Genomic DNA, 115343 nt, shown 5'->3' with positions numbered 1-115343 from the left:
AGTGCCATACTCCCCATCACCTCGATGATGAGTCGGTTGGCAAGCCCGCTGGTGACACCACCGTTGTAGGAGCTGCTGTCGCTGGTGTCGTAGGCCGGGGAAACCTCGACCACGTCGAAGCCGAAGTCCTCAGGGTCGAGCGCCTTGACAACCTCACGGACCATGTAGATGGCTTCACGCGGGATGAGGCCGCCGGGTTCGGGTTCGCCAGTGCCGGGCGCGTAAGCTGGCTCCATCACGTCCACGTCGAAGGAGACCCACACAGCGTCAGTGCCGTCGGTAGCCCGCTGGACGGCATCGGTGACGATGTCGTCGAGGTCCATCCCACCGACTTCCATGGAAGTGTACCACTTCATGCCGGCCTCCCGCATCTCCTCGTAGGTGTCCGGACCGGGCCAGAAGCCACGCGGGCCGATCAGGGTGTAGTTCTCGCCGGCCATGAGGTCGTCGTCGAAGACGCGCTTGACCCACGCGCCGTGGTCGTACTCGAAGCCGGTCAGCCCTTCGTCGCCCGTGTCCGCGTGACAGTCGAAGTGGATGAGGCCGATGTCGTCGTAGTCGTTCGCTTCGGCCCAGCCCTTGATATCGGGGTATGAAATAGAGTGGTCGCCGCCGATGACAATGGGCGTTGCCTGCTCGCTGATCTCGTAGACGGCATCCTCGATGTTCAACTGGCTCTGGCGCGTGTCACCGGGAGAGACAGCAGCGTCACCGGTGTCGGCGACGCTAAACGTGTCGAATGGGTCAATACCGGTCTCGATATTGAAGTGCTCGTAGGGTGGCGAGGGGACCGTTGAGGCAGCCCGGACCGCACGTGGGCCGTAGCGGGTGCCCGGACGAATAGTCGTCGCCGTGTCCAGCGGCGCGCCGAGAATGCCGATGTCGACGTTCTCTTCGTCAAGCGCGTCGCGCTCGACCTCCGGGAGTTTGAGGAAGGTTGGGATGCCGCTGAAGATGGGTTCGTTCGCTTCTTTGTGCTTTTCGCCGTAGATGTCGTCGCCGTTTCGATCAGTCATGATATAGTTGTTTCCCGGGCTCGAACTGGTCGAACCCAGCGTGTGTATCGACAAAAGTAGATGATTGCGAACTACGGATAAGCGTTCCTTCGGATGTGTAAAACCCACTCCTATGACCACGAGTGGACATGTACCGTTCGAGTTTCCTTAAGGAATTTAATGCTGGCTCGCCCCTCTCGGTCAGCAGTTACTCCCCGGTGACCAGCGAGGGGTCATTCCGGAAGGCCAGATGCGTCGCAACCGAGAGGCTATCGCGAGCGTGTCTAGCGCTGCGTTCAAGCAGGACCACAGCGCGCTGGAGCGCCAGCAGCGGTTCGGGACGCTCTGATTCCAGATGTGCGTTCAGGTCGGCGATCCTGTCGTCGACCAGGTCGAACGCGGCGCGGGCGTCTTCGGTCGCGTCGTAGTCGGGTGTCGTCACCGCCGACCGGGTTGCGCTGGCTGCGTCGTCAAGTGCGTCCCCAAGTTCGGTGAGCTTTGACGCAGTCAACTGATCGGGCGTCGCCGAGTCGGTCGCCAGACTCGCGATCTCGACGGCTGTGTCAGCCATCAGAACCACGTCCTGTGCGACCGAGCGGTATCCGATAAGGGGGAATCCGGTCTCCAGTCCCACGGCCTGGTTCAGTCGTGGGTTCCGGTAGATGGTAAACACCAGACGGAGAAACAGATAAAACAGCTTCTCGACCTGTTCTTGACGGCTTTCTACTGTTTCGATGAGGTCGGTGTCTCCCTCGATGAGCGCGGAAATCGCATCTCCACGTATCACTGCCTCGGTCCGACTGAGTCGGCCCAGCAGCGTCGGGAGGTCGAAGTCCTCCGGCGCAACTGAGCACCGTACTGTCACTGTCGTTTCGGCCTGTTCAACGATGCCAAGCCCCATTAGCCGGCGCTCGGCGTTCATGACGGCATTACGGTGTTCGATCCCCAGTGGTGCCGTCGCCTCAACCCGAATGAGTTGTCGGGCCAGAACGTACTGCGTGATGATGGCCCGCTCCAGTGCATCGGGGGTCAGGGCGTCGGCGTCGATGGTCGCCTCCACATCCTCGATGGTTGGCTGTTCAGGGACGACGAGCAGCGACCCGCCGTTCTCGTCGCGCTGGACGATGACCTCGTCACCCTTCGAGATGTCGTGTTGGCGCGCCCAGTCGACGGGCACTGTCACCGCCAGCGTGGAGGAGCCCAACTGCTGGACTTTCCGTTTCATTCGAATCGGGTCGGGCGTCACTGCCTTGTCCTCCTGAGATTTCGAGCTTCGTGCATTTATTTCTCTATTTCGTGTCCGGTCAGGCCGCATTTTCTACTTTGGGTTGGAACAAATACTCCAAGCGGGCGTAGAAGTAGACAGATTTTCACTCAATTTTGGGATGCGTATTAAAACAGTTTTAGGGAACATATTCAATAAGGTACTGTACATATGTCCATTCACCTACGCCTACAGTCCATGGACGTTGCGGGATAACTCCACTGTGTAAACAATACTGTCACAACGTCTTTATGTGGTCCTCAAAACGGAACTCATGTGACTGAATACTACCCAAACCCAAACTGTATCGGGAAGAAAAGTGCGAGAAGTAGGGTAAAAAACGTTGATACCTGTTCAATCGTCAACAGTGGTGGTTCGCCGTGAGCGTCATCCTCTACGGACTCGCCGCCACCATCGTGACGATGATGGCCATCGGGTTCTATGTTGCCAAGAAAGTCAACGGCGACAGCATCAACTACATCGTCGCCGGTCGGGGACTTATCCTTCCGCTGGCTGCGGCGACGCTGATGGCGCAGTCGCTCGACTCAAACGCAACGCTCGGGAATACCGACCTCGCAGCAGGCTTTGGCTTCTGGGCCGGCGCGGCACTGCCCGTCGGGCTGGCGCTCTGTCTGTTCCTCACCGGGCTGTTCTTTGCGAAACCGATGAACCGACTCAACCTCACGACGCTACCGGATTTCTACCGCCGGAAGTACGGTCGGACCGCTGAGATCGTCGCAAGCATCATTATGTCCGTCGCCTACGCGTTCCTGCTTGCGGGGAACCTTGTCGCCGGCGGGTACCTCTTCCAGATTTTCGTCGGAACGAGCTTCCAGCTGGGCGTATTCATCATCGCCGGGCTCGTGCTCGCGTACACTGTCGCCGGCGGTCTGTTCTCGGTCGCCTACACCGACGTGTTACAGGCAGGCGTCGCGTTCATCGGCTCCATCGCGCTTATTATCTACGTCACGACGAACTACGGCATCACCATTCCCACCGGCATGGGACCGACGAACCTCGGACAGCTCACCGACCCAAGTCAGGGGGCGTACATCAACCTCGCCACCATCGTCGCTCTCGGCCTCGGTGACATCGTCGCTATCGACTTCATGGAGCGGGTGTTTGCGGCTGATAGCCCCGAAACCGCACAGAAGGCCTGCTTCATCGGGGCCGCCGGTACGCTGATTATCGGCGTCCCGTTCTCCGTCGTTGCGCTGTCGGCGAACCCGATTCTTGCCTCGCTCGGTGTGGAAGCCGGGAATCAGGCTGTGCTGTACACGCTCCTCCAGAACGCTGTGCCACCGTGGCTGGCTGCACTCGTGCTCGCCGGCATCGTCGCCGCCTCGTTCTCGACGAGCGACGGGGCGATTCTGGGAACGTCGGCCGTCATCGCCCGTAACATCGGCAACATCCGCGTCGACGAGGAGAGTTCCAGCAGTCCGGCAGCCGCCGCGGACGGCGGCGTCGATGAAGGCTTCTTTGGCTCGGAGAGTGACAAACTGCTCACCGTCACGCGCCTGATGTCTGTCCCGATTACGCTGCTTGGTGTGTTCCTTGCGATACGCGTCTCTGCGACGGGAATGTTGCTCGTGTTGGCGTTCGACATCATGCTGGCCGGCGCGTTTGTCCCGCTGGTGATGGGGCTATACTGGTCCGATATCGCGACCACGCCGGCAGCACTCGGCTCGATGATCGCCGGCTCCGCCACCCGTCTCGTGCTCTTCGTGCTGGTGCCGACGACCTACGCCTACGAAAACACGCTCCTGTATATCCCGAACGACATCTTCACCGCCGCTTTCGACGGCCTGCCGACGTTCATCGCCGCCGGGGTCGGGCTCGTGTCGTTCCTCGTCATCGCCTACGCGACCAAGGACGACTACCCGATCTACAGCGTCGAGAAACAGAGCAACCCCAACATTGTAGCTGGCGGCGAGGAAGACTAACCGGACGTATTCGACCCCACTTGATAATTGTTTTCGCCCGGCACACAGCAGTCTCGAAGCGATACGCCCCTACAGCCCCTCAAACAAGCCGTGGCAATCTGGCTGGCTCTTCTTGGGATGCTTCTCCCATCACTGGAACCTCTTGCCAATTAAACAACCCCAGTCGGAACAGCCGGTAACTGTAGGGCTCCCCATGTGGGGCAAACACGACGAGCGCGAACCGGTCACGGATGTTTTGTCGGTCAGTGCCCGTCAACCCTGATGGTGTCGACGCTGCTGTGTGTGAGTGATAGAACACTCGTGGCCCTGCTGGAATGGCACCGGTGTCTGTGGCGACAAACCGACGCCGCGGTCTGGGGGAAACGTTGTCGAGCGGAACATGGTCGGTCGCGTACAACCGACTGTCCCGTCGCGTACACGCCAGATATCCACCGGCCTCGTGGGGGTGACGCGCCGCGATATGCGCCGCCATTGTGTCCCGGATATCGTCGGGAATGATGAGCGCCTGAGGATGATGACTGAACCGCACAGTACTACGTAGAGGTGACCTACGCATAGAATTGTTTCGACTGGCTGGGTGTGCTGCTTAACCAAATGACTGGCTTCTGAAGCCACAACTGGGGTCTCACCCGACTACCGAGAGACTCCGATACGGCCCGATATCCTCATAACGGCCTGTTCAATCCGTCTTACGGACAGTTACCGCTGTTATCCCCGGTGTCTGCTATGTCTCCTGCCGGCGGTTTTATCAGACAGGTGGGGATATTCTGTCACATGGCTGAACAGCCTGTCGACGTTGACCCTGCGGGCGAGAACATCGCCGGTGAGGCACCTGCTGAGGAGCCGGAAGCCGTCACCGACGACACAGTCGTCCATGACGACAACGTTGAACTAGAACGGACTATCGGGCTGGTCGGCGGGCTGGCAATCGGGATTGGGACGATGATCGGAGCCGGAATCTTCGTCTTCCCGGGGCTGGCGGCCGCAAACGCTGGGCTCGCAGCTACCCTTTCGTTTGCTATTGGCGGCCTGATAGCGTTGCTCGTGGCGCTTCCGACTTCGGAACTCGCGACAGCGATGCCACGGAGCGGCGGCGGATACTACTTCATCTCGCGGGGGATGGGGACGGCCTATGGCGCAATCGTAGGCCTTGGGCTGTGGCTGGGCCTGATGTTCGCGTCCGCGTTCTATCTGGTTGGGCTCGGCCACTACGCGAGCGCTGTGTTCGCCGAGCTCGGCATCGGGCTCCCGTTCAGCCCGGTCATCGGCATCGGGTTGCTGTTCGGGGTCGCACTGACGGCGTTGAGTATCGGCGGCACGGAAAACACCGCGAAGCTCCAGAACGTCGTAGTCGGGGTTCTCCTCGTGGTGTTGACGGGCTTCCTTTCCTACGGCGTTCTTGATGCTGTTGGTGTGTTCGGCGGCGGCACCGTTCCGGAGCAGTTCTTCTCCAGAGGGTACTTCCGGGTGTTGACGACCGCTGCGCTGGTGTTCACGTCGTATCTGGGATTCGCACAGGTCGCCACTGTTGCAGGTGAAATCAAACAACCGAGTCGGAACCTCCCGCTGGCGATGGTGGGCTCGGTCCTGATCGTGACCGTATTTTACATTGTCACAATTTTCGTCGCAACCAGCGCGTTTGGCGCTGAACGACTCGGCGAATTCGGGGAGACAGCGATGGTCGAAGTAGCCCGTGACTTCCTTGGGTTGCCCGGTGCGGTCGCGATTCTGGGTGCCGGGCTGCTGGCGACGTTTTCGAGCGCGAACGCGTCGATTCTCAGTGCCTCGCGGGCCGTGTACGCGCTGAGCCGCGACGCGTTGCTTCCCAGAAAGGCGAGCGAAGTCAACCTTCGATACGGCACGCCACACGTCGCGTTGCTTTCCGCTGGCGGCCCGATCCTCGTCCTCGTCGCGACTGGCCGGGTCGAACTCCTTGCGGAAGTCGCCTCGTTTCTCCACCTGATTATGTACGGGCTGATGTGTATCGCCCTGCTCGTGTTGCGCCGTCGGAACCCAGAGTGGTACTCGCCAAGCTATCGAGTACCGGGCTATCCGTTGGTCCCGGTCGTGGGCGCGCTCGCGAGCTTCGGACTGATCGTCTTCATGCAGCCCGCGTCAATCGGTATCGGCGTCGTGGTCATGCTTGCCTCGTACCTCTGGTACCGTTATTACGCTGGGGACGTGACACTCAAGGGAGATATCTGAGTATGACTGACCGTCTATCGATACTCGTCCCGATCCGTGTCCTCGAGGGAGAATCGGTCCCGGAGGGTGTCCCCGAACTGCTCGCCCATGCGCACGTCGTCCTGCTGGGATACCACGTCATCCCGGAACAGACTGCCCCCGGACAGGCACGGATGCAGTTCGAGGACCGGGCAACGGAACGGCTCGACGAGTACCAGGAGATGTTCGAGGACGCCGGAGCCACCGTCGAGCGGCGACTCGTGTTCACTCATAACGGACAGAAGACTATCGACCGTATGATTGCTGAGCACGACTGCATGGCTGTTCTCGTTCCGAACGCCACAGGGCCGGTCGAAGACGTACTGGTCCCAGTCCGTGGGGCCATCGGGGTCGACCGGCTTGCCCGCGTTGTCGCCAGTGTGTTCGGAGAGATGGACGCTGACGTGACGCTATATCACGTCGCGGATGAAGACACAACCGACGACGATATCCAGACACTGCTCGGCGGGCTGGCGGACCGGCTGGCAGAATTCGGCATGGACCCCTCGACTATCGAGACGCGGATCGACCGCGACCAGAACCCCCTTGACGCAATTGTGGACGTTTCTGATGGGTTTGACACGGTCGTGATGGGTGAAACTGACCCGTCGCTGGCGACATTCGTGTTCGGGATGCCGGCTGATCAGGTCGCCAACCGGTTTCTCGGGCCGGTGTTCGTGGCCCAGCGCGAACGCCCTTCAGCGGATGAAGACGAGTAACACAGCCTGATCCAGCAGCCGGTCGGCTGGAGGGCTGTCGGTGTCTGCTCGCTTCTCAGTGCCCCACCGCCCACGGATAGCCACCCGTCGCCGCGTGGGCGTGGTCGTGTTCACCGTCCGCTGTGCGCTCGTTTGTGCTGGTTCGCACAACGTCGTCGACCCGAAGGATCTGTGTCACAACGGCGACTGCTCGTTGCAGTGCACTCCTGAACACCGCGGCTGGTTCCAGAATACCCGCGTCGATCATGTCGCGGGGATGGCCATCGGGGCCGACACCGACCGTCTCTGCGCCGGCGTCGTGTCGCTGTTTTATCTCCGTCAGCGTGGTCAGTGGGTCCGTGCCCGCGTTCGCGGCCAGTGTCCGGGGGAGGGCTTCCAGTGCGGTTCTGAACCCATCGAAGACGAGCTGTGTCCGGTCCGGGATCTCACGGGACAGCGCGGCGAGGTCCATCGCCAGTGCGGTCGGCACCGCACCACCACCCGGCACGAACACGCCGTCGTCAAGTGCGACACGAGTAACGTCGATACAGTCTGCCACGATGCGGCGGACTTCCTCTGCGACGTGTGGCGTGCCGCCACGGAGCAGTAGCGTTGCTCGGTGCTCCTCGGGGCAGCCCTGCAGCACGAGCGTCTGTGCAGTCCCGACCGTCCGCTGTGTGACCGACCCAACAGTGCCGGTGTCGTCCGCGGTCAGGTCGTCGACAGACATGACTGGCGTGCTTCCTGTCGCTCGGGCGATAACATCGAACTCGTCTCGCCGGGTCCGTTCGACAGGGAGGACACCCCGCTGGGCGAGCGCGGTCCTGACTGCTTCGTCGATGGATTTCTGACAGAGGAGCACGGTCGCACCGGACTGTACCACCTGCTCTACCAGTTCGGTCCTCCGGTCCTGTTCGTGGGCCTGAAACGCGTTCCGCTGTGTCGCGTCTTGCAGCTCCACCGATTCGACATTGTTCGGTTCCTCGATGCCGATTTCGGCGTCGACCATCGCGATAGCCGGCTCGTCATGGGTCCGGGTGCGCGGGTGACTGAGGGCGTTGAGGGATGTCGATGATGTCTCTAGATCGACCAGCACTCCGTCGAGACAGACGGACTCGCGGAGTTCGCCGCCGGGGTAGGACTTGAGCGTGAGCCGCGACCTGTCGAACCCGATTGCCTGCAGCGCACTGAGAGTCAGTTCGGCGAACCGGTCGGTCGAAGCGTCGTCCCACCGTCCTGTGACGGCAGTCTTCGCAATCTGTGTCAGTCGGTCGTCCTGCCGGCTGTGCAGGCCACGTTCGTACTGCGCAAGTTGGTCAAGAGCGGCCTCGACGGCTCTGCCGTAGCCGTCGATGATTGTCGTTGGATGAAGCCCGGCTGAACGAAGCGTTGCAGCCTCCTCAAGAAGCGCGCCGACCAGCACAACCGCCGTCGTCGTCCCGTCCCCGACGGTATTGTCCTGTGCAGCCGCGGCCTGCTCGACCAGCCGACCGACTGGATGCGTGATATCCATCCACTCGATGATTTTCGACCCGTCGTTGGTGACGATGACCGTCCCGTTCTCGCCGACGACCATTTTATCCAATCCGTTGGGCCCGAGTGTTGTCCGGATTGCGTCGGCGAGTTCGCCTGCGGCGGTCTGTGTGGGGTTCGGCTCGTTATTGCTGTCGCCATCGGTCGTCTCTCCCAACATCAGTGTCGACAGCCCGTATTGTCTCTAGCTCTCATTACAGCGGGTCGTCAGTGACACAGAGGTCACCGCGGTCGGCGCTGTTGTGCTCGATACCTTCGGGGGACGCGTCGAAGTCGAACGCGCCCGTTGGGAGCGCCAGCGTCGAACAGGCGTTTGGCACGTCTACGACGCCGCTCTGACGCCCTTCGACCGGGACAGTCCCAAGAATGTGCAGCGCCTGCTGGCCGGTGTAGCCGAACTGCTTGAGGTAGTCGATAGCCTGCAGACAGGCCCGCCGATACGCGGTGTGGGAGTCGATGTACTTCTGTTCGCCGTCCTCCGTGACGGAGTAGCCACAGAAGGTGACGTAGTCTTCGAAGTTCGGCCCGCGGTGACCTGGCTCGAAGATCGGGTGGTCGACGCCGAACTTCTCCATCCCGTCTTTCACGAGGTCGAATTCGAGATCGACGTAGGCGGCCATCTCGATCGCGCCACAGAAGGAAATCTCGCCGTCTCCCTGCGAGGCGTGGAAATCCCCGATACCGAACTTCGCTCCCTCGACGTAGACTGGGAAATACACCGTTGAGCCGATGGAGAGGTCCTTGATGTCGTGGTTCCCGCCGTGTTCTCGAGGTGGCACGGTTCGGGCCGCGACTTCTGCTGCCTCCTCGGCCTCGTCGGGGTCCATCTCGCCCATGAGCGCGCCGTCGGGTGTCGGCGGGTTCGCCACGGCTGGCTCCTCTTTCCCGGTCGGATGGTTCGGTATCGACTCGGGGTCCTCGGCGTGCTTGTCGATGAGTTCCTGTTCGCGCTCGTTCCATGCTTCCAGCAGTTCCTCGCTTGGCGCACAGCCTGCGAGACCGGGATGGATCTTCCCCTCGTACTCGACATCGGGGATGTGGCGCGAGGAGACTGTGTAGCCGTCGATGTCCCAGATGGATTTGGCCGCCTTCGGGAAGTGATCGGTCAAAAAGCCGCCGCCGTTTTGCTGGGAGAACGTGCCAGTGAACCCGAACTCCGAGCGGTCGTTGAGCGGCCCCATGTCGTGGAACTCGACTTTCAGCAGGTCACCCGGCTCGGCACCGTTGACGTGAACGGGCCCTGCGAGATAGTGCACCTGCGAGAGGTCCACGTCGCGGACCTCATTGGCGTTGTCGTTATCGGTTATTTGTCCGCCGGTCCAGTCGAGTGCCTCTAATCGCATACTCTCGCCAGGGTCCGCTTCGACGACCGCCGGAATGTCCGGGTGCCACCGATTGAACGGGTTCGCGCCCGGTTGTTCGTCTGGCGCGCTGTCGACATCAACCTCGAACTTCGTTTCTGGCATTACGACTACAGTATCGAATAGATTACACATAAGTGTTCGGACGGTTGACGTTTAGAATGTCCACTTCTGATACAATATACGAAATCTTATCTCCGTATTCTTCGAGATATAGCTACATACTCATCTTAATACAGAGAAAATCTGTACAGACACCCTCACCAAAATACGGATATAATATGGAAAAGTCTTGTTTTTGATAGTGTTACATGCCCATTCATAACACGCCAACTATCACGGCGTATCAGTTGAGACACGACTGCTCTCCTAAATCAACGAGACGCTGTCCTCTATGACGTGATTTGAGCGGAACTTGCCAGAGAGTACGCGGTACACAGTGCCCCGGTAACACGTGATGAGAATGTCAATGTGCGGTTCGCCTCAGTTCAACGCCGTCTGTCCGAGTCTGGGAACTGTTTTTTCACTGTGCTGTGGTTTTGCTCACACCCACAGTCCAAAACCACGCGAAAGCAGGCGAACGACGGTTTACGAGAGTCACACCAGATTCTCCAAATATTCGAGGGCACAAGTACTGCGTATGCGCCGACGGACGCTTCTCAAATCGACGGGTGCGGCTGGAACAATTGTTGGAGTCGCCGGCTGTCTCGGTGGTGGTCGGCTCGGCGACTCGAATCCCGACGTCGTCCTCGAAGAGCCCGACCGGGAGTTCGAGAGCAGTGACCTTCCGTACCCGGCATGGGGTGAGCAGATTCCGGACGTGCGTGTCGCCACACCGACCGCATCCCGCGAGGTTCGACTGCGGGATATTGAAACGCCGACCCTCCTCACATTCTTTTATAGCCACTGCCAGACGGTGTGTCCAGTTCTCATCTCGACGCAGCGAAACATTCAGAGCCACGCCCAGAACAACGGCTACGCCGCTGGCGTCCGGTTCATCCCGATGACGTTCGACCCCGCTCGTGATACCGCAGAACGACTCGGGGTGTATGCCGACAAAATGAATGTCGACGCCGATAGCGAAAGCTGGCAGTTCCTTCGACCGGCGTCGAAGCAGCGGGCGAAGGCTGTCATACAGGACCAGTTCGGGGTTATGTTCCAGCGAACTGAACCGGAGGACATGGATATGTACATGTTCACGCATACAGCACTGACGCTACTGGTCAACGCCGATGGGTTCGTCGAGCGTGCCTACCGCTCGAAGTCACCGGACGAAGAAACCATTATTGCTGACCTTGAAACGGTGAGAACCGCGTGAACCGCCGGCAGGTTGTTGCGGCCATGACCGGGCTCGGTCTCACCGGGGGAAGCCTGTGGGTTGCCCAGAACGGGCTGTCAGGTATCCGGTCCCAAAACACAGACCAGCTTCCGGTTCGCGTTGAGACGCTCGATGCACGCGGCTCGTCGGCAGGCGAGACGCCCGTACCGACGCCGGGAACCGTCACGGTAGTCGACCTCTTTGCTACGTGGTGTGCACCCTGTGACGACCAGCTCGAGATACTCGATTCGATTCGGCCCGAGTACACCGATGTCTCGTTCATCTCAGTGACGAACGAGCGCCCGAGCGAGACTCTGACGAGGGCTGACATTGGTGAATGGTGGAACCGGAACGGCGGTGCTTGGACTGTCGGCATTGACCCCGGTAGTGAGTTGCTTGCGGCATTTGGGGCGGACGGACTTCCGTACATTGCGATCGTCGACGAGCGCGGGACCGTCCAGTTCGGTCACAGTGGGCTCGCCGGGAAAGAGACGCTCCGAGACGAACTCGACGCACTGGTGTAAGATGGCGGATGTTGCCGTACTCGGGACACTTGCGTTCGCCGCGAGCGCTGGCATCGCGACCTTTTTTGCCCCGTGTGCGTTCCCGCTTCTCCCGGGCTACATCGGGTACTACCTGCGTGAAAGCGGCGGGGATGTGAGTATGCTGCCACCGGCCACCGCCGCTGCTGGCGGAGCGCTTGCTGCGCTCACCCTCGTTGCGCTGCTCGTCCTCGCACTTGGGCAACCGCTCAAGAACGCACTTCCGCTGCTCGAACCGGTCATCGGACTCGGTCTGGTCGTGTTCGGCGTCGTGATGCTCCTGAACCGCGAGCCCGAACTCCGCGTCCCGCTGCCAGAGCGACCGGCGTCGGTAGCCGGGTTCGGCGTGTTCGGTGCTGTGTACGCGGTTGCCGCAGCGGGCTGTGTCGTGCCGCTGTTCTTCGGCGTGGTTACCCAGGCGCTCGCATTGCCAGGCCACACAAGTATTCTCGTCCTCACAGCGTACGCACTCGGCGTCGCGGTTCCGCTTGTCGGCGTGACCCTCCTTGCGGGGGTTGGAATCAGCCTCTGGCACACCGTCGGCACGTACCTGCAACGGATACACCAGATCGCAGCCGTCGTGATGATACTCGCCGGTGGCGGGCAGATTTACCTCGCCGTGTTCGAACTCGGCGTGTTCTAATTCAGTCGAATGGGGGCTGGCCCCGAAAAATGCGGACTCGTGTGGCATTCCCACGGAGAGATGTGACCCGCCTCGAGGTCAAGCCCCGACGCATTCGGCCTGTCCGCCCGTAGATTTACACCACAAGCAATTTATCGGTATATTAACTACTTCGGTACAGCAATGCGTTGTTCTCGCCGCCACGCCCTCCGACTCATCGGCGCGTCCGGGGTGATCACCGCGACCGCCGGTTGTCTCAATCCCGGCAGTCTCGACAACTACGCGCTCATCGCCAGTGAACAGGACCTCTCATCAATCGGTCGGCCGTATCTCTGGCCCGACCCGACCGCAATTGATGCGACCACCAGGGTCGACTTTACTGCCGAGACGAAACAGCAGTATACGTCAGAACTGTTCGACACCGGTAGCGTTACCGTCCAACAGTGGCCGCTCGTCGGACGAGACCGGTGGGGCAAAGACACGAGGCCGCGCCCGACGTTCCTCCGGCAGGACGGGATCTTTTATCAGGTCCAGATAAACGAGGCACGGCAGCTCGAACGGGACCGCTGGCACTTTGCGGTCACACGGTCCGAGGAGACGCCGCCGGACGACGCGACGGTCGAGAGACGGCCCTTCGACCGCTCGACACAGGACAAACGCGTCCTTGAGGCTGCGCTCGACGCGGTCTACGCGGGCAACGATGGGTTTCTCGGCGACCCTCAATTCGAAAACCTGCAGGCCGTCGAGTATCACCAGCATCTTGACGCTGAAGCCAGTGAGTTCGTCCCATTGCCGCCGTTCGATTACATCGAGTACGAAGACGAATACTTTCGCCCCGTCACAGAGCAGCGGACGGTAACTGTCCCAGAATGGACGTACACCATCGACGAGATCTCGAACAATCGCGAAGCGTTCCAGGAGTACGCACGAACGGCGGTTCTGGAACTCGATCTGAGCTCACTCGACCTCTCGGAGGCCGCTCGTGGCGTGATCGACGACGCGATCAGCGAGGAGCCTCGCCGCTACGAAGAGGGCGCACCGCCTTCTGACGGACTTGCTGAGGTTTTGGACGCGCTCGGCATCGCTGGCGACCTCCAGCCGATAGACAGCTACGACTACCGAGTCGACTTCCGGGGTGTCGTCGCCGAATACCAAGGCACCGTCTATCGGTTTAGCCTGATCGTGACCCCCTGACTGGTCGTGACCAACCGGAACGCCGCAAAGTCACGAGGACCTTGACGGGCCTCAACGGGCGGAACTCTCGGTCGCGTTCTCAGAAGCGACCGCTCGGGCTGTGTCGACCCAACTGTGGTCCGGGAAGGAAGCGGGACGAACGTCGTACGTGTATCGGTCGGTGCGTCCGTCTCTGCCAAACGTGATATCGAACGCGTAGACGATCCCATCCTCGACTCCGAGCGAGAGCGTGCCGTTGCGAAGCGGTGGGGCGTCGTCGGCGGCGGTCGCTCGTTTGCCCGTGACGCGATACGTGATGACGGAGACGCCGTGGTGCGTCGTCCTGTTGGTGGCCGTCCACGTGTACCCGTCGAGGAGGTCAGGATGTCGGCCGATGTTTGTGGGCGCAATCTGTCCGTAGCGTGGGTCGTACCGGTAATACGTGTCGGTGGCGTCGTGGTAGACGTAGCTGTCGTCCGATTCCAGTTCCTCCCTCTGGCGCTCGTTCGGAATATCGTCAACCGGTTGAACGGCCGCATACGTCGTCCCGTTCCGATAGACCGTGGCGTTGTGCCACCGGTCAGCGAGTATCTCCCCCGTGTTGGAATTGATATAATAATCGCCTTCTATGAGCGGGCGGTCGGGTGGTGCGGTGTAGATGATAGCGTACGAGTCCCAGTATTCACGGGGGGTGTGCGAGACGTTCATATCGTCTTCCTCAAGCGCCGAGAAGTTGATGTGATCCGGACCTGCCCCTGCAGGATACGTCTCGTCCAGCCCAGGTGAGGTCGTTTGCGGGGACCAGGGGGCCGTGAAAGCGGCCAGTCCGATACCGATTGCTACGAGCGCGACGGCGAGACCAATGACGTAGCGACGGTCCATGCCGAATCAAATCACAGCACCACTAAGTAAGTGCTCAAGACTCAAAACAGAACTTGTGCGTTACGCATGACCACAGAGCCCATTCACTCTGTGAGCGATATGGCCGCTGTGCCTGCCCCGCGAGCGACTGACCGTTCGTTGTTTCGCAGCATCGACGGCGACAGACTAACGATGTCGCTGCGAACACTTCGATACGCAACGGCAGAACTGTCTGGTAGTGCTTACCGAATTTAGGAGGATTTCAAGCCGAGCTACAGCAAAGCCGCGTCGCTCACTGGAACTCAAATCAGGTATGAATGGTGGCGGCGAACCGGATTTTCCAGAGGCTCGCGCACTCCAGTACTCCCCGGAACGCTGGCGGGCTTATCTTCCGTGTTCGAGATGGGTACGGGAGGCAACCCCGCCGCTGTGGCCGCCTATACGATACCTCTCGTGGCCACAGTTATAAGCGTAGCTACTTGGAGACGAGAGCTACTCGAACACAGTTCGGCACTCACTAGCACAGCACCGAAGGGCGCACGATACGACTCGGTTCAGCGCTCTGTTTCAGGGTGCCGACTCCCTGTCCATGGTTGGCGGTAACGAAGAGATACCTGGGTTTCGCTACGCTCTCAGCTGGGTGCAGAACGCACCTGCTCGCTCACTCGAACCGGCCGCTGAAGACGATTTCGTCGAGCGGCTTCCGATTGCTCGGCTCTTCACGCTCTTTGAGGTCGTCAGGCAACGTCTCGGGATCGGCGCGTTCACCGACAGCGACCATCGCCTCGGCGTCGAATTCGTCTTCGGGGACGCCCAGAGTGTCGTGAATCCGGTCCCAGTCGAAGCCTGCCATTGGATGAACAGCCAGGTCGCGCCGAGCGCCTTCGAGAGCGAGATTCTGCCACGCAGCGCCGGTATCGAAAGAGCGCGTCACAGCAGCTTCGCCGTTGTGGTCGAGGGTGACTTTCGAGAAGACGGCGATGAGCGCGCTAGCGTCGCGTGCCCACGAGCGGTTGGCATCGTTCAGCAGGTCGAGAAAGGAGTCCCACTCGTCGTCTTCGCGGGTGGCGTAAACAAACCGCCAGTGCTGGTTATTGAACGCGGACGGGGCCCAGCGTGCGGCTTCGAACAACGAATGGAGGGCATCTTCAGCAAGCGAATCACCAGTCATCGCACGCGGCGACCAGCGATTGACAAAGAGCGGGTCGACGTTGTGGACGGGGTCACGGTATTCAGCAACTTCATCGTCGAGCTTGTGACCAGTATTCGTCTGTGACATCGTATATTTCTGTTCGGTTCACGCGCTTATGTACTAATGGCAACATAAGCACAACCAGGTAACATCGATGCTATCCTCGGGTAATTATCAAAGAATATGGCATAGAGTAACGCGGGAACACACTGCCGATCAAATCAGGGCACGGCCGTGGTCGCCCACGTTGTCCTGACACGTCTAAACCGGTCTACTCAGAGCCGAACCGAATGGCGTGTTTGCACTGCGGTTGTCGCCAGAGAACTGGTCAACAGCCAGATGAGGGAACGCCGAGCGAAACGCCGGCAAGGAAGAGAGGGAGACCGGCGACAGCAACGGCAGCAGCGCTGGCCGTTGCGATAGGGATGAAAAGCACGCCCAGTCCAAACGGCGCAGGCAGTATCGGGAGGACTGGTAGCATCGACAGCACGAACCCGATGGCGGCGGTCTTCAACGCCAGCCGGCGGTTCCCATGGCCGACTGCGTACCCGGCCGGGAGAAGCACAAACGCAGGTCCAAGAACCAACAGCGCTGACACCGGGAACGTGAACCCGTCCCCGACAACCATCGGCGCCGCCGCTATCGTCACTCCGAGCGCGATGCCTGCGCCGACTACTGCGCCGCCAACGACCGTCCGATAGCTCGTGCGCTCACGGACGCGCCGCTGTGACAGTGCGATGCCACAGATGAACAGCGCGGTGCCACCGCCGAACAGCGGTGCCGCTATGCCACCCAACCGCAAAACGCCCGTCGATCCAAGAAGCGACAGAACAGTCGCTAGCGCGCCCACGCCGGCGAAGACGATGCCCGCGGAGTCCCGGACGCGTTTCAAGTCCCAATCAAGCCGGGCGACACCCCCGGCGGCAGCGCCGATCAAGAGGGTAAACACCGCTGCGGGGAGCGTGGTGTATGCGAGCGCCTTCACCGCCATCACGGGTCCGAGCAGTGCTCCGACCGCGAGTAGACTCAACAGCGGCCCAACGGCCGTGTCACGGGGAACGAACGTCACGATACGCCCGTCGTTGAGTTCGGTCAGCGTCATCCGCTGTCCGTCGTCTGAGACGGTTGCGCCGTCGATGGCTCGCTCGACTCGCATCCCGTCGGGAGCAACGACGACGAGCCGATCAGCACCGAGGCCATTGAGGTTTCGATAGCCGTAGGCTTCAGTAAACTCGCCAGTCCGGACTGTCCCGCCGACGGACTGCTGAGCGAAGTCGGCCTCGCGGTACCGTAGCGTTATGACGCCATCGCCGGACACGTTCGCGCTCAGGAGTTCGGTGTCCCACATCGCCCTGTCGGCGATAGCGGTCCGGATGCTCTCGTTTGCTCGAAGCTGTGCAACACCTTCTGCGTTAGACAGACGATTGTGGACGACCCACGTTGCGGTTCCGTTGCTGTTGACGGCGACGGTTGCATTGCTGTGTGTGACAGTGACCGACACACCGTGAGACTCGGCCGTCGATTCAAAGGTGTCACCGCAGGCGTCACACAGCGGCCTTGGCGGGGGCGCTGCGCCGACTGGCATGGCGGTACAGAGGAGCGACACACAGACCAGACAGAGGAGGGCGAGGTGGTGGAGTCGATGCGGGGCCATGTCGCATATCTATCCTGTCATGTGTTAAGAGATATCGATTACTCAAAGAATGGTTATACAAACACGGACTACAGGTGACAGTTCGGCCGATACATATCTGACAAGTATGCCGCTCAATACATATCGCGTCCGCTATGCCGGCCAGATTCAACTTTCGGCGGTGTCAGCGTGGTCGTTGGGCGGAGCAGACGCCGTCGCTGCTTCGTCGAGCATCCCTGACGCCCACTCGACCACATCGGGAGGCGTCCAGTGGAACTGTCGAATCCACTGTTACGTTCGCGGTCAATGGTCAGAAACGTGGTCCCGCCGGCGATGAGGTCGATACTGCAGGGCACAGATTCGTCAATTTAGATGCACGTGTCCCCGAAACCGCTGTCAGACTATCTGGAATGTTCTTATCTAGTATAATAGCTTATACGGACAGAACTACGATGGTCGGAAGAACGCCGTGACAGCAATCGAGATCGAGTCGCTTCGGAAGGCCTACGGCGACATGACCGCGATAGCGGACCTCTCGCTCAGCATCGACGATGGCGAGTTCTTCGGACTGCTCGGGCCGAACGGGGCCGGCAAGACCACCACAATGGAAATACTCACCGGGCAGCTCAGTCCGGATAGTGGACAGGCAGCAGTACTCGGTGTCGACCCGGCAACGCAGCCAACAGCGGTCCGCGAACGAGCGGGGATTCTCCCTGAAAAAGAGTCACCGCCGAGTTTCATGACGCCACGCGAGTACTTCGACTTTGTCGGTGCTATCCGAGATATGTCCGACGACACGGTAACAGCGCAGACCGAGTCGTGGGCCGACCGTCTCGGCTTCACCGCGAAACTTGACACGCTGTCCTCGGACCTTTCGCGGGGCCAACAGCAGAAAGTGATGATCGCCGGCGCGTTTTTCCACGAGCCGGATGTCGTGTTCATCGACGAACCGCTGGCCAATCTCGACCCAATCGTTCAGGAGCGGGTCAAGCGCTTCCTGCGCTCGTACCGGGACGACGGCAACACGATTATTGTTACGACACACGACGTAGACGTTGCTGCCGAACTCTGCTCGCGGGTCGGTATCATGTACGGCGGCGAACTCGTCGCTGATGTCCGGCCGGCAGAACTCGACGCTGATGTGACGCTCCTCGACGTGTTTCTGGACAACGTTGACGCAACAGTGGACCAGGGACCGAAATCGCTGACACATGAGTGACGGACGAGCGCGAAGGGTGTTTGTCGAGATGCTCCGGGAGGAGTGGCGACTCCACAGTCGGCTCTTCCGCGGCAGTCACTTCTCCCTGTTTCCGGTGTTTATCTGTCTGCTCGCTGGAGCCGCGGCCAAGCTTCTTGCTGTTACCGGGACCGAGCCGAAAACCGTGTTCGCCGGCCTCCACGCACTGGTGTTCGTCTTTGGTCTCCACACGGGGTCCATCGGCTTTGTGGGACGGGATGCTCTCCGGAACCTCCTCGGTGATGTGACGCTGCTGGTCTTTTCGGCTCGCACGCTCCCGCTATCGCAGAACACGCTGCTGGGACTGTTCGTCGTCAAGGACAGTGTCTACTACGCAGTGCTGTTCCTGTTGCCGATTTCCCTCGGAACGGTGCTTGCAGTCAGCGGAGCCGCCGGGCCTCTCCTCGTAGCTGAGACGGTCCCACTTCTGTGGACGACCCTCGCACTGACGTTCGTCCTCGGAATGGGCACGACGATTGCGGCCCTCGGCCTCGCTGGCCGTGGCGTTCCCGGACTGGCGCTACTCGCGGCCCCACTCGTCACCGTCGGTGCAGCGCTGGCAAGTGGTGTCGATATCGTCTTCTACACCCCCTACGGTCTGTTTCTCGCCCAGACCCCTGTGCGGGCCGGAACTACGGGTGCCAGTATCCTCGTCGTCTTTCTGCTCAGCGCCGGGACCTTCGATGCGACCGCCCCCCGCCCCGCTCGAACGGTCACACCGGCCTTCCGCCGCTGGTGGCGACGGATCGGTGACCCAGTTGCGACCAAGAGCCTGCTTGACATCCACCGGAGCGCTGGCGGGTTCGGGAAAGTCCTCTTTTCGGCGGCGGTGCTGTTCGGTGTCACCGCCGCGCTGGTCGATTTCGCCGGACAGATTACGGGTGTGCCGCCGTCCACTGGTATCTCATTCGGTGCGATTCTCGGGCTCTCTGGGTTTACAACCTACAACTGGCTCACACAATCCGATGACGTGAGCCTGTATTTCGCCCATCCACTCTCTGTGAAAGCCGTTTTTGTGGGGAAATTCCGGGCATTCCTCCTGCTCGGCCCGCTAGTTGGACTCGCGTTCTACGGACTCGCACTCGTCTGGCGTGGCGGGTCGGTCGCCGAGGCGGCTGTCGGAGGCGTCCTGCTCGTCGGCGTTGCCTGCTACATCTTCGGCACCACCGTGTACCTCACTGGCCTTTCTCCGAACGAGTTCCTCTTCGATACGGCCCTGTTCGCTGTTTTCGGCGCGGCAATGGTCCTCCCGCTAGTCCCGATCCTTATCGCTGGGTTCGCCATCTCGCCGCTGTCTGGGACCCTGCTTGCCGCCCTCGGGGGGTCTGGTGGCGTCATGGCTGTTGTCGGCGTCGCCCTCTACCGTCGGTCGTTACCCAAATGGTCGACGCGATATCAGCAGGCGTGAGTGGCCGCTTGGGTTCGTCCGCTCCGGCCCCAGCACCGACTCGCCATCATCATCGGGTTTGCCGTTGCCTGTGTGCCCTAATCCGGCTGGGATAATCCGAACGGACAGCAGCGGTCTCACTGCGGTTTTCGAATAGCTTTAGTTGATCAGTCTTGGCACTGAAATATGGACCGTCGTACCGCGAGGCTACTCAACGGTGCGCTGGCGCTGTGCTGTCTCGCGCTTGTCTTCGCCGCTGTGTATCCGTTTACCACTGTCGATCCGCACTCGAAGCAACCGGTCGATGAGCGGTTTACAGTGCCTGAGGCCGACGAGTACCGGGCGACGGGAGCGATTGTTGCGGACAGTGTGACCGCGCTCGAATTCGAGGGTGTTGTGACTGCTGACGGCGGGCGCTACCTGTCCATTGACGAAGGTGCTGTCCGAACAGAACAGTATCAAGCGTCATCGGACGATCCGGTCTACAGTCGTATCACTGTCGAGGATGACGGCAGTACCGACCGCCGACGAGCACAGATCCAGAGCGATACCGATCGAGAACTCCTCCGGGTGAACCAGACTGAGGGGGCTGTCACGTTCATTGTCAAGCAGGAGTCAGAGAATGTGGCCGACGAGGTCTCGGGAGCGGCGTCAGTAGTCGTCATGAGCCTGTACCCCGTCGGATACGAACGAGATACCGACACCTCTCAGGCGACGGCCGTCTACAACCCGAAAAACGGCTGGTACGAGGGGAGAGAAACGTACCACATCACCGGAGCGACAGGCACAGTGCGAACAGCCGGTGACACGACTGCCGTTCGCTCCGCGACGGTTACGTGGGACCAGACGAGGCCCGCGGGGACGTATGCAGAATTTGCTCTGGCCAGACTGACAGGTGATGACCCGAAAACGATCGACATCTCCTTCCAGTTCGAGTCGAGCGAGACGACAGTGACTCGGCCGGCGTGGGTCACCGAGGTCGGAACCGGAGCGGAGGCCGGACAGTCACGGGGCGCATCGTACGGAAAGGCTATCTCGTACGGTCTGTGTGGTGCCGTCACGCCCTTGCGAACCGTGCGAGAGTGACGACGAGGCGTTGTCGAGACTGGGGATGCAGGCAGCAGGGTGGCAACTGCGTTTCGGCGTTCTCTCCACGAGCTGAAAGTGCGATTCTGCCGTGTGTATGGTCGGTTTTTATTTTTCTCCCTGTGAACGCCCGGACAGCATGGCATCTTACGACGCGTTTGACCCGGCCGTCGAAATCAACGGGCAAACCGTACTCACGATAGTCGAGGCGGCGATGGGGAAGTTCTCGGATAAGTACCGGGAACGGGCGTTAACGGCGCTCGCTGCCGAGGGAATCACCGAACCAGCGGCTGACGAGTGGTACCCACAGCAGGCTTGGCTGAACGCGTTCGAGACGATTGCCGATGACCTGCAACCGCACGTCCTCGACCGACTCGGCGAACAGATCCCTCACGTCGCGGATTGGCCGGACGACTTTGATACTGTTCCGGCGGGCCTCCGGTCCATAGACGAGGCTTACCAGCGGAATCACCGTGGCGGAGACATCGGGCAGTACCGCTTCGAATCCGTGGGCGACCGGACCGGCGAGGTGACCTGTGAGAACCCGTATCCGTGTCCGTTCAACCGTGGCCTCATCCGTGGGGTTGCCCAGCAGTACGCGCCAGTCGACGCGTTCGTCTTTATCGAGGAGACGGGCGACACGTGTCGCCGGAACGGGGACGATGTGTGTACCTATACGGTCTACTGGTAACGCGGCGACTACTGCTCGTACGCTTCGAGCGCCTCGCGGAGTTCGGCAGCCGAGTAGTCCGACGCGAGCTGTACGATTTCTTCTAGGTCTTCGTACGTCTCGCGGAGGTTCTGGATATGCTCCTGCTCGTGAGTATCTGGGGGGACCTGCTCTTCCGCTCGGCGGATGGTCCGGAGCGTCGTCTGGACTTCCCGCTGGATGTATTGCTGGAACACGTCCTGCAGGATGAACCAGACATCGCGTTCGGCCTCGAACCTGACGCGTCTGCCGCCGCCTGCAGACGACTTGCGGTGGATGAGGCCGACACGCGACAGCGTCCGTGTGACGTTACTCACCGTCGATTTCGCGTAGCCAGTTTCGTCGACCAGTTCTGGGATAGAGAGCGGTTCTGCAGCGAAGTACAGCACGCCATAAATACGCCCAGAACTTCGGCTGAGACCGTACACCTCGGCTGATTGCTCCATCGATTCGATGACGCGTTCTCGTGCGACCGAACTGTCAGCATCACTCATGCATACGAACTGGCTGCCCTGTTTGCCACGTACCCTGCTGCGTCATACCTCTGCCTATTGCTTCCGTAAGTATTAAACTGTTTGATTGGTTTGTTCGGATTGAGCCGAACAAATAGAAACGACCGTCACTACCCACCCTACAATTCATGGCAAGCGTCTTCCCCCACCACCCGCCGGTTGACTATGCACCCCGAGAGCAGACGAACATCGTAGTCAACGGTACCGAGCCGACTGATGTCCTCCAGATCCTTTCATCTGAGGCCGCTCAGGAGATACTTGGGGCGGTCAGGGATAACCCGCGGACAGCATCGGATATCGCGGACGCAGTCGACCGCTCGCTCCAGAGCGTTTCCTATCACCTCGACCGCCTCTGTGAAGCTGACCTTATCGAACCCGCAGAAACGTGGTACTCGGAGAAGGGGACGGAGATGACCGTGTACGCTCTCGCCACGGAGCGACTCGTCGTGCAGTTTGGGGCCAGCGCTGACCGGTCCGTGTAGTATCCAGCCGTTTCGAGCACTGCCTGTTCTCGGAAGTCTGCAGTCAGGTTCGGACAGCTTTGTTTCCCCTGCCGAGACAGAGACAAACAGACCTATTGGACCGCTTTTCGTACGCTGAATATGGACGACGGGACGGGCGCGAAACGAACGAAGGCGACAGTCCTACAGCGGGTTTCGAGCGTACTGAACGCCGACGTTCACGACGCGACGGCGCTTGACGGCGGAGAAGTCGGGTCGGTCTACCGTGTGTCGTTTCACGACCGTCCTGATGTGGCGGTGAAAGTCGACGACTCGCCGCTCGGAATCGAGGCGGCAATGCTTCAGTACCTCGACCGTGACACGCCTCTCCCGGTTCCGGAAGCCCTCCACGTCGAACCGGAACTGCTCGTACTGTCGTTTATTCGCGGCGACGGCCGATTCGACGAGCGGGCCGAACGCGACCTCGCGCGACACGTTGCGGCTCTCCACGACACTTCGGCTGACGCGTTCGGCTTTCCGTTCGATACCCTTTCGGGCCCATTCAGTCAGTCGAACCCGTGGACCGATTCGTGGATCGATTTCTTCCGTGCGCAACGGCTCCTCCCTTTTGCAACAGCAGCACGGAACGAAGGGGCCTTGCCAGCCGGCGAGTTCGACCGAGTGCAGCGACTGGCGGAAACGCTCGACGCTCGCCTCGTCGAACCGGCCACGCCGTCCTTGCTGCACGGCGATATCCATCCTGGAAACGCTGTGGTGGCTGACGGAACTGTTCGGGCCGTCCTCGATCCAGCGATCTATTTCGGTCACGCTGAAGTTGATCTGGCGTACGTCGACCGACTGGATTCGATCGGGGCGGCGTTTTATGATGAATACCGACAACACCGCGACATCCCTGCGGGATACTTCGAAGAGCGACGCGACGTGTATGTCGCCTTTCACGCGCTGGAGAACGTCCGGTTTTTCGGCGAAGACGAACTCCCGAGGCTCGAACGTGCGTTAGACCGTCTTGGAATGTGAAACAGACGCAACCGGTGGCTTCGCCGGCCGTTCCGATGGTCGGCTCAGTCAGCCAGTGAGATGTTCTGCCGGAGGTCGTCTTCGATTGCCTCAAGCGTCCGGCCCTTGGTTTCGGGGACGTAGCGGTAGACAAACACCAGTCCCGCGAGACTGCAGAGGCCGAACAGCCAGAACGTCGCAGAGGTTCCGACGCCGTCAGTCAGGACGGGGAACGTCAGCGACACGAGGAGATTTGCACCCCAGTTGGCGACGGTGACGAGGCCCATCGCCGACCCACGAACGGAAAGCGGGTATATTTCTGAGATCAGGAGCCAGAAGACTGGACCGAGGCCGATCGCGAAAAAGGACACGAACAGCATCAGACTGATCGTGGCGATGATGCCGAGGCCGCCTTCAAGCCCGGGCAGGTAGAACACGGTGCCGAGGACGGCGAGGGTTGCAACCATTCCACCGACACCGACAAGCAGGAGTCGGCGTCGACCGACGCGGTCGACGAGCATGATTGCCACGACCGTCATCACGACGTTAATTGTCCCGATACCGACTGTCGCGAGTATCGAGGCCACATTTCCGAGGCCAGTGGACTCGAGAATTGTCGGGGCGTAGTAGATGACCGCGTTGATACCGGTGATCTGCTGGAAGACGGCGAGTCCGAGTCCGACCACGAGCGCTGGGCGAAGCCATGGAGCTAGCAGGTCCCGAATGCCGGTTTCGGACTGTGTTTCGACGGTCTCTTGGATCTCGTCGAGTTCCTGCTCGACACCGCCGGACCGCGTTCGCTTGAGCACGGCTCTGGCCTCGTCTGTCCGCCCGTGTTCGAAGAGCCAGCGTGGGCTTTCGGGCATTTTCAGAATACCAATAGCGAGCACGACGGCCGGGACCATCCCGGCACCGAGCATCCAGCGCCACGCGCCAGCGTCGGCGAACGCGTAGTTGACAAAATACGAGAGCAGGATTCCGGTGGTAACCATGAGCTGATTGAGCGAGGTGAGTCCGCCACGGATCTCTGGTGGTGCGATTTCGGAGATGTACAGCGGACCGACAATCGACGCGAAGCCGATAGCGACGCCGTCGATAAGCCGACCGGCGACGAGGACGGGGACGGTCGGCGCGACGGCCATCGTGAACGATCCGACGAAGAATACGATGGCCGCAATGAGGATGAGTCGACGGCGACCGAGGCGGTCGGCTAACTGGCCACCCACGGCTGCACCGGCCGCGGCCCCGGCCATCGCGCCACTGACGATGATCCCCTCGACAAGCGGCGACATGACGAACGAGTCCTGGATGAACAGGAACGCGCCCGAGATGATCCCGGTGTCGAACCCGAACAACAGTCCGTTCAATGCGGCTAACGCGGAGACGATGTAGACGAACCGGTCGCCGTCACCGCGGAGGACGTTACGTATGGTCGCTGTGGACATCTATGTAAAATTGAACTCGAATCTGTGTAAAAGTCTTTCCAAGTCTATTCGCACGACTGCGGAGCCACTGGGAGACGCCTGTAACGGGCTGTGCTGGAAAATGGTGCCGTCATTCGTCTCTACCGTCGGTGATAATCGTCGCGAGGTGATCTCGGTCGAACAGGTGCGTCTCTGTGAACTCCTCTAGGAAGTAGCGCTTCGCGTACCGTTCGATCATGAATAGGTTATGCAGCGGGCCGGCGTAGATCGGGCCGCCGCGAAACACCATGTCATTTTGGACGGCCCGCAACTGGCTGCCCACTTCGTGGTCTTTCATAGAGGCGAGTACGGAGTTCTCGAATTCCTCCCGGGTCTTCCCTTCGCGATGGTATCGCAGAAGGAGTGAGTCCGGATCTATCTCCAGTAACGTCTCGTAATCGAGCGACTCCGAGCCAGAGTACCCCTCAACTCCGGTATCGGCAAAGGCGTCAGAAATGCCGAGCGTCTGGAAGTGTTCTTTGTTGGCCCCGTTCCCGCTGATCCGGTACGGCGTGAACGCCTCCGGCTCCTCGCCGGCGAACATGAGCGCGGCGTCTGGCCGATCCGTTGGCGCCGGGAGCCGAGCCTGCACCGTTTTGACCAGCTCGTCGTGGATTGCACGGATCGCCTCGAAGCGTGCCCGTTCCTGAACCATTTCAGCCACCTTCTCGAACGCCTCGTACAGGCTGTAGTACCGGTAGTCGTGCCAGTCGTCAGTCTGCCGGAAGATGAGGTTCCCGAGAAACGGTGCGACGTTCTCCCGAATCTCTGTGAGGTCAGACTGATCCCACGCCCCGAGCCAGTCGATAAGCGCGTTGGGATCAATGAGGTGCAGGTCCGCGTCCATCTCGTAGAACGGCTCCTTCGAGACGCCGTCGTTCCAGAGCTGTGTGAGCCCGTCGAGGTCAATAGACACTCCATCAAGCTCCTCGTAGTGCAGCGTCTTGTACCGTCCACGGTACCAGATCGACTGTACTGCGTCGCCGTGACCGAGCGCGACCAGCATATCGATGTAGTCCGCTGTGAACGGGGCGATTGTCTCGGGCACCGTTTCGAATTCGACGGTTCCGACTGGCTCCATCGTCACTGAATATGCCCCGCCGGAAGTCGCTGGATCGGTCTCAGTACCGCCCGCTCCGGTAGCTGTGGTCATGTCGCTGCCCTCGGTCACCAAAGACTCCTGACCATTCTCGCCCGAACAACCGGCGAGGAAGCCGCCGAAAGCGAGTGCCCCGCTACTTCTGACTATATCTCTCCGCGTCGGCCATTCGCACGCCGCTCTATCTGGATCAGTCATTCGAAATCACCCGTGACGATATCGGCGATTTGCTGCCGGTCGAACAGTTCGGTATCCGAGGTCACGTCGCCGAAGATATCTGGGTAGAGCTGTTGGGCCGCCCGTTCGGTCAAAAAGAAATTGTGAATCGGCCCCTGTCGGAGGTAGCCACCGCGATACACGCGCTCGTTCTGTACCGCAGTTAATTGACTGCCGACGGTGTGGTTCTGCATGAACTGCAAGATGGTCTCTCGGAATTCAGTCGCTGATTTCCGCTCGTGGCCGCGGATGAGGATAACGTCTGGATCGACCGATAGAAGCGTTTCGTAGTCGTATTCGCCCCGATTGGTCGTACTGAGGTTCTCAATATCGGTTCCGGCAAGCGAATCAGTAACGCCGAGGTCACGCCATTGCTTCTTGCTCGTGCCCTTGTCGTTCAGTCGATAGGGAGAGAACGACTCCGGCTCGTTGGTACCCTCGTAGGTGAGGAGGACGTTCGGACGCTCCTCGGCCGGCGGGAGTTGACTCTGGAGGTCCGCGATGTAGTCGTCGTGTAATTGTTTGAACGCCTCGTACCGTGCCTGTTCCTGAAACACCTCCGCGACCTTCTCGAAGGCCTGATAGAGCGTGTAATACCGGTAGTCGTGCCAGTTATCCGAACGACGGAATATCAGATTCCCGATGAACGGAGCGACGTTCTCGGCGATTTCGTCGATGTCCGACTGCGACCAGTCGAACCAGTTGACGAGCATCTGTGGGTCATAGAGGTGTACGTCGCTGTCGAGTTCGTAAAATTCCTCTTTCGTTCGGACCTCCGGATTCGCGTCAATCGTCTCTTGATCGACGGAAACACCGGGAAGCTCATCGTAGACGTACGTGTAATAGCGATCTCCCCCGCCGATACCTGTGAGGCCATCGGCCTGTCCAAGGGCCACGCCCATATCGGCGTAGGCGCCACCGTAGGGAAGCCATCGCTCGGGAACCGTCTGGAACGTAACGTCGCCAACCGGCTCCATGGAGACGGTATATGATTCCGTCTCGGTCGCCGTGGCTGTCGCTTTATCCTCGGTAGCGGTGGATTCTGAGACTGCATCGCCGGCACACCCGGCGAGTAAACTGCCGCCCGCAATTATCCCAGCACCCTTGATATAGTCCCTACGTGTCGGCCGTTCACGCGGCGTTTTCTCGTCGTCAGTCACTGTCCCGCACCCGTGATTATGTCAGCGACCCGCTGGCGGTCGAACAGCTGTTCCTCGGCGGGGATTTCGGGGTACGGATCACCGTCGACGTAGCCCGGCCACTCGCCGAACTGGTTGGGGTACAGTTGTTTCGCGGTCATCTCAGTCTGGAACAGGTTCAGAATCGGACCCTGCCGACGGGCACCTTGCGCGTATATCCGCCCCTCTTGGACAGCAGTGATTTCTCTTGTAACCTCGTTGTCCGCCAGTTGTGACCGAATATCGTCGAGATTGTGGGACCCCGCCATTGGCCCGAGGACGAGCAGTACGTCTGGATCAGCTTCGAGAAGTAGTTCGGTGTCGAGTGTAATATTCCGACCGTCGTCGCCGTACCCGTCACCGACAGCATCGGCTAACGCATCGGTCGCACCCAGCGGGCGGGTGTGAGCAGCGTAGTAGCCCGGGTGGTTCATCTTATAGCCCCAGATTTTCTCCCCGGATGTGGAAAACAGGACCAGTGCCGCGCTCGGCCGTTCACTTTCCGACGGCAGGCCCGCGCTGATAGTCTGCAGCATCGATTTGCGAACGGAGGCGAGCGCCTCGTACCGGGCACCCTCCCGAAACACCTGTGCTATCTTTCCGAAGATTTCCCAGAGCGTGTAGTATTTGTACGCATCGCCCCACCCTGACGGTGGTTCCTGCTGCGTGCCGCTGAGTGTGTTCCCAAACCACGGGCCAACGTTCGATTCTATCTCCTGGAGGCTGTTGTTGTCCCATCCCTCCGCTGTCGCAATCTTCGCCGGGTCAGCTACGTGGACATCGCTATCGAGTTCGTACAGCTTCTCTTTTGACGGTGGCCACGAAGAGTACAGGCCCTCCCAGTCGATTGAGACGCCTTCCAGTCGGTGGAGGAACTTCTGATACAGCGACTGATGGTATTCGGGTGCGTGCATTGCGTTGATCGCACCCCCTCGACCGAGTGCGACCAGCATATCCACGTGGTGGCCCAGTATCGTGAACACACTCTGGGGAACCGATTCGAACTCGACGGTTCCCATGGGCGACATCGTAACGGCGTATCTATCCTCAGCCGTCGTCGGTTCGGCCGTTGATTGGCCTCCTGTGCCTGTCTGTGTCGGGGCTGCTTCTGATCCGGACTGACCTGCACAGCCCGCTAGCAAGCTACCACCCACCACCGCGCCGCTGTACTTCATGTAGTCACGTCTTGTCGGGCCCTCGCGATTCATGTCATATCTCGACATAAATGTTAGGCCAGCCTAAAAATACATAACTGCTTCGGAATTTAGGCGCGCCTGAAAACAAAAGCCTGCGACAGACTTAGCCCAGCCATCCCAACTGCTGGTCGCTTGCTGCGCTTTCATCTCAGACCTGCTCATGGACAGTACAATCTCCGTGCTGTCATACCAGACTCAGGTCTGACCCATCGATTGACAATGTGTCAAGGGACGTCGAAATCTCCTCGCCAGTGGTCCAGCCACAACAGCGCTATTGGGGGAACGTACAACAGTAAAGTGTCCTTGCTGTGGACACACTAGTATGGCTGACGAGGAAATCGACGACGTGGACAGAGCAATTCTGTACGCATTACAGGAAGATGCTCGAAATATGTCGTCCGGGGACATCGCAGAGCGAACCGATACGTCCGACAGCACCGTCCGCAAGCGCATCAACCATCTGGAGTCCAGCGAGGTAATCAAAGGCTACAGCGCTGATGTTGACTATCAGCAGGCGGGCTACCCGCTCCGGATGTTGCTCTACTGCACTGCGTCGATTCCCGAGCGAGGCGATTTAATCCCCGAAATCCTCGATATCGACGGTGTGGTATCGGTACAGGAACTGGTCACTGGCGAGGAGAACCTCCTTGTGACGGCTGTCGGCGAATCGGATAGCGATATCACGCCCGTTGCGCAGGCACTTCTCGATATGGGCCTGACGGTGGCCGACGAAGTACTTGTCCGGAGTCACGAGACGACGCCCTTCGGTAAGTTCGATTCCGAGAACGAGAGCTAGCTGCGAGCGGGGCTGCTGCTGTTGCGGAGTTGCTTGTCGGACGACTGCGCCCACGGGACTACACGGCCTGACACGTTATCGAAGTAACTGCCGCGCTTCAATCACCGGCTGATTTTCGAGCTGCCCCAACGAACAGTTTGGTAATCTCGCCCCTTTTCGATATCCAATTCGCTCCTGAGAGCCGAACCTGTGTGCACATGAGTAGTGGACCCGCTGTCCAAGAAGATTGCCGACACAGGCTGTGAAGTACCTGGCTGCTACCACGGTAGTGCTTATCGCCGGAGCATCAGACGCAAAAACATAATGTTCTATAATCTACTTCTTTTGGAACAAATTGGTAGTATAGAAGGATTTAATAACCAGTACGTTCGCAGTAGGGGTGAAGACAACCAGAATCGGTCGATCACATTCCGTGATTACCGTGATCGGCCACGAACAACGATGTCAGGACGCAACTCACCGAAGACGGTTGGATCACTCCCGGACACGACGGCTGACTCGCCGCTCGTGCCCGTCGCACTCACATGGCTCGTGTGGTCGATGTTTGCCGCGAGCATTGCTGTGCTTGCCGTCCGAATCCGAACTGGGTTCGCGTGGGAGATACCCGGCGTTGTCGCCGTCGACGGACTGACAGTCCTGATGTGGGTGGTCGTCACCTTCTTCAGCGGTATCGTTCACAGCTATTCGCGCCGCTATCTGGCGGGCAGTCGCCTCAAAACCGGCTTTTTCGCCACCGTGTTCGGCTTCACGGTGGTTGTGATGGGACTGGTCGCGGCTGACCACCTCGCCCTGTTCGGCGTGCTGTGGCTCGCGATGGGGCTGCTGATGGCGAAACTCATCGGTATCGTCAGCGGCTGGGACCAGGCACAGGCGGCTGCGACGGTTGCCCGCAAGTACTTCATCGCCAGCAGCGCGCTTCTCGGCGTCGCGCTGACGGCACTGTGGTGGGCGACTGGCGCGACTACTGTCTCCGGAATTGCGGCGGCTGCCGACACGCTTACCGGTCCAGTGTGGCTGGTCGCCGCAGGCGCACTCGTGCTCGCCGCAATGATTCAGTCCGCACTTGTTCCGTTCCACGGCTGGCTCCTCTCCTCGATGACCGCACCAACGCCCGCCTCCGCGCTGATGCACGCCGGGTTCGTCAATGCGGGCGGCATTCTGTTGACTCGCTTTGCTCCGGTCATCACCGTCGACCCCGCGCTCATGCTCGGCATCGTTGCTGTCGGCGGTGCTAGCGCCATTGGCGGAAAACTCCTGAAATCAGTTCAAACGGACATCAAGGGTAAGCTCGGCTGTTCGACTGTCGGTCAGATGGGATTCATGATTATGCAAGCCGGCCTCGGCTTCTTTGGGGCTGCTATCACCCATCTCATCCTGCACGGCTTCTACAAGGCCTACCAGTTCCTCAGTGCCGGCGGACAGGTCGAACACACTACCCCGAGTGAGGGGACGCCACACACTATCGGAATGACGACGAGCATCGTCGGCGGCGTCGTCACGCTGCTGACTGGCATCGCCGGTGGCGCGGTGTTTACAGTGCTGACAGGGAAGGGAACGCATGTCGACAGCGGGCTCCTGTTGACCTTCTTCGTGGTGTTTACGACCCTCCATGCGGCGCGCAACGCCGTCCAGCACACCTCGCTTCCGATGGCGGCCCGCTACGGGGCCGTCCCAGTGGTCTTCTTCCCGGCCATCGTTGTCTATGCTGTTGTCTATACGGGTGTCTCGGGGCTCATGCCTGTCGGCCCCATAACGACCGAACTGACGCTGCTCCACGGCATAATCGCCGTCTTCTTCGTCGGCATCTACATCGGCATCGAGACTGGGATCCATGAGCGCAGCCAGCGCCTCTACGTGGCGCTGCTGAACGCCGGCCAGCCATCGGCCGACACCGTGCTGACCACGACGGAGGACTACAATGAGTACTGAACCCACCATCCACGACAGTATCGACACCGCTGCGACCACCGTCGGCTCCCTCTGGCCCATCCACTCGTTCGTGACGGCAAACCCCCTCGCGGGGTTCGAGGACCAGCCGTTCAGCGAGGCGGTCACACAGGCAGCCGACCTGTTGGGCGGCCGTGGCTACCCCAGCACGAGGACGTTCCGTGCAGCGCTGCAGCGCGGCCAGATAGACCCGGAGATTCTCGACGCGGAACTCTCCGAGGCCGGGTACGAGAAGGAACCCGAGATATTGCTCGACCGAATGGCCGAAGCGACCGATGCCGCGGACAGTGACTCCGACACCGCAACCGACCACGTCGATCAGGTCCTGACGAAATGGCTGTCAGCATTCCTCGATGAGGGGAGCGCCCACTGGTCGATGCCGAACCGCGAAGCGGGGTTCTACGCTGCATTCCGTGGGGTTGCCGAGCACGACAGCGAAATCCCGGATGCAGGAATTATCGCTGAGCTGCCTGAATCGCCCATTGAAACTATCGAGACCGTACTTGCATCCCACCCGGAGAATCAGTGGGTGCCCATCTTCGAGGAGCAACTGGCCGCTCTCCCTGGCTGGACGGGACTCATCAAGCAGCGTGCCGACGACGAGGGCGCGTGGCAGTCGACGTACCCGATTTCACTGGTTGGATACCTCGCGGCGCGTCTGGCCCTGCTAGACGCCGTCGGTGCTGCCCTCGCTCCCTCGAACGACAGCATCGACCCGGACCCGGCTGCCGAACTCGCCGGGGCGTTCCTGCGTGCCTGGGAAGCGAGCTACCGCGGCGACCTCGTCGAGACCGTTGCCGCGGAGAGCCAGTCGCTGGCTGACAGCGACAGTTCGGGCCGCCCGGACGCACAGATGGTCTTCTGTATTGACACCCGCTCTGAGATCATCCGCCGCCACATCGAGGCCACGGGCGACTACGAGACCCACGGGTACGCCGGCTTCTTCGGCATTCCAATGGAGTATCAGGGCTACGACACCGATGTGTCGGTCGACGCCTGCCCCCCGATTCTCGATCCACAGCACCACGTCACCGACGTGCCGATCGACGACGACACGCAGGAGAGCCACGACCGCTGGTCGGGCATCCGTGACACCGCCGACGAAATCATCGAGACGCTAGAGGCCAACGCCGCTACGGCCTACGGCTTCGTCGAAACTGCTGGGAGCGGGTACGGCCTCGCGCTCGCGGCCCGCACGCTTGTTCCCGGACGCGTGCACGACCTGTTCGATGCGGCTGACGGCTCGGTGCCCGACGACCACGAGTTCTGTGACCCGCTCGTCCACCACCAGCACACCTACGCTGGTGACCTGCCGGTGGGGCTGACCACCGACGAGAAAGTCGAGTACGCCGCCACCGCGTTCGACCTGATGGGCTGGGAGACGTTCAGTCGCCTCGTCGTCTTCACCGGGCACGCCAGTGAGACGACGAACAACCCCTACGATTCGAGTCTGGACTGTGGTGCCTGCGCCGGCAACCCCGGCGGCCCGAACGCCCGCGTGCTGGCGACGATTTGCAACGACACCGAAGTCCGGTCTGCGCTTCGTGACCGCGGCTTCGAAATCCCTGAAGATACCGTCTTCATCGCCGGCGAACACAACACGACGACCGACGAAGTAGAGCTGTACGACAGCGAGGTGCCTGAGAGCCACGCCGACGACCTCAAGCAGTTGCGCGCCAACCTCGCCACCGCCCGCGAGAACGCGGCTGCAGAGCGTGCCGAATCAATGGGGAGCGATGCATCGTCGGGGGTCAGCGAAACGCAACGCCGCGCCGCCGACTGGGCAGAGACCCGCCCCGAGTGGGGCCTGGCTGGCAACGCCGGCTTCGTTATCGGCCCCCGCGAACTGACGAGCGATGTCGACCTTGACGGCCGCGCCTTCCTCCACTCCTACGATTGGTCGACCGACCCTGACGGCGAGGCGCTGGAGGCGATACTCACCGGGCCGATGGTCGTCACGCAGTGGATCAACACCCAGTACTACTTCTCGACAGTCGATAACGCCGTCTACGGGAGCGGGTCGAAGGTGACTCACAACCCTGTCGGCAACGTCGGCGTCTACCAGGGCAACGGCGGCGACCTGATGACCGGCCTCCCGCTACAGTCGCTCATGGCGGCCGACGACGACCCGCACCATCAGCCGCTCCGCCTCTCGACGGTTATTCACGCTCCGGTCGACCGTGTCACCGACGTACTCGCTGACCACGCGGAACTGGCGACCCTGCTCGACAACAACTGGCTCTCGCTGACCGTTGTCGACCCCACGCAGGACCACCATGCCTTCCAGTACGAGCGCGATCTGGAGTGGTCGACTGTGTCTGAGGTGTCCGAAGCTGACCCAGCAGAACCGACCGCCACTGCAGTCGCAGACGACTGAGTCGGTCGGAACAGGCTGTATCTGAAACCGTTTGGGGCCAGTTAGTCCTTCGAAAGTGGACTTTATATCTATATAATAAAATCTCAACCTATAAATCGCTTTGGACGGAGATTATACCACTGGCTACCCTCAAATTGGGTGCGTATACACTCGAACTCGGTAGCTAACGTATAGAAAACACAAATCGGGCTTTTGAGTGGGATTTTACTGGTACAACGTAGATGTACGGGATGATAACACAGTGACCTGTTCCCGTTCCACTCCAATAGAAGTGGTTAGCGTGGTGTGAGGCCGACACCATCTGCGAGCAACTCGTGGGAGCGGAGTGCGTCAGCGTGGTTGCCGACGACGTGCTGAATCATCACCTCATCGACGCCAACACGGTCAGACAGTTGTTCGAGTATGTCGCTGAGTGTCTCTGGACTGCCGGAAATCGCCCGCGGCCACTCACCGGCATCCAGCGTGGCAGGCGTCGGTTCGGGCACAGCCCCGAGCTCGTCGATTGCTTCCTCGACAGATGGTGTCGTGCCGACAACCCCGCGTTCCATCCGCTTGAATGACGCTTCCGCCACGGCGCGGAGCCGCGCCGCTTCCTCGTCGGTTTCGGCACAGACCGCGTTTACCGCGACCATTCCCTGTGGCTCGTCGACGCCGCCGGCCAACTGCGAGGATTCGAAGTGGGTTCGGTATTCCTCGAAGGAACGGGTGGCTAACCCCGGTCGGATGAACGCGGCGAAACAGTAGCGCAGACCAAGCTCGCCGGCCAGCGCGGCGCTCGACGGACTTGACCCGAGAACCCACGGGACTGGTGTCTCCCCACCTGACCGGGGGATTTCAAGATCACTGTACGCGTGTCCATCCGGGTAGCCGTCGTAGAGGTGCGAAACGACGGCTTCGATTTTTTCGGCGTGGCCTTCGTCGGGGTTCCGGACACGTCGGTTCGTCCCGAGTGCCCGGTCGACGGCCGGAGAGCCGTTGGCCCGCCCAAGCCCCGCGTCGATGCGTCCCGGCGCGAGCGCGTCGAGCGAACCGAACAGTTCTGCGATCTTGAACGGACTGTAGTGATTGAGCAGGACCGCTCCCGATCCGAGGCGGATTGAGTCGGTTTCGGCGGCGAGGCTGCCGAGCAGTACCTCGGGTGTTGTTCCTGCGAGCTTATGACCCATCCCGTGGTGTTCCGCCACCCAGAACCGGGAATAGCCAAGGCGTTCGGCCTGCTGGGCTGCGTCGACGGTGTTCGTATACGCGTCAGTCGCAGTTCCGTCATTTGGGACCGGAGAGAGGTCAACGATTGAGAGGTCCATATCCTCCCACAACGGTGGCGAGGTTTAACCGTTCGGCTACTCACAGTGCGTGGCTATCTCACTCGGACACACCACTGTGATGGAACGTCCCGCCAGGGTATAACTAAAATCTAGGAAACCAACTGTTCTGCGAAAGCCTCTCTCAAATAGAATACCTTACTTCGCTCTACTGGCTATCTCTGGGCAGTGTGAAAGTCGGAGAGTTATCTCTCGGGTACCTTCCGAAACCCTCTGGAATCCCAAATCAGTGGGCTTTTAGCGATATCAAGCCGTCAATTCAGATAATACACCGCCTCAATGATTGTTTCAGAGTCGCGTCGCGGGGTCGTGCGTACAACGAACCTGCTGAAATTCCTTCCAATACTCAGTAATATCTGTATAGCTATTATATCACGCTTCTTTGGGAACAACCTTCCCAATGCAGTGCCGGTTACGAATCAAGTGATATCATGCCCTTGACCACAGTCGGCTCCATGGATCGGCGGAACGCGTCGTCGATGTCTTCAAGTTCGGATTCGAAGTCGATTATGCCCTCGACGTCGACTTCGCCGTCGGCCAACAGGTCGACAGCCGCGTCGTAGGTGTTCTTGTACCGGAAGGAGCCGTGGACGTCGACCTCGTTGTCGATGAGTTCCAGCACGTCGAATGGGACCTCCGCTTCGCTGGCCAGACCCACCAGAACGACCGTGCCGCCCCGACGGACCACGTCGATTGTCGACTTGATCGACGGCTCCGCACCGGAGGCTTCGACGACCACATCAGCACCGACGCCGTCCGTGTACTCGGCGACTGCCGTATCGAGATCCGTCTCGGTAACGTCGACTGTCAGGTCTGCTCCCCGCTTTTCGGCGAACTCTAGTTTTTCCTTGACAACGTCGGTCAGTATTATGTCCGTCGCGCCTGCGGCGCGCGCGGCCTCAAGCACCATCAGCCCGATAGGTCCCGCTCCGGTTATCAGCACTGTATCTCCGGTTCCGACGCTACCGCGGCGGCAGGCGTGGATTCCGACCGAAAGCGGTTCACACAGTGCCCCTTCAGCTGTAGAGACGGACTCCGGAAGCGTGTAGGCGAAATCGGCCGGCCACGAGACGTACTCTGTGAACGCGCCGTCGTGTGGCGGCGTCGCCATGAACCGAACTGATTCACAGAGGTGGTAGTCGCCGCGCTTGCAGTGGGCACAGCGACGGCACGGAACGCCGGGTTCGAGCGCGACGCGGTCCCCCGGTTCGTGATCAGTAACGTTCTCGCCGACCTCGACGACTTCGCCGGCGCTCTCGTGTCCGAGGACGAGCGGGTCTTCCACGACGTAGTCCCCGATACGACCGTGTTCGTAGTAGTGGACGTCGGAGCCACAGATACCCACGTCTCGCACGGCTACAAGTACCTCGTCGGGGCCGGGCGACGGTCTGGGACGGTCCTCCAGCTCGAACTCAGTTGGTTCTACCAGTACAGCAGTTCGCATACCTGGTGGCACGGAACAGAGCCATAAAAATACACAGGGTGGGTCGCCCCATTCGTACCGTGTCCAGTTACCACTCCGCGACGCTTCCGTCCTCGTGGTGCCAGACCGGGTTGTACCAATTGACCTCCGTCTGTGCCAGTTCACGGATGAGATCCTCGTCGATCTCGATACCGAGTCCGGGGCCGGTCGGCCGTTTGACGTAGCCGTCTTCGAACTGGAACGTCTCCGGGTCCTCTAGGACCTTGAGTCGCTGGCTCGTCGCCGGGTCGTGTAGATCGAGGTCCTGTTCGTGCAACACGACATTCTGGGCGCAAAACCCGACCTGCAGGCTCGCTGCGAACGCGACAGGGCCGAGCGGGCAGTGCGGAACGACGGCCACGTCGAACGCTTCCGCCATCGATGCGACCTTGCGCATCTCGCTGATGCCACCGACGTGAGTCACGTCGGGTTGGAGTATCGACACCCCGTCGTCGACGAGGAGGCGCTTGAAGTCATAGCGGGAATAGAACCGTTCGCCAGTCGCTATCGGAACAGTCGTCCGCTCTGCGATACTGGCAAACGAGTCGTCGTGTTCGGGGAGCAGTGGCTGATCGATGAACATCAGATCGAACTGTTCGAGTCGCTCAACGAGATCTGCGGCCATCGGTTTCGAGACGCGGCCGTGGAAGTCGACGCCGACGAGGGCGTCGTCACCGACGGCGTCACGGATTGCGGCCACCCGTTCAACCGCATGATCGACAGCATTCGGCGTCTCAATCGGCCGAAACTCCCGGGCGAAATTGAACTTGAACGCTCTGTAGCCGCGTTCCCGGTCCTCTCTTGCGGCGACAGCCACATCCTCGGGGTCGTCGCCACCGAGCCACTGGTACACGAGTAGCTTATCGCGGACGTGCCCGCCGAGTAGTTCGTGCACCGGGGCACCGTAGTGTCGCCCCTTAATGTCCCAGAGCGCGTGGTCAATACCCGCAAGCGCGCTCATGAGTATCGGGCCGCCGCGGAAGTAGCCGCTCTGATAGAGCTTCCGCCAATGATACTCGGTTCGGAGCGGGTCGGCCCCGAGGAGATACGCCTCGATAAGCTCGGTAACAGCGGCACGGACCGTCTCCAACCGGCCTTGAACGATGGGCTCACCCCAGCCGACGATCCCCTCGTCAGTCTCCAGTTTTAGAAGCAACCACCGCGGTGGCACGGCGAACAGTTCGAAATCGGTGATTTGCATAGCTATGTTATTTGTGAGGGAGTACTTGTAATGACTGGCTGCCGATATCGGCCGCGGAAAGGTGTGGCAGAGATAGCCGTACATTTATGCTGGAGGCTACCAGAGCACCAAGCGTACGCATGAGTGTACTTGACAGTTTCTCCCTCGACGGAGAGACAGCTATCGTCACCGGTGCGGCGCAGGGGCTCGGCAAACAGATGGCGACCGGTCTCACCGATATGGGGGCCGACGTCGCTATCGCGGACGTGAACGTTGAGAAAGCGGAGCGGACGGCCTCGGAACTGGACGGCGAGACGGACGTCATCGCGACGAAGGTCGACGTGACGGACGAATCCTCGGTCGAGGCGATGGTCGAGGACGTGACCGACCGCTTGGGGCCAATTGACGTCTTGGTCAATAACGCCGGCATCGTCGAGAACTCCCCGGCGGAGGAGACGAGCGTCGAGTCCTGGCGGCGGGTCGTGTCGGTCAACCTCGACGGCGTCTTTCTCTGTGCCAAACACGTCGGTCAACAGATGCTCAACCGCGGTGAGGGACGCATCGTCAACATCTCCTCAATGTCGGGGTTCGACGTGAACATCCCACAGAAACAGGCCAGTTACAACACGACGAAAGCCGGCGTCAGGATGCTGACCCAGTCGCTGGCGGTCGAGTGGGGCGATCAGGGCGTCCGCGTCAACGCTATTGCGCCCGGGTACATGCGGACCGAACTCGTCGACGAGGTGCTCGAAGAGAACCCGGAGATGGAGGAGACCTGGCTGGAGAACACGCCGATGGGCCGTCTCGGTCGACCAGAGGAGCTGAAAGAGCTCGTCGTCTACCTCGCGTCGGACGCCTCGTCGTACATGACGGGGTCGACCGTCGTGATGGACGGCGGCTACACCTCGCGGTAAAAGCGTCAGGCCCCGGACAACGAATCGTCGGTCAGTGCAGCCAACCGATCTTTGGCGTCGTCCCACTCGCCACCAGCCTGTGGTTCGTAGGTCGTCGTCTCGAACGCCGACTCGACCAACTGCCGCCCGGTTTCGATGTCCGGCACTGTCCCGGCCGCGACAGCCTGTGTGAGGACGTTGCCGACAGCTGTCGCCTCGACTGGGCCAGTCGACACTGGGCGGTCGGTAGCGTCAGCCAGCAACTGACAGAACAGCTCGTTTCTGACACCGCCGCCGCCGAGAACGATACGTGACGGTGGGTCCTCGACGACTGCCGCGAGCGCGTCGAGTTCCAGCGCCGTCTTCGCCGCCAGACTGTCGAGGAGACAGAGGACGATACCGCCCTGCCCCGTCGGCATGGGCTGGCCCGTTCGTCGACAGTAGGCCCGAATCTGGTCAGGCATCGGCTCGTCGATGCCGAAGGTGTCGGCGTCCGTATCGACGAGTGCGGTCCGCGCCGGGGCTTTTTCGGCTGCCGACAGTAACGTATCGTAATCGGCTGGATCGTCCGCATCGCGCCACGCTTTGCGGCATTCTTCGAGCAGAAAGAACCCGTTGATGTTCTTCAGGAGCCGAACGGTCCCGTCGACGCCGAGTTCGTTCGAGACGGCGTGCTCGAAGGCGGCGTCTGTCCGTACTGGTTCGTCTCGCTCGACGCCGAGGATGAACCACGACCCCGTGTTGAGAAACGCGGCGTCCTCGGCCAGCGGAAGGCCGGCGACGGCCGCCGCCGTGTCGTGGCTCGCCGGCATCACGATCTCCGGCGTCGAAGACAGGCCCGAAATGACGGTGTCGTCGACGGGACCGAGGCGCTGACCGGGTTCGGACAGATCCGGGAGCAGGTCCATCGGAACCGACAGCTCGTCGAGCAGGTCGGTGGCCCACGTCCGCGCCTCGGGATCGACCATCTGTGTGGTCGAGGCAATCGTCACGTCGCCCGCCGGCTGTCCCCCTATCCGTGCCGAGAGGAGCTGTGGCATCATGAGCAAGCCGTCGCTTTCTTCGAGAAGTTCGGGCTCGCGGTCGGCGATAGTGTGGAGTTGCCACAGCGTGTTCGGTGTGTTCCAGTTCGTGATGCCGGTCGCGTCGAACAGCCGCCGCTTCCCGACAGCCTCGAAAACCTGCTCGCGCGTGGCCGTCGACTCGGGGTCGCGGTAAGAGACCGGGTCCCGGAGCAGTTCGCCGTCGGACAGGAGTCCGAAGTCGAGCCCCCAGGTGTCGATACCGACCGTATCGAGGCCGTCGGCGCGGTCTTCGGCCGAACGGAGCCCGTCGCCGATGTGGTCGACCAGCGCGTCGACGTCCCAGACGTAGCGGCCGTTCCGTTCGACGGGTCGGTTGTCGAACCGGTGGACCTCCTGTACCGCGAACGAGGACTCGGTCACCTCGCCGAGGAACACCGTCCCGCCGCTCGCGCCGATGTCGATTGCGACGTGGTTCATGGGATGCTCTCAGGTGTGGTTCGCACGAGTGGTCACTGTCCGTAGCTGTCGAGCTTATCGGCCAGCCGGTCGATCTCCTCGTCCGGGAGGATCTCCGGCTCGCCGATGGCCCGGGCCTGATGGTGGATGCGGGCGCAGTACTCGACCATCAGCGCGACCGTGTAGGCGTCGTCCAGCGACTCGTCGGCGGTCAGCACGCCGTGGTTGCGCAACAGCGTGGCGTTGAACGACTCGCCCAGCGCGTCGACGGCGGCCTCGCCGAGTCTCTCGGTCGCGTGCGTTTCGTATTCGGCGACGGGCACCTCTGTTCCGGTGAACGAGAGGAGGTAGTGCGATGCCGGTATCGCCTCCCCAAGCGAGGCGAACGTCGTCGCGTACGGCGAGTGGGTGTGGACGACGCCGCCGACCGCCGGTCGCTCGCGGTAGACGGCCAGATGCATCGGCAGCTCCGTCGACGGGTCGACGTCGCCCTCGACGACAGTGCCGTCCGTGTGTACGATCGGAACGTCTTCCGGTTCGATCTCTCCATAGGGGATTCCCGACGGGCTGATCGCGATGTGGTTCTCGTCGAGCCGGGCGCTGAGGTTCCCGCCAGTCCCGGTTGTCAGGTCGTCGTCGAGCAGGCTCCGGCCGTACTCGCAGATAGCGTTACGCGTCTCGTAGTGTGGAATATCTTGAGCTGTCATGTGTCGTGTGTCGATAACTGTCGGTTGCGGCGAGTGAGGCGACGACGGGTATCGCCGTCACTCGGCGGGTTTTATTTGCTCTTCGAGCGCTATCTCCGCGTCGTCACCGAGCTGGCGCTGGTGGATCGTCTCGCCGCTGGCGGCGTCGAACAGGTGTACGTCCCGATCCGGAATCTCGACGTAGACGTGTTGGCCCTCGCTGATCGGGCGCTGGCCGTCCGTCTCGACGATGAACGTCTGGTCGTGGCTCTGTGACCGCGCCCGGAGATAGACGTAGGAGATACTCCCCATCGGTTCGACGACGTCGACGACGGCCTCGAACTCGTGGCCCGAGTTCGCCCGGTCGTGAAGCGTCATGTCCTCCGGCCGGATACCGAGGACGAGTTCGTTTCGACTGCTAACAGCGGACTGCATCCGCTTGGTCAGGTCGAAGTCGAAGCCGTCCGCGCGGAGCGTTCCGCCCTCGACGTTGCCCTCGAAGAAGTTCATCGACGGCGAGCCGAGGAAGCCGGCGACGAACTGGTTGGCCGGACGGTAGAAACATTCCAGCGGCGTCCCGACCTGCTGGAGTTCCCCGTAGTTGAGGACGACAAGCCGGTCGCCCATCGTCATCGCCTCTGTCTGGTCGTGGGTGACGTACAGCGTGGTCACGTCAAGGTCGTTCTGGAGCCGGTTGATCTCGGTCCGCATCTCCGCCCGAAGCTTCGCGTCTAAGTTCGACAGCGGCTCGTCCATCAGGAAGACGTTCGGGTCACGGACGATAGCGCGGCCGAGCGCGACACGCTGTTGTTGTCCCCCGGAGAGTTCGCCGGGCTTGTCGTCCAACAGCATGTCGATGTCCATCATCTCGGCGGCGGACGTGACGGCTTCTTCAACCTCGTCGGCGGACATGTCCGTCGACATCTTCAGCCCGAAGGACATGTTCTCTTCGACGGTCATGTTGGGGTATAGCGCGTAGTTCTGGAACACCATTGCGATGTCCCGGGCTCGCGGGCCGAGCTGATTGACGAGGTCGTCGCCGATGTGAATGTCGCCTTCGGTTTGCGTTTCCAGCCCTGCGACGATGCGCATGAGCGTGGACTTCCCGCTCCCGGACGGACCGACGAAGACGATGAACTCGCCATCGCGGATGTCCAGCGAGACGTCGTCAACCGCGACGATTGACTCATCTCCCTCACCGAATCGCTTCGTAACGTCGTCGATTGTGATCTTTGCCATTATTTTCTCTCCGATGTGCGGCTAAGTGAAGCTACCGCCGCCGCAGGGGCGTCGTTTGCGAGCGATACCTGTCGAGGTGTGGACAGCGTGGTCATTCTTTGATCACCACGCCGAAACTGAGACCGGCCGCGAGGTACTTGTTGACCGCGATGAGGAAGATGACGACCGGAACGATCATCGCCGTCGAGGCGGCCGCGAGCATTCCCCATTCGATCGAGCGCGAGCCGATGAACGAGTAGACGAACAGCGTCACCGGCACAGCCTCGAAGCTCGTCAGCACGAGTCCGAACAGTAGCTCTATCCACGCGAAGATGAAGCTGATGATGGCGACCGAGAAGATGCCGGGCTTGGCCGCCGGCAGAACGACCTTCCTGAAGCCCTGGAACTGGGTCGCGCCGTCGACGCGGGCGGCCTCTTCTAAGGTCTCGGGGATGCCGTCGAAGAACGCCTTCATCACCCAGACGACGAGCGAGAGGTTGATGCTGACGTACATCAGCACCATCCCGACGCGGGTGTCGAACAGATTGAGCTCTCGGAAGATGATGAAGAACGGGAGCACGACGGCAATGGGCGGGAGCATCCGTGAAGAGAGTATCCACACGAGAACGTCCCGCTCCATCGGGATGTCATACCGCGAGAGGACGTACGCGGCGGGCACGCCGATGAGCAAGACGAGGACGACCGACGCTGACACCATCACGAGGCTGTTGGCGAAGGCTGCGACGAACCCCGAGTCCTGAATCAGCTGGATGTAGTTGTACACCGTCGGCAGGAATATCCAGTCAGGCGGCAGCGAGTTCGCTGTTCCGGGCGGTTTCAGCGACATCGAAGCGAGCCAGTACAGCGGGAACAGCACGATGAACGACCACGTCAGGAGAATAGTGTGTCGAACCACCGTGACGAGCGTCTTCCGCGTGTCCTTGTCGAGTCGCTGTGACGCGGTCGCGGAGTCGCTATCCGCCGTCGCCATCAGTCCCACACCCCCTCGAAGCCGACCTTCGCAATGATGACGTTACACAGTGCAACGACGAGGACGAGGTAGACGATGGCGATTGCTGCGGCCACGGTCATCTGGTTGTTGATGAACATCTGTTCGTAGATGTTGATGCTCACGAGCTGGGTTGCCGTCCCGGGACCGCCGCCCGTGAGCCCGTACACCACGCCGAACGTCCGGAACAGGTCGATCAACCGGATGAGCGTCGCGACGAAGACGACGGGCTTCATGTAGGGGATTATGACGTGTACGTAGCGCCGCCACATCGGCGCGCCGTCGACCCGCGAGGCCTCGATGAGCGTCTTCGGCACCGACGAGAGGCCGGCGTAGAAGATGATGAACATGAACGGGGTCCAGTTCCACGCGTCAAGCAGGATCACCGTCAGCAGCGGGACCTCAGAGAGGAAACTCGGCGCTGCGAATGGCGTGCCGGTGTTTATAATGTACGGAATGATGCCGATTTCGCTGTTCAGCATGATCCGGCCGATGGTCGCGAGCGAGACGGGGGCGACGGCCATCGGAATGATGAACAACACCCGGTAGAACGACTTCACCCGGTTGGAGCCGACGCCGGCGACGAGCGCGGCCAGGACGAACCCGAGGGCCGTTTCGAGGAGCAGCGCGCTGACGACGACAGTAATCGTGATGACGAACGAGTGGATCGCACCGCCGCGGGTGAACGCCGTCTCGAAGTTACGCAGCCCCACGAAATCAGCTGCGAATACATCGAGTGTCGGCTCCGCAATCAGGCTGAGATACAGGTCGTAGGCACCGGGGAAGAAGGTGATCATCACCATCACCGCCACCATCGGTGCCATGAACCAGTACGGGAGGTAGTCGTTCCACAGGTCCCGCAGCCTAGCGAAGGTCGATTGAGATGTCGTTTCCGTTTGCGTTGGTGTACTCATTTGTGGGATGTGTTGTGGCGCAGGTGTGGCTTAGATTTAATTGCTGTAGATGTCTTCCGCGATGGACGCCGCCTGAGTCATCGCTTCCTCAGCGGACTTCTGCCCGGCGATGGCGCGCTGCAGTTCCTCGGAGTACCGCTGTCCCCATTCGGGGTACTTCCGGTCGAACGGGTCCGGTGCCGCCGCTTGCAGGGATTCGAGGGTGACCTGTGCGAAGTTCTCGCCGACACGAGAGCGGAACTCGTCGTTCTCCCAGACGGACTGTCGGACGGAGAAGGCGGCGTCGCCCTCGACGTGCATCCAGGTGTTGGTCGGCTGCGAGGACGCCCACACCATGAACAGGAACGCCTGCTCGGAGTTCTGTGCGTTCTTGGACGTGGAAATCTGCCAGTTGAACGCGTTGGGCGAGAACTGGCCGTCAGCCGGGCTGGGAGCCTTCGCGATACCGATGTTGTCGGCGACCGAGGAGTCAGAGCCGGTGAGTCCGGGCCAGAACAGATTTGCGTCGGAGACGATGTGGCCGGCGCGCCCTTCCTGCATCGTCGAGAGCACGTCCGACCAGGTCTGGGTTGAGGCCCCTTCGGGACCGTAGTCCTGCAGCAGGCTGACGTACCAGTCCGCCGCGTTGATGACGCCGTCGGAGTCGAGGCCGGAATCATCCGGGAAACTGTCCCAGAGCTCCGCGCCGTTCTGGCGCAGGAACGTGTTGAGGATGTAGATGTTCATCCCGTACCCCTTGTCGCCACGGCCGACGGTGCCGACGACGTCGGACTCGTTCTCGTGGATGGTCTGTGCGTTCTGACGGAACTCTTCGAGCGTCTCCGCGACCTCCAGGTCGTGCTTGTCGTAGAGGTCTTCGCGGTAGAACTGCGTCTGAACTTCGACGGTAATCGGCATCCCGGTCCACGTGTCGCTGTAGCCGCCACCGTGGGCCTGCCAGCGCGACGCCTCGAAGAGATCGTCGGGCTCGTACCAGTCCTCGTCGAAGAGACTGTCGTCGTCAAAGAACGGGTCGAGCGGCTGTATCCAGCCCTCTTCACGGAACTGGTTGACGACCTGATCCATGTAGAAGACGTCGAACTGCCCGGCGCCGGTACTAACGTCTGTCTGGCGCTTGGTTCGGAACTGCTGTTCGGGCAGGACGTTCCAGACGACGTCGATTCCGGTCAGTTCCTCGAAGACGGGGACTGCGGGCTTGATGGCCGAAACCCAGGGGTGCTGGACGGCTCCGATGTTGATCGAGGACCCCTCGAACTGTCGCCAGTCGATATCGGCGTCCTCGTACTCGCTGAGCGGAATTGCGAGTTCACCGTCGCTGCCGCTGGTTCCGCCATCGCTGCCACCGCTTCCGTCGCTTCCATCGCTCGAACCGTCGCTCCCGTCGCCGCCCGAGCTATCGCCGCCTCGTGTGCAGCCAGCGAGGCCGCCGAGTAGTCCGACACCTGTCGCTTTCAGGAACTTCCGCCTGTTGGAGTTGGTCATGCCAGTTTGCCTCGTCACTATCGAAATACCGATGCATAATAAAGGTAATCATCTGTAAGGTAGAATACCCATCTCACTGGGCGAGAACAGACGATATACAGTACGGAAGCCCCCATCCACGAACTCATCTGTCTCCGGAGTACGGGGAACCGTGGCAAGATTTTAATACGCGGTCCGAAAATATCGGGAGTACGGATCGTAGCCAAGTCCGCTGTGTGTCCAGCTCAGTTGGACTAGTGACAACGGGCTACGGCCCAGACCACCCATGACCCGACCCACACCAACTCACGAAAGAGGTACTGCTGCAGTGACGACCGCGATCCGACCGTTGGAGGACGACTGATGCGTGCCAGCACGTTGACTGATGACGGCGAAATTACTGTCGAAGAGCGTGACCGACCGGACCCTGCGGATGACGAGGTTCTCGTTCAGGTGGGCGCCTGTAGCGTCTGCATGACCGACTATCACATGTATCACGGCACCTTCGCAGCCGAGACACCCCTGGTCCTTGGCCACGAAGGTGCCGGGACCGTCGCGGAAGTCGGTGCTGACGTCGATCGCTTCGCAGTCGGTGACCGCGTCGCAATCAACCCCACCGTCCCCTGTAACGCCTGTTCGTACTGCAAGAGGGGTGAGACGCACCTCTGTGAGAACAACACGAGCATCGGTGGTGCCGGTGACACCATTCTCGACGGTGCCTTCGCCGACTACGTCCGCGTCCCGGCTATCAACGTCGAAGACATCGGTGATATGTCCTTCGAGCGGGCCGCGCTCGCCGAGCCGCTCGCCTGCTGTGTTCACGGCGTCGAACAGACTGACATCAAACCGGGAGACAGTGTCGGTATTATTGGCGCTGGCCCGATCGGCTTGCTACTCTTGCAAGCGTTCCGCAACGCGGGCGCTGCTCCAATCGTGGTTTCCGAACTCGATGACGAACGGCGAGAGCTGGCCGCCGACCTCGGCGCAGATGCCGTCATCGACCCCAACGAAGAAGATCCCGAGGAAGCGATCCCGGCGGCGGCCGGTGGACCGGTCGACGTCGGCGCTGAGGCCATCGGGCTCGTCCCGACAATCAAGCAGGCTAACGCTGTGACCGCGCCCGGCGGCTCGACGCTCATCTTCGGCGTCCCGGATCAGGAAGCGACGATGGAAGTCAGTCCGTTCGATGTCTTCTTCGACGAGGTCGACTACCGCGGTTCGTTCTCCCTGACGACCGAGGACTTCGAGCGAGCGATAACACTGCTCAGACACGAACGCATCGACGCAGAGACGCTCATCACCGAACGTATCGGGCTTGACGACCTCCCAGCAGCGTTTGAACGGATGGGCAACGCTGAGGGACTGAAGAAAGTAGTCGTTCCAGGGGACTCCGAGTGAGCGAGTACGCCTTCCTTGATACTGCGTCCGGAAATGCGGTCGTCGTGGCGCTTGACCACGGTCTCGGAATGGGCGCAATCGTCGGGTTTGAAGACCTGCGGGCCCGCGTTCTAGTGATGGGACGCAGCGTCTGGCAGACTGCGGACCCAGCCGCTTTTGTGTCCGCGCTCCGCGGAACCGTCCACGACTCTGATGCACCTGGAGTAGCCTGGCCGCCCTGAAGCGAATGTTTCTACGCGTTCGTGAGTTAGCTGCGAGCTGAACACATCTGTTCTGTAGAGCAGAACGAATAAATTTCGGCAGTTAGACATCGTAGCAATCTCGTTTGGGCCAATAGATAATGTAGAATAATTTGTGTTACTAGTTCACAAAACCATGACTGTTCTGCTCTAGTGAACAGACTTTTCACAGCATAAGTTGAAATGATACCCAATGACTGACGAACCACAGTATGCGGTCGAAGCAACCCAAACGTCCGTTGCTATCCTCGAAGCGCTTGTCAACGCGACGGGACCCATCGGTGTGACAGAGGTTACCAATACCGTCGGGGTATCCAAGAGCGTCGCTCACAACCATCTCTCGACGTTGCGTGCGGCTGGATACGTTGTCAAGCGCGCAGAGAAGTATGAGGCATCGCTCCGCCCGCTGGCTCTCGGTGAGCGAACGCGTGACGGGCTCAGTTTCTATCAGGCAGCGGAGCAGCAATTGGACAACCTCGCGACGGCGACAGGGGAGACAACGACGCTGTTTGTCCTCGAAGAAACGTCCGGTGTCCCGGTGTCGATCTCCGAACCTGAGGACGGCTGGTCAACCCCGTTCCACGCGGGCGAACGGTTGCCACTCCACGTCAACGCCATGGGAAAGGCATTGTTGGCGTCGCTTCCGAGTAACCGCGTCGAATCGATTCTCGATGAGACGGAACTTATTGCGCCGACTGACGCCACGATCGTAGATCAGGACGAACTCGCCGAGGAACTGCGCCGAATCCGCGACGACGGCATAGCGTTCTGCAGAGGAGAACAGTACGAAGGGATCATCGGTGTTGCCGCCCCGCTCCCTGATGTCAGTGGCAATCGGGTCGCTGCGCTGGGGATCGCTGGCCCTGTTGAACGCCTGAACGGCCGATACCTCAGGGAAGATATCACCGGGCAAGTCCTCAGCACGACAAAATCCATTCAGGTGGCCCTTACATCGAATTAAGAGATTCTGGAATAACGGACGTACCACTGTTATTCTATCGGTGGCCGCCATCGAAGTGGACAAACGACCTCACTGCTACACACCGCTACCGGCGACGCCTGATCTTCATGCGTTGAAAGGATTGTTCGCGGTCACCTCGGCATCAGACGCAATCTCACCAAGGGATCGTGGCTTACTTTATCCTCCCTTCCACTGACTGTGAGATCAAGCATCACCGCGTGAATGCCACTGCTGTCAATCGCGTGCTGTTCTCTATAGCAGAACACACAGCAGGTTTGAATAGCAAGGTGCCATGTGAGGACAGCCGAACCAGCTACACAGCGGCTATTGGTCCCTAACTTCGCCCTCTCATCAAATATAAACCTATAATGATGTAGACTCAAGACATATGTCCCGAAGTTGAGTATAGAAATGCTAGATATATATTTGTCTTATCCAAGTCGGTATGTCCACTGGCGATGTCCGGTCTCCCACGGAAGTAGATGTATCTGATGTGTCCCGCTACGAGACGACGCAGCACCAGAGAACCTACTGCAACCGTGGCCCTGCCAGAGACTGAGACATGCGATTTCTGTGTAAACTGCAGGAAAACCGACCGTATCCTCACAATGGGGTGCCACAGCCCGGGCACAGCGGAGGGCCGGATTCGGGGAGTGAAAGCCCGCAGTGTGGACATCCATCAACTCCTTCTGGTGTCCGGATTTCCGAAACAATCTCGGCTGTCTGCGTGCGGATTGCATCTCTCGTGGCTATGCCTGTGAATCCATTCTCAGATTCCGTCCCGCGATGCCGGGACAGAGCGAATTGCGCTCGTTTTGCAACAAATTCCTCGGCAACGGTGAGATCGTCAAGTTGTGTTTGCGGAAACGATTCTGTGCTATCAGTGCCGGCAAGCAACCCCAGCGCTTCGGCCGCTCGCCCACGGACGTATCTGCTTTTGTCTTCGAGACACGAGACGAGTGCTTCCCTGGCGTCTGCAAGCCGTTCGGGGCACGCAGACCCGATAACGACGAGAGCTGTGCTTAAGTGATATCGGACAACTTCACTGTCCGAGTGAAGATGCTCGGCGAGTGAGTCGACCTGATAACGGAGTCTCTCGGGACTACCCAAGGCAACGTGGGCCAGCGCCTTCGCTAACTTCTCTGTTACTTCTGGTTTGTCGAACTCTAGACCGATACGAAGGTCTGCCACGACCGCAGGCGAGACGACGGCGTCGGGATGGTCAACGGCGACGTAGCCCAGCGCCTCTGCACACCGAGCACGAACGTAGTAGAACTCTGACTCATCCGCCAGTCGCTCGGCAAGCGTTGGGACAACCGGAACCACGCTGTCCGGCGCGCCCTCGCTGATCGTGACGACCAATTTCGCTGTCGTGAGCCGTGTTGGCCGCCCGCTGTCCTGTAAAAAATCGGTGAGCGATGGCAGTACGCCGTCGAACAGTTCCGGCTGCTCGTCGGCAGCCGCTTTGAGTGACCGCAAGCACGCCTGTTGGGTAGCCGGTCCGGCTGTCGAAAGCCGCTCAAGTGCCGCAACTGCGTCAGCTTCGTTCCCTTGTTCAAGTAATGTCGCAATCTCTGTCTCTGGAGGTCCACTGGGTTGGTCGTCCATCGGTCCGTTGTCGGTGCTTCTCAGAGAACTCACAAAACCCCTTGCTTCCCGGTTATTGCCCGATCTGATAACAACCGCTCACCGGTGAAGCTGCTATACCGTGATTAAGCCATCATCTGGCAGTGGATGCATCATTGCCACATTTACTTATCGAATATCTCTATACGGAATACCAAAATTTGGTTATATACTGAGTGTCGTTTCTATGAGCAGCGACCGTAATAGAAGCCAAGTTCATCAACAGTGCAACCAGTTTAGGCCACCTGATGAGTCACCCGTTTCAGACAAAAACTAAATGATGATGTAGGTTTTCGGTTCGCGTATAGATGGAAAGCAAACGCGCGTCGTTCGAGGGTGCTCTCGAAGCACTGGGTGTGACAGTTTCAAGCACTTCTGAGTCTGAACTCGAAGCCGCTGTTACGGAAGCAGTCACGGAGCCTGCAGTCGGGGTCGCGCTCGACGAGACGGTTGGGGACGGGACGTTTTCGCTCGTGGAGACGCCGATAACCGTCGACCCGACGCCGGCCGCGCTCCGCGAGGCGACCACCGGCGTAACGGGGGCCGAACTCGGTGTCGGCGATTACGGCTCACTCGTCCTCTCGATGACTGAACAGGCTAGTGAACTCGTGAGCCTATTTGTCGAGCGCCACGTCGCCATTCTTTACGAGGAAGACATCCAGCCCGATATGGACGCAGCAGTGGCAGAACTGGACGAGCGGTTTACCGAAACTAACGGGAGTGCGATTATTGCAACAGGACCGAGTGCAACGGCCGACATGGGCGCGCTGGTCAAGGGCGCACACGGTCCCAAAGAGGTCCACGTCATCGTCGTCGAGGAGGAGGACTGACAATGGCGACTGCCGATGAAATCCGCGAACTGATGCGGACCGAAGGTGCGGCAATCGCGGAGAACACGCAGGGGTTCAACACGGGACGCTACGACTCTGTCGGAGATCTAGAGGACTACGAGGACCTCAAGCGAGCGGCCCGGGGTATCAAGGAGGACGCCATCGAGGAGCTACCGGAGCTTCTCGACCAGCTAACGGAGACTGTCGAAGCCAACGGCGGGACAGTGTACATCGCCGACGACGCCGCTGACGCGAACGAGTACATCCGTGATGTGGCCGACGAGCGCGCGGCTGACCGGGTCGTCAAGAGTAAGTCGATGACCAGCGAGGAGATCGAGGTCAACGAAGCGCTCGAAGCGGATGGCGTGGACGTAGTGGAAACGGATCTGGGCGAGTGGGTGTTGCAGATCGCCGACGAAGCCCCCTCTCATATTGTCGCCCCGGCCATTCACAAGTCACGCGAGAGCATCGCGGAGCTGTTCAACGAACAATTCAACCCCGACGAGCCTTTAGAGACAGCGGCGGAACTGACCCACTTCGCCCGCGAGAAACTGGGTGAGCAGATCATCGACGCAGAAGTCGGGATCACCGGCGCGAACTTCATCGCAGCCGATACCGGGACGATGGCGCTGGTCACTAGTGAGGGCAACGCTCGCAAAACGGTGGCTGCGACGGACACACACGTTGCCGTCGCTGGCGTCGAAAAAGTCATTCCGACAGTTGCAGACCTCCACCCGTTCATCGAACTCATCGGTCGGTCGGGCACCGGGCAGGACATTACATCGTACGTCTCGTTGCTGACCCCTCCGGTTGACACGCCGGTCGTCGATTTCACCGACGACGAAACACCGCTGTCGGAATTCGATTCCGACCGCGATTTCCATCTTGTGTTGATCGACAACGGCCGACTGGGGATGCGAGATGACGAGCAGCTTCGGGAGACGCTGTACTGCATCCGATGTTCCGCCTGTTCGAACTCGTGTGCGAACTTTCAGAGCGTCGGCGGCCACGCCTTCGGCGGGGAGACGTATTCGGGTGGCATTGCGACGGGCTGGGAGGCCGGTATCGAAGGGCTGGACGTGGCCGAGGAGTTCAATGACCTCTGTACCGGGTGTACGCGCTGTGTGAATGCCTGTCCCGTCGGTATCGATATTCCCTGGATCAACACTGTCGTCCGGGACCGCATCAATCGCGACAAAGAGGCCCCTGGAGAGTGGCTCGTCGACGGCCTCACTCCTGACGAAGAAGACGACGGCGCACCACTGCAGAAGCGCTTCTTCGGTAACTTCGAGACCGTGGCGAAACTGGGCAGCGCCACCGCGCCGGTGTCGAACTGGCTGGCGGACACGACACTCGCTCGGCAAACGATGTCCCGAGTTCTGGGCATCGACCCGCGCCGAGACCTTCCAGCGTTTGAACGGGAGACGCTCGTCGACTGGGCTGGCGACCGTGACTCACAGGTCACAAATCCCGAGCGCCGGGCGGTGCTGTATCCGGACCTGTACACCAATCACGTGCAGGTAGAGCGGGGCAAAGCCGCGGTAAGGGTGCTTGAGTCGCTGGGTGTCGACGTGGTAGTGCCGCCGGCTCCGTCCAGCGGCCGCGCGCCGCTATCACAGGGTATGGTTGCGACGGCGACAGACCACGCTGAGCGGGTCACAGACGCCCTCAAACCACATATCGCAGACGGCCGCGACGTGGTCGTTATCGAGCCGAGCGACCACGCGATGTTCACCCGCGAATACGAGCGACTCCTTGATGAGTCGTCTTTCACTGACATCGCGGCGAACAGCTACGAGGTGTTCGAATACGTCTTCGGATTACTCGACAACGGCGCATCCGTCGATTCACTCTCGACCGTCACCGGCGCGGAAATCGCGTATCACAGCCACTGCCAGCAGCGAACACTCGGTCTTGAAGCTCATACCGTCGCTGTCCTCGAAGAATGTGGCTACGACGTTGTTACATCCGACGTGGAGTGCTGTGGCATGGCCGGGAGCTTCGGGTACAAGTCCGATTACTACGAACTGAGCATGGACGTTGGCGACCGGCTCCGGACCCAGTTGGAAGACGACGGCGTACAGGACCGGCCCGTCGTCGCCAGTGGGACCTCCTGTCTGGAGCAGATCGACGCGCTACTGGAGCGGCAGCCGCGCCATCCGATCGAGCTGTTGGCGACGTAAGCGACCGCTGCGGCTTGTTATTTGCGTGCAGGCAGGAAACATTGCACCTAACGCGTGTACGCCCGTTATTTATACCGTGCTTATACCCATCTGTATGTCGGGGGCGTACGTCGGATTGGATCCCGGGATCTGAGGTCGCGCATCCGTGCTCTGACGACCTTTATGTACCATTGCTTGTCCTGTTCATGCTCTGCAGTGCAAGTCCACAGGTCCGCTACCGGCAGCTACTCGCGAAGCGACGGCGCGACGAGCTGTCCGTTATCGAACTCAATCGGTGACGGGTCTTCGACCACACGAAGGTCGTCACGGTCGCGTGCGGCCTCGACCAGCGCCGGCGATGCGTAGAGCTGGTGGAGATGCATCGTGTCGGCTGCACGGAGGACTCGAACGGTGTCGGTGTCGACGACCCCTATCGTCGACAGCGCAGCGACGATGCCGGCGCGGTCGGTTTCGACCACCGGCGGCAGTTTCACGCCACGGATCGTGCTTGCAGTAAGGGCATTGATCAGCGACGTTTCCGCGTCAAGTTCCGCAATAATATCAGCATGGATGATATCAGCTGAGCCGATGCCCATCGCGTTGCCGTGGGTCTTCTCTGTCAGCCCGCGTGTGAAGATGCGTTTGATATCCGGTGTCTCTGGGGCCGGCTCGTTTATCGAGAACGGTCGGCGGCCAATGACGTTTGTATCGAGTCCCTGACCGCTGATTTCTTTCCCCTGACGGTCGAACACCACGAGATCCAGCTCTTCGAACGGGAGCGTCGGCATCAGTTCGTAGGCGGTCTCTAACAGTTCTTCTTCGCGGTCGAGGAAGCCACTCGGCGGCACGCCCTCTATCAGCGTTGTCTCGTCGTGCTGGTCCTCGACGATTGCGACGCCGCCGACGATGGGCAACTCTTCGAGCAGCCGGCCAGTAATCTCTGGAATCATCTGGCGAAACGACCAGTCGACGGCCCACTTGTGGGCAATCTGTGCGCCGCGCTGCTTGCCCATGCCGATGACGAGCATTTTCGAGAGCCCGCTTTCGACGGGGCCGTCGAAGTCCGTGTGCGGCTTGACGCGGTTGATTGGGATGATTGCATCAGCCGCCACAGCGTTGTCATCGGCGACGACAGGCACGTTACGGTCCGGTGTTCGTCCGACCTCGACCACGTCCATACTCGACCGGATTTCACAGCCGATGGTCGACTCGGTCACGCCCAGTTCGTTCAACATTGTTCGTTGCCCCTCGCCGGTCGCGCCACCGTGGCTTCCCATCGCCGGGAAGACGAATGGCTCGTAGCCGGCGTCGGAAACTGCGTCGACGACACCAGCGACAATAGTAGGCAGATTCGCGATACCGCGACTGCCGACACCCAGCGCGACTTCACCGCCGTCAGGCACGTCCGCAAAGGACAGGGATTCGGCCGCTCGGGCTGCGTGTGTTGCGACATGTGCTGGGGTTATCGGGTCTGTCTCCCAGTTCTGTTCGATGATACCGAATTCGGGGAGCGGTGGATCGTCGCAGGCGTCGACGATCGTCTCTTCCGGGACCGAGAGTGCGTCCGCCGCGATCTGTTGATCTGATGCGTTCATACGCGGCATATCAGTCCGTCTATTGATAAACGTGACCCACGGTCCAAACTGCGGCTGCCACCCCTATCGTCACTCAGCAGTTCGGTAGTCCCACTCGAAAGCAACCACCGTGTACCGGGGCCTCCGTTACTCGCTTGGGCCCGGAATAGCGAGCGCGATCACGTCGTTGACGTTTGTCCCGGTTGGTCCGGTTTCAATTGTCGCCTCGATTTCTGAGAGGTACGAGCCGACATCGTTTGCAAGCAACGCCTCGCGGGCCCGTTCGCGGTCGCTAATGGCGGCCCCATCCGCGATAGCACCGGCCACATCGGAGCTTCCGTCTTCGCCGTCAGTGTCGACGGCCGCGATGACCGCGTCGCCGTCGTGGGCCAGTGCACCGGAGAGAACAAATTCCTGATTCGGACCTCCCTGTCCGCCGTCCCCTGTTACGGTGACGGTCGTCTCGCCACCGGCAAGGAGAACGGCCGGCGGTTCGACCGGTGTTCCCGTCGCTGTTGCCTCTTCGGCAATTGCGACGAGCGGTTTCGCCACTTCGCGGGCTTCGCCGCGCAGGCGAGACGTGAGCACGAGTGGTTCGTACCCCGCTTCCCGTGCGACGGCCGCGGCGGCGTCAAGTGCGGTTGCGTTGTCCCCGATGAGATGGTTCGTCACCCGGTCAAAGACTGTGTCATCGGGAAACGGCGTTTCCGATACTCGGCCATCTCGCCCGGATTCGAGATAATTGCAAACGGCCGGCGGTGGCGTGAGGTCGTATCGTTCGAACACATCACGGGCGTCCTCGTACGTGGTTTCGTCCGGAACTGAGGGACCGCTACCGATGGTTGAGAGGTCGTTTCCGACAACGTCGCTGATTAGTAACCCAGCGACAGTGGCGGGAGCCGCGCGCCGTGCTATCTGCCCACCTTTCAGGTCTGAGAGGTGTTTCCGAACCGCGTTGATCTCCGCAATCGGGACGCCGCCACTGAGGAGCCTGTCGGTCGTTGTCTGGAGCTCCTCCAGTGTCAGGTCCCCGGCCGGAGCCGATAGAAGCGCGCTGGCTCCGCCGGTCAGAACAAACAGGATGAGCGTCTCCGCATCGGCCTCGTCAACGGTTTCGAGAATATCGGCCGTCGCCGCAACGTTCCGGTCCGACGGTAACGGGTGATCTCCGACAGAACTCCGGACGGTTTCGGTGTCAATAGCCTGCTTGACGACCACGTGGCCACCGCTGAGTGTGTCCCCGAGAATAGATTCAAGCGCCCGTGTCACACCGCCTGCGGCTTTCCCGCCGCCGACGATGACGACCTCGCCGTACTCGTCAAGGTCGTATGTCGTCCCGCCGACCGTCAGCGTCTGGTCTTCGCGGCCGATGGCTGACTTGGTGGCCGCCTCAGGCGCGGCCGCGTCCACGGCGGCCTCGATACAATCGAGTGCGACCTCGTGGACACGATTACCAACGACCTCGGCTCGGTTGCGAATCATACGACTGCTTCCGACCAGACCAGTAAAAGTCTGGCTCAGTCGTGGGTTCCACTGTTTTCCGCACCACACCTGTTGATATCGAACGTTCTACGTCGGGTAGTCGCAGGCAAGAGTGTGGATAACAGTGTTCGATGGTTCCAATAAATAGTTAGAATTCATATACAGGTGTGGTCGTGGAACGGATACTAGTTTCCATCCGGTACTTGCGTCTATATTTCAAAGATAGACGGCCAAAAACGCGGACAGGCACTCGGCAGCAGGGTTACTGTGATTCGAAATTGGTAGGACGTAGATTCTCGGATGAGTTTTCCTCTGAAAGGCTCTGGTGAATCGCTTGACAGCGCCGGTTTCGACCGTTAGAACTGGGAGTATGAAGCGGGAAACCGCCGATGGTTCATGTCTAAGATTTCCCGCTTCACGCAGAAAGCGGTCCAGTTAGCTAAAAATGCTGTTGGTGAGCGAGGCGAAGTCGCCGCCCCCGAAGGGGGTGGCGGCTTCGCCGAGTATGCGGTGGTGTCGCTGCACTGTCTCCGGGTTTACCTGGAAAAATCCTACCGAGAAGCACTCGATTTGCTGAGCGAGATGCCACAAATACTCGGGGAGATCGGCCTCGACGCGGCCGATCTCCCCGACCACTCCACGCTAGTGAAGTGGTTTGACAGAATCAAGACAGCGCTCTGGCGAGTGCTGCTGCGCCTCTCGGCGCAACTGCACGAGCCGAGCGGTCACGCCGCGATAGACGCGACATTTTTCGACCGAGAAAATGCTAGCAAGCACTACTGTCGCCGGACGAATTACCGGGTTCAGACCCTCAAAGCGACAGCTCTCGTCGACACAGAAAGCCAAGCGATTCTGGATGTTCACTGTACGACCGAGAAACGCCACGACACACAGCTCGGCTGGCAGGTCGCCCGCCGCAACGCGGGCGACCTCGCCAGCCTCGCTGCCGACAAAGGCTACGATTGGATGGAGTTACGTGAAAAACTCCGCGAAGAGGGCGTAAGACCGCTAATCAAACATCGTGAGTTCCGGCCCATCGATCACGCGCATAACGCGCGGATCGATGGGCCTCGATACCGCCAACGAGCGATGTGTGAGACCGTCTTCTCCACGATTAAGCGCACGCTCGGCGACGCCGTGCGTGCGCGAACTTGGTACGGTGAATTTCGTGAACTCGTTTTGATGTGTGTCGTTCACAACATCAAGCAGTCTCTGAAACAGTGAAATCAAGCTACGTCCGGCGATTCACCACGGCCCTCTGAAACGAGCCAATATCCGGCTAATCGATTAGGTTTTTCCGGTCTGCAGTGAGTGTGTCCCCTCCAGCCGAAGGAATGGTTTCGATGTGCGAACGTGGTAAAGACCGTCTTATAAGCCGTTAGCTGGATTCTATTCCACCGCTGAGAATCGCCTCCTCGAACAGCTATCGTAAGTAAACTCCTAACAAGACATTGCACTCGAGGAGGTCGGCGTATGGGGTTTCTCGCAGCGTCCTTGCGATACAGGTGTGCTCGTTGAAAAGTGACTCACGTCTGTTCGGCGTCGAGCGTCACTTCGAGGCCCTTCCGGAGGGGCAGGGACGGTTCGTACCCGAGCAGTTCGCGTGCGTCACCGAGGTCTGCTTCGCTCTGTTGGATGTCGTTCGCGCGACCGGGGACGTGCTCGACCGCGATGTCCGTACCGACGACGTCTCGGACCGTTTCGGCGAGTTCGTTTATGCTAATGCTCCGTCCGGTCCCGACGTTGAACGGCCGGCCGATGGCGTCTGTCGTAGCTGCGAGCAGGTTCGCACGCACAACGTCGTCGACGTGGACGAAGTCCCTCGTCTGTGTCCCATCGCCCTCGACCGTGAGCGGCTCACCGGCCTGGGCCTGACGGACGAATGTGCCAATGACACCGGCGTACTCTCCGTCAAGCCCGCGTGGACCGTAGACGTTGAAGTACCGTAGCGGAACCGTCGGTAGCCCGTACTCCTCGGTGTAAAACTGCGCGTACTGCTCCCCTAGGTATTTTTCGAAACCGTACGGACTATTTGATTCGGTTGGCGCGTCTTCCCCAATGGGAACGTCGTCAGGGGCGCCGTACACGGCGGCGCTGGACGCGAACACCACCCGCGTGTCCTGCCGCCGAGCGCAGTCGAACACGTTGACGGTCGCCGTGCCGTTCAGTTCGTGGCAGTCGACCGGTTGCTCGATTGACTCTGGGACGCTGACCATCGCCGCCTCGTGAAACACGACGTCGACGCCCTCTATCGCCGCATCGAGCGTCTCCCTGTCCCGAACGTCACCCTCGATAACGGTCACGTCATCGGGGAGGTTCGCCCGCCGTCCTGTCGAGAAGTCGTCGAGGACTCGCACATGGTTGTCCACAGCCAGTGCCGACGCCAGATGGCTCCCGATGAAGGGCTCTGTTGAATCACTAGACGGCGTCGGGATAGGTCGCTAAATCAAAAGAGTTGAAGCGGGATGATTCGGTTGCCTATGACACAAATCTCCCGCTTCACTGGTGAGATTGTGCCGATTGCTCAAGTTGTTACCGGTGATGGAGACGAATCCGCCGCCCCGGAAGGCGGCGGCGGATTCGCCGACTATGCCATCGTTTCCCTGCATTGTCTGCGGATCTATCTTGATACATCCTACCGGATGACGATTGACCTGCTCAAAGAGATGCCACAAATAATCGGGGAGATCGGCCTCAGCGCGGCCGATCTCCCCTCTCCATCTACGTTGTGTAAAGCGTTCGACCGAATCGAAATGAGCGTCTGCCGAGTGTTGCTGCGCCAGTCGGCGCAGCTGCACGACCCATCGAAACACGCTGCTATCGACGCTACATTCTACGAACGCTCAGCAGCGAGCCGTCACTACTGCCAGCGCATAAGCTACCGCGTCCAGAAGCTGAAAGTCACGAAACTCGTCGATACAGAGACCCAAGCAATCCTTGACGTACACTGCTCAACGACTCGGGAAGGAAGCGACGCAGACCTCGCTGAGCAGATCGTCCGCCGGAACGCGGGCGATCTGCGGTCTCTAGCGGCCGATAAAGGCTACGACAAGCAAGCGCTCCGTAAAGCACTGCGTGAACTCGGCATCAGACCGCTCATCAAGCACCGCATCTTCGCTCCCTACGACCACGCTCACAACGCCAGAATCGACAAACAACGCTACAATCAGCGCTCTATGACTGAGACCGTTAATTCGGCCGTGAAGCGCTCGCTCGGCTTCGCCGTGCGAGCGCGTTCCTGGTTTCGTGAGTTCCGAGAAATCGCCCTGATGTGTGTCGTCTATAACATCAAACGTGCCGTCAAACAGTGAATTCCACCGCCTTATGGCGATTCAACACAGCCCCTCATCGAGAACGGGCTCGCACTGCTCATGGCTGGACTCACTTTCCCAGAGGCTGACACGTCCTGGATTTCGGACGGGATCTCTGTCCTCGGCCGTACAGGGGCTAAACAGTTCCTTGCTGATGGCGGCCATTATGAACGGTCGCCGATGTACCATGCAATCGTTACAACGCGGTTCGTGACGGCCTGCTCGCTACTGGCAGCCAGTGATCGGTCAGCCCCCAACTGGCTGATAGCGATGACGAAACAGGCCGTAGCGTACTTGCGATACCTCTCACCGCCGGATGAGCGGCTCCCGCTGTATAACGACGCCGTGTTCGGGCAGTCGCTCCCGTTGACGGCCTGCCTGGGATACGCCGGGGCCGTCGGGTTCGGGGCCGACGACCGCCCGGTCCCGTCACACAGTCCGATGGGCGGCGAGACGGGGTACTACTGGCTCGACACCGACCACGGGCAGTTACTGGTAGACGGTGGGCCGGTGGGGCCCTCCAACTTGCCGGGTCACTCCCACAACGACATGCTGAGCGTCCTGCTCTGGGTCGACGGACAGCGCGTGCTCACGGATACCGGCGTGTACGATTACGCCGACAACGAGCGGCGGCAGTACGCCAGAAGCGTTGCCGGCCATAACACCGTTCAGGTCGGCGAGACGGAGCCTATCGAAATCGGCGGCAAGTACCTGATGGGCGCGCGGACGGAACCGACGGCCGAATACGAGGGGGCCGACCCAACTCTCTTCAGGGGGCATTATGAGACAGCCGCCGCAGCACCGGCGTCGTACCGGCACGACAGGACGATTCTCGCCAGCGACGACTGGTGGTTGGTTCGGGACGAACTTCAGGGACCCGACACAGAAACCGAACCAAGCGTCTCCCGACTCCACTTCCATCCGGAAGTCGCTGTCACAGTCGAGGACTCGGGAACGGTGCGGGCGACTGGCAGTGACGAGAGCTCGGCCCTACTCAGCGTCTATCCGCTCGGCGTCAGTGACGTTCGGACGACGACGACCGAGTACTTCCCTGAGTTCGGCGTCACTGAGGAGCGACAGACGCTAGAACTGGAGGCCGGCCCGGAGTCTGGGACGACGGCCTTCGGGTACCTCCTCGACCCGTCTGCTGGTGGCCACAGAGCGTCTAGCTGTTTAGATGCGGACAAATAAGCTAGCCGGGACCGCTACCGAGACGGTCAGTTTGGTGACCAGAGACGTGTTCGGTCTGTCAATCGGAGCTGTCACTTCTCGGTGTGAAAACCCGCGCCTCAACTGAACAGACGCTTCAGCCGCGCAACGAGGCTCTTCGAGCGATCGCCGCCGCGCCGGCGCTGCTGGTCCGGCCCCGCCGAGGCTTCGGAACTGCCAACGTCGGTCTCTGTGGCGGGCGTGTCGCCGTCAGCGGCTTCGACAGCGTCAGCAATCATTCCTTCAGCGTCGTTAACAGCGTCTTTGACGGTTCCGTCGATTAGCGGGACACCGCTGAATCGGTCCTGACTGACCGACGTATCGGAGGCGATGATGGCGGCGTCGGCGGCTTCAATGTCGGAATCGGAGAGTTCGTTCTCCGCGCCCATCGCTCCCTGAACTTCCACCTTGATATCGTGACCCTGTCCTTCGGCTGTCTGTTCGAGGTTCTCGGCTGCCATCTGACTGTGGGCGATCCCAGTCGGGCAGGAGGTGACTGCGACGAGTTTCATGTGTCTAGTGTGGTGTGGACTTCGCTGCGCGTTGCGGCGAGTTGGGCGCGGTCCCCGCGCTCGCTCGCGGAACTGTACGAGGTTTCGCTGACGGCCGTCTTGACCTCCGGAATCGTCACGGCACTCATGCTGAGTTCGTCGAGGCCGAGACCGACAAGTAACTCTGTCAAATCTGGGTCACCTGCCATCTCGCCACACATCCCGACCCAGATGTCTTCGGCGTGGGCTGCGGTGACTGTCTGCTGGATGGCGCGGAGGACGCCCGGATGAGTCGGGTCGTGCAGGTCGCCGACGCGCTCGTTCTCGCGGTCGGCGGCCATCACATATTGCGTGAGGTCGTTCGTCCCGATAGAGAGGAAATCGACTCGTGCGGCGAGTTCGTCGGCCATGAAGGCGGCACTCGGTGTTTCTATCATAACGCCGACTTCGGGATCAACGGCGTCGGCGTCGTAGTCGTCAAGACCGGCCGCCGCCTCTAGCGCGTCGAGTGCGGCGTCGAGTTCCTCGATAGTGGCCACCAGTGGGAACATGATGGCGAGGTCCCCCGCCCCATCCGCGGCAGCGCGTAGGAGCGCACGGAGCTGTGTGGCGAACAGGTCCGAATCCGGTGCGAGTGAGCGCCGGATTCCGCGTTCGCCGAGGAATGGGTTCTCCTCGTCTGGCAGGTCGAGATAGGGAATACGCTTGTCGCCACCGATATCCAGCGTCCGGACGACGACGCGCCCATCTGGGAACGTGTCGAGCGCCTGGCGGATTGCCTCGTACTGCTCGTCCTCCGAGGGGGGCGTCTCGCGGTCGAGGAAGAGGAACTCGGTCCGATAGAGGCCAACGCCGTCAGCACCCCGTTTTGCTGCGGGTTCCAGTTCCGCCGGCTGGCCGATATTTGCCGCCACTTCGACGTGTCGTCCGTCAGTTGTTTTGACTGAATCATTGACGACAGCGGCTCCCGACTCGTTCGCTGCGGCCGCTCGTTCGGAGTCGTCAGGACTGACCAGCAGGGTCCCGTTGTCGCCGTCGACCACGACCTCTGCTCCGTCTTCGAGCGTGTCGAGATCTGTCCCGATACCGACGACGGCTGGCAGAGCGAGCGAACGGGCGAAGATAGCTGCGTGGGACGTCCGCCCTCCAGTGACGGTGGCAAAGCCGGCGACGCGTTCTGGGTCGAGTTGTGCCGTGTCGCTGGGAGTCAACCGCTCGGCGAGGACGACACTGCCCGCCGGTAGGTCACCGAGGTCGACCCGTTCGCCGTCCGTCAGCAGACGGAGGAGTCGGTCACGCACGTCACGAAGGTCGTCTGCGCGCTCGGCCATTCGACCGTCCATTCCCTCGAACTGTTCGATGTGTTCGCCGAACACGGCGTCCACGGCGTTGGGTGCTGGGCCCCCATCGGCAATCATCGTCTCGACTGCGTCCTCAATGGTCGGGTCCTCAAGGAACTGGATGTGCGCATCAAACACCGCGGCCTCGTCCTCTCCGACGCGTTCGGCAGTCGCCTCACGTTCAGATTCTAGTTCAGCGCGGGCGGTGTCGACCGCGTCGGCGAACCGCTGGCGTTCTGTCTCAGGATCGACTTCCACGTCGTCTGGGTCCGGGAGCGAGATGTCGCGACCGTACCAGACAACTGTCCCGACGCCGGAGCGCGGCGTGGCACCGGTCCCGTGAAGCGTGCGTTCAGCCATCGTCAGTGTCCAGTTCCGCTTCCGGCGTTGTCAGTATTCGTTCCAGCTCATCGAGTACGGATTCTGCATCCGAGCCGTCGGCGACCAGTTTGATATCATCGCCCTGTCCGACGCCGAGGCTGGTGATGGCGATCATACTCGCCGCCTGGACGAGATCATCGTCCGGCCGCCCGGCTGAGACCTCAGCCTCGTGGTCGTTGACGGCTTGGACGAACGCTGACGCCGGCCGGGCATGCAGACCGGCTTCTGGAACAATCGTCACAGTGCGCTCGACCGTCATGCGATGGCCTCCCGGAGTACGTCCTGAACGGTCGCTTCGTCCGCCGCCGTGTGGAGTCGGTCCCGAACGTCGTCGTGCATCAGGGCTCGAGAGAGGGAGCTGAGGATATTGAGATGCTCCTCGCCGCCGGCTTCCGGGACGAGAATCATGAAGACGAGTGTCGCAGGCTCGCCGTCCATGGAGCCGAAGTCGACGCCCTCTTGCGAGCGGGCGAACGCGAGCGACGGGCGACTCACAGCGTCAGTCTTCGCATGTGGAATCCCGATTCCCATGCCGACACCCGTGGTGGTCTCCGATTCACGCTCAAGCAGTGCTTCGAGTGCGCGGTCGCGGTCCTCGACCCTGTCACTGTCGACCAACAGGTCTAGCAGAGACTCGATACACGCCTCCTTCTCCGCTGGTGGTTCGGACAGCGAGATGTGGTTTGCCGGAATCAGTTCTTCAATATCGTCCGCTGAGATTGCGTCTGTCATTGTACTCACCGTAATTAGTCATCCGTTGGTTGCGTGCTGCTCGTCTCTGCCCCGGTGTCGACGCGGTCCTCGAAGTCCGGCTTGATAACTGTCGCAACAACAGCCGTCACAAGCGAACCCAGCAGGATGCTGCCCAGGAATGCGAGCGGCTGGTTTGACAGGAGGACAACGAAGATACCGCCGTGGGGCGCAGGCATCGTGACGCCGAGGGCCATCGATGTCGCACCGCCGACAGCACTGCCAGCGACAATAGCCGGGATAACGCGGAGCGGGTCCGCGGCCGCGTATGGAATCGCACCCTCTGTAATGAACGACAGACCGAGCACGACGCCGCTTTTTCCGTTCTCGTACATCTCAGCCGCGTACTTGTGCGGGGCGATGAAGTTCGAGACCGCGAGGCCGATCGGCGGAATCATCCCACCGATCATCACCGCCGCCATCGGCGCGTAGATTTCTTCGGTGATGAGTCCGGTCGCGAACACGTAGGCGACCTTGTTGACCGGGCCACCCATGTCGAAGGCCATCATCCCGCCGAGGATGAGGCCGACGACGATAGCCTGACCGCCCTGCATCGACTGCAGGAAGGACGTCAGCCCCTCGTTAGCGAGTGCGACGGGGACGCCCAGAACGAACAACATGATCGGCGTCAGAACTGCCATCGTTGCGACAGGGATTAGCAACACCGGCATCATCGGCTGGATGAACTCGGGGACATCGAGGTTCTTGAAGAAGCGTGCGACGTACCCAGCCAGCAGCCCAGCGACGATTGCACCGAGGTAGCCGGCACCGGCCTCGCCACCGGAGATACCGATTACTGTTGCCGCTTCGGCGACGACGTTTCCCTGCTGGAGAATGTACGCCAGCAGGAACCCCGGGGCGAGTCCCGGACGGTCGGCGATGGCGTACGCGATGTACCCGCCGAGGATCGGAACCATAATTGTCAGCCCGGCTACGCCGATCTGCGCGAGGAACCAGCCTGCCGAGCCGGTGTTCTCGAACACTGCCTGTGTGTCCCCTATCGCGTACGCGACGGCGAGGAAGATACCCCCGATAGTCACGAAGGGAATCATGAACGATACGCCCGTCATCAGGTCCTCCTTGACGGAGGTTACGTGAGCGCGAAGCGCACTCTCGGCCCGGTTTTGATCTGTCATGGTCAACGACATCGACAGCTACGCCTATTGTGTGATATAAAGATACACGTTTGAGCGTGTTATTTACTGAAACTGTTTGATATCTGTATTTGGGCGATTGTTTCTGCATGGAACTATAGCCATGAATTCGATGGAATAACAGACATATGCTTGTTAGTCGCCGGCAACTATTGGGGTGAAAATCCGAATGGGCGGTGCCACGCGCGTCATAGTACTTATGCCCGTCACTCGCACACACCGAAATATGGGTTCACTCTCGGTATCCGGGGAGGTGGCAACCGTCACCGTCGAGAAGATCGGGGGGATCGACGAGACGACAGTCGAGGTTCCACCAGGGGTGACAGTGCTTCGAGGCCGGAATGCGACCAATCGGACGTCATTTCTTCAGTCGGTGATGGCCGCCCATGGGAGCGAGTGGGCGAGCGTGAAAGGTGACTCAGACCAGGGGCGCGTCGAACTCTCACTGGGAGAGGAAACGTACACCCGAACACTGACCAGAACTGACGACGGGGTTGCCGGGTCTGGCCTCGGCCTTCTCACTGACTCGACAGTTGCGGACCTGTTCGCGTTCCTGCTCGAAGACAACGAGGCCAGGCGAGCCGTCGAACGGGATGTGGACCTCCGGGAGATCATTATGCGGCCAGTCGATGTGGCATCTATCCACCGACAGATACGTGCGGCCGAACAGCGCAAGGAAGAGATCGATGCGGAACTCGACCGTATCGCGTCGCTCAAGCGTGAGCTCCCGGATCTCGAGCGGCAACAGGCAGATCTACGCGACGAGATTGCTGAGACCAGAGATGAACTCCAGCGAGTGGAGGACCGAATCGACGAGCGGGACGCAGATTTCCAGACGACTCAAAAAAACAGGGACGAACTCGAGACGGCTCTCGATGAACTCCAGGCGACTCGGTCCGAACTGAAACGCGTTCGAGATGATATTCAGTCGGAGCAAGAGAGTATTGCGGCGTTACGCGACGAGCGGGGTAACCTCGCAGTCGAACGGTCTGGCCTCCCGGAATCGCCGACCGAACGACTCGAAGCGCTCGAATCAGACATCGACCGGCTTCGGGAACGAAAGCGGGAACTCTCAGAGTACACCACCCGACTGCAGAACGTTATCGGGTTCAACGAGGAACTGCTGTCCGGCGAACACCGTGAGATAACCGACGCTATCGATGCAAAGCCCGAGAGCGTGGGTGACATCACTGATCAGTTGTACAAGGGGTCAAAGACGACCTGCTGGACCTGTGGCTCGCAGGTGAAGCCGGAGCGTATCGAGTCGACGCTCCAGAGTATGCGTGACCATCTTCAGGAGATGGTGTCGGAGATCGGCAGTATCGAAGATGAACTCGATGAACTGACCGGCCAACGTGACAAAATTGCGGAGACACGCACGCGGGCACAAGAACTCACGGCGACGATTGAGGACGTTGACGCAGAAATTGAGCGACGGCAGACGACGGTTACTGACCGCCGAGAGCGACGCAACAACCTCTCGGCTCGCGTCGAGGAACTTGAGGAGCGGGTCACGACGCTCCGGACGGAAGAGTTCAATAAGGTGCTCGACCTCCATACGAAAGCGAACGAACTGGAACTGGAACTGGACCGGCTCGAATCCGAACGAGACGAGGTAAGCGGAGAAATCGCCGACATCGAGTCAGAGATCCGCCGGAACAACGAACTGGCCGCGCAACGGGAAGAGGTGGTTGACGAACTGATCGACCTCCGGTCGCGTATCGACCGTCTCGAAGCCGAAGCGACCGACCAGTTCAACGAGAAGATGGACGACCTGCTCGACATCCTCGGTTATGGTAATATCGAACGGATCTGGCTTGAACGGACCGACACACCAGATGACCCAGTCCATAATAGCGACGACAGCGTCACGGGGTCGACGTTCACCCTCCACGTCGTTAGGAGCACCGACAGCGGAACTGTCTACGAGGACACTGTCGGCCATCTGAGCGAAAGTGAGCGCGAAGTGACCGGGCTGGTGTTTGCACTCGCCGGCTACCTTGTTCACGATGTGTACGAGGAGGTTCCATTCATGTTGCTTGACTCGCTCGAAGCAATCGACTCGGAGCGTATCGCTTCACTCGTTGAGTATTTCGCTGAGTTCCCCTCCTATCTCGTTGTCGCGTTGCTCCTCGAGGACGCACAGGCGCTCTCAGATAGCTACAACCGGATTACCGATATTTGACCCGGTTGTAGCTCTCCCCAAAGACCGGATTTATTGAGCGATTATTCACAGTCACAGCCGCCGCGGTCGAGAAGGTCGCTGATACTGTAACGCATTCCGCAGTCCTGACAGCGAATATCAATGCTCACGAACACTCGATACTCGCCGACAGTGAGTTTGTCTGCGGTGTTCAGTCGGTCGACCGTGTCCCGAACGATTGTCTCGACGCGGCTGCGGAGGCGGTCGATAGTCTCGCGTTCCTGCTCAACCTGCTCAGTTTCTGATTCGGAGTCATAGCTCACACCGCGAACCTCTGTCAGGTAGTATCGAATCGCCTGATACGTGACGAACTGGTCTTCCAACGTATCGACGTCGATGCCGGCTCGGTCGAGTCGATTCCGCGCCTCGATCCGTTTCCCCGCACTGACATTGTCATCCGTCAGAAGCCGATAGAAGTTCGTCGGTTCGCCGTCGATCACATCCATGCCCGCATCGCGGATTGCAGCCATGAGCAGAGCTTGATTGAACCGATCAGCGAGGTCACGGAGACTCTGTCGTTCCCCGGTGTTCCCGAGCCAGGCGCGTTCCAGCTCCGCGCCCATCGACGCCAGTTCATACGTTTCGATCAGCTGTGCGACTTTGGACTGCGCTGACCCCATTATCGCCAGAATGCGCCGGTCCGGTTTAGCCGTTTTGTTGCGAACGGATTCGTCTGGTCACTGTTCCGTGGTCCTATCTATTTATTATAGCCCTTGTCACCCAGATATGCGGATTTGAACCTAAATACGTGGTATATAGACTAATATCCCTCGGTATAGTGGTATACTGTCAGCATTTGCGAGAGTATCAGCATCTACCGGTATCGAAATTTGTAGCTGAACCTTCCTCTGAATGGTCTGCTGTGATCTGAACAACCACGAGAATTTTATACATGACATTACAAGCGAAACATTACACGATGGTCCCCTCCACCCGACGCACCCTCCTCCACAGCGTCTGCGGGCTAGCGACAGTTCTGGCCGGCTGTAGCGGGGTTTTCGAGAGCAGCGGCGAATCAACACGCACCACTTCCAAAAACAACGATTCGAGTGCCCCCGGAACTGGTCGGTATCTGACCCGGATACAGTTGTCACACGTGTGGACGCCGACCGTCGGCCAGTCTGGCTCGATGATGGAGACGGTCGGCCGACCGAAAGCCCACACACCCGTCGACTGGAGTCCGAGGTTATCGACACGACATCCAAGGCCGACCGGGTCACCGCTGCTGAAGACGTGGACCGGTCGCTGATCAGGACCTTCCTCGACGAGACTGACTTCGACACAGAAACAGTCTACGTCCAGACTGTGATGATCGAGGAGTGCTTTCGACTAACGCTCTGTCAGATCCGGTGGACGGCGGATAACATCACGACCGACTACGGTTGGGTGAGTCGACCCTACGACGAACCCTGCACAGCAGACAAGGAGGTGTACGCGGTCTGGCTCATTCGGATTCCCGATACGGTCAACGCAGACGACATCTCCAGTTATTCCTCCTCCATTGGAGGCAACAGCTGCGAAAGACAGCGAGTCGGTGCAGAGGGGGAAAGTGGAGACGGAAGCGAGGCAGCACCGAGTAGTGACCGACGCACCCAGATCGGTGGTGAGCAGGCATGACAGATGAGGCGTCTGAGACTGGCGGGAAATCCCCTCAGCTGACCCGGCGGGGTGTGCTCGCCTTGGCTGGGACCAGCGCCATCGCTGGCTGTAGCAGTATCGACAGTCTGGGTGGAGGAAGTAAGGCAACTGTTAATACCTACAATTTGCCCGACATCTCGCGCGACGAAGAGCGAGAGTCTCCTGTCCCCCCTTCGGTCCCGGTTACTATCACATCTGGCTATTTCGACGCCACACGGGAGCGGGTTCGCTGGCTTCTGGCGACGCTTCCCACGCCACTCGGCCCGGAAGAGATCCCGAACGGTCACATTCGCAAGCATCTGACTGACGCCGCAAGCGATGCAACACAGGGTCTCGGTGATGCACGGACGGCCCGAACCGGCTTGATGGCGCTCCGGTCGTTGCGGCGCGCTCGTGAGAACGCCCGCTATGCCGCTGCGGGGTGGGGCGTCGTCGACCGTGGCCTCACCGCCGCTCCACTCCAGGATGAGTACAACCGGACCGTGTCTGGAGCACGCGAAACCCGGCAGGAGCACGAATACGTCGGGGCAGATCCGGTGCGTGCGGCGCTGGTTCACGCCCGAATTGAAGCGGGACTGGAGCGGGCCACTGACACGGATGTCAGGCCACGGGAGGAGTCAGCGCTGCTGTCTGTCGCCGAATGGGGCGAGACAGCCGAGGCGGCCCAAGTGTATCTTAGTGATGCTCGCCACATCCGGGCGCAGTTCACTGCCTCGCTTCCACCCGATGCGGGGTCAGTCAGGCAACCACTGACCGCCGCAGCAAAAGCATTGCTGGCAGACATCCGCGACCAGCAGTCGACCCTGGCGCCGGAACCGAACACGGACGACCGCACCCCTGGGCGGATGGTTTTCGACGAACTCCGTCGGGAAGCCCAGAGCGGTATCAGCCGTCTTGCGTATGCTATCGGGCCCGCGAGCGCTGTTGTCGATGCGAACAGTCAGCTCGCTCGCCTCCGAGCGCTCGACCGCATTCAGACGCGGCGGGAGGCGGAGGAACTCGCTCGGCCATCGGATGCGAAAACGGTTCGAGACATCAGACAGACCGCGTACGATGCACTCACTGCGGCCCTTGAATCGAGCTCACGGTCAGCACTGGCCCGGACGGTTCTCGTCGACGCCGGCCACAAGGTGATGGCCGCTGACCGTAAATTGACCCATCATCAGGGAGAGATTGCGGCGTCCACTCTCGATAGAAGCGTTGCGGACTACTGGTATGCGACAGCACTCGCCCGTTCAGCGTCAGCAGCCACCCAACAGACCGTACAGGCGCTGGAAGGCGATTGAAACAGCGGTTCGAAAACAATATTGCGGCTGACTCGCCGGTCAAAAGAACCGTGTTGACTGCCGTGCAAAAGGACTTATTGAACGTTGTTGCAATACATGAAATTCATAGCCGGTGATACGTTGTGGTACGAAATCACAATGTTACCACTGTTATTCCAGTACTGAACTACTGGGGAACAGAGGCTTTGTACGTTGAGCCCTCCTGTTTGTTTGTAATGGATTCCCGGGAACAGGAGCCTACACAACAGCACGATACTGCAACCCAACCGACAGACGGCTTTGACGAAGAGAAGGCACGACGTGGTGCTCGTCTCCTACTTGAAGCCGCTGGCCGTGACCCCGATTCGGCAGGACTATCGGATACGTGGAGTCGGCGTGTCCCGGACATGTTCGAGACGCTAACAGAAGGCGCTCGGTCCGAGTCGAAACCGATAATGCGTACCTTCGACGCGGAAACCGATGGTCTCATCGTCAAAACCGGAATTCCGCTTCACAGTATGTGCGAACATCATATGCTCCCTTTCCGGGGCGTTGCCCATGTGGCGTACAGACCCGGGGATCAGATGGTGGGGCTGTCAAAGCTCATTCGATACGTCCGGTGGCAGTCACGCCAGCTAACGACACAGGAGACACTCACGCGGGATATCGCAGCCGGCCTAGCCGACGAACTCGACGCTCACGGAGTCGTCGTTGAACTGACTGCAACGCACATGTGCGAAGTCATGCGAGGCATCGAGACGGAGACTAAAACGACGACCAGAGAGCACGTCGGAACCATCAACGAAGCGGACCGCACGCAGTTCAGGGAGTCGGTTCGACGACACACCGGCGGTCCCAACGGCCGTTGAGTGCTAGCGGAGGGTCAAAACTCATCGTATTAGACTAGTGACTGTCTGAGTGTGTGCCTGTTCCGTATAGCACCAGAACGTGAGGGTGTGCCCATCGCGGGCCAAGAGACACAACCGGGACTGACCGCGGGACTGTCAGGGTCCCGATAAAGTAGCCACCACAGCCGGGTCTGAGAACGAAAGGTCGTGGAGATAGCTGACATCGAGATTCCGCGGACACCGACGGGGAAACAATTAGGTGACACGTCGGGATAGCTGCAGTATGGACAGACAACCGCTACCTGAAACTACTGTGCCCGCCAGATGACGTTCGCGGACCAGCCAATCGGCGAGTTTCTCGACGCGGTTGCGTCGGAGCAGGTGACCCCGAGCGGCGGTGCGGTCGCACCTGTCGGCGGTGCGATGGGCGCGGCGCTCTGTGAGATGGTCTGCATTCACACCGTCGACACAGACGGGTCCGAGACAGCGGCCGATGAGCTCATCGATGTTGGCGGGGCTCTAGCTGACCAGCGGGAACGGCTGCTCGACCTTGCTGACGAGGATGCAGCAGCGGTCGATGCGGTCGGGGCCGCATTCGAGTCTGGGGACGCTGATCGGATTCAGGCGGCCTCGAAACGCTCAACCGAGGTGCCACTGGAGACGGCCGAGGTCTGTCTCGACGTGGTCAAGCAGGCCCGTACGGTGACTGCGAAGGGGGCGCCGGTCGCCGTCCCGGACGCAACTGTTGGGGCGCTGCTTGCCGCGGCAGCACTGCAGGCGTCCGTCTCAACTGTCCGGGCTAATCTCGACATGCTAGACGACGAATCAGTCGTGGCAGCGATGAAGCAGCAGGCAGGCAAGGTAGCGGCCGCCGGCGAAGCGGCGCTTGACGAAGCGGTCGCAAACGCGGAGCGGTGAGCGCCGTCCATTCGTTGACAGCTGAATGGCGTCCATTCAACGTCGAGACGACGAAACGCGAAACCTGGAACGTAGGACCGGGTTTCAGAACAGTCCCGAAATGTTGCCGTCCCCGTCGATATCCATGTCGGCCGCGGCCGGACGGGCCGGTAGGCCGGGCATCGTGAGCGCGTCGGCCGTAAGTGCGACGAGGAAGCCCGCGCCAGCGGATGGGTACACTTCGCTGATTTCGAGTTCCCAGCCCTCCGGCGCACCCTTCTGGCTCGCGTCGTCGCTCAGCGAGTGGAAGGTCTTGGACATGACGACCGGGTAGTCGTCGAAGTCGAGGTCGTTCATCTGCTCGATGTCGTCAAGCGCGCCACCGGTGTATTTCACGTCGTCAGCACCGTAGATCTCGGTCGCAACAGTGTGGATTTTCTCCTTGATGCTGTCATCGTCGTCGTACAGCATCCGGAAGTCCTCCTCGTTGCTCTCCTCGGTCGCCTCGATGACGTTCTCGGCGAGGTCGACGCCGCCCTCGCTGCCGTCGGAGAACACGTTCGACTCAGCCGCTCTGACGCCGAGGTCCTCGCGGCAGTGGTCCAGCACGGCCTGAACCTCCTCGTCAGTATCGTCCGGGAAGCGGTTGACGGAGACGACGACCGGGACGCCGAACTTCTGGAGATTCCGCGCGTGCTTATCGAGGTTTGAGAAGCCCGCTTCGACGGCTTCGACGCCGGCCTCGTCGATCTCGTCGTAGTCGACGGGCCACTGGTCGAGTCCGTGATATTTGAGCGCACGAACCGACGCTACGAGTACGACGGCGTTTGGCGTCATGTCGCCCTTGCGACAGACCACGTCCATGAACTTCTCGGCCCCGAGGTCGGAGCCGAAGCCGGCCTCAGTGACGAGGTAGTCGCCCATGCCGAATGCTGTCTTATCGGCGACCAGCGAGTTCGTCCCGTGAGCGATGTTCGCGAACGGTCCGCCGTGGACCAGTGCCGGCGTCCCCTCGATAGTCTGGACGACGTTCGGTTTGATCGCATCCCGGAGAAGCATGGTTGCTGGGCCGGTCGCCTCGATGTCCTCGACGGTCACCGGGTCGCCGTCTTCGTCGTAGGCGACGATGATTCGACTGACGCGCTCTTTCAGGTCCCCGATATCGCTGGCCAGACAGAGGACCGCCATCAACTCGGAGGCCGCCGTCAAAATGAAGCTATCCTCTCGCGGGGTCCCGCCGGTCTTCCCACCGAGGCCGACGACCGTCTCACGGAGTGCGCGGTCGTTCATGTCGATAGCCCGCGGCCAGGAGACGTTGTTGATATCAATATCCAGGTCGTCGCCCTGCGATACCTTCGCATCGAGCATCGCGGCGATAAGGTTGTGTGCTGAGGTGAGTGCGTGGAGGTCGCCGGTGAAGTGGAGGTTAATGTCCTCCATCGGGAGGACCTGCGACCGGCCGCCACCCGCTGCGCCGCCCTTGACCCCGAACACCGGGCCAAGCGACGGTTCTCGGATCGCGATCATCGCCTCCTCGCCGACGTGATTGAGCGTTTGCCCAAGACCGACGGTGGTTACCGTCTTCCCTTCGCCTTTCGGCGTCGGCGTCATCCCGGTTACCAGCACGAGGTTCTGCTCCCTGTTTTCGGCCTGTTCGCGGAGGCGCTCGATGGCGTGTTGTTTGACTTTCGCGGTGTATTCGCCGAAGTACTGGAGGTCGTCGAGGCCGAGTCCCCACGGTTCGACCAGTTCCCAGATCGGCTCCATGTCGGTCGACTGGGCGATGTCGTAGTCCGTCGGAATCGGCTCCTGTGTTTCTTCGGTCGCGGATTGCTCATCCTGTGAAGACATCTCGAATAGCATTTCCCTGCACCGTCGTAATAATGTTAGTGAAGCTGACACTACCGGGATAGGATGTGTTCGAGATGCCGTTGCGGACCCCGAAAGCCACATCATGTATCTCGGCTTACGAGAGTAGTTCTCAGACCCAAGAGCAGGCCGGACAGTAGCGGCCGCGAAGTCGAGATTTGGGAGCATACTTGACCGGTTCCTCAGGCCCAGTATCGGGCGTTTGCACCGATTCAGCCCGAATTGTCATCGGTTCGCACTATCGAAACAGGTCCTCTCTGGGGATAAATTAATCAGGCTGCCGCCGCCCAATTGTGCTATGGAGTACCACGAGTCGGCGGACTACCTGCAGTCGCTACAGCGTCGTCGGCCCAAGTTGGGGACCGATACGACGGCGCGGATGCTCTCACATCTCGGTGACCCGGACGGCAGTTTCGACAGCGTACAGGTCGCCGGGTCAAACGGAAAGGGAAGCACCGCCCGGATGACCGAGAGTGTGCTTAGAGCCGCCGGGCTAGATGTCGGCCTATTTACCTCGCCAGGGTTGAACGGCTTTCGGGAGCAAATCACGGTCAACGGCGGTCGGGTACCGAAAGCGCGGGTGACGGAGTTTGTTGAACAGATAGAGCCCTGTATCAACCAACTGGCTGCCGAGGACGACAAGCCGACACATTTCGAGGTACTCACTGCGCTGGCGCTCTATCACTTCGATGTCGAAGACGTCGACGTGGCAGTCTTGGAAGTCGGTATCGGCGGCCGATACGACGCAACTAGCGCGGTCGATCCCGTCGCAAGCGCTGTCACTAGCATCAGTTTAGAGCACACCGACCTGCTCGGCGACACAATCGAGGAGATCGCTCGCGACAAAGGGCAGGTCGCCCCAAGCGACGCCCCGCTCGTGACGGGAACGGCCGGCGCTGCCCTTGATGCAATCCAAGAGATTACCGACACTATCACTGTCGGTAGTGAGGCGGCCGATGTGACCGCCACGGAGAACGGCATGCGCTCGGCTGTCGAGAACCGCATCTCACTCACGGGCTCTAACTGGGCCCTCGAATCGAACCTCAAGCTGCTTGGCCAGCATCAGGCGGAGAACGCCGGCGTTGCTGCGACGCTGGCCCGACAACTCATCGACGTGGACACGGAAACCATCTCCGAGGGACTGCGGGCCGCGACGCTGCCGGGCCGGTTCGAAGTCCGGTCGACCGACCCGATGGTGGTCCTCGACGGCTCTCACAACCCAGGTGCGATGGAGACGCTGACGACACTCATCGGGCGGTATGAGTACGACGACCTCCACGTGGTCTTCGCCGCGATGCAGGACAAGGAGTACGAGCAGATGATTGCGACGCTTCCGGCTGTCGAGACGGCCTTCGCGACGCGACCGGCGGTCGACCGAGCCGCGAGCACCGAATCGCTCGCTGCCGCGTTTGAGGGGCAGGCAGCACAGATACAGCAGGTTGAGTCCGTCCCCGAAGCCACCGAACGAGCAATAGCTACGGCCGGCGAAGACGACTTCGTGCTCGTGGCGGGGTCGCTCTACGCGGTGGCCGAAGCTCGGGACCGCTGGAGTCGGCTGGTCGTTCCCAAGGAGAACCTCCAGCAGGCGTCCACGGGAGAGACTGCTGGAGTCGAAAACGAGCCACAACTCCACCAGCAGATGCTCTCGGTCACAGTGCGGCGCGACCAAGCAGGAGTCGTCAAACAAGAGTTCGAAGACTGCGGCGGGACCTGTACCTGTTCGACTGTCGGGATGCCGGAGAAACTTGTCGACACGACGCTTTCGGGGACGCCGCGACAATTTCAACAGCTCACCGACCGGCTGGCTTCGGCGGGGTTGGGGCTCGGTTGCCTCGCCATACAATTCGAAGAGATGCTGTCTGAGCGGTCGTTCCCGCCGCCGTTTGACGGTGAAGAGGCGGCTGTGATGGGTATTCTCAACGTCACGCCAGATAGTTTCTACGACGGTGGCGAGTACAACCGTCGAGACCTTGCTATCAGTCACGCGGAACAGATGATCGAATCCGGGGCCGATATCGTCGATATCGGCGGCGAGAGCACGCGTCCTGGGGCAGAGCCGGTGTCTATTGAAACGGAAATTGATCGCGTAGTACCGGTCATAGAGGCCGTTTCGTCGCTTGACACGACTGTCTCCGTAGATACACGAAAGGCTGCCGTCGCTGACGCGGCGCTGGACGCCGGTGCTGACATCGTCAATGACGTGTCGGGACTGTCGGACCCCGAGATGCGGTTCGTGGTTGCCGACCACGACGCGTCCGTTATCCTGATGCATAGCCTGTCTGCGCCAGTGGACCCAGGTCGGACTGTGACCTATGACGATGTCGTCGATGACGTGCTTCGAGACCTCACGGAGCAGATACTGCTCGCCGAGCAGGCCGGTATCGACCGTGAACAGATTATCATAGACCCCGGCTGCGGGTTCGGGAAAAACGCCGCCGAATCGTTCGAACTTGTCGACCGGCTCCACGAGTTTCAGGCGCTCGGCTGTCCGGTGTTGGTCGGGCACTCCCGGAAGTCGATGTTTGCCGAGATGAGCGACGCAGAAGCGGACAGGCTGCCGCCGACGCTGGCAACGACAGCGCTTGCCGCTGAACGCGGGGCTGACGCCGTTAGGGTCCACGATGTCTCCGAGAACAACGCCGTGCTCAAGACCGTTTCAGCGACGGCGACTCGGCCATCCCAGCTTCGACAACAGTGATACCTGTGCAACCCCAAGAACGTGTATGGTACAGTTTCCGGTTCAACTCGGCTCGGGTCTGCTCGAGTCCGTCGGGCAGGTGGCAGCAGTCGCTGGAACCGTCGTCCTTCTGTTGATACTCGTCGGTCTGGGTGCCTTCGCGTACAAGAGCCTCGTCGGAGACGGCATCCGCTGGCCTGATGAGCAGGAAGAGATGGACAGTGACAATGACGACGGTGTCGTGCAGGGAAGCCGTGAGGACGACTGGAAGTACTACTGAAGGCGAATCCAACTCGCGTGTGAACGGACAGGGCTCCACTCTTGATCCTGTAGCCGTTTCGAAGCACCATACAGTCGGCCACGCGACGGCACTCCGGTTGGTGTGTATTGTCTAATCGGTACTGTGGTCGTAGGAGTGTTCAAACTCCCAGTGGTACCGACAGTCCGTACAGGTCGCCCACTCGGGGATGTCGAACCGCTCGGGATGTCGTTTACCGTGTTCCATCTGGCTTCGACAGACCGGGCACGTGAAATATAGGAGGGTCATGTCAGCGAATTCGTCGTGGCCATATTCACCGACACACCGTGGACAGTCGATGCTGTCACGCGCGTTGTGCTGGAAGATTTCCGACTCGCATCGTGGACACTCGACTGTCGCTGGCGGCCGTCTCGCCCACCCGATGTCACCATCGTATGTCGTTGTTGCCGTGTCCATGCTCGACAGCCTGAACTTGTTCGGCCCGTCATTACGCTGGAGCGGCGCAACGACTCGCTTGCCAACCCAGACAAGCTTCGAGAGCAGAACTGCGGGCCATTTAGACACTGTGACATGGTATGTATTCTGACCGCTTAAATCTCCGGGCGGGCCGGCGCTAACCCAGTGCTGTGCGGTCGGTAGGTTTTCACGGCGACCCACGGTATGTGGAGTATGAGTTTTGACGCAGCTGCCAGCGTCGCGCCGAGCCTCCCGAGGCTGGCGGCAACCATTTGGAACCCCGTTGTGGGACAGCTCGCGCCCGGCGTTAGCACTGAACTGTCCAGACCGCTCCGCGGGCTCGGCTCGTTCGTTCTCGTGCTCGTGGCTGGCGCACTGGTACTCCGCCTGCGGCAGAGCTACGTCGACGAGTCGGTCAACGCGATTTTAGACAGCCCGGCGACGGCTGTCCTTTACGGCATCGCTGGATACATGATCGTCGGTATTGTCGGCCTCTACGGGGCAACGACGCTGGCCCGCCTCAGTGTCGCTGGCGGGGTGTTCGTCCGCATCGCGATTCTTGTCAGTAGCGCGTTCGTCCTGGTCCTCACAAGCTTCGGGTTTCTCGTCGTCGGCACGCTCGTCACCGATACTCTGTCCAATCGACAACCGGTGTTGGGCCTGCTCATCGGCGCATCACTCAGTGCTGTTCTCTGGGTCCTGTTTTCACCTGCTGGCAGTATCGTGTCTAGCCTTGCCATCGCCGCGTTCGGAATCGGCGGTGCTGCCCGGCTCTGGATACACTCTGAACGGACGGTCGAAACAGAACTGGGTGGTCGGTAGTGTGAGCAGTTCCGACCACTGTTAGCGATAGCGCCCAGATCTGACCGGGCGAGACGGAAAACGCCAAAACGCGAGCGCTTCAGTCAGTGCTAGTTGCCGTGTCGTCTCCCGGGTCTGAGATATCCGTCACCATCTCGTCGCCAGCGGTCACGACATCTACGTCATCCCGCTCAGAGAGATCCTGAATTGTCTCTGCGAACTCTTCGGATTCGAGTATCTGGTACTCGTTATCGAGCCCCAGATACACCGTGTAACACATCAGACACAGGATGAGCGCGAACGGGAGCCCCGTGGTGATTGCGGCCGTCTGGAGCGCCGTCAGCCCGCCCCCAATGAGCAGGATCGACGCGACAAGCCCCTCAGTGAGGGCCCAGAAGATCCGCTGTGTCCGCGGAACGTCGTGTTTCCCGCCCGAGGTCAGGTGGTCGATGACCAGAGACCCCGAGTCCGACGACGTGACGAAGAACGTGATGACCAGCAGGGTCGCCAACAGGCCGCTAATCACGCCAAGCGGGAACTGCTCCAGCAGGGCAAACATCGCAACGGTCTGGCCGACTTCGTTGTACGTCGCCAGCGCCTGTCCGTTCCCCATCAGTGAGTTGAACATCGCGCTGCCGCCAAACACCGACAGCCAGAGCGTCGAGAACATCGACGGAAGGAACAGGACGCCGAGAACGAACTCCCGGACGGACCGTCCCTTCGAAATGCGTGCGATGAACATCCCGACGAACGGCGACCACGCGATCCACCAGCCCCAGTAGAACACTGTCCATGCGGTGGGGGTCCCGTTCGCCGCTTCGTTGAGCGTCCCGGTAAAGAACCCGAGCGCGAGAATGTTTCCGAAGTAGGCCCCGAGGCCCTCGGTCCACGTCCCGAAGATGTACACCGTCGGGCCCACGATGACGAGGAACCCGAGCAGTGCGAACATCAGGTAGAGGTTGAGCGTACTCAGCCGCTTGACACCGCCATCAAGCCCCGCCGCGACCGAGAGGGTCGCGATGAGCGTAATCCCAGCGATGAGGGCGACTTGCGGCCAGGTTCCTGTCGGGATATTTACCGCGCCGAGCATATCACCGCCCACGTAGGAGAGTCCCGTATTGACCTGCGCAACACCGAGTCCCAGCGAGGTTGACAGTCCGAACAGCGTCGCGAACACCGTTACGAGGTCGATGATGTGGCCCGGCCAGCCGTAAATCCGCTCGCCAAGCAGGGGCCAGAATATCGACCGGAAGGTAAGTGGGAGCCCGCGGTTAAACGAGAAGAACGCGAGACCGAGTCCCACGAGGCCATACACCGTCCACGGGTGAAAGCCCCAGTGGAAGAACGTCTGTGCCATCGCGGCGGACGCTGCCGCACCGGTTCCAGCTTCGGCCCCAAAGAAACTCGGCGGGTTCTGGAAGTAATACAGCGGTTCTGAGACGCTGAAGAACATGAGGCCAATACCCATGCCGGCGCTGAACAACATCGCCATCCAAGAGAAATCACTGAACTCTTTTTCGGCTTCAACGCCGCCGATTCTGATATTGCCGTACTTGCTGAAGGCGAAGTACAGCAAAGTAATGATGAACACGTTCACCGCCAGCAGGTAGAACCAGCCGAAGGTGTCACCGATGGTGTTGAACAGCCACGTGTACGCGGAGGCTGCTGTGTCGCCCAGCAGTATCGTTATGGCGATAAATAACGCAATGATCGCCAGCGCCACCGGGAAGACCACCGGGTGGATATCGAATCCAGCCGCCTGGATGTTCGTGTCACCGGGCTCGCGGTCGGACTCCGGGTGGAACAGTTCTACCTGGAGCCCGTCCGACATTCCGCCGGTTTGGTCGTCACTATCTGCCATACGTTACCCCTCTCGAACGCGGTAGTGATCTGTGGTGTCTCATTGTCGTCGTTTCGGTCTCGCTCTGTCATGGTCCGTTGCTACCGTCATGCCAGCGACATCCCGGCGTCGGGCGTCTGCAGCATTCGCATCCTGTTTATCTCACTGTACTCGCCTGTGCGGGCACGGCGTGCCCGCGGAGCTATTGTCGACGTGTTTTATGTGCTACACAGTCTCATACATATGCACTGATGCAACTCTAATAAAACTTCACCTTAGACAGCAGTATATCATGGACTGAGGCGCTATACTGCGGTGGTTCGGCAGACACGTACTCAATCTAGTACATTGAGGTTTGCTGGCCGTCGGTGAGTCGTTCGATCATCTCGCGTTCCAGTGGGCGCGTATTTATTTCGGAATCCCACCTACCACCAGTATGGGACGACTTCTGGCAACGGGGGCAGCTGCGGTGGCAGCACTGCTGATGGGTGTCGGCCTCATCGGGATGACAGTTGGGGACTTTCGGCTTGCAGGATTCAGCTTCCTCAGCGCCAGTCTGGTGATCTACATACGCGAGACGCGATTGATAGACGCGTAGTAGAGTTAAATATCGTTGACACTCATCCGCTGGCTAATGACTGGGATACTCGACGTTCGGACCACCTTGTCCGTCGTTCCGCCGAGCAGGTTCCCGAGTTTTCCGCGGAACGCTGAGCCCAGAACAATCGCGTCCATGCCTTCGCCTTCAGCAAACTCGACGATCTTTTCGCTGGGCGCGCCAGTTTTGAAGTGCGTCTCGTAGTCAACACCGTGTTCTTCGGCGACAGTCCCGAGATTTGCCAGCACCTCCTCCCCGTAGTCTCGGTACTCCTCGCGCATCTCCTCCTCGTCATCTCTGAGCGCAAGCGCACGGGGCGTGCCCGGCAGATCGATTACGTACAATGCATGGACTGTGGCGTCGAGTGCAGCGGCGAGTTCGATGCCGTGTTCTGCCCCTTTCCGGGCCTCATCGCTACCGTCATACGGGACGAGTATGTGGTCGTACATGGTACCTGACTCATGTGTACTTCCATCACACACCTGTTATAGGTTTCCCCGCTCACGGCGTCGGTCCATCAGTCTGAGCGCCGGTTCCGGCTCACAGTGCGCCGCTTTTGGCCTCCCGTGCAACGTTATCGACGGGATAGCCCGCATCACGTATCGCCGTGATAATACTCTGTGCGTGCTCGGCACCGCTCGTTTCGACGTTAAATACGAGATACGCCTCCCCGATTTCGAGATTCTCGACGGACCGTTCGTGCCGAACGTCGTGGATGTTGGCTCCCTGTCTGGCGATGACGCCAGATATCTCCTCCATCACACCCGGCTGGTCATCGATCCGAACCCGGAGCTGGAGGAGCTGCTGGCGCTCCGTGAGTGCATGAATGAGAACCTCTCGCATCTGTGTCATATCGAGGTTCCCGCCACAGAGCAGCGGCATCACCGTTTCACCCGACACGTCGAGGCTGTCACTCAGTATGGCAGCCACGGAGGCGGCCCCGGCACCTTCCACGACCTGTTTGGCTCGTTCCATCAACAGGAGAATCGCCTGTGCGATATCGGTGTCCGAAACCGTCACGACTTCGTCGACGTTCGCCTCGATGATGTCGAGCGTCGTCTCCGAGATACCGCCCGTAGCGATACCGTCGGCGATGGTATCGACTTCATCAAGCACGACCGGAATCCCTTTGTCAAGGCTTTCATGCACCGTCTCAGCGCCGGTCGCCTGCACACCGATGACGCGCGTCTCGGGCGAGAGGTGCTTGATTGCGGTCGAGACACCGCTGATAAGTCCGCCGCCGCCAATGGGGACGATGACTGTGTCGACATCGGGGCAGTCGTGGTACATTTCCGTTCCGAGGGTCCCCTGTCCAGCAATGATGTCCAGATCGTCATAGGCGTGAACGAACTCGGCGTCGGTCTCCTCGACGACAGCTTTGGCGTGGGACATCGTCTCCTGAAAGTCGTTGCCGACCAGTTCGACGCTTCCGCCGTAGGCCCTCGTGGCGTCGATCTTGGCCTGTGGCGCGTTCTCCGGCATGAAAATCGTTGACTCTGCCCCACATTTCGTCGCGGCGAGAGCGACACCCTGGGCGTGGTTCCCGGCGCTGGCGGCGACGAAGGACTCCACGTCATCGGCAACGTCCTGCGAGATCTTGTTGTACGCGCCTCTGGTTTTGAACGACCCTGTCCACTGGAGGTGCTCCATCTTCAGGTACACCTCGGCGTCGACGAACCCACCAAGGGACGAGCTCCGTTCGACTGGCGTCTTCTTTACAACTGTGTCGTCGTCCAGACGTTCGCGGGCTCGTTCGATGTCTGCGTATGTGACGGGTAGCGTGTCCGATTCGGTATGTGTCATATGTTGATATCGTCTCGGGCCTGCTGTCAAAGTTGTTGGGGCATCGCGGTGTCCTGTTATTTGATGATCCGGTCTCGGGTCGGATCGAACAGCGGCTCGTCGCGTACGGTCGCGTCGTATGTCTCGCCCTCACACTGTATCTGAACCGACGTGCCGGCTTCGGCGTGTTCGGTCGGAACGTATGTGTATGCAATCGACTCGTCGATGCTGTAGCCGTAGTTTCCGGCTTGCACGTAGCCGATTGCGTCGCCGTCTTTTGTCACTGGCCGCCCACTCAGCATGATATCTGTCGAGTCATCGAGCGTGAGTGGCGTGATTTTGCTCTCAATACCCTTCTCACGCGCGGTTTCGAGGGCCTCCTTGCCGATAAACTCCGTATCCATGTCGACGGCGAAGGGCAGACCGGCTTCGAAGGGATTCGAGTCCGTGTCGATGTCCGTCCCCCAGAGACGGTAGCCTTTCTCTAATCGCATGGAACTGAGCGCGCCGCCACCCATCGGTCGGACACCGAGGTCCTCGCCGGCGTCTTGCAGCGTCTCCCAGAGGCGCTGGCCGTACTCCGTCGGCGCCCACAGCTCCCACCCAAGCTCGCCGACGTAGGAGACCCGTAATGCGATGACCGGCACGTCGCCGACGTACATCTGCTTGGCGCTGAAATAGGGGAAGCCGTTGTTGGTCACATCCGCGTCGGTGCATCGCTGGAGAAGGAGCCGCGCGTTCGGCCCCCAGAGGCCGATTGTGGATTTTGCACCTTCCTCAACATGGACCGACACGGTTGCGGGAGCCTCGTCTTCGAGGTGACCGCCGTGGATGCCGGGTGAGTTCCCGCCGCCGGTCGTCACCATGAACTCCTCGTCGTCGAGTTTGACGACAGTGATATCGGCGAGGATGCCGCCGCCCTCGTTCAACAGCAGCGAGTAGCGGACCTGTCCAGTATCGAGGTCCATATCGTTGCTACAGACCCGCTGGAGGAACGCCTGGCTCCCCTCGCCCTCAACCATGATGGAGCTGAACGTCGTCATGTCGAACATCGACACCTTCTCGCGGGTGTGGAGATGCTCCGCGGCCTCGATTTTCGAGCGATTGATTCCCTGCCAACCGCGCTGGTCGGGAATCCGGTCCTCGTAGGTCTCGACTAAGTCGGCGTTTGACTCGTACCACTGTGGCGTCTCCCAGCCACCGCTCTGGTAGAACTCCGCCCCGAGTTCCTTCTGCTGATGATAGAACGGGCTGGTCCGGAGTGTGCGGTGGTCATCAGGCTGCCACCGGGGCTCGACAATGCTGTAGACCTGCTCGTAGCGCTTGGCCCCGCGGTCAACGAAGTAGTCCTTCTCGCCCGCGTGGGGTTCGAACCGTCGGACGTGAATGCCGCCGGTGTCGACCGGCCCGGACGGCAGGCGCGGAACGCCGTTCTCCATCCACTCAGCGAGGATGCGGCCGTAACCCCCGGAGTGGGTCCACCAGATAGCCAGCCCTGTCCAGAGACCGTCAACCTGTGCCGTCTCCCCGACGGCCGGCATCCCGTCGGGCGTGAAGACGAAGATGCCGTTTTCGGTGGCCTCGTACTCGACGTCCTGTGTCGCCGGCAGTAGTTCGTCGAAGGCCTGTTTCGCGGACTTGTCCCGGCCACGGTGGGTTGGCGTCTCCCAGTGTTCTTTCGTGAACCCTCTAACCGATGCCTGGTGTTCCTCGGAGTTCTTGCCCATCGCCTCAGGGTCAACCGAGAGCGTCTCGTGGTTGTACGACCCCATCCCGAGCGCGTCACCGTGAGTCCGGAAGTACAGCGAGTGGTCCTGATCGCGACCGACGGGCTGGTGTGGCCCTTCGCTCATGTACTCCGCGATAGAGCGGTCCCCCGGAACCTCCAGCCCCGTCGTGTTGTCGCCGACAGAGGACTCGACGCCGGCGAGTTCATCCATCGGCTCGGTGACCACGTACTGATGTTCAACCGGGGCAATCGGAAGGTCGAGCCCAGCCAGCTGGCCGGTCTGGTAGCCCCAGTTGTTCGTCGCAATAACGGCTCGCTCGCAGTCGATGCGGCCCTGTGCGGTCTCGACAGCGTTGATTTCGCCCCCCGAAACATCCAGATCGGTGACCTCAGTGTTCCCGTAGAACGACGCCGTGGAGTGTTCCATGTACCACTGAAGCGCGCCGATGCCGTCGACGCGTCCGTCAGTCGGCGAGTAGTAGCCACCGAGAATTTCGTCCTTGTCAACCAACGGAAGGTGTTCGGTGACCTCCGCAGGCGAGAGCAATTGTGGTTCCGGCAGCCCGTAAGAAGTCGCCCACTCGACACGCCGACGGAGGAAGTCCATGCGCTCCTCGCTGCGAGCCACTTCGATGCCGCCGACCTCGTCGTAGACGCCGGCGTCCGAAAGGAGCCGACTGGTGTAGTGGGCCGTCTTCGTCTGTATCTTCGACGGCGAGGTCTGGAACATTATTCCAGGGGCGTGGACCGATGAACCGCCGGTGACCGGGAGCGGTCCCTGGTCGATGACGACAACGTCCTCCGCGCCGAGTTCTGTCAGGTGATACGCGACACTACACCCGACGGCCCCGGCACCGATAACAACAGTATCCGCCCGAGACGGGGGAGTCTCTGTGCTCATGTATCTCGTTTGGGACTGTTTCTGTCACAATGTTAAATACACCGGTGGCGACAATCGCAGTTTGGCTTATTCCTGTCTTTTAGCCACTTTACCTGCGTAATAGTCGGCATCTGTAGTTTGGGTCCAGACCACGGCAGGGGTAAACGACGCCGAACCACAGCATACTCCGTCGCTGACAATATCTGGTCTCCCGGCAGCTGCAACAGTCGCTGTCGGTCGCTTGGTCGCAGATATCGCGCGATAGCAGGATTACACAGCGGCTCTAGCCTGCAAAAGTGACTGTTTCGGTGATGGACGGCTCGTCAGACCGGGCGGAGACGGTCAGACCGGGGCTCCCAGAGCGACCCGTCCATGCGTACGTCGTGTACGTCGGCCAGCGTGTCCTTGACTGTCTGTCCCTGTTTGCTCATCGCCGCGGCGAGGATACCCAGCGGGACACCGCTCCGGAAGTAGTTGTCCAGTTCACGGAGGACGTGGACGACGCCGCCCGAGGTGGGGGCCTGTGAGACAGCGCGGTGCTCCGCGGTGACCCACTCGATGTCTGTGTCCATAAGCTGCTGCCGGCGGCGGTAGAAGTTAACGACCTCGTTAGCTGTGGTGGTTGCTACCCTGGCATCGGTCCTGACACACTGCGCGACGAACGGGGCATCGGCCCGCTGGCTCTGTCGTGTCATTGAGGTCAGGCCTCGTAGGCTTCCTGAGCGAGCCGATGCAGTCGGTGGACGGTGTGCTCGTTCGGTCCCAGTTGTGCCTGCGCGAGCGCGCCCGACTTGAGCCCCTCGTACTGGCGCTCGACGAGTTCGAAGTCCTCCTCCTGGAGTTGCCGGCTCGTCTGGACGAACTCCTGTTCGGCGTCAGTCATCTCCTCGTCGCTGAAGTAGTAGTCGGCGATGAGTTGGAAGCGACCTTCATCAATCGGGTCGATGATGTACGTGCCGTATCCGTCCGCCGTCCCATACATATTGACGGTAAAGTTCGGCCAGAAGTAGTAGAACTTGGCCTCGTGTTCGTCGTGAATCCGCATTTCGTCCTCAACATCTTCGTCGTGGGTGTAATGCAGAATCCAGTGATAGTCGTTGACTTCGAGTTCCGACTCCGCCAACTCGATGTCAGTTATCCAATCCTGATGGTTCGCGTGGCAGTGGTCACACTCGGAGTAATTGCCAGCGAATGTCTTCCAGTTGCACTCGACCTCGGAGACGTACCGCGCAGCGTGTTCGTACTCACCAAGCGGCATGGCCTCGAGTTCTGATTTCAGCGTTCCCGCTTGCTCGGCCAGCGGCATTGGGTCCTGGGCGAAGTTGAGGAAGACGAACGGCCCGATTCGGTCGGTTTCGACTTCGCTGAGGCTGTTCTCACTGGCGTCCATGCCACAGACCTCATCGTCGCTCAGGTCCGGATTGAGCCCTGCTTCTTCGAAGCTCTGTGGCGTGCTCTCGAGGTCACCGTCGAGGTCGTACGACCACATGTGGTACGGACAGCGGATTCGCCCCATGTTTTCAGGGTCGGTCATGGGCGTGTCCTCGACCATCTTCGAGCCCCGGTGGGCACAGACGTTGAAGAACGCCCGTATCTCGTCGTCGTGGCCACGGACGATGATGACTTGCCTGTCGCCAATGGTCCGGGTAAAGTACGCACCCGGCTCGGTAATCGCGTTCGCATGCCCGGCGTACACCCAGTAGCGACCGAATATCTTCTCCTTCTCCAGTTCGTGTATCTCCGAGCTTGTAAAGTATTTAGCTGGAAGGGCGTTCGTTTCGTCGGTTATATCGGAACTAACTGCTGCGACATCGTCATTTGACTGGTTCCACCTCGTCATACGTGTGGTTTTGGCCTCGTATACCACATCACCATTGACCACAGATAGTACACCCGTTTAAGCGGGCCTGGAAAGTTCTGACTCCTTTCGAGGACACGCGACGCCCTCAGACCGCATCTGTTGAAAAAGTAGCTACCGGTACCACTCAGGAGACCAGCGGTTCCTCGCGGACGGTTGCATCGTACCGCTCGCCCTCGTAGAGGATTTCGACGCTGGTCCCGGGTTTGGCGTACTCGGGTGGCAGATACGTGTAGGCCACGCAGGCGCCTTCGGTGTAGCCGTACTCGGCGCTGTGGAGATAGCCGATGGTCTCGTCGCCGTCAAGGACCGGTTTGTTGTCGAGGACAACAGCGTCCTCGTCATCGAGGGTCAGACAGGCTACCTTGTGGTCGATGTTGTCGCCGTCGGCGGCCGCCGCGACCGCCTCCTTGCCGATGAAGTCGGTTTCGAGGTCGACGGCCCAGCCGAGGCCGGCCTCGTAGGGATTGTGCTCCGTGTGGAGGTCCTTCCCCCAGAGTCGGAACCCTTTCTCGATTCGCAGCGAGTTCAGCGCGCCGTTGCCGTACGGGCGAATGCCGTACTCCTCGCCGGCCTCCATGATGTGCTCCCAGAGGCGTTCGCCGTACTCCGAGGGCGTGTAGAACTCCCACCCGAGTTCACCCGCGTACGAGACGCGGAGTGCGGTCACAGGGATGTTCTTCACGAAGAACTGCTGGCTCGTGAAGAACGGGAAGGCGTCGTCGGAGAGGTCAACGTCGGTGACCTTCGAGAGGACTTTCCGAGCGTTCGGCCCAGTACAGACCATCGCCGCGAGACTGGAGGTCACGTCGTTGACGACCACGTCGTCGGGGGACTGCTCGCGCACCCACGCAACGTGGTTGTTCCCGACTTCACGACCGGTGGTCAGCAGGAGGTAGCGGTCTTCGTCGGTTCGCGTGACCGTGATGTCTGCCCGGACGCCGCCGCCTTCGTTGCACATCAGCGTGTATTTCACGTCGTTCACGTCGATGTCCATGTCGTTCGTACAGAGGTACTGGACGAACTCCCCGGCGTCGCTCCCGATGACCTCCATCTTGTTGAAAGAGGTCATGTCGTGGAGACCGACGTTGTTGCGAACGTTCAGCGCCTCAGCACCTTCGATTGGTGACCAGTACTTCGCTTCCCAGCCTTCGCGGTCGGGAATCCGGTCGCCGTACTCCGCCAGCAGGTCGGCATTGGAATCGAACCAGTGTGGTTCCTCCCAGCCGGCCTCGGCCCACAGTTCAGCGTCGTACTTCTTGTGGGTGTGGTACATCGGGGTTCGGCGGATGTCCCGCTGTGTCTCGGTCCAGACCCACTTGGGGTGCATGATGTTGTAGACGATGCGGTACTCCTCGCCGCCGATATCCCGAGCGAAGTCCCAACTGCCCTCGTGCTCGTCGAAGCGGTTCACGTCACAATGGGCGAGGTCAATCGGGCCGGAGGGGAGCCGCGGGACGCCGTGTTCCATCCACTCGGCAAGCGCCTTGCCGGCACCCCCGGCGTGCGTGACCCAGATAGCCGCCGCCGTCCAGAGGCCGTCGTACTCCTGTACGGGACCCATCACGGGGAGTCCGTTCGGGGACTCCGCGAACATCCCGTTGTACTTGTGTTCGAGCTCCTTGCCGGCCGTCGCGGGGAGCAGTTCGTCGCTGGCCTGACGAGGCGCCTTGTCCGGCCGGTCCGGATGGGTCGCGTTGTTCATGTGATAGTCCGTGAACTCGTGGACCGACCCCTGCTCGCCGTCAGGGTCGTTCCCACCGAGGTCCTGCGGGTCGGGCACGATGGGGTCGTGATTGTACGAGCCGATACCGTAGGAATCCCCGTGGTTCCGGTAGTACATCGCGTTGTCTTGGTCACGGAGAATCGGCCGGTCCGGACCGACAAGAAGCCGCTTTGCTTTCTCGCCGGAGACGTTCTCGTAGTTCTCGAACAGCGGGTGGTCGGTGATATCGACCGCGCTATCGGCCAGTTCATCGAGTGACTCCGTCATCGTGTACTGGTGTTCGACCGGCGTTACCGGCAGGTGCACATCAAGTTTCTCGCCGAGCTGGCGGGCCCAGATATTGGTCGCCACCACCACCTCGTTGCACTCGATACTGCCGTTCTCCGTGATGACAGCTTGTACCGAACCGTTCTCGGTCTCGACATCCTCGGTGCGCGTGTGTGGAACGAACTTCGCGCCCCTCTCCATCGCTTCTCTGGCAAGCGCGTCGCAGGCGACGACGCCGGAGACCTGCCCGTCTGTTGGGGAGTAGTAGCCGCCCTTGATCTGGTCGGCGTCGACAAGCGGGAGGTGTTCAGTCACTTCCGCGGGCGAGAGCAACTGCGGGTCCTCGATGCCCCAGGCCTTGGCGTATTCGACGCGGCGCTGGAGGAAGTCCATACGCTCCTCGCTGCGTGCGACTTCGATGCCACCTGTTTCGTTGTAGGCTTGGTGCCCGTCGGCCCCTTCGAGGTCCGAGTACAGCCGACGGCTGTAGTCCGCAAACTGGCTGAGAACCTTCGGTTCCGCGGTCTGAAACATGATTCCGGGGGCGTGCGTCGACGATCCACCCGTGGTCGGCATTGGCCCCTGATCGACTACGACAACGTCCTCGCGGCCGAGCTCTGTCAGCTGGTAGGCGATGTTGCAGCCGACGATTCCAGCACCGACAATGACGGTATCGGCCTGAGTCGGCAGGCTATCGGTAGGCTCCATAACTCTGGGTAAAACGTGCTATGGCGTGGCAATATAGTTACCGCCTGACCCGCCGCTTTTGCAAATTGACATTGAAGCATCACGTAGTGTTTCAGAATAACAGGAGTACCATTGTTAATAAATTTGGGTCCCCTATGGTGGTTGTCAATTCTGTTCGAAGCCGTCTAATTGCTCTCAACTGCCCTATTGTATCATCAAGTTGTGTGTTACCAGTCAGCTCTAATGACTTCCACACGATGCGTTCACACCATCGATGGCCCTGTATCGGGCAGTGCCTCTGTTTCGAAAGAGTATCACAGCACCGCTCCATGCGGCACAGCGGTGCTTCTGCTCCCAGCGTTTTTTATTTGCGCGACGCTAGACATTGATATGGATTACACGGCCGTCACGCACACCACGACTGACCGACGGCTCGGGCGGTTGCCGTCGGGTCGGGACGTGTCTGTGACTGTCCACCGATACGTCGGCGGCCCCGGACCGACGGTGTACATCCAGGCGGCGCAACACGGCATCGAACTCAACGGCCCAGCCGCGTTACGTCGACTGCACGACCGCCTGACTGACGCAGCCATCGCTGGGACGGTGCTTGTCGTCCCGGTGGTGAACCAGCTCGCATTCGACCACCGGTCATACATGACTCCCGGCGAGTACGACGTGATGAACCCGAATCTGAACCGCGTGTGGCCGGGCGACGAGTGTGGGAGCCTCCAGAAACAGTTTGCCGCTCGACTGTGGGAACTTGTCCAAGACGCCGACGCGGCGGTCGACCTCCACACCGGCACAGCAGATATGCTGGAACACGTCAGATGCCGGGCGGGCGACCCGGCCGCTGAGCGCCTCGCTGAAGCGTTCGGTACTTCTTACAGACTCACCGACAGGCCCGAAGACAACGGCGGCGACGGGTCCAGCGGGACGTTCCGTGCTGCGACTGCGGAAGCCGGGATTCCGGTTATCACTGCAGAACTGTCGAACAGTCGTCGGATAGCACAGGACGCGGTTGCGGCTGGTGTCGACGGAATACAGAATCTTCTGCGCGCGCGGGCAGTCCTTCCATCAGAGCCGGAACCACAGGCTGCGCAGACGGTACTCCGAAACGATGCGGAGCCAGTCACCGCATCGGAATCGGGCTTGTTTGAGTGTCGACCGGACATCGCCGTCGGCGACACCGTCGACGCCGGGGAGCGATTAGGGACTGTCTACGAGCCCGCCTCGTTCGAGAAACAACAGGTCGTCACAGCGACAGAAAGAGGAGTGATATTCTCGCTTGCCAGGGAGTCTGTTGTCGTGAAAGGGGAGCGCCTTGCAGGCATCGCAATACCGCGATAACCAACACGAGTCCGAGGAATCGTTGACGGGCATAATGCTTTAGGCGTGCGTTGCTGGCCGCAGTATTGTGGATGTTTATAAATGGGTTCGGTATTCCACACCTATCTCTACACCATAACGTGTCATAGTCTCTCAATGACATGGGACTTCACGCCGCTTTCACTGCGCTCGCGGAGGTCATCGATGCGTACGAATCCCGCGGCCGGTCAATCGAGACCGTCGAAGCATCACCGGCCGGCACCGGTGATGCAGTCCTCGATGTGACGGTAGCGATGCCGGTCTCGCTACGTTCCGGCGGCGGCGCTGATGCGGGCCTCACGCCGGAGACGGCGGGGCTGACCGAGAGCGGTGACCTCGAAGTCACGTTCTCACCGTCGGCTACTGAACTCCCGTCGACTGCCGGTGCTTCATTGTCGATAGCCAATGCCTCGGCGACAGTCACCGACGACGGCTTGCTCCTGACGGTACAGCTGACAATCGACGCGACGGCGGCGGGCGAGGCAGCCAGCGTCGACTGTAGACCGAAACAGGCTGACGCCGCCGATGCAGCAACCGCCACCGCAGCACATTCGGCCGATACCAGCGAGGGTGACGATGCCTCGCTCGACGGGTCGGCTGTCTCGGATTCGGAGCCTGTCAGTGACGGAGACGACGGTTCACAGGAGGGCCTACAATCAGACGGCGCGTCTACAGTGGATACGCAGTCTGATAGCGAGACCGACTCCGAATCCGACCCATTCGCCGCCGTCCGAGACGACTCCGTGCCACCGTACGAGGACACCGACTACCTGCAAGCACTGTACGACGAGTGCGACAACTTCAGAGCCATCGCTGAGCAGATACAGATGGACGTCTCCTCTGAGACGGTCCGCCGATACATGATAGAAGCGGATATCCACGTCCCGAACACGTACAATACGTCCAGTGATGACGAGGAAGACCCGTCGGTTGAATCAGAGACTTCGGATGAGGACGCGGCCCAGTCTGGGGCTATGGATGAGGACGAGCAGATCAGCGTGACGGAGCCTGTCTCAGCCGAGTCGTCCGGTCCCGCCGGAGAATCGGTCGGAGAACTCCCTGACGAGCAACTGGTCACTGACGGGATTGGACTCCCGACTGATGTTAAACTGCAAGACGTTGCGGATGCAGTCGTCGATTCGGACACAGTGTACGAGGTGCAGCGATGCCTGAGTCTCGACCGTGGCCAGACCCGGGACCTGCTGGAACAGCTTAATCTTCTAGATCTCGTCCTCTGCCGGCTCGCAGACGAACCGGACCATGCTGTCTCCTACGGGACTGTTGCCAGTCGAATCCGGCAGTGTGCCCCTCATAGCGCGTGATACAAAGAACTTCTTATAAATGGGTTCGATGCCCCACCCACAGAGAAAAGTACGGATACGCCCTAGCTCTGCCAACTCATGGCCCTCGGAACACGCACGGTCTCAGACAGTCAGGGTGTCCGGACGCTGCTGACGAGCGCCCGATTCGAACTGATGCCGTTCGAGAGCTTCGACGAGGAGATTTCCCACCTCCCCGACAACGCGACTATCGCAATCACGACTTCGCCACAGCTCGGCATCGAGAAGACAGTCGAGAAGACGGCGGAAGCCGCCGAAATGGGGTACGATGTTGTGCCACACATCGCGGCCCGCTATGTGGAAGACAGAGAACAACTCGAATCGATAGCCGAGCGACTGGAACAGGCAGGTATCACGGACATCTTCGTCCCCGGTGGCGACCGTGAGGAACCGGCTGGTGAGTACGAGTCAGCGCTCGACATGCTTGAAGCGCTCAAAGAGACTGAGTACTCCTTTGAGGAAGTAGGAATCACAGGCTACCCCGAGGGCCACGACTTCATCGACGACGAAACGCTGGCGGAGTCGATGGCACAGAAGGCACCATACGCGACGTACATCGTTACACAACTCTGTTACGACCCGGACGCCGTGTTAGAGTGGGTCGAAGACATCCGTGCTCGCGGTATCGAACTCCCGGTCGAAGTGGGTATCCCGGGCGTGATGAACTACCAGCGACTGATGCAGATATCCCAGAAAGTCGGCGTCGGTGACTCGATAAAATTCCTCAGGAAGACCACGGGCATTCTCGGGTTCGTCAAGCAACTGGTCGGCTCCCGCGGGACCTACGAACCTGACGAACTCATCGACGGCCTCGCACCCTACGTCGAGGATGATGAGTACAACATCCGCGGCGTCCACATCTACACATTCAATCAGACGCCCGACACTGAAAAGTGGCGGCACAAGCGTCTGGATAGTTAGTCGCCGGCTTCCGTAGCCGTCATCTCTCCGTCACTGCCGCCATCACCGCCGCCTTCGTCTGACTGCTGGGCGCAGCCAGCCAACGACACGACACCGGCTGTGCTTCCGACCCCAAGTCGTTTCAGAAGGTCACGTCTGGTCTGTTCAGACATGTGTATTGGTATGTATGAGCAATTCTCTTATGAATCTGTGTTGAGATGGAATATTGGCCTCACACTGGGTCGGGCGCACTGGTGATGCTCCGCCCCCGCTGCTAACCGAGGGGTAGTCCACTTCGGAGCCGTCGGATTTCACGAAAAGGAACGATGCATTTCCTAACAACGTGTGCGAATAAAAAGAGGGACAGGCGGAGTGAGGGGTTAGTCGTCGCTTTCGGCCTCTTTCCGGGCGTTGAGCTTCGCCTGCTCACGAGCGCTCGGGTTGACAGACTCCTTGAACGGCACCTTCGCGGCGGTGGCGAACACCGGTTCGCCGGGTTCGTCGGCGTACTCGTCGGGGAGATGGACCTGGAACTCTAGGTCCAGCTCCTCGTCGTAGATCGCGTCGTTGAGCGGCGTGTCGGTGACTTCCTGAATCTTCTCAGCCGGGACAAAGCCCATGCCGATGTTGGTCTCTAGGTCCGGGTTCCACCACGGAGAAGTGAGGTAGCCGCATTCCTCGCCCGTGTCCGGGTCGGAGATGAGCCAGAAGTCGGGGGCGTAGTCACGGATTGGCTCGCCGGCGATCTTCAGTCCGATGAGCTTGTGCTCGAACGGGTAGTTGCCGTTCTCGATCTGTTCTTTTTGTTCTTCGAGAACCTCTTTGCCGATGTAGTCGGCTTCCTTGTCGTCAGGGACGTGGTAGCCGAGATTGACCTGGAACGGTGACGTCTCATGGTCGAGGTCCTGACCCCAGGACATGATGCCGGCGGCAATCCGGCGGTGGTGACCGGGTGCGATCTGACGACCGCCGTGGTCCTTGACAGACTCCATAACAGGGTCCCAGACGCGCTCGGCGTTTTCCATCGCGTCTTTGACGTAGACTTCGAAGCCCTTCTCGCCGGAGAACCCAGTCTGGCTGATCAGTACGTCGCAACCGTCGATCTCGGCCTCCATCAGACCGTAGTAGGGCACGTCTTTGACCTTGTCGCCGACGACATCGACCATCACGTCGAGCGCCCTTGGGCCCTGAATCTGCATCGGCGCGACATCAATCTCATCGATTTCGACATCAAAGTCGTTGTCGACGTTGACGCCCTGAAGCCACTGCATCAGTGTCGAGTCCGAGATAGAGAACCAGAACTCGTCTTCCTCGGGCCGGAGCAACACTGGGTCGTTCAGGACGCCGCCGTCCTCGTTACAGAGGATGACGTACTTCCCGTCCATCGCGTCCATGCCCGTCACGTCGCGAGTGACCACGTAGTTCGTCAGCGCCTCAGCGTCGGGCCCTTTGACACGAATCTGGCGCTCGACGGCGACGTCCCAGAGGGTGACGGTGTTGGTCAGTGCGTCGTACTCCTTCATCACGCCTCCGTCCTCGGGCTCGATGAGACCGCGCGGGTGATAGAGGCGGTTGTAGACGGTAGCCCGCCAGGCTCCCTCCTCGTTGAAGGACTTGTGGAAGAACGGGGACTTTCGAACGCGCGTCGACACCAACATCTCGATGTTGGGGTCACCAGTCTGGCGGAGGTTCCGTGGTACTGTCCGGTCTGACTGGTCGACATTGGGATAGTTAGGATGTTCCTCGTTACCGGTCATGCCTCTGAAAGAACATGTGAAATGCTAATAAAAGATATTGTTACTTGCTTCTGGGGTTTATATACGGGGTGGATTTTGTGGGCCACAAAACGCTCGGAACCGTTGCCTAACAGCCCGTGAGCATGAATATTCTACCGGGAGCGTGGCTGTATTACTCAGGCGATACCGATGGCTGTAGTAGCCCGAACCGACCGGCACGGAACACGACCGAGCAGCCGCTGTGACTGTTCGGAAATGCGTCATGCTGAGTCACTGCTGGTTCGGGTGTACCTCACAATAGCGAACTCGCTGTGGGTCGTTCGTTCCATCTCTGTCCAGTTCGACCAGTCGACAGTCGGAAAGACAGTATCGCCGTCGAAAGCTGCTGCTAGTTCGGTCAGAATTAGCTCGTCAGCCTGTGGGAGAAACTGCTCGTACACTGTCGCTCCGCCGATGACATACGTCGTAGATGCGTCACTATCGGCTGCTTCGGCCACCGCCGCCGTCGTCGAGGTAACGGCCGTGACGCTGTCAGGAAGTTGGTGCGGCGTCGTGGTCAAAACAATGTTCAGTCGCTCCGGCAGCGGGCCATCAAGATCACGACGAATACTCTCGAAAGTTCGCCGCCCCATAATGACTGGATGACCGACAGTTGTCTCTTTGAAATGTATCAGATCCTCGGGATACTGCCACGGAATGTCGCCGCCAGCACCGATCACTCCGTTTGCCGCGACGGCGGCGATCAGCGAGAGTTTCATACACATTTCTATGTTGGGCTGCTGGTAATAGTTCTATCCTGGCATGATTTCCTAACGGCAGTGCCACCCCAAACCGTGATAGCGTATCTCGCGCGCGACTTATGATGTTCAGCCAGATAAAGTATCGTATGGATACGATTCACCTGTCGCCCGGTCCCGCCGCCGCTCAGGCGTTTCGTCTGGGGATCGTTGCGAGTGCTGTCGGTGGACTCGCCGGGATCGCGACACTGTATTGGCTAGACGTCCTGACTCCGGTCCTTGCTGGATACACACTCGTCCTTCTGTTCCCGGTGTATCTTGTCTTCGCTGCGACGGCGTTGAGCGTCTGGTTAGGCTATAACAAAGACGCGACAGCACTACGGCCAGTCTACCGTCAAAAAGATTCAAACGGACGATCCGAATAGGTCTTCGCAGTTAGGCGGGTCTACTATCTGTCCCGGTACATCTATTTTTGACATCTTTGGACACATACTATAGAATTTGGCCTCAAACATGGTTCAGTATCACGGGAGCGGATTAAAATGGCCACGCTAATCGGAGCGCCCTCCAAGCACTCACCGATACCGGTTCCGTGAACTCACACCTCTCTGTCAATTATCGTTGCCGCAATGAGGTTCCGCATCCCACGGCGGAGTCTACCGCTCATTGCTGTCGAGGACAGTCCAATTTCGTCGGCGACTTCGTTCAGAGAGATATCCCTTGGTTCTCCAAAATAGCCGTGTTCGTATGCAGTTATCAGCGCGGTCAGCTGTTCGTCGGTCAACCCGTACGACGACTCACCGCCGGTGTCCGTATTTCCGTATATTTCGATGATATCGAGAGAAATGTCGTTCTCGTTTGCGTACTCCCAGATCGTATTGAGCGCCTCGCGGTCAGGGAGCAAGAGTCGGACGAGCCACCCGTTGCCCTTCGTCTCTGTATGGACCAGAAATCCGTTGACATCGGTAACGACAGTGCTGATAAGCTTCGTTTCCGGGGTGTGTTCGATGTAATATATTCCGGTCTGGTCGGTCCAGTCGACTAGTTCGTAGCTCTGGACTGTCGGATCGGCATCAAGCATCTCTTCGAGTCGGTCCCTGTCGCGATACTCGATGAGGAACGGAAACACAGTGGACCCCGGATCAGTATTCCCCTGTGTGATGACACGGATGGCTATGTCTTCGAGGTTCTGTAAGGTTGGAACCAGCGCGAGGCGTTCGTGTTCGATATGTATTTTCGTCGTTATTGACATTGTGTGGGAAGCGGACTGCTATCGAGTCGTCACAGATCAATACTGGCTCGGCACCTGAACACAATCATCGGTGAGTTGCTGTGTATATGCTGGGACTCCATGTCAATGTTTACATACACAGATTCACACACGAGGGCAAAAATATAAAACTGGCTGTAATCCGAGGGCCTGCATAGTGCTCGGAAGGGTTTGTTTTCACCGCTGAAAACAAATCTGGGATCTGCTTTGGAGTCGGAACAAAGCTAAAACAATCCAAGGGCTATCTGTCACTCGTTCGTTATATTTGGCGAGAAGCACGCGTTCTGAGGGTAATCTATGCTAACAATCATTAAAATTACCTGTAATAAATACCCGTAATTATCCACCAACGGGCTTAGAATGCTATAGCAAGTATATAATATTGAAATGAGTAAATCACAAAAGAGAGCTACCGAGAACAACAAGTTCTCGAACGACGATTTCTATCTGCCGGCTGTCGCCCTCCCGCCGAACTTCGGTCGTATTGAGTCGGTTGTGTCCGACCTCTTCGATTTCCACGGTGTCGTGTTGATTCCCGACAGTTACAACAAGTAATACTTCGACCATCGTTTTGCAGTCCGTTCAAGAATGGACTAGCTGCGGCCGATTAGCCGACTAATTCGTCGACGACTGCTTCGACAGCCTCGACAGGAACATCGTACTCGTCGGCTATCGCCTGTGCCCGTGCTGCTGAGAGCGAGCCGTTTCCGGCCACGGCATGCTTGCTGGCTTTTTGAGGCTGTGACGGCGCTAGCGCCTCGTCGCTGATGGACAGATTGACGGCGTCCCATCGGGTGTAATGACCCATCGCATCGAAGTACGCCTTTGTCGCCCGGCGTTCGTCGTCCCTGAACTCGGCAGTCAGGAGCCCTTCCTCGCCAATCAATGGACCGGCTTTGACAATCCCCGCCGGGTTGACCAGCATACTCCCGCCCGCGGCGACGTTGAATCCGAGTTCGTCCTCCGAAAATCCGTCCGGCACAGCCTCGCTCATGTACGCCGAGCACGCAGCGACGAACGACTGGGTTTCGAAGGCGTACTCACGCATCGCGGGATAGACATCACAGGAGTCTACAGCTTCGCTCGTCTCCGCTCGGGTTTTGTCTCCGGGATGACCGTGCTGTTCCCAGAAACCGGGCCAGACAGCAGCGTGTATCTCCTCACCCATTGTAGTCAGCGCCGCCTTCGAGAGCGTCATGTGGTTCTCATAGCAGATGAGGCCGCCGAGTCGGCCGACATCCGTTTCGTAGGTGGCCAGACTCGACGGGTCGCCACGGCCCCAGATGGCACGCTCCTCGTGGGTTGGCATTAGCTTCCGGTGACGGCCCATCAGCTCCCCGGTATTGTCGAAGTAAAACAGCGAATTGTAGAGCGTCTCGCTCCCCTGCCGATCACTAATTTCGTTCGTCCCCAACACAAGCGTGAGGTCGGCTTCCGCGACTGCCTCGCCGAGTATTTCGATAGCCTCGTCGTCAACGTGGAGACTGTTCTTCTGGAGGTCCACCATCAGATCAGTCCATCTGGAGATAGAAACACTGCCCCGCCAGTATGGGTACCCCGGGAAGTACGTCTCCGGAAAGACGACAATGTCTGCACCGTCCCGACCCGCCTGCTCGATATACCGGCATGTCTTGTCCAGCGTTCCCTCCTTGTCGTGGTAGACGGGCTCTACCTGCGCGGCCGCAAGTGTGAATGATTTGGCTGGCATTCGTTTGCAATACATAGGCTACCGGCAAATCAGTTGAGCCGATCTCTCCGGGATGCGGTCGTAGAACTGTGTCGTGAGAAACGGGGTTGAGCGCGTCTTATCCTACTGGCGTCCAGGCTCCGGGGCCTGCCATGCAACAACGATACCAGCGATAGCGACCGCGCCGGCCAGTAAAAACGCCGGTTCGAATCCAGCTCTGTTCACCACGGCGCCGCCGACAATCGGTGCAACAAACGCCCCCGCGAGGCCGATACTAGTCTGGAATGCGACTGCCGTTGCAGCGACGCGCGGGTCGACGAGTTCGCGGACGTACGTAAACGAGAGGCCAAGCGTCAGTTGGACCGCAAACCCGATCAGCAGGAGGACAGCAACAAGTAGTGCCAGCGAGCGAAACTGCGTAAACCCGAGGAGAAGCGGAGCGGCGAGACCGAACGACCACAGCACGACCGGTCGCCGTCTGCCATCAAAGACCCGGTCCGAAATGAGTCCGCCGCTGATTCGAGATACCACCCCAACAGCGGGGAATACAGCAACGACGAGCCCGCTCACGGCCAGAGAGAAGCCCAGACCCTGTGTGAGGTACGATGAGCCCCAGCTATTCACGAACAGGTACAGCGCGTAACCAAGGAAGCCGAGGACACCGACAAGCCAGACGCTCGGGCTCCGGAGCACGGCCCCGAATTCTCGCAGGGACGGGGCATCGCCGCGGCTCCCACCGTGCCCGTGGCTCGCTGGCCAGAAGACGGCCAGCCCCACGATTGCGGGGACAATGAAGGCCAGAAAGACAGCCGGCCAGCCGAACCGGTGGGCAATGAGCGGCCCCGTTCCCTGTCCGAGTGCAAAGCCGACCGGGCCGCTCGCAGTGAAGATGCCCACTGCTGTCGCGCGGTGAGAGCCATCGACGGCCCGGCTTACCATATCGATACCGGCGTTCCAGACGACGACATACGCGGCTCCCCCCAGTGCACGAGATGCAAGGATTGACTCGTACTGGCCACGCCGGCCGGCTCGCCATCCCCACACCCCGGCGATGACCAATATGCCCACCGCAAGGGCCATCGCGGTTCTTGAATCGGTCCGGTCCAGCACAGCACCGACAGGGAGGCTGACGACGACAGCGGTCCCGAACATGACCCCAACGACGAGACCGACGGCTGTCGGCCCGACCTGCAGTGATTCCCGAATAAGCGGTGTAACGCTTGCAGGAACGATCTCGTAGGCAGCCAGTCCCATCGAGATGAGGCTTGTACCCGCTACGAGCCACCACGTCGAATTGGCTGTTCGGACAGGTGATTCAGCAGTGGTCTCGGAAATATCGGAATCAGTAGCCTGTGGTGTCATTCTGTCGGGCGAGGGCGTCCTGTCACTGCAGTGGGGTGGCTGGTGTCGAAACTAGAAGTACGAAGCGCAGTCAGTTCAAAAGGCGATCCTTTCGCGAGCGGTTCCCGAACAACATGGAAAGAGTTGCGTTGGCGGGAGCAGTGGCGACGAAGACTCACTATGTACCACTGAGATAACAGGGCGTATTGAAACCCTATGACCTGAAGCGGATGCTACAACAGAATCGTTGCCGAGTTCGCCGTAGTATGAACGTGGAATCCGTGGCATGACACATATATAAACAGGAGCAGAACAGATATATGGGCGCTTCGGCGGGTTTAGATGTTTCCATAGAAATAGAAAGAAGTATTTACCAATTTTGCTTCTATTTTTTGGATTACACTACCAGCAAGCTCGCATTCAGAATTTATTCGGTGTATATTCAATGTATCTGTGGTAGATACGCCTATACTCACAAGAGCTATTACACAATTCGGTGTATTTCATCAAACAAGTCAACCAGAACCCGCCTGCTCCACGCGTGAAGGCGGGTGCCAAAATAACGTGCAAGATACCGTTGGAGGGGTGCTAGCGCCGGTTTTCGTGATTCTTTCACTTCAGATTTCAGGGCTGTCGAGGTTGACGTACACCGTTTTGGGTTGCTGGTACTGCTCTACCGCCGCCCTGCCGAGGTCGTGTCCGATTCCCGACTCTTTGAACCCGCCGTACGGACCTTCGGGTCGGATCGGTCCGTATGCATTGATGTAGACGACGCCTGCATCTATGTCTGCGGCAGCTTGGTGGGCGATATCAGTCGATTCTGTCGCGACCCCTCCAGCAAGGCCGAACTCCGTGTCGTTCGCCAGCGCGATGGCCTCATCATACGTCTCGAATGACTGGACAGTCTGGACGGGGCCAAAGATTTCTTCGCGCGCGATTCGCATATCGGGCTCGACATCTGTGAACACAGCCGGTTCAACGTAATGACCGTCAGCGAGGGCGCGGTCATCCGGTGCAGTGCCACCAGTGGCGAGCGTAGCACCCTCGTTTCGGCCGATGGTGACATAGTCCGACACAGTCTCAAACTGGTCCTCGTTGGTCAACGGCCCCAGCGTCGTCTCATCATCAAGCGGGTCACCGAGCGTGTACGATTCAGCCCGGGCCACCAGTCGGTCGACGAACTCGTCGTGGATGTCTTCGTGGACAATTGCTCTGGACAGTGCATCACAGATCTCACCGGTGCTGTAGTAGACGCCTGCTGCGGCAGCGTCGACAGCCGTTTGCATATCTGCATCGGGAAAGACGACAAGCGGCGACTTCCCGCCCAGTTCGAGCGTCACGGGAGCGATACGGGCGGCGGCAGTCTGCATGACTTCCTGACCGACGCTGCCACTCCCAGTAAACGAGAGCTTCCGGACATCTTCGTGTTCAGTTAGTGTGGCCCCAGTCATCGACCCGCCACCCGTGACAACATTGATCACGCCGTCGGGGAAGATCCCATCTGAGAGCTGTGCCATCCTGACCGTTGTCAACGGGGTGTACGCGGATGGCTTCAGCACAGAACAGTTGCCGGCAGCCAGGGCAGGCCCGAACTTCCATGCGGCCGCCCACGCAGGGAAGTTCCAGGGGGTGATCTGTCCGACAACCCCGTATGGTTCCATTCTCGTGTACATATGGAGGTCCCCCTGTGCCGGTATCTGACTTCCCTGTTGTGTCCTGGCAACTGCCGCATAGTATTCGAGCGTCCTGAGCGCGCCTTCGACTTCGCCGCGCGCTTCAGACAGTGGCTTGCCAGTATCGAGACACTCTAACAGGGCTAGCTCGTCGAGGTGCTCCTCCAGAACGTCAACCCACTCGCTAAGGCGCTGTGATCGGTCCGTGGGTGTTCGGTCACTCCACGTTTCAAAGCCGTCCCAGGCGACTTGCACAGCTTGGTTGACCAGCTCGTCATCACAGACCGGGACTGCCGTTATCGGTTCATCGATGACCGGGTCGCGTGTCGGAATCGGCTCTGAACCTGAGACTGAGGTCCCACCTATCCACGGCTCGATAACGATGTCCGCCAGCGCGTCCTCGTGGGCCTGCAGATGTCGCTTCCGCATAGCGGTTCGCGTCTCGCTGTCAGGCATAGCTCAGGCGAACTCGTTGACAACGGGAATCCCGATTGTCTCGTAGTCGGTCATGGCGGCCAGTTCGTCGCTAACGCCCTCCAGACCGATTTTGTCGGTTATAACGGCACCGGGGTCGAGCTTGCCGTTCTCTACCATCCGGAACATCTCACCGTACTTCGACGGCGGGAGGCCGCTGGAGCCCTGCACCTGAATCTCGTTCATTACGATCGTATCCGTGGGCAGCGAGTTGTACCCTCGCTGTTCTTTCGTCGTCAGGCCGATCTGGACGTGTCGCCCGCGCGTTCTGAGCGATTCGATAGCGTTCTGGCAGGTCTCCTCAATCCCCAGTGCGTCTAGAGAGACGTGCGCGCCGCCGTCCGTGATATCTCGGACCGCTTGTACGACATCGTCCTCTTCAGCTGCGTTGACGGTGTCGATGGCACCCAGCTCTTCAGCCATTTCGAGTTTCTCGTCCATCAGGTCGACACCGATGACGTTTCCACCCAGTGCGTCCGCGATGTGGACCGCTGACAGTCCGATACCACCGAGCCCCTGAACGACGACGTACTCACCGCGACTCACGTCGGCCTGATGGGCCATTCCACGGTACGACGTCATGAATCGGCACCCCATGCCAGCGACCTCGACGGGGTCCACACCATCAGGGAGCTTCACAGCGTTGATGTCGGCGTTTGGAATCGGGACTTCTTCGGCAAAGGCCCCCGGCGCTCCGGGCTGGAAGCCGAGCCCCAGATGGTTCTCACAGAGGTTTTCATAGCCAACACGGCACTCGTGGCAGTGGCCACAGGCAAAATTGAACGGGATGGCGACCGTGTCCCCTTCTTTGACTGTGTCAACATTCTCGCCGACTTCGACGACCGTCCCCGACGGTTCGTGGCCGAGAATATGGCCCCGTGGTGGCTTGTAATCAAACCAGTCCCAGTTGCCGACCCATCCGTGCCAGTCGCTCCGGCAGACACCGCAGGCATCGACCTTAGCGACGACGCCATCCGGGTCCGGGTCCGGGCGTTCGACGTCTCTGATAGCTAGCGGCTCCTCGTACTCCTCTAACACAGCTGCTCGCATACGTATTGTGTGACGGTACCACATTATAAAAATATTTTCCCGCTCTGCTCTTCAGATGGGATAATATATAATTTTTTGAGAATTGCTTGATAGCGTTCTCGTCATTTAGTCTTGTACCAAAAATATAGTAATCTCAGAAATTCAGCTTCGTCTGTTAGTCCGTCGATTTTACAATCGAAACGGCCCCCTGAAATTTCAGGACAACCGTTTCGCCACGAATTCGATATTTGTGGCGAGAGCGGCGGCGAGGAGCCCGACAACGGAGATGAGGATGAGGAATGTCGAGACGACACTGACGATAGGCGTAAGCGACTGGCGCAGGGAGTTCCAGGCAAGCACGGGAATCGTCTGCGTCTGATAGTTCGACAGGAACAGCGCCATCACGAACTCCTGCAGGCTGATAATGAACGCCAGCAGCGCAGACACAAGTATCCCGCTTTTGACGTTCGGCAGGATGACGTGGATGAACACACGGATCGGATTCGCCCCGAGGTCCATTCCAGCGTCGCGCAGTTGCCAGTCGAACCGCTGGAAGACGGACTGCATCACGAAGAACACGAGCGGTGTGGCCCAGAGACTGTGGGCCAAGATGATGCTGAGATACGACGACCGAAACCCAAGCCTGCTGAAATACACGAGCAGCGTCACCCCAAGGATGACCGGCGGAATGAGCAATGGTAGGATGACGATGGGCGTCAGGATATCACCGAACCGGCCTCTGTGTGCTTCAAGACCGAACGCAGCCGTGATGCCCATAAACGTAGCGACGACCGTCGTTCCGACACCGACGACGAGACTATTATCGAACGCTCGTAGCCACACCACATCGGCAAAGAACGCGCTGTACCATCGCAGGGAGAGCGCTTGCGGCGGGAACTGCAAGTTCCCCGACGCGGAGAAGGACGTTGCAATAACAATACCCAGCGGTAACAGCATGACAACGAATATCGCTATATAACCGATGCGAAACGCTGCCGTTCCAAGCCATTCGAGACTACGTTGCATTGGTCACGTCACCTCCAAAGCGGCCGAGGACAGTGTAGATGACAAGAATGCTCACGAACATCAGGACGAGCATTACCGTCGAGAGGGCAGTGGCTATCGGCCAGTTGAAATTGACTAGCATCTGCTCCTGCACTTCGAGTGCGAACGGGCGGTCGCTCCCTGCACCGAGCAGCGCCGGTGCGGAATACGCGCCGACGCTCCAGGCAAAGGAGATAACAGTCGCGACGGTGATTCCTGGCATAATCTCTGGCAGAACGACCGCAAAGAAAGACCGGATTCGGCTGGCTCCGAGGTCCCTGGCCGCCTCGACAAGCTCCCATTCAACGGTTGTCAGGACGCTGTAAATTGCCAGCATCGCATACGGGAAGACGATATACACTTGTCCGATGACGACGCCAAGCGTGTTCGGGACTATCTGCAGGGGTGCCTGAATGAGGCCGACTGCGAGCAAGAGGCTGTTGGCCGTCCCGTTCGGAGCCAGCAACGGAACCCACACGTACGTCTTGATTACGAGTGTCGTCAACAGCGGCAGCACAACCGAAAATAACAGGGCCGATTTCCGCACCCCGTTCGCGCGCCAGGTGGCATATGCATAGAAAACCGCGAGGACGACTGTGAGTAACGTCGCGATGATGCCGAGCTTGAACGAATACACGATGATTCCCTGGAGCAACTCAGACTGGAGGACCTGCACGTACGATGCGATGGTGAACGTCCCCTCGGCATACGGGAGGCCCTGTGACTGTTCGCTGAAACTGATGCGAACCAGCAACAGAAACGGAACCACGAACACCAGCAACTCGAACAGGATCAGTGGGCTCATCAGCAACAACGAGCGGCGAGAGCCAGACTGTCCCTCAAATAGCGACCAGAGGCGGTCTAACACAGTCGTTCTGGAGTCGACACTCATTGTCGGTCCCTCACCCTCGTGCCGTCGGGACGGAACAGCAGTATGTCATCGATATCCCAGCTGAGCTCAACCGTATCTCCTTCATCAATTGCTGATTGGTCAGTAACGCTCTGTTCGACGAACAGTTGCTCCCCGCCGATGTCGACGACATGGCGGATGCTGGAGCCGCGATAAATAGTACTCTCTACGGTCCCGGAAACACCACCACCACCGCCGTTACCGTCGGCACGGGTCTGGTGAGATGCCCGGGTTGATTCATCGGTGAGAGGAGCTATTTGCATGAACTCGGGACGGAGCGAGACAGTAAGGGACGCTTCGGGCTGGATTTTCGAAGTCACCGGTACACGGATCTCCGAGTCGAACTCCGTCACCAGATAGCTGTACTGGCCGTCACTGTCGCTTACAGTACCACTGACGAAGTTTGTATCACCCAGGAATTCCTCGACAAACTTGTTTTTCGGGTCCCGATACACTTCATTCGGCTCTCCGACCTGCACCAGTCGCCCATCGTTCATTATGCCGATACGATCAGCAAGGGTGAACGCTTCATCCTGATTGTGTGTGACGTGAACGAACGTGGCTCTTACATAACTCAGCGAAACACGTTGACGACGAAGCAGTCAAGAAGGCCGTGTAGTGGTGCTCCAGCGAGGTTTAACGTCCGTACGAACCCGTAGGTTCGGACGGACTGCTCCAATCCAGGCTTGGAGAGGCCGCGGAACTTCTGTAGCCATGGATTCACTAGCGACCAGAGGCATTCGACTTGGTTGATGTGGACGCCGTCATCAGTGACAAATTCTTCGGAGTGAACAACGGTCTGCTCGTTCTTGTAGACGAGTGGCGCGTACCCGCGCCACCCGTCGTGCCAGACCTCATCCAGTTTCCCTGAGAGAATCTCTACCTCATCAAGTGCTGGTTTGAGTTCTTCCGGTTGAGCACCTGGCTCGGCGCGAATTACACGAAGTACATCACGACAGGCACCGATCAGCGTCATGGTATCGCCAGGTGCTCCTTCCCACCGTGATCGCCCCCCTTCCCCAGAGCCGCCGCGGGAAAGCCCATCCCGCGGCGGCGTCTGTCCCTTGTAACCAGAGCACTTGTGGCCGGTTTCGTCGATCTGAGTTGGGCCGTCGATAGCGTGTTGGATGCGCTCCCAGACGAGGTAGAAGCCGCGCTGGAAGGCGGCTTCTACCTCTCGAATCGTGGAATGAACCGTGTCGTAGACCGCTTCGAAGAGCTGGGTGATTTGGTGGATGCTGAGAAGTGTGTCGGCATAGAGGACGAACGCAATGACGATTTCGCCAGGAGAGAGAGTGCGGCCTTCGAAGGGCGTGTTGCGGGTGTAGGAGAAGACATAGCGGCAGTTGGTGCACCAGACCCGGGGACTGCCGTCCCCGGACTGGATGGCGGTTTCACCACACTCCGGGCAAGGAGCTTGTTCCCATGCCTGCTTACAGCGCCGCTCGATTTCCTCATCGAGCGGCTCTGGGCGCAACACTATTGACGTGAGCTCAACAATATCCTGTAGCATCCCGCCGAAGGCTGTTTGATTGTACATAGCAACTAGCCTACGGCGGGATGCTGTAATTCTCGGGGTACTGTTTCACTCAGTTCGGTAAGAGCCCGAACGTTTTCTGAAACTCTTCGTGAATATCTTTCAGCTCGATCTCCATCTCCTCACGCAGTCGCTTATCCAAGTTCGAGAGGGGTTCATCAAGCAGTAGCACGTCAGGGTCCACTGCCAGCGACCGTGCCAGCGCGACACGCTGTTTCTGGCCACCCGAGAGGTCGGTCGGACTGTGACTTTCATACCCATCCATGTGAACGCGGTCCAGCATCTCGCTGGCGCGGTCACGCCGCTGCTGTTTTCCCATGCCACGCATCTTGAGACCGAACGCAACGTTCTCAAGTACGGTCTTGTAAGGGAACAGCGCCCAGTTCTGGAACACCATCGAGGTGTCCCTGTCGTAGGCCGGTTCGTCGGTCACGTCCGCATCTCCGATGTAGACTGTCCCGGACGACGGTGTCTCCAGCCCGCTGATCATTCGCATCGTCGTCGACTTGCCACAGCCACTGGGACCGAGTAAGCACAACAGTTCCCCGTCGCGAACGGATAGGGAGACATCTGTCACCGCATCGAGCTCCCCGAACGATTTCGAGAGGTTCTGTAGTTCTATCTCCGACATGAGTTATGCAATTCGTGTTGGCCACTGAGACACTGGTCCCTTGTAAACATCGGTCCCGACATCGCTAGTTCGAACTCGCCTCCATCTCCGAGATCCGCTGGTTGAAGCTGTCAAAGTTCGAGTTGATGTAATCGAACTCCGGCCAGGCGACGAGCGCTGCTTCGTCACTGTTGTTGGGGAGGTCCTCATTGAGTTTTTCAGTCGCGTATTCCATGTCCGTATTCGTAAACAGCGTCGGACGGCTCAATTGAATCCGGCGAATTTCGGCGTTTCAGCGTTCAATTGCCTGCTCCACGTTGTAAACGCCGGCTATGAGCGTTATCTCCCGGAACTGGCGGAACCAGTCACGCGCTCGGACGGCGGAGCCGTGCGAGCGCTTGATTGAGGAGTTGACGGACTCGGTCTGTGATCGCTGACCATAGAGCTCGTCGTCTATTCGGGCGTTGTGTGCGTGATCGTAAGGAGCGAAAACACGGTGCTTTATCAGCGGACGAATCCCGGCGTTTCGAAGCTCCTCACGGAAGCTCATGTCATCATAGCCTTTGTCAGCGGCCAAGCTTCGAAGGTCGCCCGCGTTCCGCAGGGCGACCTTCGGGCCGATCTTGGTTTCGTCAGGCCACTTCGTGCTGCAGTGTAAGTCAAGAATTGCTCCCTCAGCTGTATCTACGAGAAACGTCGTCTGGATCGTTTTGACGGAACGATCAATCCGTCGCAAGTAGTGAGACGATGCCTGCTGACGGTCGAAGTAGGTGGCATCAATTGCGGCGTGACCATTCTGGTCCAGCAGCTCCGCCGACCGGCGGAGCAGCTGTCGCCAGACAGTCATCGATGCCCGTTTGAACGCCTTACACAGCGTCGAAGGCGCGGGAAACTCCCCGCGTTGAAGATTCAATACCGCTCGAACACGTTCCATCTCTTCGGCCCAGTCGATGATTTCCTCGTACTCCGCGCTCATGTGTTCGCGCAGATAGAGCAAGACTGCGTGCTTCCAGCCGGCAAACCCGTTGCCGGCTGGATCACTCAGTTCCATCAGCGCAGCGTCAGTAAGCTTTTGAGCGAGCGAAGCCACTTGCTTCACGAAGCGGAAGAGGGTGTTGTGCATAACATTACTCTCCCGCTTCATACCCGTGATTCTAACGACCTATCCCGGCGCCGTCTGTGGATTCAATTGAGCCGCGTCGGACTGTTTTCCGACCACCGTGTCTGGGTCTCGGCGTCCAGCAGGAAATTCAAGAAATCCTCCGCCATCCGCCGTTTGTCAGTGCCACGGACCGGACACCAGTGGTTGACGAAACCGCTGTTTCTATCCGGTGCGGTGTGGCTCAGGTTAGGATAGTCGTCAATATCGTACGCGGTCTGTTCGTAGTACCACTGCGCGTGGTCGATAATGCCGTTCTCGAACAGTTGCCAGATGTCTTCCCCGGAAGAAGCCCAGCCCTGGATGTTCCACTGCTCCTCCATATAGTCAAACACGTCCATCGAGAGGTCCTCATCGTACACTTCCCCAGCAAGTTCCTTCGCATCCATCGCGACAGCAGCGTCATGCTGTGGGAACCACCAGAACCCTTTGTCGATACCGATTCCATTCCCGTTGGCGGCTTCTGGGGCGGCAAGGTCGGCCCAGGTGGTCGGTTCGAAATCTAGATCGTTTCGATAGATGAGCGTCGTCGGCGCACCGTCGACGGGGACCCCGAACTCCGTGGTTCGGAAGTCAGTGTAATAGTCAATGACGCCATCCAGATTCGGCACGTTCTCCTCTCGTACTGGCAAGAACAGGTCATCGTTGCGACCAAGGAGGTAAAAATACCCCTCCGTGCATCCGTTCTAGGCTAAGGCTGAGTTAGCAGGAAAACCACCAGATGTTACCGGGATGAGAAACCGGTGGAAAGTGAATGAAACTACCACCGGATGAGGTAATCGAAGAGCGGTTGGTGAATACTTTTCCAAACAGCCGGCTGCGCGAGCTGGCTCGCGCAACCGGACTGGTGCAGCGCGACGGCGGGAAGTTGGAAGCTGACGCTCTGTTCTGGGCGCTTGCGCTCGGATTTCTCTCAGCCGGGCACAGAACAATCGAAGCGTTCCGCCAAACCTACATCGATACCTTTGGTGGCACGATCAGGTACTCATCCTTCTACGAGTGGTTCACGCCTGAACTGTGTACATTCCTTCGAGAGGTCCTCAAGGAGGCCCTTGAGGACCTCGATCACGAGAGCGACCGTCTCCAAGGACGGTTTGAGGAGTTCCGTGAAGTCTTCATCGTGGATATGACAGTCATTACGCTGTTCCAGGAGCTGTTTGATGAGTTCCCTGGCTTTGGTGACGACCACGCTGGAGCGAAGCTCCACGTGGTCGAATCAACCAGTACAGGCCTCCCTACCGAGTTTTCTATCACAGACGCTCGCACGCACGAGTCAACGCAGTTGTCGACTGGACCATGGCTGGAGAACGCACTGCTGCTGTACGATCAGGCGTACTTCGAGTACCGGACGATGGACTTGATCGACACTAACGGCGGCTGGTTCCTGACGCGGTTGAAGCCAAACGCACAACCGAAGATCGTCGACGAACTCAGGGAATGGCGTGGCAACGCCATTTCTCTGGAGGGAGAAAAAGTTCAGGATATTCTGGACGATCTGCATCGTGACGTGATTGATGCCAAGAGCGAGGTCGAGTTCAAGCGACGCGTCTACAACGGCACGCGCAGCCGTGCCGTTGAGACGTTTCGCGTCGTTGGTGTCTGGAACGAGGACCAACAGCAGTACCACCTCTACATCACGAATCTTCCAGCTGACGACTACGCTGCCTCAGATATCGCAAAGCTCTACCAAGCTAGATGGGAAGTAGAGCTTCTCTTCCGTGAACTCAAGACTACATACGCCCTTGACAAGATGGATACAACCAAACCAGAGGTCGTTGAAGCGCTCATTCTGATCAGCCTCATTTCACTCATTGTGAGCCGGACACTTCGAGAACTGTTCATCGAGATTCTCGAAGACAACTGCAGTGACGACGACATTGAGCCGTCGTCACTGCTGCCACGAGAGCGCTGGGCAAAGGCTGTAAGCCGCCGGAATGATCGGATACTCCGCCGAGTCGCTCGGCGACTCGGCTATGAGACGCCAAGTCTCGTCAAATCGCTGATGAACGACGGATTGAACCCGAACGCTCACCGTACCTTATTGCTTGAGGAGGTACAGTACAACTCGTTTGACGCCAAGCTCGCGTAATCCAGCGAGAACGCTGGATTCGCGTCGCTGGTTAGCTGCGCTACTCGGTCCAGATGGGCAATTCAGTGCTTCTTCCTCCTGAGAGAAGTTCAGGCTGTCACACACGAGCAGATCGAATCTTCAGCGCCAGTTATTCACCGTAGATGTATCACCAGCTCTGGCACAATCTCTGTCAGCCGAATCAAGTTAGACTAGAACGGATGCCCCTCCGTGATGGTGACATCGAACGGTGGCTGATCCTCCGGTGCTGATCTGATTTTTGCCAGGATCTCGTTCCAGCCGCGGTTGACCTGTAATCGACCACCAGTCCGCTCTTCGTACATCGGTTTTATCGGCTCAATTGAATCCACAGACGGCGCCGGGATAGGTCGTTAGAATCACGGGTATGAAGCGGGAGAGTAATGTTATGCACAACACCCTCTTCCGCTTCGTGAAGCAAGTGGCTTCGCTCGCTCAAAAGCTTACTGACGCTGCGCTGATGGAACTGAGTGATCCAGCCGGCAACGGGTTTGCCGGCTGGAAGCACGCAGTCTTGCTCTATCTGCGCGAACACATGAGCGCGGAGTACGAGGAAATCATCGACTGGGCCGAAGAGATGGAACGTGTTCGAGCGGTATTGAATCTTCAACGCGGGGAGTTTCCCGCGCCTTCGACGCTGTGTAAGGCGTTCAAACGGGCATCGATGACTGTCTGGCGACAGCTGCTCCGCCGGTCGGCGGAGCTGCTGGACCAGAATGGTCACGCCGCAATTGATGCCACCTACTTCGACCGTCAGCAGGCATCGTCTCACTACTTGCGACGGATTGATCGTTCCGTCAAAACGATCCAGACGACGTTTCTCGTAGATACAGCTGAGGGAGCAATTCTTGACTTACACTGCAGCACGAAGTGGCCTGACGAAACCAAGATCGGCCCGAAGGTCGCCCTGCGGAACGCGGGCGACCTTCGAAGCTTGGCCGCTGACAAAGGCTATGATGACATGAGCTTCCGTGAGGAGCTTCGAAACGCCGGGATTCGTCCGCTGATAAAGCACCGTGTTTTCGCTCCTTACGATCACGCACACAACGCCCGAATAGACGACGAGCTCTATGGTCAGCGATCACAGACCGAGTCCGTCAACTCCTCAATCAAGCGCTCGCACGGCTCCGCCGTCCGAGCGCGTGACTGGTTCCGCCAGTTCCGGGAGATAACGCTCATAGCCGGCGTTTACAACGTGGAGCAGGCAATTGAACTCTGAAACGCCGAAATTCGCCGGATTCAATTGAGCCGTTTTATCGTTTCTTCGAAGCGGTCAGCGTAGTTCCCGCTCCAGACCATTACGCGCAGTGTCTCACCGCTGAAATCCTGGCCACTACTACTGTCGCCCGTGCTGGCACCGCCACTTTCACCACCGGTCCCACCGTCGCCGTCATCGCTGGCCAACGAAGCGCATCCAGCAAACACACCGGCGGTTCCAGCTCCGGCGGCGGTCAAGAACCGTCGACGGCTGGTTCCAGACTGTCGGATCGGTTCGCTCTCGGTATGCTCGTTATTGCCACACATTGCTATACGCACATATTCCACGCATATTATAAAAAACTACCTTCGATACCCCACTCTGATGCAACCACAGTCCGCGATTCCAGCAGAAAACATCGCTTGGGAAGAGATGAAGTGGGATGTTCCAGCCAGAGACGGACTAGTAGTCGGTGGCTAGAAAACAGGGTGTTGTTACGAAACGCGCCGCCAAGATTAGTTCGTCGTTCGGAGACGCTCTTCAAGTTCGTCAACGACATCCCTGAGCGCATTCGGCACTTCCTGTTCGAGAACCATCCCATCGACCCGATAGGTCGGGCCCGAGACACTGAGCGCGCCAATCACGTCCCCCTCCGGCCCGTGAACGGCTTTCCCAATGCTTCGCATCCCGTCGGTGTACCCCTGATCGTCGACAGCGTAGCCGCGTTCTCGAATCTGCTCCAGTTCGGCGTGCAACTCTTCCCGCGACGTGATCGTGTGGTCAGTCCGTGCAGGGAGCCCCCACCGCTCGATAACGTCTTCGACCCGGGACTTGGAATAGGTGGATAACACCGCCAGCCCAGACGCGGTCGCGTGCATGTGATAATATGACCCCGTTCTGGCCCGGTACTCCTTCGATGGTCCGTCAGTGGTCGTCCCCTCGAACTTTGCCCACTTGTGGTACGATTCGGCGATTGTGATAACCCTGCCACGGTCCGGAGCCACGAAGTCACACTCTTCCTCTGTCCGTTCGGTGAGGGCTGCGATTGCTTCCTCGATATGCGGATAGCCGGGCCATCGGCTTCGTGCCTGTTCACCGTAATTCAAGAACCGCAACCCGACCTGGTAGATTTCGCCGCGTTTGACCAGAAAGCCGCTGTCGCGGAGCGTGGTGAGGTGCTTATGTGCAGTACTCTTTGCCACGTCTACCTCTTCAACGATATCCCGAAGCCGTGCACCGTCACGGTCGGAGACGATATCAATAATCTCGATCGATAGTTCCGTGGTATTCACAGACATATGTCGGCTGTGTGTCTGATGGGATTTAGTAGTTCGGTAGAACAAAACCAGAATCATGAAGTGTCATTCGCTATTATTTTCTGTGTGAGTGTGTGACACTATTTGCGAGGCTAGTTCGATTGAGCGAAACAATGTCGGCACGGTCTGATTATCACGCAAAAAGAATAACAGAAGTACAGGCGTTATATGATGTAGGAGGTGACCCGAGACTTAGTCGTACAATCAAAATGAAGAAGAGACTCAGATGGCTTTCCCACAGTTTTTCTAGTTCGATCATATGAAACAGTCGAATCGAAACATAGGATATAGGGGTTGAACCGACAGGAGCCAATACCTACACGGTGAAGTTCGGAGACAAAAGCCATCCTAGACTGACGCTACGTTTCTATTTTGTTTGTGGTGCTGAGCGTTTCACTATCATATTCTTGTCTATCCGTCTATCGTACTGTATTCGTAGTACTGACTTCGAACTTCGATTTCGTTTTTCGTATATCGAAGTATCTCAAGCAGATTTGCCATGTATCTGGAGGTGAATCGATCTCTGGGCCCAGTAATACCAAGAGACACCATGACTTCCTGTTCGTCGTTGAATATCGGAACAGCGACACCTCGAACACCTCTGAGATGCTCCTCGTCGTCTATCGCATAGCCCTGGTCGCGAATTCGTTCAAGCGCCGCTTCGAGAGCAGACCGGGATGACAACGTGTTATCAGTCCCTTTCGGAAGCCCATGGTCGGCAACGATTTCGTTTCGTTTTTCCACCGGAAGATGCGCCAGAATTACTTTGCCCAGCGATGTCCAGTGCATCTCTGTGTGATTCCCAATGGGAATTTCGTCGCCCGCAGCCTTTCCGCCTGAGCTCCTGTAGAGAATGACCCGCTGGCCGTTTTCCTCAATGCCGGCACCAGCAATCTCGCCGGTTTCTCTGCTGAGTTCTTCAACCTTATTGCGAAGCAGTCGGCCGATGTCTAGTCTTTGCCGAACACTGCCACCGAGCTCAAGAAAGCGGAACGATCGACGATACTGCCCGGCTTCCTTGACAACGTAGTCCCGCTGGACAAGTGTGTTGAGGTGGATAAAGACAGTACTTGTGGGGATATCAAGATGAGACGCAAGCTCGGAAAGACCGACTGGTTCAACTTTTCCGAGAGCGGCGAGAATGTCCAGCGTTGTCTTGACCGCGCTGATCGTTTTGTTGTTCTGTGAGGGCATGGATGCGCTTTTTCTTGCAGGGTAAAATAGATTCCGTCGAGAGACAAAATGTTTCCAATCATATTGGAAACTGTCGGTGTCCCGTTAGAGACGATATTCTAACAAGGGTACGAGTGTTATTTTCTGCACTCTCCTTACTCTCGGGGAGTGACAACAAACCACATGAACATGTGGGCTGGAGGCTTCAATACCTGATTCAGCAGTTACAGACACTCTGGCGTCGTTTTGTGACATTCGTGTATTCCGTACGAGCGTCCCACGTGACTTTCAATCTCATTGAAAGGGTTTGGAAACGCTCTGGTATCCTGTTTTCTACGCTTTAGTCGGTCTCTGCTCCGTATTCTGCAGCATACTATAGGTCATACTTGCGGGTGTAACGTTTGGCCTCGGTGCAGAACTGCCGGCTACGCAGTTATATCCGACGGTGCTCCACAGGCGGCCCGCGGGTTTCGATGTGATTGGTCTGCCTGACTCTGCCACCACTACCAACATTTATTAATGATGATTGCGATGCTTCTTCTACTCGGTATGAGCGAAGTTACACTATCAAACGTCAGCAAGGTATACGACGACGATGTCCTTGCAGTTGAGGACCTTTCTCTGGCCGTCGAGGACGGTGAGTTTGTCGTCGTTGTCGGCCCATCCGGATGTGGGAAATCGACCACACTTCGGATGATTGCTGGGCTCGAAACAGTCACCGACGGTGAGATTGCTATCGGGGGGAACGTAGTCAACGACGTTCGTCCACAGGACCGGAACATTGCGATGGTGTTCCAGAGCTACGCGCTGTACCCGCATATGACCGTGCGCGATAACATGTCCTTCGGGCTCCGGCTGTCAGGCGAGTACGATGATCAAATCGAACAGCGCGTGACTGAGGCCGCCGAACTGCTGGAGATTGCGGACCTCATGGACGACCTGCCGAAGCAACTCTCGGGTGGCCAGCAACAGCGTGTCGCACTTGGGCGGGCTATTGTCCGCGACCCGGACGTGTTTCTGATGGACGAACCGCTGTCGAATCTCGACGCGAAGCTTCGGACACAGATGCGCACGGAGATCCAGCGGATCCAAGAAGAGTTGGACGTGACGACGATTTACGTCACGCACGATCAGACGGAAGCGATGACGATGGCCGACCGGATCGTGATTCTCAATCAGGGTGAACTCCAGCAGGTCGCGCCACCGGAACGCTGCTACGATGAGCCCAACAACAAATTTGTCGCGGGGTTCATCGGGTCACCATCGATGAACTTCTTCGAAGCGAGTGTAACCAATAGCGGCGGGCACGCGACGTTCCACTCGTCAAATATTGAGTTTACGCTCAACGTCGACATTCCGGACGGGGAGTACACGCTGGGCGTCCGCCCGGAAGATTTCGTCGCCGAGGACGCCGGCGAGTACATCAATACAGTTGTCGATGTCGTAGAACCAATGGGGTCTGACAACTTCCTCTATCTGGAGACTGCAGGCGGGTCGAAAGAAGTCGTTGCCCGGGTCAGTAGCGAATACCGCCCAGAACGGGGCGATAAAATCGCGCTCGGGTTTCATACAGAGGATATGCATCTGTTCGGTCCAGATGGCGAGCGTGTGGAACTGAATCAGTTGCAGCGGACAGAGTCGGTGTAATATGTTGTACGATACTATCGGTCGGAAAGAGAGCGAGTGGGCTGGGATGACTGCGGGTCAGATCCGAAATGTCGGCGAACAGCCGGGCTCAGTTCTCGTTATTCCCGTCGGAAGCGTCGAACAGCACGGGAACCACCTCCCGGTCGTCACCGACACACTCCTCGTCGAGGCGATGGTCGACACTGCTATCGAGCGCCTAGATGGCGTTCCTGTCGTCGTGACACCGCCGGTCTGGAGCGGGTTCTCGCCACACCATCT

102 protein-coding genes, 1 rRNA gene and 2 pseudogenes (2 of these 105 only partly in view) are annotated in these 115343 nt (G+C 59.5%); 43 read left to right on the top strand and 62 right to left on the bottom strand.

Features of this window, described 5'->3' with window-relative positions; genetic code table 11:
• Both BDK61_RS19695 and BDK61_RS19690 read right to left on the bottom strand, forming a co-directional pair.
• Positions 1 to 1016, bottom strand: partial view of an agmatinase family protein gene (locus BDK61_RS19695; protein WP_007188496.1) — the 5' portion only. Its footprint begins 91 nt before the window's first position; only the first 1016 of its 1107 coding nucleotides appear in the window; it begins with the start codon at positions 1014 to 1016; the stop codon falls past the left edge of the window.
• Positions 1017 to 1203: 187 nt separating this feature from the next.
• Entirely contained in the window at positions 1204 to 2220 is a 1017-nt protein-coding gene (locus tag BDK61_RS19690) for a phosphate signaling complex PhoU family protein (RefSeq protein WP_121304297.1), read from the bottom strand.
• 419 nt (positions 2221 to 2639) lie between these two features.
• Here BDK61_RS19690 and BDK61_RS19685 point away from each other — a divergent pair, with 419 nt between their 5' ends.
• Complete coding sequence (locus BDK61_RS19685) at positions 2640 to 4202, top strand: sodium:solute symporter family protein (RefSeq protein ID WP_004965809.1); 1563 nt, start codon at positions 2640 to 2642, stop codon at positions 4200 to 4202.
• A 79-nt stretch (positions 4203 to 4281) separates the two neighbouring features.
• Here the strand turns inward: BDK61_RS19685 and BDK61_RS19680 are convergent, their stop codons facing one another.
• Positions 4282 to 4758, bottom strand: a complete 477-nt coding sequence (locus tag BDK61_RS19680; RefSeq protein ID WP_121304295.1) for a Mov34/MPN/PAD-1 family protein — start codon at positions 4756 to 4758, stop codon at positions 4282 to 4284.
• A 218-nt stretch (positions 4759 to 4976) separates the two neighbouring features.
• On the opposite strand from BDK61_RS19680, the gene BDK61_RS19675 reads away from it, so the two are divergent.
• Both BDK61_RS19675 and BDK61_RS19670 read left to right on the top strand, forming a co-directional pair.
• Positions 4977 to 6407 carry an APC family permease gene (locus tag BDK61_RS19675; protein WP_121304293.1) on the top strand — a complete coding sequence of 477 codons (1431 nt, stop codon included), beginning with the start codon at positions 4977 to 4979 and terminating at the stop codon, positions 6405 to 6407.
• Between the two features lie 2 nt (positions 6408 to 6409).
• Positions 6410 to 7144, top strand: coding sequence for a universal stress protein (locus BDK61_RS19670; RefSeq protein WP_011222548.1), 735 nt, complete (start codon positions 6410 to 6412; stop codon positions 7142 to 7144).
• A 55-nt stretch (positions 7145 to 7199) separates the two neighbouring features.
• Here the strand turns inward: BDK61_RS19670 and BDK61_RS19665 are convergent, their stop codons facing one another.
• Positions 7200 to 8816 carry a TCP-1/cpn60 chaperonin family protein gene (locus BDK61_RS19665; RefSeq protein WP_121304292.1) on the bottom strand — a complete coding sequence of 539 codons (1617 nt, stop codon included), beginning with the start codon at positions 8814 to 8816 and terminating at the stop codon, positions 7200 to 7202.
• 34 nt (positions 8817 to 8850) lie between these two features.
• Positions 8851 to 10122 carry a formamidase gene (gene fmdA, locus BDK61_RS19660; protein WP_004965819.1) on the bottom strand — a complete coding sequence of 424 codons (1272 nt, stop codon included), beginning with the start codon at positions 10120 to 10122 and terminating at the stop codon, positions 8851 to 8853.
• A 535-nt stretch (positions 10123 to 10657) separates the two neighbouring features.
• On the opposite strand from fmdA, the gene BDK61_RS19655 reads away from it, so the two are divergent.
• The 4 genes from BDK61_RS19655 (at position 10658) to BDK61_RS19640 (ending at position 13693) form a co-directional block, all read left to right on the top strand.
• Positions 10658 to 11335: an SCO family protein gene (locus BDK61_RS19655; protein WP_121304290.1), complete on the top strand. Its 678-nt coding sequence runs from the start codon at positions 10658 to 10660 to the stop codon at positions 11333 to 11335.
• A complete protein-coding gene (locus BDK61_RS19650) occupies positions 11332 to 11859 on the top strand; it encodes a TlpA family protein disulfide reductase (RefSeq protein WP_004965823.1) in 528 nt (175 codons plus the stop codon). Before BDK61_RS19655 ends, BDK61_RS19650 begins: the two co-directional genes overlap by 4 nt.
• 1 nt (position 11860) lies before the next feature.
• Complete coding sequence (locus BDK61_RS19645) at positions 11861 to 12520, top strand: cytochrome c biogenesis protein CcdA (protein WP_121304288.1); 660 nt, start codon at positions 11861 to 11863, stop codon at positions 12518 to 12520.
• A gap of 162 nt (positions 12521 to 12682) precedes the next feature.
• Complete coding sequence (locus BDK61_RS19640) at positions 12683 to 13693, top strand: hypothetical protein (RefSeq protein ID WP_121304287.1); 1011 nt, start codon at positions 12683 to 12685, stop codon at positions 13691 to 13693.
• Between the two features lie 51 nt (positions 13694 to 13744).
• On the opposite strand, the gene BDK61_RS19635 is transcribed toward BDK61_RS19640, so the two are convergent.
• The 4 genes from BDK61_RS19635 to BDK61_RS19620 all read right to left on the bottom strand — a co-directional run bounded on the left by BDK61_RS19635 (position 13745) and on the right by BDK61_RS19620 (position 17379).
• The gene (locus tag BDK61_RS19635) at positions 13745 to 14554 is read right to left on the bottom strand and encodes a hypothetical protein (protein ID WP_121304285.1); all 810 of its coding nucleotides are present in this window, start codon (positions 14552 to 14554) and stop codon (positions 13745 to 13747) included.
• 297 nt (positions 14555 to 14851) lie between these two features.
• Positions 14852 to 14974, bottom strand: a 5S ribosomal RNA gene (gene rrf / locus BDK61_RS19630).
• Positions 14975 to 15194: 220 nt separating this feature from the next.
• Positions 15195 to 15812 carry a nitroreductase family protein gene (locus BDK61_RS19625; protein ID WP_121304283.1) on the bottom strand — a complete coding sequence of 206 codons (618 nt, stop codon included), beginning with the start codon at positions 15810 to 15812 and terminating at the stop codon, positions 15195 to 15197.
• A 241-nt stretch (positions 15813 to 16053) separates the two neighbouring features.
• A complete protein-coding gene (locus BDK61_RS19620; protein WP_121304281.1) occupies positions 16054 to 17379 on the bottom strand; it encodes a hypothetical protein in 1326 nt (441 codons plus the stop codon).
• A 448-nt stretch (positions 17380 to 17827) separates the two neighbouring features.
• Here BDK61_RS19620 and BDK61_RS19615 point away from each other — a divergent pair, with 448 nt between their 5' ends.
• The 4 genes from BDK61_RS19615 to BDK61_RS19600 all read left to right on the top strand — a co-directional run bounded on the left by BDK61_RS19615 (position 17828) and on the right by BDK61_RS19600 (position 21759).
• A complete protein-coding gene (locus tag BDK61_RS19615; RefSeq protein ID WP_121304279.1) occupies positions 17828 to 18577 on the top strand; it encodes an ABC transporter ATP-binding protein in 750 nt (249 codons plus the stop codon).
• Complete coding sequence (locus BDK61_RS19610) at positions 18570 to 20003, top strand: hypothetical protein (RefSeq protein ID WP_121304277.1); 1434 nt, start codon at positions 18570 to 18572, stop codon at positions 20001 to 20003. Before BDK61_RS19615 ends, BDK61_RS19610 begins: the two co-directional genes overlap by 8 nt.
• Positions 20004 to 20168: 165 nt before the next feature.
• On the top strand, positions 20169 to 21068 hold the full coding sequence (locus BDK61_RS19605; protein WP_121304275.1) for a hypothetical protein: 900 nt from the start codon (positions 20169 to 20171) through the stop codon (positions 21066 to 21068).
• Positions 21069 to 21207: 139 nt separating this feature from the next.
• Entirely contained in the window at positions 21208 to 21759 is a 552-nt protein-coding gene (locus tag BDK61_RS19600; protein ID WP_121304273.1) for a hypothetical protein, read from the top strand.
• A gap of 8 nt (positions 21760 to 21767) precedes the next feature.
• On the opposite strand, the gene BDK61_RS19595 is transcribed toward BDK61_RS19600, so the two are convergent.
• Complete coding sequence (locus BDK61_RS19595; RefSeq protein WP_121304271.1) at positions 21768 to 22271, bottom strand: GbsR/MarR family transcriptional regulator; 504 nt, start codon at positions 22269 to 22271, stop codon at positions 21768 to 21770.
• 146 nt (positions 22272 to 22417) lie between these two features.
• Here BDK61_RS19595 and BDK61_RS19590 point away from each other — a divergent pair, with 146 nt between their 5' ends.
• On the top strand, positions 22418 to 22771 hold the full coding sequence (locus tag BDK61_RS19590) for an ArsR/SmtB family transcription factor (protein WP_004965845.1): 354 nt from the start codon (positions 22418 to 22420) through the stop codon (positions 22769 to 22771).
• 120 nt (positions 22772 to 22891) lie between these two features.
• Positions 22892 to 23767: a fructosamine kinase family protein gene (locus BDK61_RS19585; protein ID WP_121304269.1), complete on the top strand. Its 876-nt coding sequence runs from the start codon at positions 22892 to 22894 to the stop codon at positions 23765 to 23767.
• Positions 23768 to 23811: 44 nt separating this feature from the next.
• On the opposite strand, the gene BDK61_RS19580 is transcribed toward BDK61_RS19585, so the two are convergent.
• The 4 genes from BDK61_RS19580 to BDK61_RS19565 form a co-directional block, all read right to left on the bottom strand.
• Complete coding sequence (locus BDK61_RS19580; protein WP_004965853.1) at positions 23812 to 25191, bottom strand: sugar porter family MFS transporter; 1380 nt, start codon at positions 25189 to 25191, stop codon at positions 23812 to 23814.
• 109 nt (positions 25192 to 25300) lie between these two features.
• Positions 25301 to 26506: an ABC transporter substrate-binding protein gene (locus BDK61_RS19575; protein WP_121304267.1), complete on the bottom strand. Its 1206-nt coding sequence runs from the start codon at positions 26504 to 26506 to the stop codon at positions 25301 to 25303.
• A complete protein-coding gene (locus BDK61_RS19570; RefSeq protein WP_121304265.1) occupies positions 26503 to 27684 on the bottom strand; it encodes an ABC transporter substrate-binding protein in 1182 nt (393 codons plus the stop codon). Before BDK61_RS19570 ends, BDK61_RS19575 begins: the two co-directional genes overlap by 4 nt.
• On the bottom strand, positions 27681 to 28721 hold the full coding sequence (locus tag BDK61_RS19565) for an ABC transporter substrate-binding protein (protein WP_121304263.1): 1041 nt from the start codon (positions 28719 to 28721) through the stop codon (positions 27681 to 27683). The genes BDK61_RS19570 and BDK61_RS19565 overlap by 4 nt, the downstream gene beginning before the upstream one ends.
• Before the next feature lie 499 nt (positions 28722 to 29220).
• Here BDK61_RS19565 and BDK61_RS19560 point away from each other — a divergent pair, with 499 nt between their 5' ends.
• The 3 genes from BDK61_RS19560 to BDK61_RS19550 all read left to right on the top strand — a co-directional run bounded on the left by BDK61_RS19560 (position 29221) and on the right by BDK61_RS19550 (position 34018).
• Positions 29221 to 29694, top strand: a complete 474-nt coding sequence (locus BDK61_RS19560; protein WP_004965861.1) for an Lrp/AsnC family transcriptional regulator — start codon at positions 29221 to 29223, stop codon at positions 29692 to 29694.
• A gap of 441 nt (positions 29695 to 30135) precedes the next feature.
• Positions 30136 to 31623 (top strand): proton-conducting transporter transmembrane domain-containing protein, encoded by a 1488-nt coding sequence (locus tag BDK61_RS19555; RefSeq protein WP_121304261.1) that lies wholly within the window; start codon positions 30136 to 30138, stop codon positions 31621 to 31623.
• The gene (locus BDK61_RS19550; RefSeq protein WP_121304259.1) at positions 31613 to 34018 is read left to right on the top strand and encodes a DUF2309 domain-containing protein; all 2406 of its coding nucleotides are present in this window, start codon (positions 31613 to 31615) and stop codon (positions 34016 to 34018) included. The genes BDK61_RS19555 and BDK61_RS19550 overlap by 11 nt, the downstream gene beginning before the upstream one ends.
• A gap of 275 nt (positions 34019 to 34293) precedes the next feature.
• Here the strand turns inward: BDK61_RS19550 and BDK61_RS19545 are convergent, their stop codons facing one another.
• From BDK61_RS19545 to dgoD, 3 genes are all read right to left on the bottom strand, one after another.
• A complete protein-coding gene (locus tag BDK61_RS19545; RefSeq protein ID WP_121304257.1) occupies positions 34294 to 35322 on the bottom strand; it encodes an LLM class flavin-dependent oxidoreductase in 1029 nt (342 codons plus the stop codon).
• 430 nt (positions 35323 to 35752) lie between these two features.
• Entirely contained in the window at positions 35753 to 36784 is a 1032-nt protein-coding gene (locus tag BDK61_RS19540; RefSeq protein WP_121304255.1) for an NAD(P)-dependent alcohol dehydrogenase, read from the bottom strand.
• 67 nt (positions 36785 to 36851) lie between these two features.
• The gene (gene dgoD, locus BDK61_RS19535) at positions 36852 to 38003 is read right to left on the bottom strand and encodes a galactonate dehydratase (protein ID WP_121304253.1); all 1152 of its coding nucleotides are present in this window, start codon (positions 38001 to 38003) and stop codon (positions 36852 to 36854) included.
• A gap of 119 nt (positions 38004 to 38122) precedes the next feature.
• On the opposite strand from dgoD, the gene BDK61_RS19530 reads away from it, so the two are divergent.
• Positions 38123 to 38896 (top strand): SDR family NAD(P)-dependent oxidoreductase, encoded by a 774-nt coding sequence (locus BDK61_RS19530; RefSeq protein WP_121304251.1) that lies wholly within the window; start codon positions 38123 to 38125, stop codon positions 38894 to 38896.
• 5 nt (positions 38897 to 38901) lie between these two features.
• Here BDK61_RS19530 and BDK61_RS19525 read toward each other — a convergent pair whose 3' ends face one another.
• The 6 genes from BDK61_RS19525 to BDK61_RS19500 form a co-directional block, all read right to left on the bottom strand.
• The gene (locus BDK61_RS19525; RefSeq protein ID WP_121304249.1) at positions 38902 to 40377 is read right to left on the bottom strand and encodes a rhamnulokinase; all 1476 of its coding nucleotides are present in this window, start codon (positions 40375 to 40377) and stop codon (positions 38902 to 38904) included.
• A 32-nt stretch (positions 40378 to 40409) separates the two neighbouring features.
• Entirely contained in the window at positions 40410 to 41063 is a 654-nt protein-coding gene (locus BDK61_RS19520; protein ID WP_121304247.1) for a class II aldolase/adducin family protein, read from the bottom strand.
• A gap of 57 nt (positions 41064 to 41120) precedes the next feature.
• Positions 41121 to 42281, bottom strand: a complete 1161-nt coding sequence (locus BDK61_RS19515) for an ABC transporter ATP-binding protein (RefSeq protein WP_121304245.1) — start codon at positions 42279 to 42281, stop codon at positions 41121 to 41123.
• 91 nt (positions 42282 to 42372) lie between these two features.
• The gene (locus BDK61_RS19510) at positions 42373 to 43251 is read right to left on the bottom strand and encodes a carbohydrate ABC transporter permease (RefSeq protein ID WP_121304243.1); all 879 of its coding nucleotides are present in this window, start codon (positions 43249 to 43251) and stop codon (positions 42373 to 42375) included.
• Positions 43251 to 44183, bottom strand: a complete 933-nt coding sequence (locus BDK61_RS19505) for a carbohydrate ABC transporter permease (protein ID WP_121304241.1) — start codon at positions 44181 to 44183, stop codon at positions 43251 to 43253. The genes BDK61_RS19510 and BDK61_RS19505 overlap by 1 nt, the downstream gene beginning before the upstream one ends.
• Before the next feature lie 36 nt (positions 44184 to 44219).
• Positions 44220 to 45665 (bottom strand): extracellular solute-binding protein, encoded by a 1446-nt coding sequence (locus tag BDK61_RS19500; protein WP_121304239.1) that lies wholly within the window; start codon positions 45663 to 45665, stop codon positions 44220 to 44222.
• A gap of 342 nt (positions 45666 to 46007) precedes the next feature.
• Here BDK61_RS19500 and BDK61_RS19495 point away from each other — a divergent pair, with 342 nt between their 5' ends.
• From BDK61_RS19495 to BDK61_RS19480, 3 genes are all read left to right on the top strand, one after another.
• Positions 46008 to 47042, top strand: coding sequence for a galactitol-1-phosphate 5-dehydrogenase (locus BDK61_RS19495; RefSeq protein ID WP_004965885.1), 1035 nt, complete (start codon positions 46008 to 46010; stop codon positions 47040 to 47042).
• Positions 47039 to 47263, top strand: coding sequence for a hypothetical protein (locus BDK61_RS23755; RefSeq protein WP_208644700.1), 225 nt, complete (start codon positions 47039 to 47041; stop codon positions 47261 to 47263). Before BDK61_RS19495 ends, BDK61_RS23755 begins: the two co-directional genes overlap by 4 nt.
• A 211-nt stretch (positions 47264 to 47474) precedes the next feature.
• Positions 47475 to 48242 carry an IclR family transcriptional regulator gene (locus BDK61_RS19480; protein WP_121304237.1) on the top strand — a complete coding sequence of 256 codons (768 nt, stop codon included), beginning with the start codon at positions 47475 to 47477 and terminating at the stop codon, positions 48240 to 48242.
• Between the two features lie 603 nt (positions 48243 to 48845).
• On the opposite strand, the gene BDK61_RS19475 is transcribed toward BDK61_RS19480, so the two are convergent.
• A complete protein-coding gene (locus BDK61_RS19475; protein ID WP_121304235.1) occupies positions 48846 to 49850 on the bottom strand; it encodes a HEAT repeat domain-containing protein in 1005 nt (334 codons plus the stop codon).
• A 326-nt stretch (positions 49851 to 50176) separates the two neighbouring features.
• Here BDK61_RS19475 and BDK61_RS19470 point away from each other — a divergent pair, with 326 nt between their 5' ends.
• Positions 50177 to 50698: an LUD domain-containing protein gene (locus BDK61_RS19470; RefSeq protein ID WP_121304233.1), complete on the top strand. Its 522-nt coding sequence runs from the start codon at positions 50177 to 50179 to the stop codon at positions 50696 to 50698.
• 2 nt (positions 50699 to 50700) lie between these two features.
• Positions 50701 to 52881 (top strand): LUD domain-containing protein, encoded by a 2181-nt coding sequence (locus tag BDK61_RS19465; RefSeq protein ID WP_121304231.1) that lies wholly within the window; start codon positions 50701 to 50703, stop codon positions 52879 to 52881.
• 224 nt (positions 52882 to 53105) lie between these two features.
• On the opposite strand, the gene BDK61_RS19460 is transcribed toward BDK61_RS19465, so the two are convergent.
• A complete protein-coding gene (locus BDK61_RS19460; protein ID WP_121304229.1) occupies positions 53106 to 54455 on the bottom strand; it encodes a DUF362 domain-containing protein in 1350 nt (449 codons plus the stop codon).
• Positions 54456 to 54581: 126 nt separating this feature from the next.
• Positions 54582 to 55916 (bottom strand): glycerate kinase type-2 family protein, encoded by a 1335-nt coding sequence (locus tag BDK61_RS19455; RefSeq protein ID WP_121304227.1) that lies wholly within the window; start codon positions 55914 to 55916, stop codon positions 54582 to 54584.
• A 396-nt stretch (positions 55917 to 56312) separates the two neighbouring features.
• Between BDK61_RS19455 and BDK61_RS19450 the strand changes: the two genes are divergently transcribed.
• On the top strand, positions 56313 to 57140 hold the full coding sequence (locus BDK61_RS19450) for an IS5 family transposase (protein WP_121304225.1): 828 nt from the start codon (positions 56313 to 56315) through the stop codon (positions 57138 to 57140).
• Positions 57141 to 57442: 302 nt separating this feature from the next.
• Here the strand turns inward: BDK61_RS19450 and BDK61_RS19445 are convergent, their stop codons facing one another.
• Positions 57443 to 58351, bottom strand: coding sequence for an NAD-dependent epimerase/dehydratase family protein (locus BDK61_RS19445; protein ID WP_121304223.1), 909 nt, complete (start codon positions 58349 to 58351; stop codon positions 57443 to 57445).
• A 45-nt stretch (positions 58352 to 58396) separates the two neighbouring features.
• Between BDK61_RS19445 and BDK61_RS19440 the strand changes: the two genes are divergently transcribed.
• Both BDK61_RS19440 and BDK61_RS19435 read left to right on the top strand, forming a co-directional pair.
• Complete coding sequence (locus tag BDK61_RS19440) at positions 58397 to 59227, top strand: IS5 family transposase (RefSeq protein ID WP_121303441.1); 831 nt, start codon at positions 58397 to 58399, stop codon at positions 59225 to 59227.
• Positions 59228 to 59287: 60 nt separating this feature from the next.
• Positions 59288 to 60418, top strand: coding sequence for an alginate lyase family protein (locus BDK61_RS19435; RefSeq protein ID WP_244209915.1), 1131 nt, complete (start codon positions 59288 to 59290; stop codon positions 60416 to 60418).
• 98 nt (positions 60419 to 60516) lie between these two features.
• Here BDK61_RS19435 and BDK61_RS19430 read toward each other — a convergent pair whose 3' ends face one another.
• The 5 genes from BDK61_RS19430 to BDK61_RS19410 are packed head-to-tail and all read right to left on the bottom strand — an operon-like array spanning position 60517 to position 64546.
• Positions 60517 to 60948 carry a PTS fructose transporter subunit IIB gene (locus BDK61_RS19430; RefSeq protein ID WP_121304221.1) on the bottom strand — a complete coding sequence of 144 codons (432 nt, stop codon included), beginning with the start codon at positions 60946 to 60948 and terminating at the stop codon, positions 60517 to 60519.
• A complete protein-coding gene (gene ptsP, locus BDK61_RS19425; protein WP_121304218.1) occupies positions 60945 to 62627 on the bottom strand; it encodes a phosphoenolpyruvate--protein phosphotransferase in 1683 nt (560 codons plus the stop codon). Before ptsP ends, BDK61_RS19430 begins: the two co-directional genes overlap by 4 nt.
• Positions 62620 to 62907, bottom strand: a complete 288-nt coding sequence (locus BDK61_RS19420; protein ID WP_011222763.1) for an HPr family phosphocarrier protein — start codon at positions 62905 to 62907, stop codon at positions 62620 to 62622. Before BDK61_RS19420 ends, ptsP begins: the two co-directional genes overlap by 8 nt.
• On the bottom strand, positions 62904 to 63380 hold the full coding sequence (locus BDK61_RS19415; protein ID WP_121304216.1) for a PTS sugar transporter subunit IIA: 477 nt from the start codon (positions 63378 to 63380) through the stop codon (positions 62904 to 62906). Before BDK61_RS19415 ends, BDK61_RS19420 begins: the two co-directional genes overlap by 4 nt.
• Positions 63381 to 63394: 14 nt before the next feature.
• A complete protein-coding gene (locus BDK61_RS19410) occupies positions 63395 to 64546 on the bottom strand; it encodes a PTS fructose transporter subunit IIC (protein WP_121304214.1) in 1152 nt (383 codons plus the stop codon).
• Positions 64547 to 64778: 232 nt separating this feature from the next.
• On the opposite strand from BDK61_RS19410, the gene BDK61_RS19405 reads away from it, so the two are divergent.
• The gene (locus BDK61_RS19405; protein WP_121304212.1) at positions 64779 to 66737 is read left to right on the top strand and encodes an archaea-specific SMC-related protein; all 1959 of its coding nucleotides are present in this window, start codon (positions 64779 to 64781) and stop codon (positions 66735 to 66737) included.
• 41 nt (positions 66738 to 66778) lie between these two features.
• Here the strand turns inward: BDK61_RS19405 and rdfA are convergent, their stop codons facing one another.
• Entirely contained in the window at positions 66779 to 67375 is a 597-nt protein-coding gene (rdfA, locus tag BDK61_RS19400; RefSeq protein WP_121304210.1) for a rod-determining factor RdfA, read from the bottom strand.
• A 478-nt stretch (positions 67376 to 67853) separates the two neighbouring features.
• On the opposite strand from rdfA, the gene BDK61_RS19395 reads away from it, so the two are divergent.
• The 4 genes from BDK61_RS19395 to BDK61_RS19380 all read left to right on the top strand — a co-directional run bounded on the left by BDK61_RS19395 (position 67854) and on the right by BDK61_RS19380 (position 71424).
• On the top strand, positions 67854 to 68372 hold the full coding sequence (locus BDK61_RS19395) for a hypothetical protein (protein WP_121304208.1): 519 nt from the start codon (positions 67854 to 67856) through the stop codon (positions 68370 to 68372).
• A complete protein-coding gene (locus tag BDK61_RS19390; protein WP_208644699.1) occupies positions 68369 to 69679 on the top strand; it encodes a hypothetical protein in 1311 nt (436 codons plus the stop codon). The genes BDK61_RS19395 and BDK61_RS19390 overlap by 4 nt, the downstream gene beginning before the upstream one ends.
• Before the next feature lie 215 nt (positions 69680 to 69894).
• A complete protein-coding gene (gene folE, locus BDK61_RS19385) occupies positions 69895 to 70527 on the top strand; it encodes a GTP cyclohydrolase I (protein WP_121304204.1) in 633 nt (210 codons plus the stop codon).
• Positions 70528 to 70830: 303 nt separating this feature from the next.
• A complete protein-coding gene (locus BDK61_RS19380; RefSeq protein WP_004965921.1) occupies positions 70831 to 71424 on the top strand; it encodes a cyclodeaminase/cyclohydrolase family protein in 594 nt (197 codons plus the stop codon).
• A gap of 84 nt (positions 71425 to 71508) precedes the next feature.
• On the opposite strand, the gene BDK61_RS19375 is transcribed toward BDK61_RS19380, so the two are convergent.
• On the bottom strand, positions 71509 to 73254 hold the full coding sequence (locus tag BDK61_RS19375; protein ID WP_049919410.1) for a formate--tetrahydrofolate ligase: 1746 nt from the start codon (positions 73252 to 73254) through the stop codon (positions 71509 to 71511).
• Positions 73255 to 73570: 316 nt separating this feature from the next.
• On the opposite strand from BDK61_RS19375, the gene folP reads away from it, so the two are divergent.
• Positions 73571 to 75970 carry a dihydropteroate synthase gene (gene folP, locus BDK61_RS19370; protein ID WP_121304202.1) on the top strand — a complete coding sequence of 800 codons (2400 nt, stop codon included), beginning with the start codon at positions 73571 to 73573 and terminating at the stop codon, positions 75968 to 75970.
• Between the two features lie 25 nt (positions 75971 to 75995).
• Positions 75996 to 76229 carry a hypothetical protein gene (locus BDK61_RS19365; RefSeq protein ID WP_004965927.1) on the top strand — a complete coding sequence of 78 codons (234 nt, stop codon included), beginning with the start codon at positions 75996 to 75998 and terminating at the stop codon, positions 76227 to 76229.
• Positions 76230 to 76340: 111 nt separating this feature from the next.
• Here the strand turns inward: BDK61_RS19365 and BDK61_RS19360 are convergent, their stop codons facing one another.
• Positions 76341 to 76772, bottom strand: coding sequence for a hypothetical protein (locus BDK61_RS19360; protein WP_244209914.1), 432 nt, complete (start codon positions 76770 to 76772; stop codon positions 76341 to 76343).
• A 105-nt stretch (positions 76773 to 76877) separates the two neighbouring features.
• Here BDK61_RS19360 and BDK61_RS19355 point away from each other — a divergent pair, with 105 nt between their 5' ends.
• Positions 76878 to 77486 carry a hypothetical protein gene (locus tag BDK61_RS19355; RefSeq protein ID WP_049938614.1) on the top strand — a complete coding sequence of 203 codons (609 nt, stop codon included), beginning with the start codon at positions 76878 to 76880 and terminating at the stop codon, positions 77484 to 77486.
• A 79-nt stretch (positions 77487 to 77565) separates the two neighbouring features.
• On the opposite strand, the gene BDK61_RS19350 is transcribed toward BDK61_RS19355, so the two are convergent.
• Positions 77566 to 79326 carry a BCCT family transporter gene (locus BDK61_RS19350; protein WP_121304200.1) on the bottom strand — a complete coding sequence of 587 codons (1761 nt, stop codon included), beginning with the start codon at positions 79324 to 79326 and terminating at the stop codon, positions 77566 to 77568.
• A gap of 415 nt (positions 79327 to 79741) precedes the next feature.
• Here BDK61_RS19350 and BDK61_RS23605 point away from each other — a divergent pair, with 415 nt between their 5' ends.
• Positions 79742 to 79903 carry a hypothetical protein gene (locus BDK61_RS23605; RefSeq protein WP_160164325.1) on the top strand — a complete coding sequence of 54 codons (162 nt, stop codon included), beginning with the start codon at positions 79742 to 79744 and terminating at the stop codon, positions 79901 to 79903.
• A 5-nt stretch (positions 79904 to 79908) separates the two neighbouring features.
• Here BDK61_RS23605 and BDK61_RS19345 read toward each other — a convergent pair whose 3' ends face one another.
• From BDK61_RS19345 to BDK61_RS19320, 6 genes are all read right to left on the bottom strand, one after another.
• Complete coding sequence (locus BDK61_RS19345) at positions 79909 to 80352, bottom strand: universal stress protein (protein WP_121304198.1); 444 nt, start codon at positions 80350 to 80352, stop codon at positions 79909 to 79911.
• A gap of 91 nt (positions 80353 to 80443) precedes the next feature.
• Positions 80444 to 81706 carry a threonine ammonia-lyase gene (ilvA, locus tag BDK61_RS19340; protein WP_004965938.1) on the bottom strand — a complete coding sequence of 421 codons (1263 nt, stop codon included), beginning with the start codon at positions 81704 to 81706 and terminating at the stop codon, positions 80444 to 80446.
• Between the two features lie 56 nt (positions 81707 to 81762).
• Positions 81763 to 84315: a GcvT family protein gene (locus BDK61_RS19335; RefSeq protein ID WP_121304196.1), complete on the bottom strand. Its 2553-nt coding sequence runs from the start codon at positions 84313 to 84315 to the stop codon at positions 81763 to 81765.
• A gap of 302 nt (positions 84316 to 84617) precedes the next feature.
• The gene (locus tag BDK61_RS19330; RefSeq protein WP_121304194.1) at positions 84618 to 84989 is read right to left on the bottom strand and encodes a hypothetical protein; all 372 of its coding nucleotides are present in this window, start codon (positions 84987 to 84989) and stop codon (positions 84618 to 84620) included.
• Positions 84990 to 84994: 5 nt separating this feature from the next.
• On the bottom strand, positions 84995 to 86134 hold the full coding sequence (locus tag BDK61_RS19325; RefSeq protein ID WP_004965943.1) for an aromatic ring-hydroxylating oxygenase subunit alpha: 1140 nt from the start codon (positions 86132 to 86134) through the stop codon (positions 84995 to 84997).
• A 145-nt stretch (positions 86135 to 86279) separates the two neighbouring features.
• Positions 86280 to 88853 carry a GcvT family protein gene (locus BDK61_RS19320; RefSeq protein WP_121304192.1) on the bottom strand — a complete coding sequence of 858 codons (2574 nt, stop codon included), beginning with the start codon at positions 88851 to 88853 and terminating at the stop codon, positions 86280 to 86282.
• Between the two features lie 369 nt (positions 88854 to 89222).
• Here BDK61_RS19320 and BDK61_RS19315 point away from each other — a divergent pair, with 369 nt between their 5' ends.
• The 3 genes from BDK61_RS19315 (at position 89223) to BDK61_RS19305 (ending at position 92458) form a co-directional block, all read left to right on the top strand.
• On the top strand, positions 89223 to 90179 hold the full coding sequence (locus tag BDK61_RS19315) for a succinylglutamate desuccinylase/aspartoacylase family protein (protein WP_007190534.1): 957 nt from the start codon (positions 89223 to 89225) through the stop codon (positions 90177 to 90179).
• 140 nt (positions 90180 to 90319) lie between these two features.
• Complete coding sequence (locus BDK61_RS19310; protein ID WP_004965949.1) at positions 90320 to 91519, top strand: hypothetical protein; 1200 nt, start codon at positions 90320 to 90322, stop codon at positions 91517 to 91519.
• A gap of 78 nt (positions 91520 to 91597) precedes the next feature.
• Positions 91598 to 92458 carry a methylenetetrahydrofolate reductase gene (locus BDK61_RS19305; RefSeq protein ID WP_121304190.1) on the top strand — a complete coding sequence of 287 codons (861 nt, stop codon included), beginning with the start codon at positions 91598 to 91600 and terminating at the stop codon, positions 92456 to 92458.
• On the opposite strand, the gene BDK61_RS19300 is transcribed toward BDK61_RS19305, so the two are convergent.
• From BDK61_RS19300 to BDK61_RS19290, 3 genes are all read right to left on the bottom strand, one after another.
• The gene (locus BDK61_RS19300; protein WP_004965951.1) at positions 92455 to 92610 is read right to left on the bottom strand and encodes a twin-arginine translocation signal domain-containing protein; all 156 of its coding nucleotides are present in this window, start codon (positions 92608 to 92610) and stop codon (positions 92455 to 92457) included. The two genes, BDK61_RS19305 and BDK61_RS19300, sit on opposite strands and share 4 nt — an antisense overlap.
• 207 nt (positions 92611 to 92817) lie before the next feature.
• Positions 92818 to 94194, bottom strand: a complete 1377-nt coding sequence (locus tag BDK61_RS19295; RefSeq protein WP_121304189.1) for an aminomethyltransferase family protein — start codon at positions 94192 to 94194, stop codon at positions 92818 to 92820.
• A 239-nt stretch (positions 94195 to 94433) separates the two neighbouring features.
• Positions 94434 to 94931: a dihydrofolate reductase gene (locus tag BDK61_RS19290; protein WP_208644698.1), complete on the bottom strand. Its 498-nt coding sequence runs from the start codon at positions 94929 to 94931 to the stop codon at positions 94434 to 94436.
• 128 nt (positions 94932 to 95059) lie between these two features.
• Here BDK61_RS19290 and BDK61_RS19285 point away from each other — a divergent pair, with 128 nt between their 5' ends.
• Complete coding sequence (locus BDK61_RS19285; protein WP_004965956.1) at positions 95060 to 95335, top strand: hypothetical protein; 276 nt, start codon at positions 95060 to 95062, stop codon at positions 95333 to 95335.
• A gap of 173 nt (positions 95336 to 95508) precedes the next feature.
• Here the strand turns inward: BDK61_RS19285 and BDK61_RS19280 are convergent, their stop codons facing one another.
• Positions 95509 to 96162: a helix-turn-helix domain-containing protein gene (locus BDK61_RS19280; RefSeq protein ID WP_121304185.1), complete on the bottom strand. Its 654-nt coding sequence runs from the start codon at positions 96160 to 96162 to the stop codon at positions 95509 to 95511.
• 405 nt (positions 96163 to 96567) lie between these two features.
• Here BDK61_RS19280 and BDK61_RS23600 point away from each other — a divergent pair, with 405 nt between their 5' ends.
• The gene (locus BDK61_RS23600) at positions 96568 to 96735 is read left to right on the top strand and encodes a hypothetical protein (protein ID WP_167467401.1); all 168 of its coding nucleotides are present in this window, start codon (positions 96568 to 96570) and stop codon (positions 96733 to 96735) included.
• A 52-nt stretch (positions 96736 to 96787) separates the two neighbouring features.
• On the opposite strand, the gene BDK61_RS19275 is transcribed toward BDK61_RS23600, so the two are convergent.
• The 12 genes and pseudogenes from BDK61_RS19275 to BDK61_RS19220 form a co-directional block, all read right to left on the bottom strand.
• Positions 96788 to 97888: a carbon-nitrogen hydrolase family protein gene (locus BDK61_RS19275; protein ID WP_121304183.1), complete on the bottom strand. Its 1101-nt coding sequence runs from the start codon at positions 97886 to 97888 to the stop codon at positions 96788 to 96790.
• Positions 97889 to 97990: 102 nt separating this feature from the next.
• Positions 97991 to 99229 (bottom strand): MFS transporter, encoded by a 1239-nt coding sequence (locus BDK61_RS19270; RefSeq protein ID WP_121304181.1) that lies wholly within the window; start codon positions 99227 to 99229, stop codon positions 97991 to 97993.
• A 596-nt stretch (positions 99230 to 99825) separates the two neighbouring features.
• The gene (locus BDK61_RS19265) at positions 99826 to 101337 is read right to left on the bottom strand and encodes an aldehyde dehydrogenase family protein (protein ID WP_121304179.1); all 1512 of its coding nucleotides are present in this window, start codon (positions 101335 to 101337) and stop codon (positions 99826 to 99828) included.
• A gap of 3 nt (positions 101338 to 101340) precedes the next feature.
• Positions 101341 to 102405 carry a zinc-dependent alcohol dehydrogenase family protein gene (locus BDK61_RS19260; protein WP_007190547.1) on the bottom strand — a complete coding sequence of 355 codons (1065 nt, stop codon included), beginning with the start codon at positions 102403 to 102405 and terminating at the stop codon, positions 101341 to 101343.
• 195 nt (positions 102406 to 102600) lie between these two features.
• Positions 102601 to 103410 carry an ABC transporter permease gene (locus tag BDK61_RS19255; protein WP_011222735.1) on the bottom strand — a complete coding sequence of 270 codons (810 nt, stop codon included), beginning with the start codon at positions 103408 to 103410 and terminating at the stop codon, positions 102601 to 102603.
• Positions 103400 to 104320 carry an ABC transporter permease gene (locus BDK61_RS19250; RefSeq protein WP_004965971.1) on the bottom strand — a complete coding sequence of 307 codons (921 nt, stop codon included), beginning with the start codon at positions 104318 to 104320 and terminating at the stop codon, positions 103400 to 103402. The genes BDK61_RS19255 and BDK61_RS19250 overlap by 11 nt, the downstream gene beginning before the upstream one ends.
• On the bottom strand, positions 104317 to 104835 hold the full coding sequence (locus tag BDK61_RS19245) for a TOBE domain-containing protein (protein WP_279629726.1): 519 nt from the start codon (positions 104833 to 104835) through the stop codon (positions 104317 to 104319). Before BDK61_RS19245 ends, BDK61_RS19250 begins: the two co-directional genes overlap by 4 nt.
• Positions 104836 to 104912: 77 nt before the next feature.
• Positions 104913 to 105878, bottom strand: a complete 966-nt coding sequence (locus BDK61_RS19240; RefSeq protein WP_121302811.1) for an IS1595 family transposase — start codon at positions 105876 to 105878, stop codon at positions 104913 to 104915.
• Between the two features lie 67 nt (positions 105879 to 105945).
• Positions 105946 to 106506, bottom strand: a pseudogene (locus tag BDK61_RS19235) (ABC transporter ATP-binding protein); the annotation flags it as partial.
• A gap of 64 nt (positions 106507 to 106570) precedes the next feature.
• On the bottom strand, positions 106571 to 106720 hold the full coding sequence (locus BDK61_RS19230; RefSeq protein WP_244209912.1) for a hypothetical protein: 150 nt from the start codon (positions 106718 to 106720) through the stop codon (positions 106571 to 106573).
• 57 nt (positions 106721 to 106777) lie between these two features.
• Positions 106778 to 107629, bottom strand: coding sequence for an IS5-like element ISHma10 family transposase (locus BDK61_RS19225; protein WP_121301968.1), 852 nt, complete (start codon positions 107627 to 107629; stop codon positions 106778 to 106780).
• Between the two features lie 41 nt (positions 107630 to 107670).
• Positions 107671 to 108276, bottom strand: coding sequence for an extracellular solute-binding protein (locus tag BDK61_RS19220; protein ID WP_244209911.1), 606 nt, complete (start codon positions 108274 to 108276; stop codon positions 107671 to 107673).
• Between the two features lie 122 nt (positions 108277 to 108398).
• Between BDK61_RS19220 and BDK61_RS19215 the strand changes: the two genes are divergently transcribed.
• Entirely contained in the window at positions 108399 to 109733 is a 1335-nt protein-coding gene (locus tag BDK61_RS19215) for an IS4 family transposase (RefSeq protein ID WP_244209691.1), read from the top strand.
• A gap of 191 nt (positions 109734 to 109924) precedes the next feature.
• Here the strand turns inward: BDK61_RS19215 and BDK61_RS19210 are convergent, their stop codons facing one another.
• Positions 109925 to 110083 carry a hypothetical protein gene (locus BDK61_RS19210; protein WP_244209910.1) on the bottom strand — a complete coding sequence of 53 codons (159 nt, stop codon included), beginning with the start codon at positions 110081 to 110083 and terminating at the stop codon, positions 109925 to 109927.
• 35 nt (positions 110084 to 110118) lie between these two features.
• Here BDK61_RS19210 and BDK61_RS19205 point away from each other — a divergent pair, with 35 nt between their 5' ends.
• Complete coding sequence (locus BDK61_RS19205) at positions 110119 to 110970, top strand: IS5-like element ISHma10 family transposase (protein ID WP_121302978.1); 852 nt, start codon at positions 110119 to 110121, stop codon at positions 110968 to 110970.
• Between the two features lie 32 nt (positions 110971 to 111002).
• Here BDK61_RS19205 and BDK61_RS24385 read toward each other — a convergent pair.
• From BDK61_RS24385 to BDK61_RS19190, 3 genes and pseudogenes are all read right to left on the bottom strand, one after another.
• A pseudogene (locus BDK61_RS24385) lies at positions 111003 to 111275 on the bottom strand (twin-arginine translocation signal domain-containing protein); the annotation flags it as partial.
• Between the two features lie 189 nt (positions 111276 to 111464).
• Positions 111465 to 112247, bottom strand: coding sequence for an IclR family transcriptional regulator (locus BDK61_RS19195; RefSeq protein WP_049938604.1), 783 nt, complete (start codon positions 112245 to 112247; stop codon positions 111465 to 111467).
• 429 nt (positions 112248 to 112676) lie between these two features.
• Entirely contained in the window at positions 112677 to 113459 is a 783-nt protein-coding gene (locus BDK61_RS19190) for an IclR family transcriptional regulator (protein ID WP_121304178.1), read from the bottom strand.
• Between the two features lie 528 nt (positions 113460 to 113987).
• Here BDK61_RS19190 and BDK61_RS19185 point away from each other — a divergent pair.
• On the top strand, positions 113988 to 115085 hold the full coding sequence (locus tag BDK61_RS19185; RefSeq protein ID WP_121304430.1) for an ABC transporter ATP-binding protein: 1098 nt from the start codon (positions 113988 to 113990) through the stop codon (positions 115083 to 115085).
• Between the two features lies 1 nt (position 115086).
• Positions 115087 to 115343: the beginning of a creatininase family protein gene (locus BDK61_RS19180; RefSeq protein ID WP_121304176.1), read on the top strand. 544 nt of this gene lie beyond the right edge of the window; the window shows 257 of its 801 coding nt (coding positions 1-257); its start codon is at positions 115087 to 115089; the stop codon falls past the right edge of the window.

Origin of the sequence: Haloarcula quadrata (assembly GCF_003634715.1) — an archaeon.
Lineage (GTDB): Archaea > Halobacteriota > Halobacteria > Halobacteriales > Haloarculaceae > Haloarcula > Haloarcula marismortui.
The sequence above is the reverse complement of the archived record's forward strand: the minus strand, read 5'-3'. Positions and strand labels throughout refer to the sequence as shown.

Excerpts from the sequence above, each read along its gene's own strand:
- BDK61_RS19500 (WP_121304239.1), bottom strand. The coding sequence starts at position 45,665 with ATGACCAACTCCAACAGGCGGAAGTTCCTGAAAGCGACAGGTGTCGGA.
- BDK61_RS19315 (WP_007190534.1), top strand. The coding sequence starts at position 89,223 with ATGGATTACACGGCCGTCACGCACACCACGACTGACCGACGGCTCGGG.
- BDK61_RS19515 (WP_121304245.1), bottom strand. The coding sequence starts at position 42,281 with ATGGCAAAGATCACAATCGACGACGTTACGAAGCGATTCGGTGAGGGA.
- BDK61_RS19375 (WP_049919410.1), bottom strand. The coding sequence starts at position 73,254 with ATGTCTTCACAGGATGAGCAATCCGCGACCGAAGAAACACAGGAGCCG.
- BDK61_RS19605 (WP_121304275.1), top strand. The coding sequence starts at position 20,169 with ATGGACCGTCGTACCGCGAGGCTACTCAACGGTGCGCTGGCGCTGTGC.
- BDK61_RS19455 (WP_121304227.1), bottom strand. The coding sequence starts at position 55,916 with ATGATTCGCAACCGAGCCGAGGTCGTTGGTAATCGTGTCCACGAGGTC.
- BDK61_RS19600 (WP_121304273.1), top strand. The coding sequence starts at position 21,208 with ATGGCATCTTACGACGCGTTTGACCCGGCCGTCGAAATCAACGGGCAA.
- BDK61_RS19545 (WP_121304257.1), bottom strand. The coding sequence starts at position 35,322 with ATGGACCTCTCAATCGTTGACCTCTCTCCGGTCCCAAATGACGGAACT.
- BDK61_RS19365 (WP_004965927.1), top strand. The coding sequence starts at position 75,996 with ATGGTACAGTTTCCGGTTCAACTCGGCTCGGGTCTGCTCGAGTCCGTC.
- BDK61_RS19305 (WP_121304190.1), top strand. The coding sequence starts at position 91,598 with ATGGCCCTCGGAACACGCACGGTCTCAGACAGTCAGGGTGTCCGGACG.
- BDK61_RS19205 (WP_121302978.1), top strand. The coding sequence starts at position 110,119 with ATGAAGCGGGAGAGTAATGTTATGCACAACACCCTCTTCCGCTTCGTG.
- BDK61_RS19285 (WP_004965956.1), top strand. The coding sequence starts at position 95,060 with ATGGATACGATTCACCTGTCGCCCGGTCCCGCCGCCGCTCAGGCGTTT.
- BDK61_RS19270 (WP_121304181.1), bottom strand. The coding sequence starts at position 99,229 with ATGACACCACAGGCTACTGATTCCGATATTTCCGAGACCACTGCTGAA.
- BDK61_RS19540 (WP_121304255.1), bottom strand. The coding sequence starts at position 36,784 with ATGCGAACTGCTGTACTGGTAGAACCAACTGAGTTCGAGCTGGAGGAC.
- BDK61_RS19185 (WP_121304430.1), top strand. The coding sequence starts at position 113,988 with ATGAGCGAAGTTACACTATCAAACGTCAGCAAGGTATACGACGACGAT.
- BDK61_RS19275 (WP_121304183.1), bottom strand. The coding sequence starts at position 97,888 with ATGCCAGCCAAATCATTCACACTTGCGGCCGCGCAGGTAGAGCCCGTC.
- BDK61_RS19215 (WP_244209691.1), top strand. The coding sequence starts at position 108,399 with ATGAAACTACCACCGGATGAGGTAATCGAAGAGCGGTTGGTGAATACT.
- BDK61_RS19465 (WP_121304231.1), top strand. The coding sequence starts at position 50,701 with ATGGCGACTGCCGATGAAATCCGCGAACTGATGCGGACCGAAGGTGCG.
- BDK61_RS19320 (WP_121304192.1), bottom strand. The coding sequence starts at position 88,853 with ATGGAGCCTACCGATAGCCTGCCGACTCAGGCCGATACCGTCATTGTC.
- BDK61_RS19555 (WP_121304261.1), top strand. The coding sequence starts at position 30,136 with ATGTCAGGACGCAACTCACCGAAGACGGTTGGATCACTCCCGGACACG.
- BDK61_RS19255 (WP_011222735.1), bottom strand. The coding sequence starts at position 103,410 with ATGCAACGTAGTCTCGAATGGCTTGGAACGGCAGCGTTTCGCATCGGT.
- BDK61_RS19290 (WP_208644698.1), bottom strand. The coding sequence starts at position 94,931 with ATGAAACTCTCGCTGATCGCCGCCGTCGCGGCAAACGGAGTGATCGGT.
- BDK61_RS19675 (WP_121304293.1), top strand. The coding sequence starts at position 4,977 with ATGGCTGAACAGCCTGTCGACGTTGACCCTGCGGGCGAGAACATCGCC.
- BDK61_RS19635 (WP_121304285.1), bottom strand. The coding sequence starts at position 14,554 with ATGGACCGTCGCTACGTCATTGGTCTCGCCGTCGCGCTCGTAGCAATC.
- BDK61_RS19240 (WP_121302811.1), bottom strand. The coding sequence starts at position 105,878 with ATGTACAATCAAACAGCCTTCGGCGGGATGCTACAGGATATTGTTGAG.
- BDK61_RS19690 (WP_121304297.1), bottom strand. The coding sequence starts at position 2,220 with ATGAAACGGAAAGTCCAGCAGTTGGGCTCCTCCACGCTGGCGGTGACA.
- BDK61_RS19450 (WP_121304225.1), top strand. The coding sequence starts at position 56,313 with ATGTCTAAGATTTCCCGCTTCACGCAGAAAGCGGTCCAGTTAGCTAAA.
- BDK61_RS19475 (WP_121304235.1), bottom strand. The coding sequence starts at position 49,850 with ATGGACGACCAACCCAGTGGACCTCCAGAGACAGAGATTGCGACATTA.
- BDK61_RS19410 (WP_121304214.1), bottom strand. The coding sequence starts at position 64,546 with ATGTCGTTGACCATGACAGATCAAAACCGGGCCGAGAGTGCGCTTCGC.
- BDK61_RS19380 (WP_004965921.1), top strand. The coding sequence starts at position 70,831 with ATGACGTTCGCGGACCAGCCAATCGGCGAGTTTCTCGACGCGGTTGCG.
- dgoD (WP_121304253.1), bottom strand. The coding sequence starts at position 38,003 with ATGCAAATCACCGATTTCGAACTGTTCGCCGTGCCACCGCGGTGGTTG.
- BDK61_RS19195 (WP_049938604.1), bottom strand. The coding sequence starts at position 112,247 with ATGTCTGTGAATACCACGGAACTATCGATCGAGATTATTGATATCGTC.
- BDK61_RS19350 (WP_121304200.1), bottom strand. The coding sequence starts at position 79,326 with ATGGCAGATAGTGACGACCAAACCGGCGGAATGTCGGACGGGCTCCAG.
- ptsP (WP_121304218.1), bottom strand. The coding sequence starts at position 62,627 with ATGGCTGAACGCACGCTTCACGGGACCGGTGCCACGCCGCGCTCCGGC.
- BDK61_RS23605 (WP_160164325.1), top strand. The coding sequence starts at position 79,742 with ATGGGACGACTTCTGGCAACGGGGGCAGCTGCGGTGGCAGCACTGCTG.
- BDK61_RS19645 (WP_121304288.1), top strand. The coding sequence starts at position 11,861 with ATGGCGGATGTTGCCGTACTCGGGACACTTGCGTTCGCCGCGAGCGCT.
- BDK61_RS19580 (WP_004965853.1), bottom strand. The coding sequence starts at position 25,191 with ATGTCCACAGCGACCATACGTAACGTCCTCCGCGGTGACGGCGACCGG.
- BDK61_RS19435 (WP_244209915.1), top strand. The coding sequence starts at position 59,288 with ATGGCTGGACTCACTTTCCCAGAGGCTGACACGTCCTGGATTTCGGAC.
- BDK61_RS19560 (WP_004965861.1), top strand. The coding sequence starts at position 29,221 with ATGGCTGACGAGGAAATCGACGACGTGGACAGAGCAATTCTGTACGCA.
- BDK61_RS19280 (WP_121304185.1), bottom strand. The coding sequence starts at position 96,162 with ATGTCAATAACGACGAAAATACATATCGAACACGAACGCCTCGCGCTG.
- BDK61_RS19265 (WP_121304179.1), bottom strand. The coding sequence starts at position 101,337 with ATGCCTGACAGCGAGACGCGAACCGCTATGCGGAAGCGACATCTGCAG.
- BDK61_RS19415 (WP_121304216.1), bottom strand. The coding sequence starts at position 63,380 with ATGACAGACGCAATCTCAGCGGACGATATTGAAGAACTGATTCCGGCA.
- BDK61_RS19460 (WP_121304229.1), bottom strand. The coding sequence starts at position 54,455 with ATGAACGCATCAGATCAACAGATCGCGGCGGACGCACTCTCGGTCCCG.
- BDK61_RS19495 (WP_004965885.1), top strand. The coding sequence starts at position 46,008 with ATGCGTGCCAGCACGTTGACTGATGACGGCGAAATTACTGTCGAAGAG.
- BDK61_RS19245 (WP_279629726.1), bottom strand. The coding sequence starts at position 104,835 with ATGAACGATGGGCGACTGGTGCAGGTCGGAGAGCCGAATGAAGTGTAT.
- BDK61_RS19325 (WP_004965943.1), bottom strand. The coding sequence starts at position 86,134 with ATGACGAGGTGGAACCAGTCAAATGACGATGTCGCAGCAGTTAGTTCC.
- BDK61_RS19585 (WP_121304269.1), top strand. The coding sequence starts at position 22,892 with ATGGACGACGGGACGGGCGCGAAACGAACGAAGGCGACAGTCCTACAG.
- BDK61_RS19440 (WP_121303441.1), top strand. The coding sequence starts at position 58,397 with ATGACACAAATCTCCCGCTTCACTGGTGAGATTGTGCCGATTGCTCAA.
- BDK61_RS19640 (WP_121304287.1), top strand. The coding sequence starts at position 12,683 with ATGCGTTGTTCTCGCCGCCACGCCCTCCGACTCATCGGCGCGTCCGGG.
- BDK61_RS19505 (WP_121304241.1), bottom strand. The coding sequence starts at position 44,183 with ATGAGTACACCAACGCAAACGGAAACGACATCTCAATCGACCTTCGCT.
- BDK61_RS19260 (WP_007190547.1), bottom strand. The coding sequence starts at position 102,405 with ATGCGAGCAGCTGTGTTAGAGGAGTACGAGGAGCCGCTAGCTATCAGA.
- BDK61_RS19300 (WP_004965951.1), bottom strand. The coding sequence starts at position 92,610 with ATGTCTGAACAGACCAGACGTGACCTTCTGAAACGACTTGGGGTCGGA.
- BDK61_RS19625 (WP_121304283.1), bottom strand. The coding sequence starts at position 15,812 with ATGTCACAGACGAATACTGGTCACAAGCTCGACGATGAAGTTGCTGAA.
- BDK61_RS19665 (WP_121304292.1), bottom strand. The coding sequence starts at position 8,816 with ATGTTGGGAGAGACGACCGATGGCGACAGCAATAACGAGCCGAACCCC.
- BDK61_RS19345 (WP_121304198.1), bottom strand. The coding sequence starts at position 80,352 with ATGTACGACCACATACTCGTCCCGTATGACGGTAGCGATGAGGCCCGG.
- BDK61_RS19310 (WP_004965949.1), top strand. The coding sequence starts at position 90,320 with ATGGGACTTCACGCCGCTTTCACTGCGCTCGCGGAGGTCATCGATGCG.
- BDK61_RS19405 (WP_121304212.1), top strand. The coding sequence starts at position 64,779 with ATGGGTTCACTCTCGGTATCCGGGGAGGTGGCAACCGTCACCGTCGAG.
- BDK61_RS19355 (WP_049938614.1), top strand. The coding sequence starts at position 76,878 with ATGAGTTTTGACGCAGCTGCCAGCGTCGCGCCGAGCCTCCCGAGGCTG.
- folP (WP_121304202.1), top strand. The coding sequence starts at position 73,571 with ATGGAGTACCACGAGTCGGCGGACTACCTGCAGTCGCTACAGCGTCGT.
- BDK61_RS19470 (WP_121304233.1), top strand. The coding sequence starts at position 50,177 with ATGGAAAGCAAACGCGCGTCGTTCGAGGGTGCTCTCGAAGCACTGGGT.
- BDK61_RS19680 (WP_121304295.1), bottom strand. The coding sequence starts at position 4,758 with ATGCGTAGGTCACCTCTACGTAGTACTGTGCGGTTCAGTCATCATCCT.
- BDK61_RS19510 (WP_121304243.1), bottom strand. The coding sequence starts at position 43,251 with ATGGCGACGGCGGATAGCGACTCCGCGACCGCGTCACAGCGACTCGAC.
- fmdA (WP_004965819.1), bottom strand. The coding sequence starts at position 10,122 with ATGCCAGAAACGAAGTTCGAGGTTGATGTCGACAGCGCGCCAGACGAA.
- BDK61_RS19480 (WP_121304237.1), top strand. The coding sequence starts at position 47,475 with ATGACTGACGAACCACAGTATGCGGTCGAAGCAACCCAAACGTCCGTT.
- BDK61_RS19655 (WP_121304290.1), top strand. The coding sequence starts at position 10,658 with ATGCGCCGACGGACGCTTCTCAAATCGACGGGTGCGGCTGGAACAATT.
- BDK61_RS19670 (WP_011222548.1), top strand. The coding sequence starts at position 6,410 with ATGACTGACCGTCTATCGATACTCGTCCCGATCCGTGTCCTCGAGGGA.
- BDK61_RS19550 (WP_121304259.1), top strand. The coding sequence starts at position 31,613 with ATGAGTACTGAACCCACCATCCACGACAGTATCGACACCGCTGCGACC.
- BDK61_RS19530 (WP_121304251.1), top strand. The coding sequence starts at position 38,123 with ATGAGTGTACTTGACAGTTTCTCCCTCGACGGAGAGACAGCTATCGTC.
- rdfA (WP_121304210.1), bottom strand. The coding sequence starts at position 67,375 with ATGGGGTCAGCGCAGTCCAAAGTCGCACAGCTGATCGAAACGTATGAA.
- BDK61_RS19230 (WP_244209912.1), bottom strand. The coding sequence starts at position 106,720 with ATGGAATACGCGACTGAAAAACTCAATGAGGACCTCCCCAACAACAGT.
- BDK61_RS19295 (WP_121304189.1), bottom strand. The coding sequence starts at position 94,194 with ATGACCGGTAACGAGGAACATCCTAACTATCCCAATGTCGACCAGTCA.
- BDK61_RS19595 (WP_121304271.1), bottom strand. The coding sequence starts at position 22,271 with ATGAGTGATGCTGACAGTTCGGTCGCACGAGAACGCGTCATCGAATCG.
- BDK61_RS19590 (WP_004965845.1), top strand. The coding sequence starts at position 22,418 with ATGGCAAGCGTCTTCCCCCACCACCCGCCGGTTGACTATGCACCCCGA.
- BDK61_RS19190 (WP_121304178.1), bottom strand. The coding sequence starts at position 113,459 with ATGCCCTCACAGAACAACAAAACGATCAGCGCGGTCAAGACAACGCTG.
- BDK61_RS19430 (WP_121304221.1), bottom strand. The coding sequence starts at position 60,948 with ATGAAACTCGTCGCAGTCACCTCCTGCCCGACTGGGATCGCCCACAGT.
- folE (WP_121304204.1), top strand. The coding sequence starts at position 69,895 with ATGGATTCCCGGGAACAGGAGCCTACACAACAGCACGATACTGCAACC.
- BDK61_RS19565 (WP_121304263.1), bottom strand. The coding sequence starts at position 28,721 with ATGGGAACCGTCGAGTTCGAATCGGTTCCCCAGAGTGTGTTCACGATA.
- BDK61_RS19250 (WP_004965971.1), bottom strand. The coding sequence starts at position 104,320 with ATGAGTGTCGACTCCAGAACGACTGTGTTAGACCGCCTCTGGTCGCTA.
- BDK61_RS19575 (WP_121304267.1), bottom strand. The coding sequence starts at position 26,506 with ATGACTGATCCAGATAGAGCGGCGTGCGAATGGCCGACGCGGAGAGAT.
- ilvA (WP_004965938.1), bottom strand. The coding sequence starts at position 81,706 with ATGACACATACCGAATCGGACACGCTACCCGTCACATACGCAGACATC.
- BDK61_RS19225 (WP_121301968.1), bottom strand. The coding sequence starts at position 107,629 with ATGAAGCGGGAGAGTAATGTTATGCACAACACCCTCTTCCGCTTCGTG.
- BDK61_RS19520 (WP_121304247.1), bottom strand. The coding sequence starts at position 41,063 with ATGACAGCTCAAGATATTCCACACTACGAGACGCGTAACGCTATCTGC.
- BDK61_RS19420 (WP_011222763.1), bottom strand. The coding sequence starts at position 62,907 with ATGACGGTCGAGCGCACTGTGACGATTGTTCCAGAAGCCGGTCTGCAT.
- BDK61_RS19525 (WP_121304249.1), bottom strand. The coding sequence starts at position 40,377 with ATGAACCACGTCGCAATCGACATCGGCGCGAGCGGCGGGACGGTGTTC.
- BDK61_RS19610 (WP_121304277.1), top strand. The coding sequence starts at position 18,570 with ATGAGTGACGGACGAGCGCGAAGGGTGTTTGTCGAGATGCTCCGGGAG.
- BDK61_RS19335 (WP_121304196.1), bottom strand. The coding sequence starts at position 84,315 with ATGAGCACAGAGACTCCCCCGTCTCGGGCGGATACTGTTGTTATCGGT.
- BDK61_RS19390 (WP_208644699.1), top strand. The coding sequence starts at position 68,369 with ATGACAGATGAGGCGTCTGAGACTGGCGGGAAATCCCCTCAGCTGACC.
- BDK61_RS23600 (WP_167467401.1), top strand. The coding sequence starts at position 96,568 with ATGAGTAAATCACAAAAGAGAGCTACCGAGAACAACAAGTTCTCGAAC.
- BDK61_RS19330 (WP_121304194.1), bottom strand. The coding sequence starts at position 84,989 with ATGACACGACAGAGCCAGCGGGCCGATGCCCCGTTCGTCGCGCAGTGT.
- BDK61_RS19620 (WP_121304281.1), bottom strand. The coding sequence starts at position 17,379 with ATGGCCCCGCATCGACTCCACCACCTCGCCCTCCTCTGTCTGGTCTGT.